The following is a 115343-nucleotide window of genomic DNA, read 5'->3' as shown; positions in this document are numbered from 1 at the left end:
GACTGCTGCTGCTCGTGCCGCTTCGCATAGGCTTCGTATTCAGGAGAGCCCGGACGCGGCGGCGCGTCTGCTGGCAGTCCGCCGGCCCATGCCGGGATGAGGTCGGCCATGCCGCCGGCCATGAATGAACTGATTGAGCCGCAACCGCCAAGGCTGCAGGACAGCAGCACGAGACAAACAAAAGCGGGGACGCGGCGGGCTACTGGCATCGTGGCAACGTGGTTTGAGGTGGTCTGCGGAATATAGCAGATCTGCGACGGGTTTTGCCGAGAATTCACGGCAAATCAATGGTCAAATATTACCGAGCGTGGCTGGACGGCCTCAGCGCTCCGGCAATCCGGCCGCGATGAGCGCCTGTTCGATCCGGCCGCGCGCTTCCATATATGCGGCGCTGACATTCTTGGTCGGGATCCCGATGTTGCTCACTGTCGAACCGGGCCGCAGCTTCAAGCCTTGCGTCAAAGCCGCCTGTGCTTCGTCCGTGCGGCCCAACCGCTGGTAGGCCGCGGCCAGCAGCACAAGCGGACGCCCGGAGGCCGGCGTGATGGCGATGGACCGTTGCAGCCAGGGCAATGCTTCTTCGTCGCGGCCCATCATCAGGTAGCTCACTCCCGCGCCAAGCAGCCAGGTCCAGCGCGACACCGGCGGCGTATCAAACCGGTTGGCTTGCTTGAACGTTGCCAGCGCGTCCTCGAACCGGCCAAGCGGAAGTTGCCCGAGGCCTATGTGGTACAACGCCATTCCGTTCCAGGGATCGAACGCCAATGTTCTGGCGCAAACCACCAGGCTTTCGACAAATTCATTGGTCGCGTTGAGAAAGCGGCAATAGGCTTCGAGCACCGGAATAGAACTGGGTCTGGTCCGCACCGCGCGCTCCAGCATGGCCTTGGCATTTTTCTCCGCTGCGGCGGCGTCGTCCGGGCCGTACCAGACCATCTGGATGCCGCGCATTTGCAGCGCCGCGAGCGCGACTTGCAGGTCGGCATTGTTGGGCTCTTCGGCGAGCGCTTTTTCCAGCATCGCCTGCGCCGTGGCGAAACGCTCGCGTGTGGTCTGGTTGATTGAGGCGATGGCCTGCTCGATCGCAACCCTGGCATTGCCGGGCGAACGGCCGACGGTTGCAGCGGTTCGTGCACCCGGCTCAAGAAGCGCGTTGATGCGAAGCGCGAGCGGATGTCCAAGTCCCGCCGCCAGCCGGGACCGTTGCATCCCGAGGTCTGGCTCTTCCAGGTCTGAATCCTTGAAGCTGACGGCCACCGGCACAGTCCACACCACTTCGCCGGTCGCCGTCCTAGTCATGCGCGCACGCAGCTCCCACGACCGCTCGCCTTTCGCCAGTTCGCCATTCACGACGAAGTCCGGTTGTGTCGCAAGTGGCGATGCCGGCTGCGGCGCGGTTTGCGTCATCACGCGAATATTGTCGATCTTCGCCAGGCCATCGACGAGACGCGTGGTCACGTTCGCTGCCGTCTCGGCGACCTGACTGTCGCTGCCCACACCGGCGATCGGCATCACGGCGATGGTCGGCGGCGCTCGCCCGAAGATGACATCCGGACCGAAGATCGGGGCGGCAACGGCCAGTCCAACGATCGCGCCGAGCCCCGCCATTGCGGCGAGCGCCGCGGGTCCGCGCAAGCCGAACAACCGCCGCCGTTCGACGGGTTCAGCGGCGGCCACGGCGCGGGCAGGCGCCCCGCTCAAGGCGGCCAGCGGCAACGCGGCTGGCGTCTCCACGGCGGCCGGTTCGGCCAACATCTCGACATCGAACATATAGCCGCGGCCGGACACGAGCTTGATCACCTGCCGCTGATCGTCGCCCAGCGCGGTACGAAGCTCCCGGATGCACTGAAACAGGCTGTCTTCGCCGACATGGACGTTCGGCCAGACCGCCTCCATCAGCTCCTGTTTGCTGATGATGCGGCCGGCGTTGGCTGCGAACAGCGCCAGCATATCGAAGGTTTTCGGCCGAAGCTTGATGGCTTTGCCGTCTGGCCCGCGCAGCTCGGCGCGCAGCCGATCAAATTCAAAGCCAGCAAAACGGTACACCGTGCCTCCGCGGTTTCCCGAAACCGTCCGGGGCCAGCAATTACCAGAAAACGCGCCGTGCGGGCGTCTGATCGCAAGATATCAGAAAAACTTCAGAAAATACGCGCGCTGCTTCAGGACGCCCGCGCGCCACCCGTGCGACGTTGATTCTGCCGTCTCGGGCCTTCGGTTGCCGAAATGCCCGAGCGACGGCGAACTGGAATGGGGTGGCGGGTGGCGCTAGGGCTTTTCAACCAGAGACTCGCCAACCAGAGACTTGGGCCGGCGCGCCGGCTGCGGGCCATTTTGCTGGCGTCGTCGGCACTGGGCCTGGCGCCCGTTTTGGCGGCGCTGCCGGCGGCGGCGCAGGATTCGACCTGGCTGCTCAATCCCGGCTCTAACAACTACAACCTGGCTGGTAACTGGAGCGCGGGGGTGCCGACCGGCACCGCGACATTCGGAGTCACGAACGCCGCCTCTGTGGTTATCACTGCCGATATTGTGTTCGACAGCTGGATTTTTTCCGCCGGGGCGCCGGCCTACACGTTCTCAAGCGACAATCTCAGAACGCTTGAGTTCAGCGGCGGCGGCATTTCCGTCCTTGGCGGCAGCGTCAATTTTATCAATGGCGGACTGCTGAATTTCAACAATGCCAGCACCGCTGGCAGCGCCACGCTGACGAACCCGGGTATTTTGTCTTTTAATCAAACCAGCACGGCCGGCAGCGCCAATATCGTCAACACCTACGTTTTGGGGTTTTATAATAACAGCACGGCCGCAAACGCTACCATCAACAGCAGCAATTCGATGTCGTTCAACGGAACGACGACAGCGGGCAATGCGAGGATCACGAATACCGGCAATCTCGCTTTCAACGCGAGCAGCACAGCCGGCAGCGCGACCATTACCAGTACCAATGACCTGTTTTTCAGTAATAGTGCGACGGCTGGCGGCGCCACGATCACCAATTCAAACTTGCTGCGTTTTCTTGACACAAGCAGCGCCGGAAACGCGTCCATTCTCAATGTCAACTTGATGTATTTCTACAACGCCTCCACGGCCGGCAGTGCGGCGATAACCAACGGCGGTTTGCTAAACTTTATAAGTACGAGTACGGGTGGCACCGCTGCGATTACCAATGGCGCGGCAGGCGTCACGGATTTCAGCGCTCATGTCGGCGCGCTTGGCGTCGGTTCGATTGCCGGCGGCGGCTCGTTCACCCTCGGCGCCAACCAACTGACCGTCGGCGGCAATGATCTGTCGACCAATGTCACCGGAATCATTGCTGATGGTGGCCATGGCGCCGGCGGCATCGGCGGGTCGCTTGTCAAAGCCGGCACCGGCACGCTGACATTGTCCGGCGCCAACACCTATACCGGTGCGACCACGGTCAATGGCGGCGCGCTGATCGTCAATGGCTCGATTGCCTCGTCATTGATGCTCACCGTCAACAATGGCGCCATGCTCGGTGGCACCGGCACGCTCGGCAACACGACGATTGCATCGGGCGGCACACTGGCGCCGGGCAACTCGATCGGCACCATCACCGTCAATGGCAACCTGACCTTCGGCGCCGGGTCGAACTACAATGTCGAGGTCTCGCCGTATTCATCCGACCGCACCAATGTCACCGGCAGCGCTACGCTGAACGGCGGCACTGTCAATGCCAGCTTCGCGGCGGGCTCTTACGTTGTCAGGCAATACGCCATCCTCAACGCTACCGGCGGTCTTGGTGGCACCACCTTCAACGCGCTCGTTAACAGCAATCTGCCGTCAGGCTTCAGGACCAGCCTGAGCTACGACGCCAACAATGCCTATCTGGATCTGGCGCTTGCCTTCATCGCGCCGCCGAACACGGGCCTCAGCGGCAATCAGTCCGGCGTCGGTAGCGCGCTGGTCAATTACTTCAACCGCAATGGCGGCATTCCGCTGGTCTATGGCGGACTGACCGCCACCGGGCTGACGCAGGCCTCCGGCGAGACTGCAACGGGATCGCAGCAGATCGCCATGGGGGCGACGACGCAGTTCATGGGATCGATGACCGACGTCTTTGCAGCAGGTCGCGGCGGCACGGCGCCGGGCGCGATGGGATTCGCCGACACCAACGCCGACACGTCGACAGCGAAGAGCCGTGCGGCGCGCGATGCCACTGCGATGTTCACCAAGGCGCCGCTGGCGCAAGCCTATGATCCGCGCTGGAGCGTGTGGGCGTCGGGCTTCGGCGGTTCGCAGACCACCGATGGCAATGCGGTCGCCGGTTCGAATACATCGAGCAGCCGCATCGGCGGCGTCGCCGTCGGCGCCGACTATCTGATCTCGCCCAACACCGTCGCCGGTTTTGCGATGGCCGGCGGCGGTACCAGCTTCAGCGTGACCGGCGGCGGCTCCGGCCACTCGGATCTGTTTCAGATCGGCGGCTTCGTGCGCCACAGCATCGGCTCGACCTATCTGTCCGGTGCACTGGCCTATGGCTGGCAGGACGTCACCACCAACCGCAGCGTAATGACGGATCAGTTGCAGGCGCGTTTCAGCCCCAATACGTTTTCGGGACGTTTTGAAGTCGGCAATCGCACCGTGACGTCATGGCAGGGCGGGCTCGGTCTCACGCCTTACGCCGCCGTCCAGTTCACCGCCGTCATGTTGCCGGCCTATGCGGAAACCGTTGCCGCCGGCAGCAACGCCTTCGCGCTCAGCTACACCTCCAAGACCGTGAACGACACCCGCAGCGAACTCGGCCTGCGCACCGACAAATCCTACGTGGTCGGCGATGCGCTGCTGACGCTGCGCGGCCGCGCGGCCTGGGCGCATGATTTCAACACAGACCGCGCCGCATCGGCGACGTTCATGTCGCTGCCCGGCGCCAGCTTCGTCGTCAATGGCGCAGCGGCGGCGCATGACGCCGCGCTCACCACGGCCTCGGCCGAGATGTCCTTCATCAGCGGCATCTCGCTCGCCGCGACCTTTGAAGGCGAGTTCTCCGATGTCACGCGCTCTTATGCCGGCAAGGGCCTGGTGCGTTACACATGGTGATTGAGTCTGCCTGATGGGTGGCGTCGGCTTGGCCGTCGTGCAAGGACGCGCCAACGGGTTGTGACTTTCCGGCGACATTGCCGGGGAATCTCCTGTCGAACCGACCATTTTTGGGGGCCGCGCGTCGCTTTGCGCAAAATGCGAGGACGGCGCGGTTCCATTGTGGCAGGGTCCGCTCCGATACACGGCTTCGCCGCGCCCTTGAGCGTCGAAATGCAACGGGGTGAGCGGGTGGCGATACGGGGTCTCAACGATCGATTCGGCGCGGCGCGGTGGTTGCGGGCCATTTTGCTGGCGTCGTCGGCGCTGTGCTTGGCGCCCTTTTGGGCGGCGCTGCCGGCGGCGGCGCAGGACGCAACCTGGCTGAGCGCGCCTGGCTCGGGCGACTTCAACACGGCAGCGAACTGGGGGCCGGCCGCGGTGCCGACCGGCACCGCGTTCTTCGGCACGTCCGGCGTCGCCGCGCTGTCATTTTCGGCCTCTACGACCCTCGGCGGCTGGACCTTCAATGCCGGTGCTTCGGCTTACAGCTTCACCGTCGGCAGCAGTCTCTTTTTCGTCGGCGCCGGCATCGTCGTCAACGGCGGCTCAGTCGACATCACCAACAACAGCGTCATGACTTTCGCCAACTCCAGCACGGCCGGCAGTGCCACCATCGCCAACAACTTCCAACTGCAATTCATTAACACCAGCACGGCCGGCAACGCGGCTATCACCAATGGCGCGGCGGGTACCACGGATTTCGGCGGATCGACCGGCCCCCTTGGCGACAACAAGCTCAGCGCCGGCTCGATCAACGGCGGCGGCACTTTCAGACTGGGCCAAAACGAGTTGACGGTCGGTGGCAACAACTTCTCCACCAACGTCACCGGCGTCATCGCCGACGGCGGCACCGGCGGCTCGCTGGTGAAGACCGGCGCCGGCACGATGATCCTGTCCGGGATCAACACCTACACCGGCGGCACGACCTTTGCCGGCGGCACGATTAGCGTCGCGCAGAATGCCAATCTCGGCGGCGCAGCGGGGGCGCTGACCTTCACCGGCGGCACGCTGCAGACGACTGCCGGCTTTTCATCGGCGCGCAGCATTGCTTTGGGCACTGGCGGCGGCACCCTGCAGGTCGATACCGGCACTCTCGAACTGTCCGGCAATATCGCGGACAGCGGCGGGACGCCTGGCGCATTGAACAAGACCGGCGCCGGCACACTGTCGCTCACCGGCAACAGCATTTATTCCGGCGCCACCAATATTCTTGCCGGCACGCTGCTCGCGAGCGGCTCGCTCAGCCCGGACAGCGCCTATACGATCGCGGCCGGCGCCACGCTGGCCCTCGACAGCCCGTTCCAGTTCATCGGCTCGCTGGCCGGCGCCGGCAGCGTGACCAATGCCAACGCCGCCGATGCGGTTCTGGTCGTCGGCCTCAACAATAGCAGCACGACCTTTGCCGGCGTGATCAGAGATGGCGCGGCGGCGAAGATGTCGCTGTGGATCGACGGCACCGGCGTCACGACACTGACCGGCGCCAACACCTATACCGGCGGCACCGCGATCTGCTTCTGCTCGACGCTGCAGATCGGCAATGGCGGCACCACCGGTTCGATCGTCGGCGATGTCGCCAACGGCGGCACGCTGATCTTCAATCGCTCGAACTTCTACAGCTTCGACGGAGTCATTTCCGACAGCGGCGCCGACCAGGGCAAACTGGTGAAGACCGGTGCGGGCAACACCGTGCTGAGCGGGATCAACACCTATACCGGGACGACGACGGTCGACGCTGGCACGCTCAGCGTCAACGGTTCAATCGCGTCGTCGTCGCTGACCACGGTGAATTCAGGCGGCACGCTCGGCGGCAACGGTTTTGTCGGCGACACGCTGATCAATGGCGGCACGCTGGCGCCCGGCAACTCGATCGGCACGCTCAATGTCACTGGCAGCCTGACGATGACGGCGGCATCGACCTATCTGGTGCAGATCTCCGGAGCATCATCCGACAAGACCATCGTCACCGGCACCGCGACGCTGGCTGGCAAGGTCACGGTCGATCCGCTGGCGCGCATCGCCGCGACGACGACCTATACGATCCTGACTGCCGGCGCGATCAGCGGCAGCTTCGACACGACAACCCTGGTCAACAACTTCGCGCGCAATGCGCGGCTGAGCTATGTGGGCAACGACGTGTTGCTGACCGTCGATCCCGGCCTGCTCAGCCCGAACCTGCCGGACAGTGCCAGCCGCAATCAGAAGGCCGTCGCAACTGCCATCGACAATGCGCTGGTGAGCGGCGGCACGATGCCGAGCCAGTTCAACGCGCTGTTTGCGCTCACCGGCGACGCGCTGCGCAACGCGCTGACGCAGACCTCGGGCGAAACCGCGACGGGATCGCAGCAGACGACCTTCAACGCCATGACGCAGTTCATGGGCATGATGACCGATCCGTTCAGCGCGGGCAGGGGATTCGATGCGCCGGGCGCGATGGGATATGCGGATGCGCGCAAGCCGCGTGATGCCTTCGCGATGTTCACCAAGGCGCCGCCGCTGACGCCATCATTCGAGACGCGCTGGAGCGTCTGGGCGTCGGGCTTCGGCGGCTCGCAGACCACCGACGGCAATGCGGCGACGGGATCGAACACCGCGCGCAGCAGCATCGGCGGCACCGCCGTCGGCGCCGATGTGCTGTTGTCGCCGAACACGGTGGCCGGTTTCTCGCTTGCGGGCGCCGGCACGAATTTCTCCGTGGCCAATGGCGGCAGCGGTCATTCGGACATGTTTCAGATGGGCGCCTTCGTGCGCCACAGCGTTTCGTCTGCCTATATCACCGCCGCGGCCGCCTATGGCTGGCAGGACATCACCACCGATCGCATCGTGACCGTCGCCGGCCTTGATCGCCTGCATGCGCAATTCAATGCGAATTCCTATTCGGCGCGGGTCGAAGGCGGTAACCGCACTGTGAGTTCATGGCTCGGCGGCGTCGGCGTGACGCCCTATGTCGCCGCGCAGGTGATCGCATTCGACCTGCCGTCCTATACGGAAACCGTCAATGGCGGCGCCAGCACCTTTGCGCTGAACTACGCGGGCAAGACAGTGACATCGACCCGCAGCGAACTCGGCCTGCGCACCGATAAGTCCTTCGCCGTCAACGATGCGATCCTGACGCTGCGTGGCCGCGCCGCATGGGCGCATGACTTCAACAGCGATCGCAGCGTGGCCGCCACGTTCCAGTCGCTGCCCGGCGCATCGTTCACGGTGTCCGGCGCAGCGCCGGCACGCGATGCGGCGCTGACCACCGCGTCGGCCGAGATGAGCTTCATCAGCGGCTTCTCGCTGGCAGCGACATTCGAGGGCGAGTTCTCGGACGTCACGCGCAGCTATGCCGGCAAGGGCGTTGCGCGTTATACGTGGTAGCAGGTGCCGAGGGCGCGGTGCGCTGCGCGCATTCGTTCGGCAGATATCTGAAAATAATCCTTGACGCCATTCCAATGCAGATTATATTCTCTTGCATCCCGTCCCACTTTGAGGGGCGTTGCCAGGGACGCTTGTTAGCGCGGGGCGGGATGTGGCGCCTGCGGGCGGGAGGGAGACGTTTCCTCACGCACTCGGGAGGCCCTGGGTCACCGTCCGGCCCCACTACGGGGGTCTGCCACTCATGCTGGCTGGACGTGGCATTGGTGAACGGCGGGAAACCGTCGGGATAAGCGGACTGCGGAGGTCTGCGCCTTTGCCCGGAAGAACGGTCCCGGGGACAGAAATCGCCACGATGGAGCGTCGAAAGGCGTTTCCGCGGCCTCTGCTGTCCGGCGATCCGGACACTACGCTGCGGCACTGTACCCAAGTCGCGCCTTTCGGCGCTTCATCTCCCTCATTCTTGAGGGAGGCCACCGGGACCGCCACGCACGCGCACAGGCGCGGGCAAGGACGGCGCGTGGCCGCACTCAGCCATGTCGTCTCACGCCGTGGTCTTGCGCTTCGATGCAGCGGGTTTGCGAACCTGTACCGCGTTGACCGCCGGTGCCTGTGCCAGCAGGCGGCCCAGCATGTCGATCAGCTTTTCGACTTCCTTCTCATCGAGGCAATCCAGCAGGACCCGTTCGCGGTCCAGCGCCAGCTCGATGATCCGGTCATGCAGCGCGCGGCCGGATTTGGTCAGGATGACGACGCGCCTGTTGTCGCCGGCCAGATCGGTCACTGTCACGCTGCCGTTATCGACCAGAGATTTAAGGGTGCGACTGACGAGACCCTTGTCGAGATCGAAATACTGGCAAATCTGTTGTGCGGTGCACGCGTCTTCGCTGGCGAGCTTCGAGAGGATTCGCCATTCCGTGACGCCGACGCCGAATTCGCGCCGATAGGCACTCGAGGCACCCGCGGCGAGCTTGTTGCCCAGGAAATTGATGAGCGCCGGTACATATCGTCCATGGTTGATCACCGGCTTTGTCATCTGGATACGATCTGCAATCTGAAATGAACGGAAATCGAGCGGCCCGTGAATGCTTGGCTAGACTTTAGCAGCATGCCACGATGCGTCGGAATTACGCAGTTCAACAGACCGCGTTGTGTTGTCAACCCAGCCGTTGACAGGTCAACATGGCTCCGTTATCGCGGGCGATCATCATCGCGGGCGACAGCGTATGGGGACTATGACTTCACGGCCTTGAAGAGCCGGCATCACCTACAGAGGAGGAATTAATGCTGAGGAATTTCATTTCCGCGACCGTGGCTGCTGTCGGCGTGCTGTCCATCGGCGGGCTCGCGCAGGCGCAGGAGACCGTCAAGATCGGTCTGATCGTGCCGATGACCGGCGGCCAGGCTTCGACCGGCCAGCAGATCAACAACGCCATCAAGCTCTATCAGCAGAAGAACGGCGACACCGTTGCCGGCAAGAAAGTCGAAATCATCCTCAAGGATGACGCGGCGCTGCCGGACAATACCAAGCGCCTCGCGCAGGAACTGATCGTCAACGAGAAGGTCAACATCATCGCCGGCTTCGGCGTCACGCCGGCTGCGTTGGCCGCTGCGCCGCTCGCGACCCAGGCCAAGGTGCCAGAGATCGTGATGGCTGCCGGCACCTCGATCATCACCGAGCGCTCGCCCTATATCGTGCGCACCTCGTTCACGCTGGCGCAGTCCTCCACCATCATCGGCGACTGGGCCGCCAAGAACGGCATCAAGAAAGTCGCGACGCTGACCTCCGACTACGCACCGGGCAACGACGCACTGCAGTTCTTCAAGGAACACTTCACCGCCGGTGGCGGCGAGATCGTCGAAGAGGTCAAGGTGCCACTCGCCAATCCGGATTTCGCGCCGTTCCTGCAGCGCATGAAGGACTCAAAGCCCGACGCGGTGTTCGTGTTCGTGCCTGCAGGGCAGGGCGGCAACTTCATGAAGCAGTATGCCGAGCGTGGCCTCGACAAGTCCGGCATCAAGGTGATCGGACCCGGCGACGTGATGGACGACGACCTGCTGAACAATATGGGCGATGCGGCCTTGGGCGCCGTGACTGCGCATCTGTATTCGGCAGCGCATCCCTCCGCGATGAACAAGGAGTTCGTTGCGGCCTACAAGAAGGCGTACAACACCCGTCCGGGCTTCATGGCGGTCGGCGGCTGGGACGGCATTCATCTCGTCTACGAAGCGCTGAAGAAGACCGGCGGCAAGGCCGATGGCGACAGCCTGATCGCGGCGATGAAGGGCATGAAGTGGGAGAGCCCCCGCGGCCCGATCTCGATCGATCCGGAGACCCGCGACATCGTGCAGAACATCTATATCCGCAAGGTCGAGAAGGTGGACGGCGAACTCTACAACATCGAATTCGCGACCTTCGAGGCGGTGAAGGATCCCGGCAAGACGAAGAAGTAACTTTCGCAATAGCGCACTGCCGCCAGTAGCATCCCTCCCCCTTGCGGGGAGGGTCGGCCGATAGGCCGGGGTGGGGGTGCCCCACGCTCCGTCCTATCGTGGGGCACCCCCACCCGACCGGCCTGACGGCCGGCCACCCATAGCGGGCGAGGTCGCCCGCTAGACCCCACGCAAGCGCGGGGGAGGGATAAGAAAGAAAGTGCTCACCATCCCATGACCCTTCTCACCATTCTGTTCGACGGCGTCGCCTACGGCATGTTGCTGTTCGTGCTGGCGTGCGGGCTGGCGGTGACGCTGGGCCTGATGAACTTCGTCAACCTCGCGCACGGCGCCTTCGCCATGGCGGGCGGTTATGCCTGCGCGATCCTGGTCAATCGCGCCGGCCTGCCATTCTTTGCGGCTTTGCCGATTGCTTTTGTGGTGAGCGCTGCGATCGGCGCCGTGCTGGAGCGATCGCTATATCGCCATCTCTACACGCGCAGCCATCTCGACCAAGTGCTGTTCACCATCGGCCTCGTCTTCATGTCGGTGACGGCGATGGACTATTTCATGGGCTCGGCACAGACCTTCATCCATCTCCCGGATTATCTGCAGGGTCAGATCAATCTGTTCGGCCTTGGCGTCGGCCGCTATCGCCTGATGATCATCGTGATCTGCGGATTGCTCACCATCGCATTGCAGATGATCCTATCGAAGACGCGCTTCGGCAGCCGCCTGCGCGCCGCGGTCGATGATCCGCGCGCTGCGTCGGGTTTGGGTATCAACGTCCCGCAGGTCTTCGCGCTGACCTTCGCGTTCGGCTGCGGATTGGCTGGCATGGGCGGCGCACTTGGCGCGGAAATCCTCGGCCTCGATCCGTATTTCCCGCTGAAGTTCATGATCTACTTCCTGATCGTGGTGACGGTCGGCGGCTCGTCCAGCATCACCGGGCCGTTCCTGGCCTCGCTGCTGCTGGGCATCGGCGATGTCGCCGGCAAATATTACGTGCCGAAACTCGGCGCCTTCGTGATCTACACCATGATGATCGTGATCCTGATCTGGCGCCCGAACGGCCTGTTTGGCCGTACGGCGGCGCGGTGAGGGCGTCATGACAGCCAACAGCACCACCCATCCGGAAGTCGGCACCTTCGCCATGGCGCGCGCGCAATGGCGCTGGCCCGAAGTCGTGTTCTGGCTCGCCGCCGCAGGCTGCATCCTGCTGTTCCCGAACCGCTACCTGATCCTGACCGAGATCGCCTGGCTCGCGCTGTTTGCGCTCTCGCTCGATCTCATCCTCGGCTATGCCGGCATCGTGTCGCTCGGCCACGCCGCATTCTTTGGCTTTGGCGGCTATGCGGCGGGACTCCTCGCATTACACGGCATCGTCACCGAGCCGGTGATTGCATTGGTCGTGGCTGGTCTTGCCGCGATGGCGCTTGGCTTCGTGACGAGCTTTCTCGTCATGCGCGGGTCAGATCTGACGCGGCTGATGGTGACGCTCGGTATTGCGCTGTTACTGCGCGAACTCGCCAACCGCTTTTCAAATATCACCGGTGGCTCCGATGGCCTTCAGGGCATCGAGATGGCGCCGATCCTCGGCCAGTTCTCGTTCGATATCTTCGGCAAGGTCGGCTTCATCTATTGTCTCTGCGTGCTGTTCGTCTTGTTCCTGCTGGCGCGACGCATCGTGCATTCGCCGTTCGGCCTGTCGCTGCGAGCGATCCGCAACAATCCGCTGCGCGCCTCGGCGATCGGCATCCCCGTCAATCGTCGGCTGATCGCAATCTACACCATCGCCGCCTTCTATGCGGGTGTTGCCGGCGCACTCTCGACGCAGACGACGGCGCTGGCCTCGCTCGATGGTTTCGCCTTCGATCGCTCCGCCGACCTGATGCTGGTGCTAATCATTGGCGGCACCGGCTATCTCTATGGCGGCTTGATCGGTGCGGTGATCTTCAAACTGCTGCAGGAGCTGTTCTCGACACTGACGCCGCAATACTGGCAGTTCTGGATCGGCGCCGTGCTGGTGGTCATCGTGCTGATCGGTCGCGACCGCATGCATCGCTGGGCGATGTTCCTGCCGCGCCTGATCGCAAGCAAGTTCAGCCGCGCCAAGACGCCGGTCGTTGCGCCGGAAGGTGAGGCGCCATGACCATCGCGCTGGAAACCGTCAATCTCGAAAAATCCTTCGGTGGGCTCCGGGTCACGCGCGATCTGTCGCTGAAGATCGAGGCCGGTGCGCGCCACGCGCTGATCGGCCCGAACGGTGCCGGCAAGACAACCGTGATCAATCTTCTGACCGGCGTGCTCAAGCCCAATTCCGGCCGCATCTTGCTCGAGGGCAACGACATCACCGGGCTGCCGGTGCACAAGCGCGTGTTGCGCGGGCTGTCGCGCACCTTCCAGATCAATCAGCTCTATCCCGACATGACGCCGCTGGAGACGGTCGGTCTCGCTGCGTCCGAACATCTCGGCCATGGCAGCGACTGGTGGCGTCGCATGGGCACCCGCAGTGACGTCAATGACGCGATCGCGGAAAACCTCGCGCGCTTTCATCTGCTCGACGTCATGAATGAGCCGACGGCGACATTGCCCTATGGCAAGCAGCGCCTGCTCGAGATCGCCGTCGCCATCGCCACCAAGCCGCGCGTGCTGCTGCTCGACGAGCCGGCTGCGGGTGTGCCGGAAAGCGAGCGCCACGATATTCTCTCGGCCGTCGCCAGCCTGCCGCGCGATGTCACCGTGCTGCTGATCGAGCACGACATGGATCTGGTATTCTCCTTTGCCGATCGCATCTCCGTGCTGGTCGCGGGCGCCATGCTGGTGGAAGGTCCCCCGGACGAAGTGGCGCGCGATCCGCGCGTCAAGGCCGTGTATCTGGGCGAGGGCGCCGATGTCTGACCTTCTCGACATCGATGACCTGCGCGCGGGCTATGGCGAAGCCGTGGTCATTCCCAAGATGACGCTGCAACTGGGCGAAAGCCAGGTGCTGGCGCTGCTCGGGCGCAATGGCACCGGCAAGACCACGCTGATCAATTCCATCGTCGGCGTCACCCGCCGCTTCAGCGGCACGCTGAAGCTTGGCGGGAAGGACATTACGTCGCTGCGGCCGGACCAGCGCGCCCGCGCCGGCATCGGCTGGGTGCCGCAGGAGCGCAATATCTTCCGCTCGCTCACCGTGGAAGAAAACATGACCGCCGTGGCGCAGCCTGGGCCATGGGACATCAAGAAGATCTATGAGATGTTTCCGCGGCTCGAAGAGCGCAAGAACAATTTCGGCAATCAACTGTCCGGCGGTGAACAGCAAATGCTGGCGATTGGGCGTGCGCTAACGCTCAATCCGCAGGTGCTGCTGCTGGATGAACCGACCGAAGGCCTTGCGCCGATCATCGTCGATGAGTTGCTGGCGGCGCTGGGCAAGATCACACGCGCCGGCGGCATCTGTTCCATCATCGTGGAACAGAATGCCCAAAAAATACTCGGGCTTGCCGATCGTGTCGTGATATTGGAACGCGGCACCATCGTGCATGATGCAACGAGTGCTGCTTTGAAATCCGATCCTGCCGTGCTGGAGCATTTCCTCGGCGTCGCCGGCGCGGCCGGCAGCAAGAACAAACACACGGCCGGCACACCCGGCTGATCTGCAAACCGAGCATTCTGGAGTAACGACTATGCAGAGAACCAAAGCCCCGTTCCGTGCCGACGAAGTCGGCAGCCTGTTGCGGCCAGCATCGATCAAGGAAGCACGCGCCAAGCTGGAGAAGGGCGAGATTTCGGCTGACGATCTGCGCAAGGTCGAAGACATCGAGATCGAGAAGGTTGTGCATCGCCAGGCCTCGACCGGCCTCAAGCTCGCCACCGACGGCGAGTTCCGTCGTTCGTGGTGGCACTTCGACTTCCTCGCCAAGCTGACTGGCTGCGAACTCTATCATCCTGACACCGGCATCCAGTTCACCGGCGTCGAGACCCGTCATGACTCGGTACGCGTGATCGGCAAGGTGGATTTCCCCGACGATCATCCGATGCTTGCGCACTTCAAGTTCCTGAAGAAGCACTGCGACACCGCCGGCGTCACTGCCAAGATGACCATCCCGTCGCCGGCAGTTCTGCATTTCCGCGGCGGTCGCAAGGCGATCTCGAAGGACGTCTATCCGGATATCGAAGTGTTCTTCGAGGATCTCGCCAAGACCTATCGCAAGGCCGTGAAGGCGTTCTACGACGCCGGTTGCCGCTACCTGCAGTTCGACGATACGGTCTGGGCCTATCTCTGCTCGGAAGATGAGCTGAACAAGGTCCGTGCGCGCGGCGAGGATGCCGACAATCTGCAGCAGATCTATTCGCGCATCATCAATTACGCGATCGCCGAGCGTCCTGCGGATATGGTGATCACCACGCATGTCTGCCGCGGCAACTTCCGCTCCACCTGGATTTCGTCCGGTGGCTACGAGCCAGTGGCTGAAACGCTGCTCGCTGGTACCAATTACGACGGCTACTTTCTCGAATACGATTCGGATCGTGCCGGCGGCTTCGAACCGCTACGCTTCCTGCCGAAGGGCAACAAGGTCGTCGTGGTCGGTGTCATCACCTCGAAGTTCGGTGAGCTCGAGAAGAAGGAAGACATCAAGGCGCGCTTGCAAGAGGCTTCGAAGTTCGCGCCGCTCGAGCAGCTGGCCGTGTCGCCGCAATGCGGTTTTGCATCGACCGAGGAAGGCAATATCCTCAGCGAGGAAGAGCAGTGGGCCAAGCTCAAGCTTGCGGTCGATGTCGCGAACGAGCTCTGGGGCAAGTAAGCCCGCTGTCGCCTGACTGGCGGCTCGCCAACAAAAATGCCCGGCTTTTGCCGGGCATTTGCATTTAGTCTCCTGACGATGAGCTCTCAGGACTTGCCGCGGCCCACGCTTTCATAGGTGAAGCCGGCCTTCTCCATCTCCTCGGGGCGGTAGATGTTGCGCAGGTCCACGATGACCGCCTGCTTCATCTTCTGCTTCACTTGCGCGAGGTCGAGCGCGCGGAATTGTTCCCACTCGGTCACGATCACCAGCGCGTCGGCGCCAGTCGCGCATGCATAGGCATCGTCGCAATAGGTGATATCCGGCAGTTCGTGCTTGGCCTGTTCCATACCGACGGGATCGTAGGCCTGCACGGTCGCGCCGAGATCCTGAAGTGCGGTGATCAAGGGGATTGACGGCGCCTCGCGCATGTCGTCGGTATTGGGCTTGAACGTCAGTCCGAGCACGCCGACGGTCTTGCCGCGCAGATTGCCACCTAGCGCGGCAGAAACCTTGCGGGCCATGGCGCGCTTGCGGTTATCGTTGACGGTGAGGACGGCCTCGACGATCCGCAGCGGCGCGTCGTAGTCCTGACCGGTCTTGACCAGTGCGCGGGTATCCTTCGGAAAACACGAGCCACCGAAGCCGGGACCCGCATGCAGGAACTTCGCGCCGATGCGGTTATCGAGGCCGATGCCACGCGCGACGTCCTGGACATCCGCGCCGGTTCGCTCGGCCAGGTCAGCGATTTCATTGATGAACGTGATCTTGGTCGCGAGAAATGCGTTGGCGGCGTATTTGATCAGCTCGGCGGTGCGCCGACCCGTATACATGATGGGCGCCTGATTGAGATAAAGCGGGCGATAGATCTCCGAGATCACCGTGCGTGCGCGCTCGTCGTCGGTGCCGACAACGATCCGGTCCGGATGCTTGAAGTCGCGGATCGCGGCGCCCTCGCGCAGGAATTCCGGGTTTGACGCCACGGCGACGTCGGCGTCGGGATTGGCTTCCTTGATGATGCGTTCCACATCGTCGCCGGTGCCGACAGGCACGGTCGACTTGGTGATGACCACGGTAAAATTGCGCAGGTTGGCAGCGATCTCGCGCGCGGCGGCGTGCACGTAGCTGAGATCAGCGTGGCCATCGCCGCGGCGGGACGGGGTGCCGACCGCGATGAACACGGCATCCGCCGTCTTCACGGCTTCACTGAGGTCGAGACTGAAGCCGAGCCGGCCGCTTTTCACATTGCTGGCCACCAGCGCGTCCAGGCCGGGCTCGAAGATCGGGATCTCGCCACGGAGCAGGGCGTCGATCTTGCTGCTGTCCTTGTCCACGCAGATCACGTTATGGCCGAAATCGGCGAAGCAGGCGCCGGACACAAGGCCGACGTAACCGGTGCCGATCATCGCAATGCGCATGGAGAAAGCCCGTTTTGAGTGATCGAGAGGCGAGAATTTGAACTTGGCACATCCTAGCAGAAGCGCGCGACTTTCACACGACGGCAGGCGGATCGAAGGGGGCATTTCATCTGTGGGCAGACTGTGCTAAAGAGTGGGCCAAGCATAATTCTGCCCACTTCCGGTCATATCCCCGCACATGAAGAACGATCAGATCCTCGGAATCATCTCGGATTTCTGCCGACAGGCGGAGATGGCGGAGTCGACCTTCGGTCGCCGGGCCGTCAACGACGGCAAGCTGGTCAATCGCCTGCGTGAGGGAAAGCGCATCACCATCGACACGCTGGAGCGGATCCAGGCCTTCATTGCCCAATCGATGCCGGAGGGCGTGCCGCCGCCACGCGGGCTGGAGCCGCCAATCGAACGTCGCGATCCGCGCAGCAATTTCCGCTTCTTCGAGAATCGGCAGAAATACCTGCTGTTTGTCCATACCTGCTCGGAAAAGCGGGTCATTGCCGATCGCGTCGGCCTCGAATTGGCAAGCATCCATCCGCGCCCGCCAGCGCTGCGGGTGTTCGATGCGGGCGTTGGCGACGGCACGGTGCTGGCGCGGGTGATGCGCTCGATGCACGGCCGTTTTCCGCATATGCCGTTCTATATCGCCGGCAAGGAGCTCAGCCTCGAGGACGTCCGGCTGACGCTGGACAAGGTGCCGGATCGGCTGTTCGAACATCCGGCCACGGTCTTCGTCCTGACCAACATGCATTATGCCGAGGCGCCCACACTGACCCCGGCATCGCCGGCCGCCGCGGCCGCCATGATCTGGCACGAAGTTCCGCTGCGGGGGGCTTCGTCCGGCGAATTCGCCGACCAGATCGCCGGACTTGGAGCTTTTCTTGAGGACAACTGGCGGGCCAGCATCAACCCCCGATCAGGCATGCCGACCTATGAACGGCCCGTGGCGCTGGTGGTTTATCGCGAGGATCACCGGTTCCTGCTGGATTCTATTATCCCCCGCGCAGGGCGCACGGAGGCCAATTTTGACCTGATTATCGCCTCCCAGCCCTATCGGGCGAAGTCTTCGGTGCAATTTCGGGCCAAACGGATTATGGCGCCGCTGGCCCGGGCCCTGCGGGCAGGTGGGCGACTGATCGGTATCCACTCGCATGGGCAGGACCCCGGTATGGAGATCGTCCAAGCCGTCTGGCCCAAAGAAAACCCTTTCGCCGTGAGCCGTCATGAGCTATTGCGCGCAGTGAAATACGAGCTGGGCTCAGCCGGCCGCGATCTGAACTTCAATGCCTATTCCGACCAGCGGTCGATCTTTCGCTACGCCATGGAGGCGCTGCCGAACGAGGTGACCGGATCGATCGGAACTTCGACGGCTTTTGCAGCGTGGAACGCGGCGGTTTACGTGGCTCAAATCGAGGATGACCGTTTGACGGAAGTGACGGAGAGCGGCCGTTACCTGGATGCTACCCGAGAAGTTCTGCGCAAGCACAACGGTCTCTGGTTCTACGACGAATCCTACGTCATCTCGCGGCGTCGCGACTGACATTTCTGGAACAATGTGACAAAGGCTGCCGGGCTCCGGCGCAACCTAGAGGACCAGTTGATGCGCGCGTCTTATCTCTTCACCAGTGAATCGGTTTCTGAAGGCCATCCCGACAAGGTCTGCGACCGTATCTCCGACGAGATCGTCGATCTGTTCTTCCGCGAAGGCCCGAAGGCGGGCATTGATCCTTGGGATATTCGCGCTGCCTGCGAAACCCTCGCCACCACCAACAAGGTTGTGATCGCCGGTGAGACCCGCGGTCCATCTACCGTCACCAACGACCACATCGAAGCCGTCGTTCGCGCCGCCATCAAGGACATCGGCTACGAGCAGGACGGTTTCCACTGGAAGACCGCCGACGTCGAGATTCTGCTGCATCCGCAGTCGGCCGATATCGCACAGGGCGTCGATGCCAAGCAGCCGACCAATGCCGAAGAAGGCGCTGGCGACCAGGGCATCATGTTCGGTTACGCTACCAACGAAACGCCCGAGCTGATGCCGGCGCCGATCTTCTACGCGCACAAGATCCTGCGCCTGATCTCGGAAGCCCGTCATGCCGGTACCGAAAAGGTGCTCGGTCCGGACTCCAAGAGCCAGGTCACTGTGCAGTACGAAAACGGTAAGCCGGTTGGCGTGCGCGAAATCGTCGTCTCGCACCAGCATCTCGTTGAGGACATGACCTCGAACCAGGTGCGCGAACGTGTCGAGCCCTACGTCCGCAAGGCGCTGCCGGATGGCTGGATCAGCGACAAGACGATCTGGCACATCAACCCAACCGGCAAGTTCTTCATCGGCGGTCCCGATGGCGACGCAGGTCTCACCGGCCGCAAGATCATCGTCGACACCTACGGCGGCGCAGCCCCGCATGGTGGCGGTGCATTCTCGGGCAAGGACTCCACCAAGGTGGACCGTTCGGCTGCTTACGCTGCGCGTTACGTCGCCAAGAACATCGTTGCCGCAGGCCTCGCCGACAAGGCGACGTTGCAGCTCGCTTACGCCATCGGCGTGGCGCGCCCGTTGTCGATCTATGTCGACACCCACGGCACCGGCAAGGTCGCTGACGATGCCATCGAGAAGGCCGTTGCTGCCGCGATGGACCTGACGCCGCGCGGCATCCGCAAGCATCTCGACCTCAACAAGCCGATCTACGCCCGTACGTCCGCCTACGGTCATTTCGGTCGCACGCCGGATGCCGACGGCGGCTTCTCCTGGGAGAAGACCGATCTCGTCGATGCGCTGAAGCGCAACGTCTGATCTTACTGCTCCTCTCCCCGGCGAAGCTTTGCGCAGCGGGAGAGGGTGCCTTCGCGAAGCGAAGGCGGGAGAGGGCCTACGACCAGCCCCCTCTCCGAACCGAGTATGTCGTGACCGTCTGTGCAGCCCTCTCCCGCGAGGGGAGAGGGCGCAGTTATGAGCGTCCGCGAGAACCTCTCGCACTATAGGAACAAGGATTCAAATATGACCGCCCCCAACGGTTTCACCGACTACATCGTCAAAGACATCAACCTCGCCGCCTTCGGCCGCAAGGAGCTCTCGATCGCCGAGACCGAGATGCCAGGCCTGATGGCCACCCGCGAGGAATACGGCCCGAAGCAGGTACTGAAAGGCGCCCGCATCGCCGGCTCGCTGCACATGACCATTCAGACCGGCGTGCTGATCGAGACGCTGAAGGCACTCGGCGCCGACATCCGCTGGGTCTCCTGCAACATCTATTCGACCCAGGATCACGCCGCGGCCGCGATCGCCGCTGCCGGCATTCCGGTATTCGCCATCAAGGGTGAAACTCTGACCGAATACTGGGACTACACCGCAAAACTGTTCGACTGGCACGGCGGTGGTCACCCCAACATGATCCTCGATGATGGTGGCGACGCCACCATGTATGTCCATCTCGGCCTCAAGGCAGAGAACGGCGACACGGCGTTCCTCGACAAGCCCGCTTCGGAAGAAGAGGAAGTGTTCTTCGCGCTGCTCAAGAAGCAGCTCAAGGAAAAGCCGAAGGGCTATTTCAAGGCGATTGCCGAGAGCATCAAGGGTGTCTCGGAAGAGACGACCACGGGCGTGCATCGCCTGTACGACATGCAGAAGGCTGGCACGCTGCTGTGGCCCGCGATCAACGTCAATGACTCCGTCACCAAGTCGAAGTTCGACAACCTCTATGGCTGCCGTGAATCGCTGGTCGACGGCATCCGTCGCGGCACCGACGTGATGATGTCGGGTAAGGTCGCGATGGTCGCCGGCTTCGGCGATGTCGGCAAGGGCTCGGCCGCTTCGCTGCGCCAGGCCGGCTGCCGCGTGATGGTCTCCGAAGTCGATCCGATCTGCGCGCTGCAGGCGGCGATGGAAGGCTACCAGGTCGTCACGATGGAAGATGCCGCGCCCCAGGCCGACATCTTCGTCACCGCGACCGGCAACAAGGACATCATCACCATCGAGCACATGCGCGCGATGAAGGATCGTGCCATCGTCTGCAACATCGGTCACTTCGATAACGAGATCCAGATCGCGTCGCTGAAGAACCTGAAGTGGGACAACATCAAGCCGCAGGTCGACGAAATCACGTTCCCTGACGGTCACCGCATCATCATGCTGTCGGAAGGCCGCCTCGTGAACCTTGGCAATGCCATGGGTCATCCGTCCTTCGTGATGTCGGCATCCTTCACCAACCAGACGCTGGCGCAGATCGAACTCTACGCCAACAACAAGGACGGCAAGTACAAGAAGGAAGTCTACGTGCTGCCGAAGTCGCTCGACGAGAAGGTGGCGATGCTGCATCTCGCCAAGATCGGCGTGAACCTGACCAAGCTGCGCAAGGACCAGGCCGACTATATCGGCGTGAAGCAGGAAGGTCCGTTCAAGGCAGACCACTACCGCTACTGAGTTCGGCGTGACGAAGTGAATAAGAAAAGCCCCGGAGCGATCCGGGGCTTTTTGTTGATGTTCGATACAAGCTTGGGCCCTCATCCTGAGGAGCGGTTGTCTTGGACCGCGTCTCGAAGGATGGAGACAAACGCATCATGGACGCGTGCGAAGAGCGCGCTCCTCACAATGAGGACGGAGTTATCTTGTACCGGATGTCGCTGCGCTCATCCGGCTACGCACTTCCTTCGTTTGCAGGTTCCGACAGTTAGTAGTTCGCTGCGATCGCTGGTGATTTATAGAAGCTGTAGCCAAAGCCGGCCTTCAGGGTCCAGTTGGACGTCCGGCTATCTGGTTCCAGCGAGCCGTCGAGTGCCACGGCCGACGCGCCATATCGAAAGCTCAGAAAGTCGACGCCGGCGTTGGCATGCCATTCTCGCGTGATTGCGTAGTCCGCCGAGAGCCCAGCCATGTAGACGGCCGAACTGCCGAGGTCATAGGTCAACGGATCGATCAGCGCGCCACCGTTGAACGAAGTCGCCATTTTCGGGGCGAGTGTCGTCCCGACCAAACCGGAGGCAGACAGAACTATCCGATCGGTCGCAGCCCACTGAACCAGCAAGCCTCCGCCGACCTAGCCGTGCTCGTAAAGTTCGCTATATCCGAATGGTCCAGATCTGTTGCTAAGGTCGCGGTCCCAGCTGCGATAGCCTGCCCCGAGATAGGGGGTGACCATCCAATTGGCTGCGACGTCGAATCCCTTTCCGAGTCGAATGTCCAAAGTCTTGATATCGGCGCCGCTTCGATCCGCGATCACGGGACCGCCCGATGCCCCGTACTCGGTCCGTCCTTGGATCCATGTAAACGCGCCCATGACGTAGATGTTCGTCACATCACCCATCGGCCCCATGGCAGACAGCCCAAGTTGAAGACCGGGTAGCCAGCCACGTTCACTGCTAAATCGCGGAATTGTCGGCGTGGTCTCGTGATAGTCAACGCGATGTCCCACGACCCCCAAGCCGCCCTGCGTATTGGCGATCAGGATCGGATTGATCCACGCGCTGGCATACAGAGGGGTCTTGACCAGTATATCGGCGGCGGAAGCATTGCCGCCGATCGCCATCAGTACTGCACAGCACAAGGCACATTTCAACTTGGAGCCCATCGGGCGCCTCCTTGACTACACAATGCCTAAAAACCTAAGATTGAATATAATTGTAGTACACGTTCTTCGTTTTGGCAACACGACAGCCGTAGCCCGCCTGAGTTGTAGCCAGCATGAGCCGAACGATATGCGGGTTGTCGAGATCGCCGAAACGCCGACCCCGGATGTCGCTTCGCTCATCCGACTAGGAGCTCGCTACTAGCGCAGACCCATTAACCGTCATTGCGCCGCAGCATTCGGTTCTTCGTTTCCACAAACGAAAGAAGACTGGATTGCATCGTCGCAAGGGCTCCTCACAAAGACGGCTGAGAAGACCCAATTTTACCTCAGCCCAACATCTCCCGCACCATCGGAATGACCTTTGTTCCGTATAGCTCGATACACGTCATCAGCTTCTCATGCGGCAATGGCCCCGCGCTGTATTTCAGATCGAAGCGCGAAATGCCGAGCGCCTTCGCAGTTTTCGCGATCTTCTTCGCCACGGTCTCTGGCGATCCCACATAGAGCGAGCCGTGTTCGGCTTCCTGATCGAATTCGCGGCGCTGCATCGGTGGCCAGCCGCGCTCCTTGCCGATGCGATCGCGCATTGCCTTGTAATCAGACCACAGTTCCTCACGCGCCTGGTCGTCGCTGGCGGCAACATAGCCTGGCGAATGCACGCCGATCGGCTTCACCGGTCGCTGAATCTCGGCATAGGCACGGTGATAGAGATCGACATAGGATTTGAACCGCTCGGGCTCGCCGCCGATGATCGCCAGCATCAAGGGCAGGTCGTAGCGCACGGCGCGGACGACCGACTCAGGGGTGCCGCCGACGCCGATCCATGTTGTCAGATTGCCGGTTTCGATCGGCGGATAGACGCGCTGATTGGTGAGTGGCGGGCGGGTCGTGCCGCTCCAGGTTACTTCCGGCTCGGACGCGAGCGCGGCGAACAGATCGAGCTTGTCCTCGAACAGCGTCTCGTACTGGTCGAGCTTGAAGCCGAACAGCGGGAAGGATTCGGTGAATGAGCCGCGGCCGAGGATGACCTCGGCACGGCCGTTCGATGCGGCATCCACGGTGGCAAAGCGCTGGAAAACGCGGATCGGATCGTCGGAGCTCAGCACGGTCACGGCGGATCCAAGACGGATGTGCTTCGTGCGCGTGGCGATGGCCGCGAGCACGACTTCCGGTGCCGACACTGCGAAGTCGGCGCGGTGATGCTCACCGACGCCGAAGAAATCGACACCAAGCTGGTCGGCCAGCACCGCTTCATCGATGACGTTGCGGATCACCTGTGCGTGCGACAGCATCTCGCCGTCCGTGCCGCGCGTGACGTCACCAAACGTATCGAGACCGAGTTCGAGAGACATGAGCGGTTTCCCTGACAAGTGCTGAAACGAAAAAGGCCGCGCGTGACGCGCGGCCTTTCGCAGTAAAGGCGTGCGTGACTTACTTGGGTTTGGTGATTTCGAACTTCAAGGTGCCGATGCCATCGACGCCGCATTCGACCTTGTCGCCGGGCTGAAGCGCAGCAACCCCGGCCGGGGTACCTGTCAGGATCACGTCGCCGGCACCGAGTTCGACCTGCAGTGACAGCTTGGAAATGATCTCGGCGATGTTCCAGATCATCTCGGACAAGTCGCCCTTCTGGCGTTCGGTGCCGTTCACCGAGAGCCAGATCTTGCCCTTGGAGGGATGGCCGACCTTCGAAGCGGGCACTAGCGCGCCGGTGGGCGCTGACATGTCGAACGACTTTCCAATTTCCCAGGGCTGCTCTTTCTTGCGCGAGATGGTCTGGAGGTCGCGGCGGGTGAGGTCGACGCTGACGCCATAGCCCCAGACGTGATCGAGCGCCTTGTCCGGCGAGATGTTGAGGCCGCCGCTCTTCAGCGCGACGACGAGCTCGACCTCGTGCTGCATGTCCTTGGTCAGGGTCGGGTATGGGATTTCGCTGCCATCCGGCACGATCATGTCGGCGTGCTTGGCGAAGAAGAAGGGAGGGTTGCGCTCGTCATTTCCGAGTTCGCGGATGTGCTCGAGATAGTTGCGGCCCACGCACCAGACACGGCGCACCGGGAATGTCGAAGTCTCGCCCTGAACGGCGATGGTGGCCTGTGGCGGAGGGGCGATAACGAACGATGCGGTCATGGACGGCTCTCGGGCTGGTTGTGAAGGCTGGGATCAAAAACGGATGCCGCGCTTGCGCGGCAGAAAACAAAAGCAAGTCTTACGCCGACGCATGAAGCGGTGCCAGCGGCGAAGCATCACGATGTTGCAAGCGGAAGAACGACGCGTAGCGTCCGCCACGGCGCAGCAGGTCGTCGTGGCGGCCGCGCTCGACGATCTCGCCGCCCTCGACCACAAGAATGGCGTCGGCGTGCATGATGGTGTGCAGGCGGTGCGCAATGACGATCGTGGTGCGATTCTGGCAGAGATGCTCGATGGCTTCCTGCACCGATTTTTCGGATTCGGAATCTAGCGCTGCGGTAGCTTCGTCCAGCAGGATGACCGGTGCGTTCTTCACCAGCGCGCGCGCAATGGCGATGCGTTGGCGCTGGCCGCCGGAGAGTTGTGCGCCATGCTCGCCGACCGGCGTCTCGTATCCGAGCGGGAAGCCCATGATGAAATCATGGGCGCAGGCGGCTTTGGCTGCCGCGACGATCTCGTCTTCCGTAGCTCCCGGTTTGCCGAAGGCGATGTTCTCGCGGATGGTGCCGCGGAATAGATAGACATCCTGTCCGACATAGGCGGTCTGGCCGCGCAGCGAGCGACGGGAGACCTGACCGATCGACTGGCCATCGATGGTGATGTCGCCTTCGCTGACTTCATAGAGCCGGAGCAACAGTGCCAGCACTGTGGACTTGCCGCCGCCTGACGGGCCAACCAGAGCGGTGACCTTGCCGGGCTCGGCGACGAAGCTCATGCGATTCAGAACGACCTCGTTGGGGCGATAGCGGAACGTCACGTCATGCAATTCGACGCGCGCATCGGTCAGCTTCAGCGCCGGTTTGTGATCGTCGTTGGGTTCGGAAGCCGGGCTGTCGACGATCTCCAAGAGCGTATGCGCGCCGATGATCTGACTGTTGAGATCGATGTTCAGCCGCGCCAGGCGCTTCGCCGGCTCATAGGCCAGCAGGAAGGCGGTGACGAAGGAAAAGAATTGCCCGGGTGTCGCGCCCATCGCCACCACGCGATAGCCGCCATACATCAGCGACGCCGCGATGGCGAAACCGCCGAGGGTTTCCATCAGTGGGCTAGAGCGGCTGGAGACGCGCGCCATCTTGTTGGCGTTCTGCTCGACGGCCGTGATGCTCGCTTCCATGCGCTGCTGCATGGTCTGTTCGAGCGTGAACGCCTTCACCGTGCGGATGCCCTGCAGCGATTCCTGCATCACTTCCAGAATCTCGGTGGTGCCGGTGAACTGGTTGCGGGCGAGGCCCTTGATGCGGCGGACCAGCTTGCGCAGCACCAGCATCGCGGGTGGTGCGACGAGGAAGCCGAACAGCGCCATATAGGGATCCTGCATCACCATCACGCCGACTAGCGCGATCAGCGACAGCAGATCGCGGCCGACGGCGTTGATCAGCAGGCTGAGCACCTGCGTCACCGAATTGGCGCCGGCGGTGAGCCGCTGCAGGAATTCCGACGAGTGCCGCTCCGAGAAGAAGCCGATGCTCTCGTTCATCAGCTTGGCAAACAGTCGGCGCTGATTGTTGGCCACGATGGCGTTGGAGATCTTCGACAGAATGACGGTGTGGCCGTAGGTCGATGCGCCCTTGATCAGGAAGATCACCACCACGAAGCCCGAGAACAGCGCGATCCGTTCGATGCTCTTGTCCACATAGGCCTGGTTGATGACCTCGCCGAGCATATAGGCGGCGCCCGCGGTGGTCGCGGCGGAGACCGCCATCAGCAGGAAGGCCAGGAGGTAGCGCCGCCAATAGGTGACCGCCTGTTCGGCGACCAAGCGGCGGATCAGCGCCCAGGCGCCGTAAGGATCGTCAGTGACTTTGCGAGTAATCTTGGCCATCCGCGGTCCAGCGACGGCGCCGGGCAGGGATTTGCCAAGGCGCCCGGTCAGCTTGCGAAACAGCCGCCTGATTGCCTGTTAAATCGAGGTTTTTCAAGCCAAATTCGGGCTTGCCAAGACTTTGTTAACCCGTTGGCCCGGCGGCATCTGCCGCCGGATTCGGGCCGATTTTGCCCTAGAATCTCTCGGAAGCACGGCACGCGACAGGTACGCGCCATGCTTCCGGTTGGCAGGATGTAACCCGATCAGAACCGGTAATTCACCCCTGCTTTCATGGTGTGGAACCTGGTATCGACCGCGATGCTGGAGTTGGAGGAGAAGCCATTGGCGATGTCGTTGACGGCAGTGGAGAACAGCGTGCTCCGGCCAAGATCCACATAGAGATATTCGGTCTTGAACGACCACTGCGGGGTGAATGCGTATTCGAGGCCCGCACCGGCGGTCCAGCCCCACTGTGTCTGGCCGGCCGACACTGCCGCAACCTGGCCGAGCACACCATTCGGGCCGGTCAGAGTAAAGTTCCCGTTGGTGTTGACCCGGCCATAGGCGCCGCCGCCGGTGCCGTACAGGAACACGCGGTCCCATGCATAGCCGAGCCGGCCGCGAATCGTGCCGAACCATTCGACTTCGGAGCCGGTGCCGAATGCTGCGGACGTGGTCACGCCGTTATTGTTCAGCGTCTGATTGCCCTCGAAGCGGCCCTTGATGCCGGACCACTGGAAGTCAGTCTCGATGCCGACGACGAAGCCGCCGTTGTATTGATAGTTGTAGCCAGCCTGTCCACCGCCGAAGAAACCGCTCGAGGTCAGGCTGAAATTGCCGTTGGTGCTGGCAACGAGCGCGGCTGCCTCGGCCTGCAACTGCCGCTGTGTAGCCTGGAACGGATAGTCGAACTTGTCGCCGCCGAAACCGACATTGGCGCCGACATAGAAGCCGGTCCAGGAGAACACCTGGACGGGCGCGACTGGCGCCTTCACCGGATAGGGCATGTCGGCCGCAATGGCAGGAACGGCTGCACCGATAAGCAGTGCTGCGCCAGCGAATACTCTCTTCATGATCAGGCCCCTCAGTTTCTTGCTCTCGGCAAGTGATTTCCGATGCATCGCCGTCATCAGCGATCGCATGTGAAGTGTCGTCGGGCCAAGGCATCTGCGAATGATGCCGGGACTCGCGGCTTCCACGTGCAGAATGACAGGGCTGGCGGGGAGGTCTTGTTCACGCGCGTAGCAGATTTTAGTTTTCGCGCACTGCCACTAAACTTCGCGTCGATGTGGCGTTGTCGCAACAGCACATATGCGCACTATTCAACCACGGTTACAGAACGTCGCACTGCCGAGAATTTTCGTGATGAGTTTGTTCTGTGTTGCTACACTATTCGTCGGAAATGAGTTGGACGTATGCATCAGGCCAGTTTCGTCTCAGATGGATTTGATCCGGAATTGCTGGATCACCAGAAATTCGCACTGTGGTGCGAAAACATGGAAGCGCTCACCTGCTGCGTGGACATCACACGTGCTGAAGATCAGCCATTCTCGGCTTTCGTGCATTGGGCAGATTATTCGAATGTGCGGGTCACCCGGTTCGGCGGCACGTTCAGTCGAATCCGACGATCCAGAACGGCAATCTCGCGCGGGCCGGACGATGATTTCTGTTTGATGTTTCATCGAGGCGAGGGGACGCTGGTCGTCGATCAGGTGGGGCGCGAAACGGCCTTGTCGTCAGACTGCGCTTTTCTCGGCACGAACGGACGTCCGGCAGATTTGCGCTCGGATGCGGATTTCTCGTCGACGACGCTGACCGTCAGTAGGGAGCGCCTGTTGCCTCTCATTGGAAATGTCGACGATCTCCTGATCCAGCCGCTCGACGAACGGCGCGCAGCCGTGGCTCATCTGCGACGCTACATCGACATCTCGGTCGATCTGCTGCGCGATCCGCATGATGCGGAGCTCGACAGCCATATCAGCACGACATTGCTGGATCTGACGGCGCTCGCGCTAGGTGCCCGCGGCGACGCTGCACAACTTGCGTCGATGCGCGGTCTGCGCGCGTCGCGAACGCAGGAAACCATCGCCGAGATCGATCGCCATTTCGCGGAGCCGGGTTTCTCGGTGGGGCAGGTCGCGCGCCGGCTGGATGTGTCGCCGCGCTATCTCCAGGACCTTCTACAAGATACCGGATCGAGTTTCACCGAACGCCTTCTGGAGCGCCGTCTGCAACATGCAATGCGTTTGCTGACGAGCGAGCAGGGTGATCGGCTGAAGATCAGTGAAATCGCGCTAGCCAGTGGCTTCAACGAAATCTCATACTTCAATCAGCGATTTCGTCGGCGTTTCGGCGAGACGCCGACGCAGTGCCGGCGCTGATCAAACTACTCAGGCCGATTTCGCCATCAATTCGATGCCATGGCGCTCGCGGGCGAGCTTCTCTTCCCAGGCCAGCGCGTGGCGGGCGATGGTTTCGAGATCGTCGTATTGGGGCGTCCAGTCGAGCGTCGCGCGGATTCGGGTGGTATCGGCGATCATGGTCATGATGTCGCCGTCGCGGCGCGGGGCGTATTGAACCGCGAAATTTCGGCCCGATGCACGGCGCACGGCTTCGATGGTTTCCAGCACCGAATAGCCGCGGCCATAGCCGCAATTGAGGGTCGTGGATGCGCCGCCTTCGCGCAGGTAGCTCAATGCGGCGCGGTGGGCCTGAACGAGGTCGCTCACATGGATGAAGTCGCGGATGCAGCTACCGTCGGGCGTCGGGTAATCGGTGCCGAATACGTCGATCTTGCTGCGCTGACCCGTGGCGGCCTCGACGGCGATCTTGAGCAGATGCGTCGCGCCCATGGTGGCGAGGCCTGTGCGGCCCTGCGGATCGGCGCCGGCGACGTTGAAGTAACGCAACGCGACAAACTCCATGTCATAGGCCGGTGCGATGTCGTGCAGCATGATCTCGGTCATCAGCTTCGATGATCCGTAAGGCGACAGCGGTCGTGTGGGGGCATCTTCTGCCACGGGCGTAAAATCGGGATTGCCGTAGACGGCAGCGGTCGATGAGAAGATAAATTTTTTGACGCCGCATTTCACTGCCGCGCTGAGCAGGTTGCGTGTCGTCATCGTGTTGTTGCGATAGTAGGCAAGCGGGTCGCGCATCGATTCCGGCACGACGACAGAGCCCGCAAAATGGATGATGGCGTCGATGCCATGGGCAGCAATGACGCCCTCGACAAGGTTCTCATCAGCGACATCGCCGATAAACAGCGGAACGCCCTCGGGGAGATATGTTGAGAAGCCCGTCGACAAATTGTCGATCACGACCACGCTCTCGCCGGCTTCCACCAGCGCATGGACCATGTGACTTCCGATATAACCGGCGCCGCCGGTGACAAGGACGGTCATTGGATTTACTCACTCTCCCGTTTTGGGAACGCTATCGCGCCCGGGATGAAGAGTGGGTTTCGACGGCCGGCAACTGGCCACTATGCTTAATGTTGCGTATAGGAAATCGGGCGAAATGGAGTCACCTGTGCCGATTGCGGGCAAAACGGCCGATAAACTGCAGCTGATCGTCACGAATCTGCACTGGCGCTACTCCGGTGTGACGGCGACCAATCGCATGGTGGCGCCGAAACTCGCAGACATGTTCGATGCGGCTTGGCTTGGATCCGACGCGCCCGCCGGCATTGCGCGCATGGATATCGGTGACCTCATGAAATTGTGGCTGCGCCGCAAGCCTGTGATCTGGCACGCGCGGCGCAACAACGAGATGATTGTCGGCGTTCTGCTCAAGGCGCTCGGGTGGCCGCTGAAACTGCTCTTCACCTCGGCAGCGCAACGCCATCATACCTGGATCACACGCTGGCTGATCAGCCGGATGGACGCCATCATCGCGACGAGCGATATTTCCGCGTCATATCTGAAACGGTCTGCGACGGTGGTGACGCATGGTGTGGATACCGACCGCTACGCGCCGCCCATCGATCGCCGAGCGGCGTTTGCCGAGGCGAAGCTACCGGGGCGCTATGCAATCGGCTGCTTCGGCCGCGTGCGCGCGCAGAAGGGCACCGATCTGTTTGTCGAGACGATGTGCGAGTTGTTGCCGCGCTATCCCGATTTCATCGCCGTCATCGTCGGCGCAATCACGCCGGACCAGATCGGCTTTGCCAATGACCTCAAGAAGAAGATCGCCGATGCCGGTCTGCAGTCGCGCATCGTTATCACCGGCGAGTTGCCGATCGAAGAGGTCGAGCGATGGTATCAACGCCTGACGATCTACGCTTTCACTTCGCGCAATGAAGGCTTCGGTCTGACGCTGATCGAGGCGATGTCGGCGGGGGCCGCGCTGGTCGCAACGCGTGCGGGCGCCGCGGAGATCGTGGTCGAGGAGGGCGTGACCGGCAAGCTCGTGCCGACCGGCGATGCAGTGGCACTCATGCTGGCATTGGAGCCGCTGATGCGCGATCCCGATGCCGCTGCAGCCATGGGTGAACGTGCACGCCAGCGTGTGCTCGACAAATTCAGTCTCGATGCAGAAGCGCGCGGAATCGCGGAAGTTTATCGCAGGCTGCTCTGACCCTGCAGGATATCCGCAACGAACGCGTCCAAGTCACCGCCGGCAAACAGGAAGCCGGGTAGATGCGCGGCCTTGGCCGCTTCGATATCCGTATCGCGGTCGCCGATGGCAAAACTGCCTTTGCGTTGCACAGGCCAGTGCTGCATCAGATCGAGGATCATGCCCGGGCTCGGCTTGCGCCAGTGATGATCTTCCAGATAGCCCGCAACTGACCCGGCCGGATGGTGAGGGCAATAGCGGACGTCATCGATGCGGGCGCCTTGTGCGGCGAGTTCGGAGCGCATCCACTTAAACAGCGTATTGAGTTCGTCTTCGGTGAAATAACCGCGTGCGACGCCGGACTGGTTCGAAAACAGGAAGACGAAATAGCCGGCATCGTTGAGCCGGCGAATGGCCTTGGCCGCGTTCGGCATCCAGCGGATGCGATCGGCCGTGCCCATATAGCCGTCGTCGTAATTAATGACGCCGTCGCGATCGAGAAACGCTGCGGGCTTTGTTTGCGTGGTCGTCATATCTGCGCGCTTTTGCTGGAGGCTTCTGCCATCACGCCTTGAATGATTCCGGCAACGTCTTCGGCCGGAATGTCGCGCATGCAGGCATGGTTGTTCATGGTGCAGACCGGTCTGTGACACGGCTGGCACGGAATGGTGGTCTTGGTCTGCACGGTCGCCGCCAGCGGATTGAGCGGTCCCCAAAGCTGCGGGCTGGTCGGTCCGAAAATGCCGATGGTTGGCGTGCCTACGGCGGCCGCAATATGCATCAGGCCGGAATCGTTGGCCACGGCGACATTGGCGGCGGCCATGCCGATCACGCCATTGCGCAGGTCGCCCGTGGTGAGGTCGCGAGCGCGGGGACCGGCGGCGGCAATGATTTCGTTGGCGAGGTCCTTCTCGCCGGGGCCGCCGATGACCCAGACGTCCAGCCCGCGCTCGACCAGCAGTTTTGCCGCCTCGGCATAATAGGTCCAGCGCTTGGAGGAACCGACCGAGCCGGGACCGAGCGCGACCGCCGGACCGGTTCCCAGCCCATTGGTCTGCCGCCAGCGCGCGATCTCGTCGGCGGGCACGCGGAACTGGGGCACCGGCCATTCCGGCGGCAGCGGCGTGCCGTCCGGCAGCGCCAGTGCGCATTTCTTGTCGATCATGCGCGGCAGCTTCTTTTCGCCCCAGCGCCACTGATTGATCAGGCCGAAGCGCGCCTCGCCAACAAAGCCGATGCGCTCCGGGATGCCCGCCAGAGCGGGTGCCAGAGCCGATTTCCAGGTCCGCGGCATCACCAGCGCGGTGCCATAGTTCCGTGCGCGGAGGGTGTCCGCCAGTTCCCATTGCTTGGCGAGCGCGAGCTGGCTGCGCGGCAGGTCCCAGACGATGCCTGAGCGTACGCCCGGCATGTAGTCGACCAGCGGGGCGACCAGTCTGGTCACCAGCAAATCAACCGGCCGGTTCGGCCAGCGCTCTTTCAGGACCCGGACGACCGTATGACCCCGGACGAAATCGCCGATCCACATATAGGGCACGATCAGGATCGGCCGGTTATCGTCCGGATCGACCATCACGCCCTGGTATGGGGAATTTAGGTTCATTCTTTCAAGGACTTCGCTGTTCTACCACGGGCAACATCCGGCTCAAGTCGGTACCCGCTCCGTTCCGGCAGGTAAAGCCATTTGGGTTGCTTCCAAATATGTCCCCACGGTCTTTATGACATCCCTGCGCCCAAGTTGCCTGTGGGGCAGGGTTGAGGCAAAGGTGGGTCAATCATGAGATCGGGGACTTCATGCTGCTTGTGACCGGAGGGGCCGGTTTTATCGGATCGAATGTCGTGGCCGCGTTGAACGACGCCGGCCGCGCGGATGTGGCCGTCTGCGATGTGCTCGGCCATGATGGAAAATGGCGTAATCTCGCCAAGCGGCAACTTGCGGATGTGGTGCCGCCAACCGAACTGATGGACTGGCTGAAGGGCCGCAAGCTCGATGCGGTCATTCATCTCGGCGCGATTTCGGAAACCACCGCGACCGACGGTGATCTGGTCATCGAGACGAATTTCCGCCTCTCGATGCGCCTGCTGGACTGGTGCACGGCCAATGCGACGCCGCTGATTTATGCATCGTCCGCTTCGACCTATGGCGATGGTGCGCAGGGCTTTCGCGATGAGCAGACCATTCCCGAACTCAAAAAACTGCGGCCGATGAACCTCTACGGCTGGAGCAAGCACCTGTTCGACCTCGCGGTGGCCGAGCGCGTCGCCAAGGGCGAAAAGATGCCGCCGCAATGGGCCGGTCTGAAGTTCTTCAACGTGTTCGGGCCGAACGAGTACCACAAGGGCTCGATGATGAGCGTGCTGACGCGGCGCTTCGACGATATCAAGGCCGGCCGCGGCATCCAGTTGTTCAAGTCGCATCGCGAAGGTATTGCCGATGGCGATCAGCGCCGCGACTTCATCTATGTCGAGGACGTCGTCCGCGTAATGATGTGGCTGCTGGCGTCACCCAATGTCAGCGGCATCTTCAATGTCGGCACCGGAACCGCACGCAGCTTCAAGGACCTGATACTGGCTGCCTACACTGCACTCGGCACCAGGCCGAACATCGACTATATCGACATGCCCGAGCAGATTCGCGGCAGCTATCAGTACTTCACGCAGAGCGAAGTCGATCGGTTGCGCGGCGCCGGCTATAACGGCGGTTTTACAACATTGGAAGATGCGGTCTCGCATTATGTGAAGGGCTTCCTCGACCAGCCCGATCGCTTCCGTTGACGGCACAACAGGTACCGGTGTGATGTTTGATTTCGACGCCCTGTCGCACGCGATTGCCGACCAGACAGTGCTCTGCGTCGGCGATCTGATGCTCGACGAATTCGTCTATGGCGAGGTGTCGCGGATTTCGCCGGAAGCGCCTGCGCCGGTCATCGCGGTCCAGCGCAGCGAGATCAATATTGGCGGCGCCGGCAATGTCGCACGCAATATTGCAGCTCTCGGCGCGAAATGCATCTTTGTCGGTCTGGTCGGTGAGGACGATGCCGGTGCAACGCTCAAGAATGCGCTCGCGCAAGAGCCTCTGATCGAAACATTGCTGGTCGCGGATTCATCGCGCCCGACGACACGCAAGGTGCGCTTCGTGTCCGAGCATTTCTCAACACATATGCTGCGCGCCGACTGGGAACTGGCTACACCGGCGTCCGCGGTCATTGAGAAGCAATTAATCGATACGATTCTGCCGCAGCTCGCGCGTGCCGATATTGTACTGCTGTCCGATTACGCCAAGGGCGTGCTGACCGCGCGGGTGATCCGCAACGTCATCGACGCGGCGAAGAAGCTCGGCAAGCGCGTCATCGTCGATCCCAAGAGCGCAAATTTTGCGATCTATCGCGGCGCGACCTTGCTGACGCCGAACCGCAAGGAATTCGCCGAGGCAACGCGTAGCCGTGCAGACAGCGACATCAACATCGCGACCGCCGCGCAGGAAGCGATGATTCTGGCGGACTGCGCCGCGATGCTGGTGACCCAGAGCGAGCATGGCATGACGCTGGTGCCGCGCGATGGCGAGCCTATCCATGTGCCGGCGCTGCCGGTCAAGGTGCGCGACGTCTCGGGTGCCGGCGACACGGTGGCGGCGATGCTGGCTGTAGCGCTCGCGGCCGGAGCTGACTGGGAAGCGGCATTGCGCGCGGCAACTGCCGCAGCAGCGGTCGCTGTCAGCAAGAAGGGGACGGCGGTGGTCACACCGTCCGAACTGCGTCGCCGGATTTTGCCGCATGCATTTCTGGCCGCTGAAGAGAAAATCGTGGCATCGACCGAGCTCAATGCGCAACTGGTCGACTGGCGCAAGCAGCAGTTGCGGATCGGTTTCACCAATGGCTGTTTCGATATCCTGCATCCCGGTCATGTAAAGGTTCTGACGGCAGCGCGCGCGACTTGCGATCGCCTGATCGTCGGTCTCAACAGCGACGCGTCGGTGAAGCGGCTGAAGGGCGAGGGGCGCCCGGTGCAGGACGAACGCGCCCGCGCAGAAGTGCTTGCGGCGCTGGAAGCGGTCGATCTGGTCGTGATTTTCGAAGAGGATACCCCACTGAAGCTGATTACGCAGATCGCGCCGGCGACGCTGGTCAAAGGCGGCGATTACACGCGAGAGCAGGTGGTCGGCCATGAGGTTGTCGCCGCCAACGGCGGAGAGGTGATCCTGATCGATATCCTCCAAGGCCACAGCACGACGTCGCTGGTCGAGCGCGCGCGCAGCGGACGGTCATGACACGCATCACACAGTTTTCTGCCCGCAACTGGCTGATTGCGACGCATGACGCCATCGTCACGGCGGCTGCGGTCGTTCTCAGCTTCGTGCTGCGTTTCGATGGCGAAAATCTGTGGGATCGGCTGCCGCTGCTCCTGAAGATCCTGCCGTATTTCGTCGTCTTCAGCTTTTTCGTCTGTTACCTGTTCAATCTGACGACGACGAAGTGGCGCTTCATTTCGCTGCCCGATTTGCTGAATATCATCAAGGCATCCACGGTGCTGACGGGCGCGCTTCTGGTGCTCGACTATATCTTCCTGGCGCCGAACGTGTACGGCACGTTCTTCCTCGGCAAGACAACGATCATCATCTACTGGTTCATCCAGATATTCTTTCTGAGCGGATCGCGACTGGCCTATCGCTATTTCCGTTATACGCGTACGCGCAATCAGGCGCGCGCGATGGATGCGTCGCCGGCACTGCTGATTGGTCGTGCGGCCGATGCCGAGGTGTTCTTGCGCGGTATTGAGAGTGGTGCCGTCAAGCGCATGTGGCCGGTTGGTATCTTGTCGCCTGCGAACTCCGATCGCGGACAGGCGATCCGAGGTGTGCCGGTCCTCGGCGGCATCGACGATCTCGGTAATGTCGTTGATGACTTCAGCACGCGGCAACGCCCGATCGAACGGATCGTGATGACGCCGTCGGCGTTTGAAGCAGAGGCGTTGCCCGAGTCGGTACTGATGCGTGCGCGCAAGCTCGGGCTGACGGTCAGCCGGATTCCGTCACTCGAGGAAAGCCGCGATACGCCGCAATTGGCGCCGGTGGCAGTCGAGGATCTGTTGCTGCGACCGAGCGTCAAGATCGACTATGCCCGGCTTGAGAATTTCGTGCGCGGCAAGGCGATCGTCGTGACCGGCGGTGGCGGCTCGATCGGCTACGAGATCTGCGACCGCGTCATCACTTTCGGCGCGGCGCGGCTGCTCATCATCGAGAATTCCGAGCCGGCGCTTCATGCGGCTATGGAAAAGCTGGCGGCCAAGGTCACCAGCGCAGCGATCGAGGGCCGCATCGCCGATGTCAGGGACCGCGAGCGCATTCATCAATTGATGATCGCCTTCAGGCCGGATGCGGTGTTTCACGCAGCCGCGCTGAAACATGTGCCGATCCTGGAGCGTGACTGGGGCGAGGGTGTCAAGACCAACATCTTCGGTTCTGTGAATGTCGCCGATGCGGCGCTCGCATCGGGCGCTGATGCGATGGTGATGATCTCGACCGACAAGGCAATCGAGCCGGTGTCGATGCTCGGCCTCACCAAGCGTTTTGCCGAGATGTATTGCCAGGCGCTCGATGGCGACGCCATCAGCGGCAGTGACGCCAAATCACCCATGCGGCTAATCTCGGTGCGGTTCGGTAATGTTCTGGCGTCGAATGGGTCCGTCGTGCCGAAGTTCAAGGCGCAGATCGAAGCTGGTGGGCCGGTGACGGTGACGCACCCCGATATGGTGCGCTACTTCATGACCATCCGCGAGGCCTGCGATCTGGTCGTCACCGCGGCAACCCATGCGATGAACGCGCAGCATGCCGATGCATCGGTCTATGTGCTCAGCATGGGGCAGCCGGTGAAGATCGTCGATCTCGCCGACCGCATGATCCGGCTGTCCGGTCTTCAGCCCGGCTACGATATCGATATCGTGTTCACCGGTGTCCGACCGGGCGAGCGGCTCAACGAGATATTGTTCGCCGAGCAGGAGCCAACCAGCGAGATCGGTATTGCCGGCATCGTCGCTGCCCGCCCGAACGAACTGCCGTTGGAGACGCTGAACAGCTGGCTTGCGATCTTGCGGAAAGCCATTGAGGCGGATCAGCACGAGGTCGCTGTGACGACGCTGAAGGATGCGGTGCCGGAATATCGGGCGGCGGCACAGTGAGTCTGCGTCAGCGGCGCGGCGTCGAGAATGCCCGCAATGCCGTGGCGACGGCGACGCTGCCAAGGACAAGCAAAGCTGCGTCAGCTCCGCTTGAGCGGAGATAGATCGACAGCCCGGACAGGGCCGCCAGGCCGATATTGAGCACGAACACCGTTCGCACAACCTCGATCACGGCGAAGCCATTGTCCGTCGCGCGCTGATAGAAGTGCGAGCGATGCGCCAGCCACACCGGCTCGCGTTTTGCCACCCGCCGCAGCAGGGTGATGGTCGCGTCGGCAAGGTAATACAGCGGCAGCAGGATGGCGGCAGCCAGATGGTGCGCATAGGCCAGTTGCAGGAAGCACCAGGCCAGCAACAGCCCGATGGGAAGGCTGCCGACGTCGCCCAGAAACATCTTCGCAACGGGCCGATTGAACGGCGCGAAGCCGAGTGTGGCGCCGCAAAGCGCAGCTGCAATGAGCGCCGTCGATAACGGCAGTTGCCCGGAGAAGCCGATCAGCACCAGCGCCGCAGTGATCGGAATCACTTCGGCCACTGTGATCCAGTCGAGCCCATCCATGAAATTCACGAGATTGACGAACCAGAGTGCAGCCAGCAGCAGCAAGCCGCGTTCGATCCAGAGAGGCAGGTCCGGTGTGATCTGCAGTGTCGGGGGCAGGGCAAACAGGATCGCGGCAATACTGACGGCTTGCAGCAGCAGTCGCGGCGTCACGGAAATCGGACGCAGATCATCAATCGCGCCGATGGTCGCGATCAGGATCGTTGCACCGAACAGGACCCACAGCGCCGGTGTCGCTGAAACGGAAAGACTTGCAATCGAGCACCCGGCAACCAGCAGCGCGACTGATATCACCGCGATGCCGGCGCCTTGCGGTGTCGGCACCTTGTGGGACGATCGGGCGTTCGGTCGCGCCATTGCATAGCGGATGAGCAGCGGATGAATAGCGTTGATGCAAACCGCGGACAGAACGGCGGCTACAACCAGAGCGACGAAGGTTGTAATCAATTCGAATGACGACATCGGGATGACATTGATCGCAGGAAAGACATGCGTTGCAGGGAAGATTTGGGTCGCAATGAGACAAATAGTTCGGAGTTATGCACGGCGGCTCTTCTTATCCTGTTTTCATGGCATAGCTAGCGGCGAAGGCCGCGCTTCTGACGCAATCGGATGCTGCGATGCCGAAGTGTTGCAACATCATCGCCTGGATGGCTAATGGAATGCGACACGGATCGTCATGCAACATGGCGATTTCTGGCGAATGTCTGGGGACACGATGTCTGAACAACCCATCCTTGTCACCGGTGCTGCCGGCTTCATCGGTTTCCACGTGACGCGGCAGCTGCTGGCCGAAGGCCGAACGGTCGTTGGTCTCGATAGCGTCAACAGCTATTACGATCCGGCGCTGAAGGAGGCGCGGCTGAAACTGCTGGAGGGCCAGCCTCGCTTTACCTTTGTGAGAGCGAATCTGGCAGATCGTCCCGCGATCTCGGCGCTGTTTGGCGAATACAAATTCCCTGTTGTCATTCATCTCGCTGCGCAGGCGGGTGTGCGCTATTCCATCGAGCAGCCGCACGCCTATGCCGATGCCAACCTCGAGGGCTTTCTCAACATCCTCGAGGGATGCCGGCACAATGGCTGCGCGCATCTGCTCTATGCGTCGTCATCCTCGGTCTATGGCGCCAACAAGAAGAAACCGTTCTCCGTCAGCGACAGAGTCGACAATCCGGTCAGTCTCTATGCTGCGACGAAGAAGGCCAACGAGTTGATGGCGCATTCCTACAGCCATCTCTATCGCCTGCCGACCACCGGGCTTCGTTTCTTCACCGTCTATGGTCCTTGGGGCCGGCCGGATATGGCGATCTTCCTGTTTACCAAGGCGATCCTCGACAAGCAGCCGATCAAGCTCTTCAATCACGGCAACATGCGACGCGACTTTACCTATGTCGATGATGTTGTCGGTGCTATCGGGCGGCTGATTGATCACGTGCCGACGGGTAGCGAGGACGAGGCGCCAGCGCGAATCTACAACGTCGGTAACCACAAGCCAGAGGACCTTTTGCATGTGGTCTCGGTTCTTGAGAAGGAACTGGGGCTTGAGGCGATCAAGACGATGCTGCCGATGCAGCCGGGCGATGTGCCTGAGACTTTCGCCGATGTGGACGATCTGATGCGTGACGTCGGCTTCAAACCGGATACCTCGATCGAGGAGGGGATTCGGCAATTCGTGACGTGGTATCGCAGCCACTACGGTAATCTGAACGCGAAGGGTTGAGAGCGACTGATGAGCAAGCGCATTATTCCCCTGATCATGTGTGGCGGTGCCGGTACGCGCCTGTGGCCGTCGTCGCGTGAGGGGCGCCCGAAGCAATTTCTGCCATTATTCGGGCCGCGCTCGACCTTTCAGGACACCGTGATTCGCGTATCCGACGCTGGCCTGTTCGATCGTCCCATTGTCATAACCAGTGCCGCCTATCGGTTCATGGTGCGCGAACAACTCGCCGAGATCGGGCTCGATGCAGACATTCTGCTTGAGCCGGCGCGGCGCGATTCAGGCCCGGCCATTGCCGCCGGTGCCGCGTTCGCCCAAACCCGCGATGAGGACGCGGTCGTGCTTGCACTTGCCGCTGATCACGTGGTGCGCGACGTCCCGGCTTTCGTCGCGGCGTGCCGTGCAGGTCTGGTGGTTGCCGATGCCGGGCATATCGTGACGTTCGGCGTGCAACCAGAGCGTCCGGCCACCGAGTACGGCTATATTTCACCAGGCGAGTCGCTTTCTGACAAGGTGAAGAGCGTCGCCAAATTTGTCGAGAAGCCGGACCTGAAGACGGCAACCGGTTATATTGAGGCCGGCTATCTCTGGAACAGCGGCAACTTCATGTTTCGGGCGGGGATGCTGCTCGATGAATATCGTGGTGTCGACGCCGATAGTGTCGAGACCATCACCCGCGCTGTGGCGAAAGCCGGCCGCGATCTCGGCTTCTTTACGCTCGATGCGGACGCTTTCGGGAAGGCAAAATCGATCTCTGTCGACTATGCCGTGATGGAGAAGACGAGGAAGGCGGCCGTGGTGCCGGTGTCCTGCGGCTGGTCGGATGTCGGCTCGTGGCTCGCAGTGTGGGAGCTGTCCGACAAGGATGCGCAGGGCAATGCCGCGCAGGGCGTGGCGGTGTTCGAGGACTCGCGCAACTGCAACGTGGCCAGCGATGGTCCGGTGGTGGCGCTGGAGGGCGTTGACGATCTCGTGGTGGTGGCGACGCACGACGCCGTGCTGGTCTCCCGCCAGAAGGATGCCAACGGCTTGAAACGGCTTGTGGCGAAGCTGAAGGTCACGGCGCCGCAGGTCACCGAGGATCATCTCAAGGTGCATCGCCCATGGGGATCTGTGCAGGCTCTTGAGGATGGCGAGCGCTATCAGGTCAAGCGCCTCGTGGTGAAAGCCGGCGAGCGGCTGTCACTCCAGATGCACCACCATCGCTCCGAGCACTGGATCGTGGTGCGTGGCAGCGCGAAGGTGACGATCAACGATCTGATCAAGACCGTTCACGAGAACGAGTCGATCTACATCCCACTCGGTGCCACGCATCGTCTGGAAAATCCTGGTAAAATTCCGCTCGAGCTGATCGAGGTGCAGACGGGCAGCTACCTTGGCGAGGACGACATCGTTCGCATCGAGGATGACTACAAGCGGAACTAGCCTCCGTCGGGCGTAGCTCACCCGAATCGATGCACCCACAGCGTGCATTCGCCTGAATTGGTGCCGGTGAGAGGCTACCACGATCCCTTCATGTCGTATCTTTTTCCATTTTACGAAATAGCGATGATTGCCACAATTGGGCGCGCTCTGGCCCGCCCAGCGCGCATTCATCGTCCTAGGGGCAGTTCTGCCACTCACGAAATCGTGTTAACCTGTTGTTAGGTATTGATAAATACCTGAAATCAGGACCGAAAATGACAGTGCCGTGACGGATAAGCGGACCGTGCCGCCTCCGGACGAGGTAATGCATTCTTGCAACAATGAGTCAGTTTTCGATCCAAAATGTGGCTTTCGGATTGCGGCAAGTTCCGTTTCTTGTTAGCGCTCAATCCATGAAGCAGATCGCAAAGATTTTCCTTGTAGTTGTATTGCTGGGATCGAGCGGCAAGTTCGCTCATGCAGCCGAGCCATTTTTCATTCTTGACGCCATCAATCAGGCGGTAAAGACGAACCCAGGTGTCGGCGAGGCGTCTGCCAATCGCCGCGCCACCGAAGCCGAGCTTCGTCAGAGCCAAGGTACTTTGCTGCCTCAGATCAGGCTGCAGGCGAATACCGGCCCCGAGATGTTGAACCGGGCAATCGTCCCTGCGCCGGCCGGCAATGGCTCCTATGTCAACGGCAGCGAGGCGTCGGTAACGGTGCGCCAGCTGGTGTTCGACGGCTTTGCGTCCATCAACGACATCTGGCGTCAGGCTGCGCGCGTCGATGCTGCGGCGTTCCGGGTGCTTGAACGGACCGAACTGATCGCGCTCGATGCGGCTGAAGCCTATGTCGACGTGACCCGCTATTTGCGTCTGGTCGCGCTTGCCGAACAAAATCTCAAGGTTCATCTCGAACTGCGTGCCAATGTCCGTGCACGTTTCGCTGGCGGTCGTGCCGGTGAGGGCGATACCCAGCAGGCGGAAGAGCGTGTAGCCGCAGCAGAAGCTGTGCTGTCGGATTTCCGCCTCAGCCTCGATTTCGCGCGCGCCAAGTATCGCAAGACCGTCGGTCTTGAGCCGTTCAATGTGCGCTTCCCCGGTCGCTTGCCGGATATGCCGGCAACCAAGAACGAGTCGCTCGACGTCGCCTTCAAGTACAATCCGACGATCCGCGCCGCTGGTGCAGATGTCGATGCGGCCAAGCGTGCTTTCGACTCGACCGCCGGCGCATTCGTTCCGAACGTCGCCCTGGAAGGCCGCGCGCTGCGCGGCAAGGACTCGATCACCTATCCGGGCAACCGCGACGAAGTCAGCGGCAAGGTTGTTGTGAGCTGGGATATCTTCCGCGGCGGTCAGGATGCGTGGAAGCGCGCCGAAGCTGGCGAACGCATGATCGAGCAGCAACAGCGCCATGCACGCCTGCAGCGCGATGCGCTGGAGTCGCTCGACAAGGCATGGGCTGCGCGCACGATCACGACGGAGCGTGCAGCGGCGCTGGTGCGTGAAGTTGAAGCGGCTCGCCGTACTTTCGTGGCCTACAACAAGGAATACGAGCTCGGCCAGCGCACGCTGATCGATCTGCTGAACTCGCAGAACCAGTACTTCAACGCCAACGTCTCGCTGGTGTCTGCACGCGGCGTCACCGTGTTCGCCGACTATCAGTTGCTGGCGGCCATGGGACAGCTGCTGTCCTATCTGAAGACCGGCAAGCCGCCGGAGTCTGAGCCGATCGAGAGCCGTGCATCCGGCCTGATCCCGTATCGCCTGCCGCCGATCCTGCTGACGGCGCCGGAGCCGGGATCCGAACCGCTTAATACGGTTTTGCCCTTCCAGACCTGGAATTCGCCTTTCGCCCCGGCGCTGGAACCGAAAGCCGTGCTGTTCGGTGATCGCTGGGCCTCGCAAGATCTGTCGAACGCCAACGCATTGTTCGTGACATCGGGCCAGGTCGGGCAGGGCAGCGTGTCGGCCGATGCTTCTGCGGGGCGCCGTTAACCAATTAAGCACGCGGATTTATAATCCGCGGTCGGGTTTACCGTAAGTTCAGCAATTCGTCTGAACCGCGAAATAGTACAGGCGCTCCGCAAGGATCGCCTGTAAAGCTGGCAAGTCATATTTTGTAAGGCCAGTAGATCCGCGCACGGGTCATACAAGGCGCCTGGAATTTCCGAGGCTGCATTGAACATTCGCTCACCCCAGTTCGATATTGCAATGGACCTGCCGGCTGCGCCCGTAGCGGAGGTCGAGCATCAGCATGCCGATCCGTTAACGGACAGCCTGCTTTATCTCGCCGCTCACCACGGCAGAGCTGTCAGCCGCAGTGCGCTGCTTGCCGGTCTCCCGGTCGAGCGCGGCGTGCTGACAACGGCTCTGTATGAGCGCGCGGCGCAGCGGGCGGGCCTCGAGGCCGAACTGAACGAGCGACCGCTCAAGGATATCCCTGCGCTGGTCCTGCCTGCTGTGCTTCTGTTTCACGATGGTTCGACGCGGATTCTGCGCGGCATCGATCTGGCGAGTGGCCGTCTGACACTGGCAACCCCCGTCGGTGACGGTGCGATCGCCATGGAGCGGATCGAAGCCGTCGAAGAGAAATATGCCGGCTTCGTCTATTTCGTCCGTCCGGCGTCCGTCAGCGATCCGCGCGCGATCGCCGCCGGCGATCTGCCGAAGGCTCACTGGTTCTGGTCCGTCGTCAGCCGGTTCGGCTCCAACTACGGCCATGTCGCCATTGCAGCTTTCATCGTCAACATGCTGGCGCTCGCCGCGCCGCTGTTCACCATGAGCGTGTATGACCGCGTCATTCCGAATGGCGCGATCCCGTCGCTGGTTGCACTTGGTATCGGCCTGTCGCTGGCGATCGCTTTCGACTTCCTGCTCAAGGTGGTCCGCAGCCGCATCATCGACATGACCGGCAAGAAGATCGACGTGGTGCTGGCGTCGAACATCTTCGAACATGTGATGGCGCTGAAGATGGACAAGCGTCCGCCCTCGGTCGGCATTCTCGCCAATCAGATGCGCGACTTCGACTCGGTACGCGAATTCTTCACATCGGGCACGGTCGTGTCGGCGACCGATATGATATTCGCGATCATCTTCATCGCAGTGCTGTTCGTGATTGCCGGCCCGCTGGCCTGGATCCCGCTGGCGATGCTGCCTGTGATGATCCTCGTCGGTCTCTTGATCCAGCGGCCGCTCGATCGTGCGATGAAGCGCCTGCAGGCGGAATCGGCCGCACGCCACGGCATCCTCATCGAATCGCTGAACGGTATCGAGACCGTTCGCGCAGTTGCTGGCGAGAGCCGGGTGCAGACAGTGTGGGAACGTTCCGTCGCCGCGACTGCGCGTTCAAGCGAAGGCGTGCAGTTCTGGTCGTCGCTGGCGATGACCAGTGCGAGCGTGGCGACGCAGTTGTGCAGCCTGTTGCTGGTCGTGGTCGGCGTGTTCCTCATTCTCGACGGCAAACTGTCGGTCGGTGCGCTGGTTGCGGCCAATATGTTGTCGGGCCGCATTCTCGGTCCCATCGCCGGCATCGCGGCCGTGATGACGCGCGCGACACAAACCATGTCGGCCCTGCGGTCGATCGATCGCCTGATGGCGACGGAGCGCGAGCGACCGCCGGAAAAGATCTTCGTGGCCCGCGAGATCACAAAGGGCAGCATCGAATTCCGCAATGTCAGCTTTTCCTATCCGAACAGCCCGGCCAAAGCGCTCGACGGCATCTCTTTCCATGTGAAACCTGGCGAGAAGATCGGCATCATCGGCCGGGTCGGCTCAGGCAAGACCACGGTCGGCCGTCTGGCGACGGCGTTCTATCCGCCGAGCGAAGGCAGCATCCTGATAGACGGCATCGATATCCGGCAATACGACCCCGCGGACCTGCGCGCCGGTATCGGTTTCGTGCTGCAGGACACCGATCTGTTCTACGGCAAGCTGCGTGACAACATCGCGCTGGGCCGTCCCGATGCGACCGATGAGGAAGTGCTCGCGGCTGCAAGGCTGTCCGGCGTCGAGACCTTCATCGCCGGTCATCCGCAAGGCTACGATATGATGGTTGCCGAAGGCGGCCGTAGCCTGTCGGGCGGCCAGAAGCAGGCGATCGGCCTCGCGCGTGTGCTGATCCGCAAGCCGCGCGTGTTGTTTCTCGACGAGCCCACGGCGCATTTCGATGTGCGCAGTGAAGGTGAATTCCTCGATCGCCTCAAGACGCTCGCCAAGGGTGAGATGTCCATTATCGTCTCAACGCATCGCCCGTCGCTACTGTCGCTGGTCGATCGCATTCTCGTGTTCGACAACGGCAAGATCGTCGCCGACGGTCCCGCCGATCAGATCCTGACGCGCTTGCGTCCGCAGCCGCAGACTCCTCAAGCAGCGGGGAGGCCGGTCAATGTCGCAGTCTGATTTCGCTTTTTCGAACGACGTTCGTGCGGCCATGGAAATGCGCACGCCGCGCACGGCGCGGATGTTGTTGATGACCGTCACCGGTCTGCTCGTCGTGTTCCTGCTCTGGGCGCATTTCGCAGTGCTGGATGAAGTGAAGCGCGGCAATGGCAAGGTGGTGCCGTCGCGCCAGACGCAGGTGGTGCAATCGCTCGAAGGCGGCATCATCAGTGAATTGCTGATCCAGGAAGGCGCGATCGTCAGGAAAGATCAGCCGCTGGCGCGCATCGAAGATACCAACTTCGCGGCGCAATTTGGCGAAATCCGCGAGCGGCGCGGTGCCATGGCTGCCCGCGTGATCCGATTGGAAGCAGAGACCTTCGGCAAGACCAGCGTCGAGTTTCCGGAAGATCTCACGAAGCTTGCACCGCGTGCGGTTCAGACCGAACGCAGCGTGTTCGACGCCCATATGCGCAAGCTTGCGCAGGACATCGACGTCATTGCCCAGCAGGAATGGCAGAAGAAAAAGGAAATCGACGAGCTCCGTGCGTCGGAAACCCGCTTCTCCGAGACGCTGACGCTGCTGACCCGCGAAACCTTGCTGACGCGCCGGCTCTATGAGCAGAAGGTTGTTCCCGAGATCGAGATGCTGCGGTCCGACCGGCAGGCCACCGACATGCGCGGCCAGCTCGCGGTGGTGCAGGCAACCATGGTCAAGACCGAGGCCGCCGTGAAGGAAGCGCAGTCGCGACTTCTCAATATCACCACGGCATTTCGTTCCACGGCGGAAGATGATCTCGCGAAATCGCGCGGCGATCTCGCGGTGCTCGACGAAAACATCAAGTCCGCGCAGGATCGCGTTCGGCGCACTGAACTGCGGTCGCCGGTCTACGGCATCGTTAACAGACTCAACGTGACCACCATTGGTGCGGTCGTTGCTCCTGGCGCCAGCGTGATGGAGATCGTGCCGCTTGAGGATACGCTGCTGGTCGAGGGGCGCATTCGTCCGCAGGACATCGCCTTCATCCGTCCAGACCATGAGGCGGTCGTGAAGCTCAGCGCCTACGACTCTTCGGTCTATGGATCGCTTCACGGCCGGGTCGAACGCATCAGCGCCGATACCATCACCGACGAGAAGGGTGACAAGAATGAGCGCGGCGAGACGTTCTACCGCGTCATGGTGCGCACCGAAAAGAACCACCTCGGCACTGCCGAGCAGCCGCTGCCGATCATTCCCGGTATGGTGGCGACAGTGGAAGTCCTGACCGGCAAGAAGTCGGTGCTGGATTATCTCGTGAAGCCTGCGCGCATGCTGCGTGACGAGGCGTTTCGCGAACGCTGATAGCGCTACGGAGCATCTCCGCTGCTCCGTATGTTACCTTGCTCCCAGCCCGTCAGAGTCAACGAACTCTTAAAACGCAGGCTTCGCTAAAATTCGAGCGAATGCGTTGGTAGGCGATTGAGCGCGTTCAACGACATACAAGCCCAGGTTGACGTGTTTTAACCGACCTGAAGCAGCCCCCGATTTATCCCTGATGCCACAAGATCCGGACGGGGATCGACGCAATGACGTCGGCCGATGCTCCGGACAACGGGGCGTCAGTCATGTTGCGTATCGATCAGACGCGGGCATTCCCGCGTGCGCTGGGGTTCGTGCTCGCCGGTGTTGTAAGCGTCAGCGCTTGCGATGGAGCATTTGCAAAGTCACGCGCGAAGAAGACGGTGCTTGAGCGCCCCGTGATGGAATCGGTGATCGCGGGCATGACCGCGCCGCCGGTTCGGTTCTTCACGATCAACCAGGTGCTGGCCAAGCGTGACAGCGAGAACCGTGCAAAGCCCGGCAATATCGAACTCGCATCCTTGGACGCGTCGCAGGGATCAGATGCCAAGGTGATCAGCGATGCGCCGTCTCCGGCCGCGATCCTGCCTGCCACCAGCGAGGAGCCGTTCGGCCTGTTCACGTTCCGCGCGCCTGAAGGGCTGCTATGGACGAAATGGCGCGGTGTGGAAGCGCGTATGCGCGCCGACTTGAAATCGATCGAGGACTGCAAGGCAGATAGCGAGAACTGCGCCGCCGGTGCGCGCAAGTTTGTCGCCGTCACGCGTTCCGCCGCCGAGTTGGGTCTGCGCACACGCGTCGAGGCGATCAATCGCGACGTCAACTATGCGATCCGCTATGTCGGAGACTATCAGCAGCACGGCGTCGCCGATCTGTGGAGTTCGCCGCTCGAGACGCTGTCTGCGGGCATCGGTGATTGCGAAGATTATGCGATCGCCAAATTCGCCATGCTCGTCGCAACGGGTGTGCCGGAGGCCGATATCAAGATGATGCTGGTGCGTGACATGGCGGTGCGCCAGGACCATGCGGTGCTGACCGTCCGTGTCGATGGCCGCTGGCTGGTTCTCGACAATCGCTACTCCCGACTGTCGGAAACGCGCGATCTGCCGCATTTCATGCCGCTTTTCGCTATCGACCACAAAGGCGTCAGCCTGTTCGCCGCGCCCTATGCTACGCGTCCGCATCATGAGAGCGAGACCGACATGTTGCCCGCGGCCGAGGTGGACGGCTTCGGCGGGGGCTCTTCCTTGCCGCTGGCGCTCTGAGATAGTTCGACAACACAACGTCGACAATCGGCCTGATATCGACGTTTTATGCGCTTCGCGATCTTGTACTTCCGTGCATCTTGGGCTCTTAATGCGCCAGGGTGAGGTCGACGAGGGGATTGAGATGCGCTTCAAGCACACGCTGTTGGGTTTGTTGGTGGCGGCCGGAATGGCTTCCGGTGCAACTGTCTCGCATGCCGAAGGCCTGCTTCCAGGCGCTGCCTTCTCCGTCGATTGTCAGAATGGGGCGGTCTACAAGCTGACCTCCGGCCGGGTGACCTTTCCCGGTGATATTGTCACCGGCCATCTGTACCTGACCCCGCACCGTGCAATGCCTGTTCGCCTGATCCCGATGGGTGAGGGATATCGCTATGCAGGCCGTGGCGTATGGCTGGATGGCATTCGCGAGCACGCGCTTCTGTATCGGGCCAAGTATAGCCCGGTCGCGTGCGTCGTTACCCGCATCTAGACTTTTATCCTATCACTTATCTCCTGCGATAGCAGTCCTGCGATAGCGAGTTGCGTATTTGCGCAGCTTGCCGATTCACGTCTGTGTCCGGAGAACAAGTCCGCGATCCCAGAGATTCGCGGAATGCGCACTGCAAATGGCGACCCTGCCATCTGGCCGTGACACGAATGCGCTTTAAGCAACTGTCCCATTTCGAAATTTACTCGCGAAGGGCGATCACTGCGCGGCGGTTCGCGCCGCTGTCGATATCGGCTCGCGAAAGCAAATTCAGGCGCCCGTCCAATATTGGCGGAGGTGCCTGTGGTTGTGAGCTGATTTCGTTGTTCAGTGCGATATGAGAAGTCATCTTATCAAGTATAAAATAAGTCGTTTTTTCGAATACTTTCTTATTTTTACAATAGATACGCCGCGATTTGTGGATTTTTCCGGGCATTCCCAAAAATAGACTGTCTAAATGAAGTATTACTGTCGAATGGTTCATCTTTATTAATACGCTGTTTCATTTTTGAACTTAACCAATGCAACGAAAACGCTTCAAATTTTACAGGTATTCATTGACGTCTCTGCGTTCTTAAGAATATTTTAACCCTCGCAGGACTTGGACGTTTTTCGGTCCGATCAGCTTGAGGTTGTAGTCATGAACGCTCCCGTATTGCTCGCGCAGCTCGCCGGTTCCACCACGCAGACCCCGCCGTCTCCGAAGAACCTGAAGCTCGAGAAGCCGCAAAATGGGCAGGCCATTTCGGTCCATCTCGACGGGAACACCAAGCTCGATTTTGCTGATATCGCGAGCGAGAAGCTGACCTTCGTCAAGGTCGGTGAAAAGCTGATCATCCTGTTCGACAATCAGTCGACGGTGACTGTCGATCCGGTGTTCGACTCGATGGGCAAGCCGCTCATCGATCTCGCATTCGACATGGGCTCCGATCGCACGCTGACAGGCGAGCAGTTCGCGCAAACATTTCCGATCACCACCGATCAGTCCGTTCTGCCCGCAGCCGGCGGTGCAACGGGCCCGACGGGCGGCGCGAATTTCGGTGATGCGACCGTCGGCGCGCTTGCTGCCTCCGGCGCGCGTCTCGCGCTGCTGACGGGCGAAGACACTGGTGGCGGCTTCGATAATCTCGACGATGGAACGCCTAACCCGTCGCCGATTCCCGGCGGCGTGACGGCTGTGACGCTGAACGAAGACGGTTTTGCGGAAGGCAATCTCGGCGGCACCGGTGACACGGGCGGCACCGCGACGTCCGTGACCGGTTCGCTCAATGTCGATTTCGGTACCGATGGTTCGAATCGCAGCTTCGCGTTCTCGCTGAATCAGCCGACGCTCGCCGGCCTGACCTCGGATGGTCAGACCGTTCAGCTCGCTTTCACCACCGTGAACGGCCAGCCCGTGCTGATCGGCTATGTCGGTGGCGATTTCAATGTTGCCGCCAATCAGGTCTTCACGGTGTCCCTGGATGCTTCATCGCTGCAGGGCAACTACACCTTCACCCTGTTGCGTCCGCTCGATCATCCGATCGGCGGTACCGAAGATACGATCAATCTCTCGATCAACGTGATCGCGACGGATGGTAGTGGCGACACTGTGGCCGTCACGATTCCGATCGGCATCAACGACGATACGCCAGTGATCGGCACGCCTGCCGATGCCGCGCTGACGGATCCGCTGTCCGGCAATCCGGCGACGCAGACGGGCTCGCTGGGAATCTCCTGGGGTGCCGATCGCTACAACGATCATGTCGATGGCGGCGTATCCGCGACCACCGGCGCAACGGGCGACCGCTCGGTCGTGTTTGCCAACACGCAGGTGACGGCCACCGGCGACGGTGCAACGGCCATCGGTACGCTGACGTCGCATGGCGAGACCGTCCACTACGTGCTGCTCGAAAACGGCACTGTGCTGGTTGCCTATACAGGCGCGACCGCGCCGACCAGCCTCGCCGACCTGCAGCAGAGCGGCACGCCGAGCGGTGAAGGCGAGGGTGGCGAAGGCGGAATTGCCAACAACGTCGTCTTCGTCGTGACCCTGTCCGACGCCAGCAATAGCGGCAGCTATGTCGTCACCCAGTATCGTTCGCTGGATCACGATAATGGTTCAGCCACGTTCCAGAACATCGATCTGGCCTTCAACTTCACTGCGACGGACAGCGATGGCGATACGGTCAACGGCACGCTGCATGCGGTGATTGCGGATACGGTGCCGGTTGTGACCGGTCCGGCCGACGCAAGCACCCTGAGCGAAGGCAAAACGCTGCCGAGCGAAGGCGGCGGGGACATGCCCTCCTTGCTGGTGGTCGGCGGTTCATTTACGCCGAAGGATACGGGCGCCGTATCGCTGCACATCGATTGGCGTTCGGACAATCAGAATCCGACTGCTACGGGTGGCGCACATGATCGCTCGGTCACATTCACCGCAGCGACCCAAACCGCGCTCGAAGCGCTGGGTCTGACCTCGGACGGCGCAACGATCATCTACACGATCTCCGCCGACGGTACGTTGTTGACGGCGACGACTGCGGCCAGCGAAGGCCATAGCGCGCGCACGATCTTCACCGTGCAGTTGTCCGACAGCGGAAATGGCAGCTACGACTTCACCTTGCTGGACAATCTGGACCATCGGGGCAGCTCCGAAGGCAGCCAGGCGCTGACATTTGGCTTCATTGCGACCGACAGCGATGGCGACTCGACGGTTCCAGCGAATTTCACGGTCAACATCACCGACGATGTGCCGACGGCAGGGGGAATCGAGAGCCAGACGCTGTCCGAGCAGACGCAGAGCGGTGCGACGAACGGCTTTGTGTCGACTTCGCTCGATAATGTTTCGCTCAATATCAATTGGGGCGCCGACGATGTGAACAACAACGGCGCGTCGATCGACCGCAAGGTCGCTTTCACAACCGCCGCAGCGCCTTCCGGGCTCACCTCGAATGGTGAGGCCATCACCTATGTGCTGTCGGAAAACGGAACGCTGTTGACTGCCTCGGCGGGTGAACGCGTCGTTTTCACCGTGAAGCTGTCTGACGTCGATAGCGGCACCTACACCTTCACCCTGCTGGATAACCTGGACCACGTCGGAGCCAACGGTGCGTCGATCGCGCTCGGCTTCAACTTCACGGCGACGGATGCTGATGGCGACCCGGTTGGTTCGTCATTTAGTGTTAACATCAACGACGACGTGCCGACGACCGGCGCCATTGCTGGCGAAACCCTGGTCGAGAGTACATCAGCCGAGAGCTCCAACGCATTTATCGCGAAGGCCTTGAACGGCATCTCGCTGAATGTTGACTGGAATTCCGATGATGCCAACGCCGGCGGCACGAATGATCGCAGCGTCGCCTTCACCAGCAGCGCGGCGCCGTCGGGTCTGACCTCCAACGGCCAGACGATCATCTACACGCTGTCCGACAACGGCATGTTGCTGACAGCGACAGCGGGCGCACGCACGGTGTTCACTGTGCAGCTCTCGGATACCGGCAACGGTACCTACACGTTCAATCTGCTCGACAACCTGGACCACGCCGGCGCGAATGGCGCCAGCCTGCCGCTGACATTCTCGTTCACGGCGACTGATAGCGACGGCGATACCACGTCGCCTGCATCCTTTACGGTCAATGTCACCGACGACGCGCCGAGCATCGGTACCCCGGATGTCCTGACTCTCGTCGAGAGCACCAGTCCGTCGTCGTCGAACGCATTTATCTCCGCGACCGCAACCGGCTCACTCGCGGTGGACTGGAATTCGGATGATAACAACCAGGTGTCAGGACCAGGGGCGAGCGACCGCTCTGTGGCCTTCACAGCCGCGACGCTGACGAGCCTGAACGCGCTGCATCTGACATCGAACGGGACGGCGCTGACCTATAGCTTCTCGGACAATGGGCAGTTGCTGACAGCCAAGGCAGGTGGAGCGACTGTCTTCACTGTTCAGCTGTCCGATACGGCTAATGGCACCTATACGTTCAAGCTTCTCGACAATCTCGATCATGCCTCAGGCAACGCCAAGAACGATCTGGCGCTCACCTTCGGCTTCACGGCGACCGACAGCGACGGCGACACGACGGCGCCAGCCAGCTTCACCGTCCATGTGACCGACGACGTGCCGGTGGCAGGCGTGGGAGACACGCGCGGCGTGGACGAGGACGATCTCCTGAGCGGGACGTCACCGAACCTCTTCGACCTGCAGGTCGGCGGCCGGCTGAACATCGACTGGAACTCCGACGATCACGATGGCGGGAATGTTGCCAACCGTTCCGTGTCGTTCGAGCACACGGCGGCTGCGGACAACGTCGCGGTGCGCGATGTCAATAATAATCTCGTGAATCTGACATCCGACGGAGCAACCGTCCACTATACTATTATTGGCGAGGATCTCGTCGCCTATACCGGCAATAACCCGTTCTTCAACCGTGTGTTCGTCGTCTCTCTCGACGATGACAACACCGGCTCGTACACGTTCACGCTGCTCGGATATGTCGACCATCCGACCGCCGATGGCCAGAACACGCTGACATTTACGTTCGACTATACGGCCACCGACTCGGACGGCGACAAGAGCAGCAGCGTGTTCAGCGTTACGGTCAAGGATGATGTGCCGACGATCGGTAACACGGAGTCCGAATCCGTTCGTGAAGACAGTCTGCCGACCACGTTCTATGACACGACATTCCCGGATGCGCCGAACTCGACCGTTCAGCTCGGTGATCTCAACATCAACTGGGGCGCAGATAACAATAATTCGGGCGCAACAAACAACCGTTCGGTCGTCTTCACGACCGCAGCCGGGGCCACGGGTCTGACGTCGGACGGCACCGCGATCGTCTATTCGATCTCGGCGGACGGAACGGTACTGACTGCCAAGGCTGGCGTTCGCACGGTGTTCACCGTTGAACTGTCCGATAGTGGTGATGGCAGCTACAAGTTCACGCTGTTTGACAATATCGATCACGCTGCGTCGGGGCAGAATGATGACAGCCGGACTCTATCTTTTGGCATCAAGGCCACCGATTCCGACGGCGACTCCGCGACGGCCGATTTCGTGGTCTCCATCGTGGATGACGCGCCTGAGGCACATACCGGCGATGGCCGGACCATCAATGAAAATGATCTCTCGAATGGCACATCGCCGAATGCGCCCGGTCTGACCGCTACCGGTGATCTCAACATCTCCTGGGGCGCGGATGACGCGAATCCGTCCGCCGGAGGCGGGCTCGGCGATCGCACTGTGGGCTTCCGCTTCAACTCGGCGGCGGACAACGTCGATGCAGAGAACAGCAATGGCCAGAACCTGACGCTCCGCTCGGATGGCCAGACGGTTCAATACGCATTCGACGGTCAGAAGCTGGTCGGCTATATCGGCGCCAACCTGGCAAGCGGCACGCGCATTTTCGAAGTGACGCTCAGCGATGCCAATGATGGCTCCTACACCTTCAAGCTGCTCGGTAACCTCGATCATCCTACCGGCAGCGGCACCAATCTGGTTAACCTGACCTTCAGCTACACCGCGACTGACGGTGACGGCGATACCAGCAGCAGCAACTTTACCGTGACGATCCGCGACGACGTGCCGGAAATCGGCGCACCGGTTGCTTCGACGTTGACCGAAGATACGACCATTGTGGGCGGGGGCGAGGAATTCGTGCCCCAGGCTGCGTTGAACAAGTCGCTGAACATCAATTGGGGCGCGGACGACAACAACAGCGGCACTGCAAACCGTTCGGTCGCGTTCTCGTCATCCATCGACTCCGGCGACAGCGTGCACACCACGGGCGCCGGAAGTCCCGTGCTCAAGTCAGACGGTGTGACCGTGCAGTTCCTGCGGATCTCCGATACGGAGATCTGGGGCATGGCAAACGACAACGGCGGCTCGCTGACGATCAACGATCGCAAGGTGTTCCACATCACGCTGTCCGATACGGGCAACGGTACCTACACCTTCGAGCTGCTGGATAATCTGGATCACGTCGGATCTGGCCAGGGCAGTGCACTGTCGCTGCAGCTTGGCTTCGTCGCCACGGATGCGGACGGTGACACTGACAACAGCAGCTTCACGGTTACGATCAGCGATGATAACGGCCGGCCGTCTATCGGAACGGCGCAGGCGGTTTCGGTCGATGAGGACGGTCTGACGGGCGGCAACACGCAGCCTGCCACCGGAGATCTCGCCGGTGCCGCAACGTCAGCGATGGGATCGCTTGCTATCTCCTGGGGAGCTGACAACAACAATTCCGGGGCGGCCGATCGCTCGGTGGCGTTCTCTGGCATCAGCGATGGCCAGAATGCGATGTCCAATGTCGGCCCTCTGACCGTCGATGGGGCGCAGGTCAAACTGTGGGTCGTCGGTAATACGGTTTATGGCTACACCGGCAGCAACCCGGTGAATGGCTCGACGCCGCCATCGGCTGGCAGCCAGGTGTTCACTGTCTCGCTCAGCGATCTATCCTCGGGCAACTATACCTTCAACCTGCTGAAGCATCTCGATCACCCGGCAGGTAACAACGAGAACGATATCACCCTCAGCTTCGGCTATCAGGCCACGGACGCCGATGGCGATGTCACAGCGGCATCGACATTCACCGTCACGGTCAATGACGATTCGCCAGTTACGACGGGAGCGGTAGCCGCGGCGACGGTGCTGGACGACGATGCATTTGCTGGCGGCAACGCGGGCGGCGCTGGCGATGTCACCAATGCCACCTCGGCAACGGGCGCAGCCGGTGCGCTGTTCTCGGCCGGCGCGGACGGGTTCAAGAGCGTGACGCTTGGGACGACGACGGCATTCAGTGCGATTTACAAGGATGCCAACGGCGTTGCTCACCAGGAATCCGTCACGTGGGGATCGGCAAGTGTATCGGGTGGCGTGACCACCTGGACCGCGATCGGTGCCGTCAGTGGCGCCACCGTGGCAACATTGGCGATCGGTGCAAACGGCTCTTACACCTTCACAACCTCCAAGCCATTGGTGCATCCAACGGCCGGAGCTAATGAAGAAAACCTGTCGCTGACCTTCAACTACACCGTGACCGACGGCGATAACGATCCAGCCACCGGATCGCTGACGGTTAACGTCAATGACGATACCCCGGTATCCCAGGGCACCGTGACGGCCGCGACGACACTTGATGACGAAGCGCAGACCGTCTTCACGCCGACCAATGCCGGAGGTGGGTCTGGCGATGTGAGCCCGGACACCAACACCACGTCGGGAGCCGCCGGCAGCCTGTTCACCGCCGGTGCTGATGGCTTCAAATCGGTCGCAATGACATCCGCGACCTTCAGCGTCGTCTACAAGGATGCCAACGGCTTCGCTCTGACCGAGACCGCGACCTGGGGCTCGCCCGTGGTGGGCGCCAATGGCGCCACCACCTGGACGGCGACTAGCTCGCATTACGGCTCAGCAGCGGTTCTGGTCATTGGTGCGAACGGTTCGTACACGCTGACCGTGAACGCGCCGATCGCGCATGCAACGCCTGGAACGACGGAAGAGAACAAGGCGCTGACCTTCAACTTCACGGTCACCGACGGCGATGGTGACACCGCCACCGGCTCGCTGACGGTCAACGTCAATGACGACACACCGGTGTCGAAGGGCATCGTGACGGCCGCGACGACGCTTGACGATGAAGCGCAGTCGCTGTTCCCGGCCAACACCGCAAATGTGTCGGGCGATGTGAGCCCCGACGTGAAGACGGTCTCCGGCGCTGCCGGCAGCCTGTTCACTGCTGGTGCAGACGGCGTGAAATCCGTTGCGATGACGTCGGCAACCTTCGGCGTCATATACAAGGACGCCAATGGCTTCGCGCAGACCGAGACCGCGACCTGGGGCTCGCCGGTGGTGGGCGCCAATGGTGTCACCACCTGGACGGCAACCAGCGCGCATTACGGCTCGGCCGCCGTGCTTGTCATCAATGCCGACGGTTCCTATAGCGTCACCGTCAACGCACCGGTCGTCCATCCCGCCAACAGCACGACGGAAGACAACAAGGCGCTGACCTTCAACATCGCCGTCACCGATGGCGATGGCGATACGGCGACCGGCTCGCTCACCGTGAATGTCAACGACGATACCGTCGTCCTCGGGACAGCCGTGGCGGGCTTCGTCGATGAAGGCAATCTGGCCGGCGGCAACAAGGACGACGGTTATCCGGGCGACCTGACGATTGCCCAGGGTGACAACGGTACGCGCACCACGTCCGGTTCGCTGGCGATTGCGTTCGGCGCCGACGGCAAGGCGGCGACCGTTACGGGCGGCACGTCGACGCAGACATTTACATTCAGCGGCAACAGCAACCTGACTGCCGATCTGATCGTCACCCAGGGCACGGTCAATCATCCATCTGCCTCGGGGATCGTGTTCGGCGGCATCAACAATCCGATTATCATCAATGCCAATGACAGCTTGCCGTTCAAGCTGGACGCGATCGACCTGGGACTGTCGGGTGCCGCAACGACACCGACCGTCATTCTGAAGGGCTACGATTCCAACAACAATCTCGTCGCAACCTATACGTTGAGCGTGGCCAATGTTGCAGCGCTCACGTCGGGCACGCCCACGCATTTCAATGCCGCGGGTACACCGTTCGCGAATGTTCTGATCGACAGGCTCGAGATCTATACTGGTAACGGCTTCAACGGTTACGTGATGGCCGACAACCTGGTCGTCACGCAGAATACCAGCAGCGGCCCGGTCGTGGTCGATGCCGCCGTCACCTTCACCGATCATTCGAACGGACTGGCCAACATCGTCGTCAAGGATGCCAATGGCAACGACGTGACTGCGTCGCTGACGTCGAACGGGCAGGCCGTTCATTATGCGATGATCGATGCCGTGACCCTGATCGGCTACACCGGCGCCACCGCGCCGACGTCGCTCAGCGATGCCCGTGTGGTGTTCTCGGCCGTTCTGTCGAGCGCCTCGGCGAACGGTGCCTACACCTTCACGCAGAACGCAAACCTCGATCATCCGATCGCGGGCCAAGAGGACGATCTCACCTTCACCTTTAACTTCACTGCCAAGGACGGCGACGGTGACAAGGCGAACGGACACTTCACGGTCACCGTCGATGACGACGCTCCGACCGCGGCTGCTGCCGTGCTTACGGGAGCGGTCTATGAAAGCGAACTGAGCACCGCTACCGGCGATCTGTCGACCGGCACGCAGGCCGGAAACGCCGATAACAAGAATGGTGATGCAGGTACCGACGATTCGATCCTTGTCGGGAATCTGTCGTCACTGGTTTCAATGGGAGCGGATTCGCCCGGTACCTTTGTGGTGGAGACCACGGGCCTGTCGGCGTCACTGACTTCACTGACTTCGGGCGGTGTTGTGCTGACCTATACGGTCGTCGGAAACACGCTCATCGCTTGGGCTGGTTCGAACCAGATCTTCACCTTCGCAGTCAATGCCTCGACCGGCGCTTACACGTTCACGCTCAAGGGGCAAATTGATCACGTTGCGAATTACGTGATCGACAATGCCTCGATTCCGGTCGCAGCGATCGACCAGCCGGGCGAAATCTATGCGGTTGCGGCGATCAACGGCAATCCTCGTGCTTTTGAAGGCCGCCTGCCAGACGGCGATGTCATCATCAGCATCACGAACAGCGGAAACACGGCGGTTAACTGGGTCCTGGATAACACGTCCGGCGGCACCGATTATCCGCTGTCGATCGCTGCGAACACGACGATCTTTATCAACGTTGGACAAATCTCGACGCCGCCCAACGTGCACTTCGAGTTGACCGGACCGGGTGCCCCGAACGGGCAGACGACGGTAAATTCGGGTCATCAGGATATCGCCGTTACCGGCGGAACAGATACGCTTGCGCTCGATCTTTCTTCGGCGGTTACCGTTCGCGATGGCGACGGCGATATCGTTGCATTGCACGATCAGCTCATCGTGACCGTGACCGACGATGCTCCCGTCCTGGCTGGTGCTGCGGCGACTGTGGCAGTCGACGAGACCAGCACGCCCCTGGCGCAGGTGGCCTATGGCAGCCTGAAGATCACGATCGGCGGTGACAAGGTCGGCGCGCATCTCGACTTTGCGACCGACAGCAATGGCCAGCCTGTGCATCCGGCCGGTCTGACATCGGACGGCGTGGCGCTCGACTACGTGCTGCGGACCACCCAGTATGGCGAGAAGCAGCTCGTCGCCTTCAAGCATGGCGACACGGTCGACAATCCGGTCTTCATCGTGGCGCTCAGCTCGCCCTCGAATCCGACCTATATCTTCACGTTGTTCCAGAACCTCGATCACGCGGCGAATTCGAACACGCTCGATCTCGGCTTCACGGTGCGCGCGACCGACGGGGACGGCGACTATGTGGATCAGGCGATCCACATCAACGTGACGGATTCGGTCCCGACCATTCCGGCGACGACAGTTCAGCGCGCAGGCGTACAGGACGATGCGCTGATCAACGGCAATCCTGAGCCCGGCGATACGGCAACGGCGTCGGGTACGTTGAGTCACAACTTCGGTGCGGACAGCAACGGTCATCTGTCGTGGGTCAGCGCGACGCTGCCGACCGGTGGATATACCAGCGTTATCAACGGCAACGTTTTTGAGGTCTATCAACTGCAGAACAACGTGAACGTGAAGGTCTTCACGGTCACTCTCAATCCGACCACCGGCGAATATCAGGTGGAGCAGTTCGCGGCTATCCATCATCCGAATGGCGCCGGCGAACTCGGTGAAGGATTCAATCTTAGCTATCGCGTCACCGATGGTGACGGCGACTATGTGGAGAGCTATCTGCGCGTCGTTGTCGGCGATGACGTGCCGGTGATCATCGGCAACGCGACGCAGGCCAACCTGCTCACCAACGGCGATTTCTCGGGCGGCAGTTCCTGGCATGACGCCTCGTACGGTGATTGGGCGACGGGCGCTACCGGTTGGAAGATCACCGGTACGGAAGCCGGCCAGACCGGTGTTCAGCTCGAGCGCGTCCCAAGCGGCTATTTCGGGGTTGTGACGTCGAATGGCGAACCGATGGTTGACCTCGGTGCATCGCCGGGCAACATCGCAGTCTCCCAGACCCTCAACGGTCTGACGGCCGGCCAGCACTATACGCTGAGCTTCGAGATCGGCACGTACGATCCGTCGTCCTCGGGACTCCAGGTCTATTGGAACGGGCAGCTCTTTGGCACCTATGCGCCGGGCTCGACCATGGCCATCCAGACGCTCGACCTCATTGCGGCCGGTGGTGCGAACACCGTCACCTTCAAGGAGGTTGGTTACGCGGGCGACAACACCGGCACCTATCTCGCGAATGTCAGCCTGGTTCAGGCGTCGTCGACGTCACTGCCGCTCTTCCACGCGGATATCGGCGAGGATGGCTCGTCCGTCGTGTCGCTGGTCAGCGGGACTAACTACCGCTTCGGTGCCGATGGCCCGGGCTCTGTGGCATTCGACACTGCACACGCCACCATTTCCACCCCGGCCGGTACCACGCTCGGCGTGCCGTCGATCTCCTACGATCCGGTCACGGGCAAGGTGACGGTCAATCCGGGCTGGGGCTTCAACGGCCTGAGCGAAGGTGAGATCGCAACCCTGTCGGTGCCATTCACCGTCACGGACGCGGATGGCGACAGCAAGTCCGGGGTCTATCAGTTCACGATTCACGGCACCAATGACGCTGTTGGGACCTCGATAGGTTTTCCCGACACCGGAACGATGACCGAATATGCGGAAATCGATCCGCAAGCAGGATCGACGGCAGATCGCACGCGCTTTAACGACAGCTCCTCGGGCGGCGGCTACAACGGCGGCGGCTTCTGGATCTATGACGATCAGGGCGACACCCATACGCTGACCGTGACGCCTCAGGGTGCGGGCTATATCGGATACGTGACTGCAGTGGTCGCGGAAGAGACGTTGAATGACGGCAATGGCTTCGTCGATTGGCAGTATCACGTCACCGATGCACAGCTGAATTTCCTTGGCGCTGGAGAGACCAAGCAAGAGGTCTTCCGCATCCTCGTCAGCGACGGGCACGGTTCGTCGGCCTATCGCGACATCACGGTCACGTTGGTCGGCAGCAACGACAAGCCGGTGATCTCGATTGATGGCGGCGACAGCGACCATGTGTTCCTGACCGAAACCAATGCCGGGCTGACTGCCAACGGCACACTGAGCGTGACGGACGTCGATCTCTCCGACACGGTCACCGCGAACGTGTTGTCGGTGACAGCATCGGGCTCTGGAATTGAATCGCACTTCACCAATGCGCAATTGCTGGCCTTCATGACGGTTGCAACCGGTGACGTGACCCCGGCTGGCAGCGCCGCCGGCGATCTTGCATGGACCTTCAATTCGCAGGGCCAGGCCTTCGATTTCCTGCCCAATGGCTGGGAATCCGTCCTCAGCTATACGATCCAGGTCTCGGACGGTCACGGCGGCATGGACACCCATGTGGTCGAGATCAAGATCCATGGCACCAATGACGCGCCGGTCGTCGATCTGAACGGTGCTGCGTCGGCAGGCAATGACATCGCTGTCACCGCCGTCGAGCAGTTGCCGCAGTGGATCTTGAGCAGCGCAACTATTACCGACGTCGATTCCACGACGATGCATTCGATGAAGGTCACGTTGACAACGCAGCCGGATGGGCTCGGTGTCGAGGGCCTTTCGTTCAATACGAGTGCGACGAACGCTCTGACGGCGGCCGGTCTTACCTATGGCTATGACGCGACCACCGGCGTTCTCACAGTGACCGGCGATGCGTCCAACGCCGTCTACCAGACCATCATGCGCGGTGTTGTCTATCAGTACACCGGCGATGCCCCGAGCACGGGCGACCGCACTGTGACCGTGGTCGTCAATGACGGTCTGGATAACAGCATCACGCACACGGCAACGGTGCATGTGCTGCCCATGAACGACGCGCCGTCGCTGGCGGGTCCGCTCGCGGCAACCGTGACCGAAGGTGGGATCCACACCCTCACGGCCGACGAACTCGGCTACACCGATCCGGACAACACATCCTCCGAAATCGTCTTCCATGTGTCGGGCGTTCAGCACGGCACCGTCATGAACGGTGGCGCTCCGGCGACGTCGTTCACGGCCGCCGAGCTTGCCGCCGGGTTGATTACCTTCACCCATGACGGTTCGGACAGTTCGCCGACGACTTTCCAGGTCTATGTGGAGGACGGCAACCAGGACAGCTCGACGCCGGTCCCCGGCGCCTTCACATTCACCGTGAACGGCGTGAATGATGCGCCGGTCAACACCTTGCCAGCCGGTCCGCTCACGGTTGCGGAGGATACCCCGCTTGCGATCACCGGCCTGTCGATCAGCGATAGCGATGCTGGTACGTCGTCGGTGACGACGACCCTGTCGGTCACCAGCGGTATGCTCACGGTGCTGGGTGGTTCAGGTGTCACCATCGCCGGCAATGGCTCGGCTACGGTCACACTCACGGGTAGCCAGGCCGATATCAACGCCGCACTGGCCCTGGCCAACGGCGTCGTCTATCAGGACGCGCTCAACCACAACGGCGGGGTCGACCTCACGGTCACCACCTCAGACCTCGGGCACAATGGTTCCGGCGGCGTCCTGACCGACACCGACACCATTCACATCAACGTCACGCCGGTGAACGACGCCGCGGTCATCTCCGGGAATACGTCAGGCACGGCCGTCGAAGCGATGATCTATACGACCGGGTCTTCGGCAACGGGCGATTTGAATTCGACGGATGTCGACAACGCTGCCGATGCCTGGACTGCTGTCACTACGGCCACCGCGACCGCCAGTGGCTATGGCAAGTATACGATCGACGCCTCGGGGCACTGGACCTACACCGTCAACGACGAGAATACGGTGGTGGACGCGTTGAAGGCAGGCGAACACCTGTCCGATACTTTCACGGTCACTACGGTGGATGGTACCCCGCAGATCGTGACGGTCACGATCACGGGGGTTAACGACTACCCGGTTGCGAATAATGATGGCCAGTACGTGGTCGGCGAAGACGTCGTGACAGTGTTTCAGGCGAGTACGTTGCTTGCTAACGATACAGATGCCGAACATGACACGTTGAACGTGGACATGGTCTTCGAGGCTGCGAGCGGTGCCACGGTCACTCTGAATGCAGACGGCACGATCAGCTACGATCCGAGGGGTGTCAGCATCCTGCAGAAGCTTACAGCCGATCAAACCATGACCGACGAATTCACTTACAGGATCAATGATGGTCATGGCGGCATATCGACCGCGACGGTGTATATCGTGGTTCAGGGTGCTAACGACGCGCCGGTGATTACGTCCGTCGCAAGCGACGCCAAGGGAACGGTGGTGGAAGACGCCCCGGTCAATGTCGTCAGCGGCCAGTTGACCGCTTTCGATATCGACAATGATGCGAATGATGCGCCCCAAATCTGGACGATTTCCGGCACGCCGGCCTATGGCACGATCGCGATCGATGCGACCGGCAAGTGGACCTACACGCTGAATAATAACCTGCCGGGAGTCCAGGCTCTGGGCGATGGGCAGCAGGTCACAGAAGTCTTCACCGCAACGGTGGCTGATAACCATGGCGCCACGGCAACCCAGACGGTGACGGTCACGGTGACCGGCACGAACGATGCTGCGGTGCTGTCGTCGGCGGTAGTGCCGCTGACTGAAGGCGATACCATTGCTGCGATCAGCACCGGTGGGACACTGACGATCAGCGACGTTGATAGTTCCGCCACCTTCGTTGCGCAGAACAACGTGTCGGGCAATTACGGCACGTTCACGATCGGCACCAACGGCGTCTGGAGCTTCACGGCGACCTCCGCTCACAACGAGTTCGTGGCGGGGCAGGTCTATAGCGAGACCTTCGCAGTGACGTCGGCAGACGGCACTGCGACCTCGGTGAAGATCAACATCACGGGCACCAACGATGCGCCGGTGCTGACTGGTGATCGTGCCGCGACCGTTGCCGAAGGTGACGCTTACACGATCGTTGCAACGGATCTCGGCTTCTCGGACCCGGACGACGTCGAATCCGGCGAGACGTTCACCGTCTCGTCGCTCGTCAACGGCACGCTGCTGGTCAACGGCGCGGTGGCGACGACATTCACGGGCACGCAACTGGCGGCCGGCCAGGTGTCGTTCAAGCACGATGGTAGCGAGACCAGTTCGGCAAGCTTCCAGGTCAAGGTCGAGGACGGCAACGAGGACAACTCCGCGGCGACCACCCAGCCGTTCACCCTCACTGTCACACCGGTGAATGACGGTGCGGCCTCGATCTCGATCACCGATACGACGCAGGCTGGGCCTGCGCCGAAGATCGGCGACGTCCTGCAGACCAATCTGGGCACCGACCCGGATGGTACGCAGAGCAATATCGTCTATCACTGGCAGAGCGATGGTCAGAACATCGCCGGCGCAACGGCGGCGACCTACACGCTGACGTCCGGCGATGTCGGTCACAAGATCTCGCTCAACGTGACCTATACTGACGGCCAGGGCTTCAACGAGAACGTAACGAGCTCGCAGACCGCTGAGGTGACCAGCGGCAACCACGCGCCAGTTGCTGTCGATGACACCTATACCGGCTCCGCGAACTCTATGCCCTCAAACCTGAGCGGATGGACCGCTTACAACGGTCACTACTACAAGGTGATCACGGATAATCTCACTTGGGATGATGCGAAGGCGGCTGCGGCTGCGACCGGCGGTTATCTGGCAACGATCACGTCGGCCGGCGAGAATAGCTTTGTTGCGAATCTCGGTTGGTACGCCGGCGTCATCGGTGTCTGGCTGGGTGGATCGGACGCCGCTGTGGAAGGAAGCTGGCAGTGGGGCACCGGTCCTGAGGCAGGGCAGGCCGTCACCTATACGAACTGGAATCCAGGTGAGCCGAGTGGCGGAGTCTGGGTCTTCCAGGGTGGCAACTGGTCCTACGCACAAGAAGACAGTCTGATCCTGTGGACCCAGGGCCCCGCGCTTGGTTCGTGGAACGATGGTACCGGTATGGCTCAGTCAGGCTTCGGCTATGTCATCGAATACGGTGGCGTCCCCACGGTGCCGACCGAAGACACCGTCATGACCATCTCCGCCGCCACCTTGCTGGCCAACGACTCGGATCCGGATGCTGGCGATACGTTCAGCATCACCTCGGTTCAGGGCGCGACGCATGGCACGGTGTCGCTGAGTGCCGATCATCAGACCATCACGTTCACGCCGGATGCGAATTACAACGGCGCGGCGAGCTTCACCTATACGATCACCGACAGCCACGGTGCGACGTCGACGTCGACGGCGACGGTGACGTTCAACCTGGGGGCCGTCAACGATGCGCCGGTCGCCGGCACCGATGCGATCTTCACCAACAGCTCCAGCGTCACCATCCCAACATGGGCGCTGCTGGCGAATGACACGGATGTGGACGGCGATACGCTCTCCATCACGGCGAGCAGTGCAGGCACGCTCGGCAGCGGATCGATCTCCGGTGTCAGCAGCGGCAGCAGCTTCACCTATACGGTTTCCGATGGCTCGAAGACGGGCACCGGCAACGTGACGGTGACGCAGGATGCCGCCGGTGCGCTCGACGGCAACGAATCCGCGAATATTCTCGTCGCGGTCGATACGCCCGTGGCGCAGATATCGAAGATCACCTTTGCCTCGAGCTACGACCAGGGCGACAAGGTCTCGATCTCCGTCGACGGTGTCACATACAACTACACGGTCGCGAGCGGCGGTCAGACCGGCGAACAGGTCTACGACGCGCTCAAGGCGGTGAGCGTGGGTGGTGTGACGCTGGCGAACAGCCTCTCGGCCAAGGGCGTCACCTGGGCGAGCGATCTGACCAGCAATGCCGTGACGCTGACCAGCACTGCAGGCGCCGCTAATGCCTTCACGGTGGCTGCAGCCGTCGACAACTCAGCGGATGTCGGGAAGCCGTGGGTCGCAAGCGTCAACTTCGCCGAGCCGGGAAATTGGGGGCCCAGCAGCAGCATCGCCATCACGATCAATGGGGTGGAGTATAAGGTTAACAGTTCCAGCGGTGTCACCTTCGCTAACGCGGAGAATAGTTTGGTGACCGTGCTAGTTAATGCTGGCTTCTCTGCATCCTACGTCGCGAGCACCGATGTTTTCACGGTTTCGAGTTCGACCGCGATTACGTCGGCAAGCGGAAGTCTGAAGCACGGTAGCACCACCGACTCTGTTACTGGCAGTATCACGGCAGGGGCTGCTCCTACCGACCAGACGATCACCATCTCGACCACGCAGACCGCATCCAATGGCGGCACCGTGATGAACGGTTATGGCGGTGACGATGTCCTCGTCGGCGGAACTGGCAACGACACGCTCAATGGCGGTGCCGGCAACGACACGCTCTATGGCGGCGCCGGTGCGGATACGTTCAAGCTCAGCACGACCTCCGGCACCGACACGATCAAGGACTTCACGGTCGGAACGGACAAGATTGCGTTGCTCGATAACGGCGATGGCAATAACGGAAGCCTCAATTTCACCAACACGACCGGCGGAAATGGGTTGAGCGCGTCCGACTTCCTGAGCGTGGCGAATTCGGCTGCGGTGGGTGATATCGATAACCGCGTCATCGTCTTCCAGACCGCGGTGACCGATGCCCAGATCAACAGCCTGACCATGAACCAGGCTCAGAGCGACTATGTCGTCATCTACAACAGCACGCAGGGCCGAGCTGAAATCTGGTTCGATGCCGATTGGGGCAACGCGACCGGACGTACCCTGGTGGCGGTGCTGCAGGGCGTGACGCTGGCGCAGGTGAGCGGCCTCACGGCTGCAAGCTTCTCGGCCTATAGCAGTGCCACCGATCCGATCGTGCTCGATCTCGATCACAACGGCTTCTCCTTCGTTGCGGTCCAGAACGGTGTCTCCTTCGACATCAATGCGGACGGCGCGAAGGATCAGGTGGCCTGGACCTCGACGGACGGCATTCTGGCCTATGACCTGAATGGCGACGGCAAGATCAACAGCGGCTCCGAGATCTTCACGACGAGCTTCAACGGCGGACACTTCGCAAGCGGTGTCGCGGCGCTGGCTTCGCTCGACAGCAACCATGACAGCAAGATCGACGCGGGCGATACTGCCTTCTCGAAACTGTCGGTCTGGGTCGATGCCAACCACAACGGCGTCACGGATGCTGGCGAATTGGTGTCGCTGGCCAGCCTCGGCATCGCCGGCATCAACCTCGATGCCACGGCGAACACGGGTACCATCGACGGCCAGTCCGTGGCGTCGAAAGGCACCTTCACCTATGCCGATGGGTCGCAGGGCGCGTTTGTCGAGGTCAATCTCGACACCACGCTCGGTGAGGTCACGCACAATAGCGGCGACATGGTGCTCGCTGACGGTTCGCTGACGACATTCGGCGGAGCGCTCGACAACACCGGCACCATCTCCGGCGCCGGCCAGCTAGGCGACGATCAGCTCACGCTGCTGAACGAAGGCACGATCGTTGCCGACGGCAGCAACGCGCTGGTCATCGACACCGGTGAAAATGCGGTGATCAACACCGGCACGCTGGAAGCGACCGGTACCGGCGGCCTCGATGTCCATAGCGACGTCGTCAATGACGGTGTGTTGTGGGCGAATGGCGGCAGTATCGATCTCGAAGGCAATGTCACAGGCACCGGTTCGGCGCTGTTGTCGGGTCATTCCAGCCTCGAGATCGGCGGCGCGTTCGACGAGCAGATCACCTTCGACAGCACGGCCGAAGGCACGCTGGTGATCGACGACTCCGCCGACTTCCACGGCATGCTGTCCGGCTTCGATGGCAATGACACCATCGATCTGACCGACATTCTGGGTAGCTCCGCTTCGGCGAGCTACACCGAGAATGCGCAGGGAACGGGCGGCGTGCTCACGGTGACCGATGGTTCGCATACCGCGAATATCGCGTTCTCCGGCCAGTATACGTCGGCGGACTTCGTGCTCAGCGCCGACATCAGCAACCACGTGCTGGTGAAGATCGAACAGCAGGCCCAGCAGCTCACAAACGCTGCCTGAGCTCCTTGCTGATCCCGCGCGCAAACGAAAACCGCCGGAGGGTCACCTCCGGCGGTTTTGTTTATGGGGAAGAGACAGCGGGGTTCGGCTGGCGGACGCCAGTCCGCGCCGGCCGCGCCCTCCGCGTCAGATCTTCTGTCCCTGCGGCGCTTTCGGTACTGTCGGCACTACGCCACCGCCAGTTCCACCCACCTCGATCTTGATCTTCTGAACCTCGGTGCGTCCCGCCGGATACTTCACTTCGATGGTCACCTCATCGCTGCCGACGAAATCCGCCTTCGATTGATAGAAGGCGATGAACCCTGGCACTTCCAAAGCGAGGCACTGCTTGTAGTTGGTGGCGCTGACCTTGCCGCGCTTGATACTGACGGTACCGTTCGCGGGTGGGGTCACCATGCGCAAGGCGGGGAGGGTGCCCGAGGTGCAGTCGGGCTGGACGTTGAGATAAACGCCGACCTGGAAGTTGCGCGCGGTCGGGCCCTTGGCGGTCTGCTCGACGACAGTCGGTGTCGTGGCAGGCGGCGCTGGCGAGGGCGTCTGTGCCCAAACGGCGGTTCCGGCACCGGTTCCCGCCAGAGCGCTTATGACGAGACTCAGCGCGACGACCGGCTTGCGAAACATGGAATTTCTCTGGATTGGCAGGTGATAACCGCGCGTCGCGACATCCCAAGGATGCAGCAAAAGTGCTGTCATATCAATGGATCGCAGGCCCGTCGGCCGTGTCGGTGAGGGGCGTTTGGCCGGTCTCACGATTTGGTGTAATTCTTTGAATCAAAACGTGTTTGGGTAGCTCCGCGGGGCAATCGCCACATCTGTGGCGGGCATGCTAGGAGAACCCACGGCGCCAGTATGGTGAATCGCCGCGCCGGCTTTTAAGAATTCTGAGGTTTGTTGAATGGTGTCGAAAGAAACTTCCGCAGCGAAGGATGCGGTGCGCACGCTGCGGGTCGGCGTCGTGGGCGCAGGTGTCATGGGCACCAATCATGGCCGCGTGCTGGCCGGGCTGCCGGGCATCGAAATGGTCGGCATCGTCGATCCCATGCTCGAACATCGCACCCGCGCCGAAAAACTGATCGGCTGCAAGACCTTTGCCGATCTGGACGCACTGCTGGCTGCCGGCGTCGATGCCGTGACCATCGCAGCGCCCACTCACTTGCATCACGAAGTCGCGCTCGCCTGCATCGCCAAGGGCATCCATGTCCTGGTCGAGAAGCCGATAGCATCGACCGTGGAAGAGGGACGCGAGATCGTCGATGCCGCGCAAAAGGCTGGCGTGACTCTGATGATCGGCCATGTCGAGCGTTTCAACCCCGCCGTCGCCACCATCAAGAGGGCGATCGAGGGCGAGGACATTCTGTCGATCGGCATCACGCGCGTCGGCCCGTTCCCGCCGCGCATGTCCAATGTCGGCGTCGTCATCGATCTCGCCGTGCATGACATCGACCTGATCCGCTGGTTCACCGAGAGCGACATCGTCGAGGTGCAGCCGCAGCTCGCTTCCGCCGTCGCCGAGCGCGAAGACATCGCGCTGCTGCAGTTCCGCACGGCATCCGGCGTACTCGCTCATATCAACACCAACTGGCTGACGCCGTTCAAGGCGCGCACCGTCACGGTCGCGACGCGCGGAAAATATGTGATGGGCGATCTGCTGACCCGTCAGGTCACCGAATGTTTCGGCTTTAAGACCGATGGCAGTTATTCGATGCGGCATCTGCCGGTCGGGCAGGACGAGCCGCTGCGCGCCGAATTGATGGCGTTTCTCGATGCGGTGCGGACCGGCGGCGTGCCGGCGGTGACCGGCGAGGAGGGCGTTGCTTCCCTCGAAATCGCGATCCAGTGCCTTGAAGCGCCGAAGAAGCGCGCGGCCACAGCATCACGTCCGGCGCCCCGCAAGGTGGTTGGCTGACGCAAGCGCGGCCCGGCGCATGCATACGCCGGCGTCCAATATCCAGACTTCAACACGACTCTGCAGGCCAGGCATCATGAACCAGCACACCCGCATCGACCCCGTTCCCTTCATCGACCTCAGTGCGCAGCGTCAGCGGCTGGGTGCGTCGATCGACGAGGCGGTCACCCGTGTGCTCAATCACTGCCAGTTCATCAATGGTCCGGAAGTCGCCAGGCTCGAAGCAGAACTCGCCAAATATTGCGGCGCCAAGCACGTGATCAGCTGTGCCAGCGGTACCGACGCGCTGATGATGGTGCTGATGGCCAAGAAGATCGGCCCGGGCGATGCCGTGCTGTGCCCGTCCTTCACCTTCTGCGCCACCGGCGAGGCCGTGGCGCTGGTCGGCGCGTCGCCCGTATTTGTCGAAGTCGATGAAGTCACTTTCAACATCAGCCCTGAATCCGTGAAGCGTGGCATTGCCACCGCCAGGAAGGCCGGTCTGAAGCCCCGGGCGATCATCCCGGTCGATCTGTTCGGCCAGCCCGCCGATCTCGATGCGGTCAACGCCATCGCCGAGGCCGAGGGCCTGTTCGTGCTGGAAGATGCTGCGCAGGCCTTCGGTGCCACCTATAAGGGCAAGCGTATCGGCACCTCGGCGCTCGCCACCACCACCAGCTTCTTTCCGGCCAAGCCGCTCGGCTGTTTCGGCGACGGCGGCGCGATCTTCACCGATGACGACCAGCTCGCCGAGGACCTGCGCAGCATCCGTATCCATGGCCAGGGCTCCGACAAATACGACAATGTCCGTCTGGGCATCACCGGCCGGCTCGACACCATCCAGGCCGCGGTGCTGCTGGAAAAGCTGAAGATCTTCGACGACGAAATCGCCGCCCGCAACAAAGTAGCCGACCGCTACGCCCGCAGCCTCGGCAATCTCGTCACCGTGCCGCGGGTCGCCGAGGGCAATACGTCGATCTGGGCCTGCTACGTGATCCGCCTGCCCAAGGGCACCGACCGCGACGCCTTTGCCAATGCGCTGAAGGCGCAGGGCGTGCCGACCGCGATCTATTATGCGAAGTCGATGCATATGCAGACCGCCTACAGGGATTATCCTGTCGTTGATGGCGGCCTGCCGGTCTGCGAGGCGCTGTCGGCCGATGTCATCAGCTTGCCGGTTCATGCCTATCTCGACGAGGCCACCCAAGATCGTGTCATCCAGGCTGTGCGCGACGCGCTGGCGGCCTGATTTGGCCGTTTTGCACCGCCGCTTCATGCTATAGAAGCGGCTGATGCTGGGACGCATTTTCACCGTCGGCGGATATACGCTGCTCTCGCGGATCACCGGTTTCGCGCGCGACATCATGCTCGCGGCGATCCTTGGCGCCGGGCCGGTGGCTGACGCCTTCTTCGTAGCGCTGCGACTGCCCAATCATTTCCGCGCCATTTTCGCCGAAGGCGCGTTCAATGCCGCTTTCGTCCCGGCCTATGCCCATGTGACGGGAAAGGGCGGCCCGGCATCGGCGCATTTGTTTGCCGATCGCATCTTCACGCTGCTGTTCGCATCACAGGTCGTCCTGCTCATTTTGGCCATTCTGTTCATGCCGCAGGCCATGAGCGTCCTGGCGCCGGGCTTCACCGATGATCCCGCGCAGCGTCATCTCGCCATCGAGCTGACACGCATCACCTTTCCCTATCTGCTGCTGATCACGCTGGTGACGCTCTATGGCGGCATGCTCAACGTGATGCAGCGTTTCGCCAGTGCTGCTGCGGCCTCGATCTTCCTCAATATCTCAATGATGGCGACACTGGCGCTGGCTGCGTTCTTTCCGAGTGCAGGTCACGCCGCCGCCTGGGGTGTGCTGATTTCGGGCTTTCTGCAATATTTCCTGCTCGCCGGCGACTTGCAGCGCCATGGCGGGCTACCGCGTTTTGCGCCGCTGCGCCTCGACGAGGACGTGCGCGGCTTCTTCCGCGCGCTCGGCCCGGCGACGCTGGGCTCCATGGGCACGCAAGTCGCATTGTTTGCCGATACCATCATCGCGACCTTCCTGCCGGTCGGTGCGCTGTCGGCGCTGTACTATGCCGACCGTCTCAACCAGTTGCCGATCGGGGTGATCGGCATCGCCATCGGCACGGTGCTTCTGCCTGAAATGTCGCGGCGGATGGCGGCAGACGATCACGTTGGCGCCATGGGCGCGCAGCGCCGTGCCTTCCTGTTCTCGCTGTTGTTCTCGCTGCCCTTCGTCGCCGCATTCCTCGTGGTGCCCGATGTCATCATGCGCGCGATGTTTGCCCGCGGGGCCTTCACCAAGGCAGATGCTGCTGTCGCTGCGGCGACGCTCGCCGCCTATGCCATTGCGCTCATCCCCTTCGTGATGATCCGCAGCGCGGTTGCAACTTTCAACGCCCGCAAGGACACCACGACGCCGATGATTGCCGCGCTCACCGGCATCGCAGTCAACGTCGCGCTGAAGATTCTGCTGATGGGGCCTCTGGCGCAGATTGGCCTCGCGCTTGGCACCGCGGCGGGAGCCTGGATCAATCTGTTGCTCGTGATCTTCTTCGCCATGCGGGCCGGCTATCTCGAATTCGACCGCGCATTCCTGCTGGCACTCGGCAAATTCGCGCTGACCGGCGTGGTCCTCGCTGCGGTGCTATGGGGGACCGCGCGTCTTGCGGCGGAGCAGTTCGCGGGCCTCACCAGCCTCCGCGACGAAGCGACGCTGGGAGTTCTCATCATCGTGACCGTCCTGGTCTATTCGGCATTGGTCCTGACGCTTTTCGGCAAAAGCTGGTTGCGCAGCCTGGTCCGCGCCAGATAGCTCGCTTCATCGTGTCCCAAAGTCGGGCAGGGCGACGCCCCGTGCCACTTGCCGCCGTTCTCCCGCAGTGTAGATTGAGTCTAAACTGCATGCGGAGGAACGATGGCCCCCATCAAATTCGGCGTTGGACAGAGTGTCCTGCGCAAAGAAGACGACGCCCTCATTCGTGGCCGTGGCCGCTATACCGACGATCATGCGCCCGTCACGCTGCATGCCCTCGTGCTGCGCTCGCCGCATGCCCATGCCAATTTCACTATCGATGTCAGCAAGGCGCGCACACTTCCGGGTGTCGCTGCGATTCTGACGGCGGAAGACACCAAGGACCTCGGCGGTCTGCCCTGCCTGTTCAATCTCGAAGATCATCCTTTCACCGGGCCGGATTATCCGATCCTCGCCGCCGGGGAAGTCCGCCATGTCGGCGACGCCGTGGCCTTCGTCGTTGCGGAGACTGTAGCGCAGGCGCGTGATGCGATTGAGGCGATCGAAGTCGACTGGAAGCCGCTGCCGTCCGTGAACGGTCTGGTCAATGCCGTCGCCAAGGGCGCGCCGCAGGTATGGGCCAAGCATGCCGGCAATGTGCTGTTCGATGTGCCGATCGGCGACAAGAAGGCAGTTGATGCGGTGTTCGCCAAGGCACCCGTGATCGCCGACGTGAAGATCGTCAATCCACGCGTCATCATCAATTATATGGAGACGCGGGCGGCGATCTGTGAATACGACGCCAAGCGCGATTACATGACGCTGACCATCGGCAGCCAGGGCAGCCATCGTCTGCGCGACATCCTCTGCGACAACGTGCTGAAAATGCCGAAGGACAAGATGCGCGTGATCTGCCCCGATGTCGGCGGTGGTTTCGGCACGCGGCTGTTTCCCTACCGTGAATATGCGCTGGTGGCCTTTGCCGCCAAGAAGCTCGGCAAGAATGTGAAATGGGCGGCGGATCGCACCGATCACTTCCTCGGCGACGCGCAGGGCCGCGACAATGTCACCCATGCACGCATGGCGCTGAGCGAGGACGGCAAGTTTCTCGCCATGGATGTCGACCTGATGGCTGACATGGGCGCGTATCTGTCGACCTTTGGACCTTACATCCCGCATGGCGGCGCCGGCATGTTGCCGGGTCTCTACGACATCCAGACATTCCATTGCCGCGTGCGCACGGTGTTCACCAACTCCGTGCCGGTGGACGCCTATCGCGGCGCCGGCCGTCCGGAGGCGGCTTACGTCGTCGAACGTCTCGTCGATCAATGCGCGCGCAAGCTCGGCATGTCGCCGGATGCGATCCGCCGCAAGAACTTCATCCCGCCGAAGGCGATGCCGTACAGGACCGCGACCGGCAAGGTGTACGACTCCGGCGATTTCACGGCGCATATGAAACGCGCGATGGATGTTGCGGGCTGGAAGGAATTTCCAAAGCGGGCCAAGGCCGCGAAGAAAGAGGGCCTGGTTCGCGGCATCGGTATGGCCACCTATGTGGAGGTCTGCGGCACCATGGGCGACGAGACCGCCAATGTTGCTGTGGGCGCTGATGGCGACATCACCATTTTGATCGGTACGCAGTCGACCGGGCAGGGCCACCACACAGCCTATGCCCAGATCGTCGCCGAACAGTTCGGGGTGACACCGGACCGCGTCCACATCGTCCAGGGCGACACGGCGAAGGTCGCGACGGGCCTCGGCACCGGCGGCTCCGCTTCGATCCCGACCGGTGGCGTCAGCGTGCAGCGCGCCACCAGGCAGCTCGGTATCAATTTGAAGGAGCTCGCGGCAAATGTGCTGGAAACCAGCGTCGCCGATCTCGAGATCGATGGCGGCGTGGTGAAGATCGCCGGCACCGATCGCTCGGTATCATTCGCCGACCTCGCGAAGAAGGCTGATCCGTCGAAGCTCAATGCGTCGGAAACCTTCAGCAGCGCCGACGGCACCTTCCCCAACGGTACCCATCTGGTCGAAGTCGAGATTGATCCTGCGACCGGCAAGATCGCCATTGTCAATTACGTCATCGTCGACGATTTCGGCGTCACGCTGAATCCGTTGCTGCTGGCCGGCCAGGTGCATGGCGGCACCATGCAGGGCATCGGCCAGGCGCTGATGGAGCAGGCGGTCTATGATCCCGAGGACGGCCAGCTCGTCACTGGCACTTTCATGGACTATGCGCTGCCGCGCGCGGCCGACGGCGCGCCGATTTCGTTCGAGACCCACAACATCCCCTGCGTGACCAATCCGCTGGGGGTGAAGGGGGCGGGCGAAGCCGGCGCCATCGGCTCTTGTCCGGCCGTGATGAACGCCATCATAGATGGCCTCTATCGCGAATACAAAATCGAGCACATCGACATGCCTGCAACCCCGGAGCGGGTCTGGATGGCGATCCGCGAGCACGAACGGCTCCACACGCTGTAGGGCGCCGCCGCCGGGAATAGCCGGATGGCGGCGGGGTTCATCTACATGTTGCGAACTAGTCCTAATTGAATTCCAAACAGGGGTATTGGTTGATGAAACGTGCGCTTCTCGTTGTCGGAGCTTTGCTGTTGAGTGTGGGGGCGGTCTCGGCCCAGCAAGAGATCGTCAAGGAACGCCAGACGCTGATGAAATCCAATGGTCGCGCTCTTGGCGGCACACTCAGCGCGATGGCCAAGGGCGACAAGCCCTATGATCAGGCCGCGGTCGAGGCCGCGCTGACCGTGCTGGACGAAACCGCCAAGAAGCTGCCGACACTGTTTCCGGACAGCACCAAGGGTCTGAAGGCCGAGGGTGACTATTCGACGTCGCCGAAGGTCTGGGAAGACAAGGCCGGTTTCGATGCCCACATCGTCACCTTCGCCAAGGCCGTCACCGACGCCAAGGCCAAGATCAAGGATCTCGACAGCCTCAAGGCGAATGTCGGCGGCATCGGCAAGGCATGCGGCGGCTGCCACGAGACGTTCAGACTGAAGATCTGAGCTCGATTGTGAACTCTGAATGAAAGGGCGAACGCCGCAGCGCTCGCCCTTTTGTTCAACCATCGTCGATTCGAATGTTACTTCGTGACCTGTCCGCGGATCTCGCCGCCTTTGTTGGCCTCAGTGTGGATGTTGACATAGTACTTGCCGGCCAACAGGTCGGCGGCCTGTGCGTCGGTCAGCGTGGCGCTGCCTTCGGAGCCGGATGTGGCTGGTGTGATCGGTACGGCCACTCCGGCATTCTTGCCGGCTTCGGCGGGGCCGTGGAAATGCGCCATGGTCGCAGGACCCGTGAGGCCGGAATAGGTCAGCTTCCAGGTCAGCTTCTTGGTAGCGGGATCGAAGTCGATATCGGCGGTGCCCTTGCCGACGCTGGTATTGGCGGGCACTTCGGAAGCGCTGTTGAGGGTCGCCTTCATCTTGTCGGCGCAAGCGGGGCCGGCGAGGGCGATGCTGGTGCCGAGCGCGAGGGACGCGAGCATGATCGAACGAGGTGACATGGTTTTCTCCCTGATGATGGTGAGGTCGTCATGGCTGGAAACATCCGAGACGCCAATTCATTCCCCCGGGAGCCTAAGGGATGGATCACGGTTTCGTTCCGGCAGCGGCTGTTCAAGGCGATGCGCCCGTTGATGTTTGACCCGGATACCGATTGGACATGCACGTGCTGAAACGGCTTTTCATTCTCGCATTTGTCGCGGCTGTCATCGGCCTCGGCGTGTTCTGGTGGCTGACGATTCCAGTAACGGTGGCTGCGAGCACGCTCCCGCCGCACACGCCCAATCCCGGCAATGGCGCAGTGGTCTTCAATGCCGGTGGCTGCTCGTCATGCCATGCGACGCCGGCGCAGCAGGATCGGCTCAAGCTTGGCGGCGGGCTGCCGCTCACGTCGCCGTTCGGTACGTTCTATGTGCCAAACATCTCGCCGGATCCGGTCGCCGGGATAGGCCGCTGGAGCGAGGCTGATTTCGTCACGGCGCTGTTGAAGGGGACGTCGCCGAACGGTTCGCATTACTTTCCGGCCTTTCCCTACACGTCCTATCAGCAGATGAAGATGGAGGACGCGCGCGATCTGTTCGGCTATCTAAAGACGCTGCCACAGGTCGCCAGCAAGGCGCCGGATCATGCGGTGCCATTCCCGTTCAACATCCGGCGCAATCTCGGCGTCTGGAAGCTGCTGTTCCTCGATGGCAAGCCGTTCGAGGCGGATGCATCGAAGTCGCCGCAGTGGAATCGCGGCAGCTATCTGGTGAATGCGCTGGGCCACTGTGCCGAGTGCCACAGCCCGCGCGATGCGCTGGGCGGCATCGTGACGGCACAGCGCTTTGCCGGAGGTCCTAATCCTGACGGAGAGGGTTGGGTACCCAACATCACCCAAAAGCGTCTCGGTGACTGGAGCGAAAAGGACATCGCGTATTTTCTCGAAACCGGGCAGACCCCGGACGGTGACACCGCCGGTGGCTCAATGGCCCGCGTGATCCGCAATACCTCCCAGTTGAGCGCAGACGACCGCTCGGCGATGGCGCTCTATCTGAAGTCGCTCCCTGCGGTGGAGGGGCCCATCAGGCCCGCCAAAAAGGGCTAAAACCGCCTGCGCAAGGTTGGGTTGTGGCGAGGGTGCAGCCCTGCATGGAAACCCGCCAAGCCATGTCGCATCGGCGGTTTTCGTGAGGAGGCTCACGTGATTGTGTGCTGCAACATGAAGACCCCCACGATTCCCCTGATCTCCATTTCCCCGAACTCATGAACATCTTCAAAGCCGTGTCGCTGAAGATTGCCAGCACCATGGCGTTTGCCATCATGGGCGCGCAGGGTCGCTATCTCGGTAGCGACGTGCCGCTCGGCGAGATCGTGTTTGCGCGCGGGTTGTTTGCGCTGATCCCGATCGTGCTGTTCTTCGGCTGGCGCGGTCAGTTGCGCGGCGCGCTGCGCACGAACCGTGTCTCCGCGCATCTGGTGCGCGGCTCGTTCAGCGTGATCGGCACCTTCTGCACCTTCGGCGCGCTGGCGCGGCTGCCGATCGCGGATGTGACCGCCATCGCCTTCATCGCGCCGCTGATCACGGTGGTGTTCGCCGCGATCTTCCTGAAAGAGCAGGTCCATGCCTATCGCTGGTCGGCGGTGGCGATTGGCTTTTCCGGCGTGATCCTGATGCTGTCGCCGTATTTCCACGACCACGCGGCGCTGACCACGTCGATGATCATCGGTCTGTCGCTGGCGCTGCTCAATGCCTTCTCGTCGGGCGGTGCGACCATCCAGATACGCCGGCTGACCGCAACGGAGTCCTCATCCGCGATTGTCATCTTCATGACGCTGATCGTGATGGCGGCGTCGCTGCTCACGGCGCCATTCGGCTGGCGCTGGCCGACGAGTTTCGAATTGGCGCTGCTGATCGGCATCGGCATTTCCGGTGGGCTCGGGCAGATGCTGTTCACCGAGAGCTATCGCTATGCGCCGGCGTCCTTCCTGGCGCCGTTCGACTACACGGCGATGCTGTGGGCCTTCCTGCTCGGCTTCTGGATGTTCGGCGAGGTGCCGACGCCTTACGTGGTCGGCGGCGCGGTAATCGTCGCGGGCGCAGGCATCTTCGTCATCCTGCGCGAACGCCATCTTGGCCTGAAGCGGCTGCGTGACACACCGATGTCGCCGATTTCTACCATGGCCGATGACGAAGCCGATCCGGACGCGCCCATCGCCGTCCGCGCAAAGTGGCGCTGATTTTTCGTTCAATTTTGTTGCAATGCACACTGCGCTTTGCTGGCAAGCTGTGCCATTTCGATTTTAGAACGCGCGCAAAACACGGGGCCTTGCTCCTGCCACGCGGCTGGATTTATATGCATTTGCTGCTTTCACGCGGCACCCCGTGCATGACGGGCTCATGAGGCGAAATGACCGCGCAAGGGTGCTTGCCGGACGTGTCGTTCCTTCCCAGATAGACCCGGCTGCACAGAATTTTCTGACGACAGACGTTCCCGCAATCAAAGAGGTTACCAATGGTCAACCGCCTGCAATTCTACATCGATGGCGCCTGGGTCGATCCCGTCGTCAAAAAAACCACCCCTGTCGTCAATCCGGCGACTGAAGATGCGATGTACGACATTGCGCTGGGCTCCAAGGCCGACGTCGACAAGGCTGTCGCCGCTGCCAAGCGCGCTTTCGAGACGTTCTCCCAGACCACCCGTGAAGAGCGCATCGCGCTGCTCGAAAAGATCATCGCGGTCTACAAGACCCGCATGTCGGATATCGGTGCGTCGGTCTCCGACGAAATGGGCGCTCCGCTGCCGATGGCCGAGAAGCTGCAGGCCGGTGCCGGCCTCGGTCACCTCGTCGCCACGCTCGACGTGCTGAAGACCTATAAGTTCGACGAGGCGCACAACGCCGCCATGATCACGAAGGAGCCGATTGGCGTCGTTGGCATGATCACCCCGTGGAATTGGCCGCTGAACCAGATCGCCTGCAAGGTCGCACCTGCGCTCGCCGCTGGCTGCACCATGCTCTTGAAGCCGTCGGAATACACCCCGACCTCAGCGTTGATCTTCGCGGAAATCCTCCATGAAGCCGGCGTGCCGAAGGGCGTGTTCAACCTCGTGAATGGCTTGGGCCCCGACGTCGGCGTCGCCATGAGCGAACATCCCGACATCGACATGATCTCCTTTACCGGTTCGACCCGCGCCGGCATCGACGTTGCCAAGCGCGCCGCGAACACCGTGAAGCGCGTCAGCCAGGAGCTCGGTGGCAAGTCGCCGAACGTGATCCTCGATGGCGCCGACTTCGTGAAGGCCGTCACCGGCGGCGTCGCGCACATGTTCAACAACTCCGGACAGTCGTGCAACGCGCCGAGCCGCATGATCGTGCCGCAGGCGAAGATGAAGGAAATCGCTGCCATCGCGAAGGCGCAGGCCGACAAGACCAAGGCCGGCGATCCGCGCGCTGATGGCACTGTGATCGGTCCGGTGGTCAATCGCGGCCAGTGGGACAAGATCCAGGGCCTGATCCAGAAGGGTATCGAGGAAGGCGCCACGCTGGTCGCCGGTGGCCCCGGCCTGCCGGAAGGCGTCAACAAGGGCTTCTATGTGCGTCCAACGATCTTCGCCGACGTCACCGAGAACATGACCATCGCGCGCGAGGAAATCTTCGGACCGGTGCTTGTGATCATGGGGTCCAAGGACGAGGCTGACGCGCTCCGCATCGCCAATGACACCCCGTACGGCCTCGCTGGCTACGTCTCGGCTGATACAGTCGAGAACGCCCGCAAGTTCGGCCGTCGTATCCGCGCCGGCAACGTCAACCTGCAGGGCGCGCCGAACGACCGCACTGCGCCGTTCGGCGGCTACAAGCAGTCCGGCAACGGCCGCGAATGGGGCAAGCATGGTCTCGAGGACTTCCTCGAGGTCAAGGCGATCGCAGGCTACACCGCGGCGTAAGACCGCGTCGTTGAAGCGCAAGCTTCGTGACTGAAAACGCCGGCATGGAGCCATCCATGCCGGCGTTTTTGTTTCTACGATGGTCTCTCCGCCGTCATTGCGAGGAGCGAAGCGACGCGGCAATCCAGAAGGCCACAAGCGTGGCAAGACTGGATTGCTTCGCTACGCTCGCAATGACGTTGAGAGGCCGGCGTGCCCTCAGCCCCCCAGCGCCCCCTGCGTGTTCACATACACCGCATAGATCGACTGGCTCGATGCCATGAACAGCCGGTTGCGTTTCACGCCGCCGAAACAGACATTGGCGCAGCGCTCAGGCAGCGCGATGCGGCCGATCTGTTCGCCATCGGGCGCGAAGATGAAGACGCCGTCGAGCTCCGGCTTGCCCATGCCCCAGCCGCACCACAGATTGCCATCGATATCGCAGCGCATGCCGTCGGGCGTGCCCGGGCCCGCATCGATCAGTACGCGCTTGTTCTTGAGTGTCTTGCCGTCGGCAGCAACGTCGTAAGCGAGAATCTTGCGGTTCGGCACACCGCGGGATTCCACGACATAGAGCAGCTTCTCGTCCGGTGAAAAGCATAGCCCGTTGGGGCCGAGCACATCGTCGGCGACAATGGTGGACGTCAACGTATCGCCATCGATGCGATAGATATTCTGTCCGATCTCAGATGGCGCTTTGTTGCCCTCATAGTCGCTCATCAGGCCGAACGGCGGATCGGTGAACCAGATCGAGCCGTCGGACTTCGCCACGACGTCATTCGGCGAGTTCAGTTTCTTGCCTTCGAAATTATCCATCAGCACCGTGATGGAACCGTCATATTCGGTGCGGGTGATGCGGCGCCCGTGTTCGCAGGTGATCAGGCGTCCCTGGCGATCCCGCGTGTTGCCATTGCCGTAATTCGACGGTCTGCGGAAATCGCTGATCGCGCCGGTTTCCTCTTCCCATTTGATAATGCGGTTGTTGGGAATATCTGAACACAACAGATAGCGGCCGTCACCGAAATAGACCGGTCCTTCGGCCCAGCGCATGCCGGTGGCGATGCGTTCAATGGCGCCGAGCTTGATCCAGTATTTTTCGAAGCGGGGATCGAGGGCGTGAATGGCGGGGTCGGGATAATAGGTCGCCGGCTGCCAGCCGCGCGATGATGTGTCGGACATTGGCGTCTCGTTCTCTGTCGTTTCCTCGGATGCGTTTGCTAACATCGGCGAGGGTAGGCGGCAAGCAATGCCGGTTCCACTGCCTTGCCGTTGCGCCCGCGCCGCGCCATACTTGTCTGACAACTGACAACATTACGAGGGACGGAATGAAGATCTTGATGACGGGCGCATCTGGCGGAATTGGCACGCGCTTGCGCGAATTGCTGCCGCCGATCTATCCTGACCTGGTGCTGAGCGATCTCACCACGCCGCCCAATCTCAAGCCGACCGAGAATTTCACACAGGCCGATCTGGCCGATCTCGCCGCCGTGGAGGCGATCTGCGAGGGCGTCGATGGCATCCTGCATTTCGGCGGTTTCTCGGTGGAGGGGCCATGGGACACCATCCTGCAGGCCAATATCATCGGCGGTTACAATCTGTTCGAGGCAGCGCGCAAGAAGGGCGTCAAGCGCATTATCTTCGCGTCGTCCAATCACGCGGTCGGCTTCTATCCACGCCACAGCAAAATCCCGCCGGACGTTACGGCACGGCCGGACAGCCGCTACGGCGTCAGCAAGGTGTTCGGCGAGGCGGTGGGCTCGCTCTATGCCGACAAATACGGGCTGTCGGTGACATGCCTGCGGATCGGCAATTTCGGCGACAGGCCGCTTGATCAACGTCGGCTGTCGATTTGGCTCAAGCCCGAGGATCTGGTGCAGCTCTGCCAGATCGGGCTCGAACATCCCGCCATCCATTTCGAGGTGCTGTATGGCGCCTCCTATAACGAGCGTGCCTGGTGGGATAACTCCCGCGCCTATGAACTCGGCTATCGCCCGGTCGGCAAAGCCGAGGATCATCGCGAACACGCAATGGCGGAACAGGCGAAGATGAAACCCGATCCGGTCGGTGATTTCTATCAGGGCGGCGCATTTTGCAGCGCCGAATTCGCCGGCGATTTCAGCAAGGTGTGGGAGCCGAAATAGGGGCCCAGCCAGTCCGTCCCGCGCATTGACAAGAATTTTGGCGGCTTCATAAGAAGCATTCAAAACAAGCTTGGAATGGGAACGCGACATGGCCGACGGATTGCGCAAGGGGCTGACCAGTTACGGCGACGCGGGCTTTTCGCTGTTCTTGCGCAAGGCCTTCATCAAGGCCATGGGCTATTCCGACGATGCGCTCGACCGGCCCATCGTCGGGATCACCAACACTCATAGCGACTACAATCCGTGCCACGGCAATTCGCCCCAGATCATCGAGGCGGTGAAGCGCGGCGTGATGCTGGCCGGCGCGCTGCCGATGGTGTTTCCGACCATCTCGATCGGCGAAAGCTTTGCCCATCCGACCTCTATGTATCTGCGCAATCTGATGGCGATGGATACCGAGGAGATGATCAAGGCGCAGCCGATGGATGCGGTCGTCGTCATCGGCGGCTGCGACAAGACTCTGCCGGCGCAGATCATGGCGGCGCTGTCGGTTGATTTGCCGACGGTGGTGATCCCGGTCGGCCCGATGGTGGTCGGCCATCACAAGGGCGAGGTGCTCGGCGCCTGCACGGACTGTCGACGTATGTGGGGCAAGTTCCGCGCCGGCGAGATCGACCAGCAGGAAATCGACGACGTCAATGCGCGCCTCGCGCCGTCGGTTGGCACATGCATGGTGATGGGCACGGCGTCGACCATGGCCTGCATCACCGAGGCGATGGGCCTGTCGCTGCCGATGAGTGCGACCATTCCCGCGCCGCATGCCGAGCGCTTCCGGTCCGCCGAAGCCAGCGGCAAGGTTGCCGCGACGCTCGCCAAGAACAAGGGGCCGAAGCCGAGCGAATTCCTGACGCCGGGTTCGTTCCGTAACGCGCAGGTCGTGCTGCAGGCGATCGGCGGCTCGACCAACGGCCTCATTCATCTCACCGCGATGGCCAACCGCACGCCGAACCGGATCGATCTCGCCGCTTTCGACGAGCTTGGCCGCGACGTGCCGGTGCTGGTCGATCTGAAGCCGTCAGGCGATCACTATATGGAGCACTTCCATCACGCGGGCGGCGTGCCCAAGCTGATGGCGCAGCTCGGCGATCTCATCGATCTCGACGCGAAATCCGTCACCGGCGAGACATTGCGCGAGATCGTGGCGAATGCCGAAGAGGTGCCGGGCCAGGACGTGATCCGCTCGAAGGACAACCCGATCAAGCGGGAAGGCGGACTGGCAATCCTGCACGGTAATCTGGCGCCGCGCAGCGCCGTCATCAAGCATTCCGCCGCGTCGCCCAAGCTGATGCAGCACACCGGCCGTGCCGTGGTGTTCGAATCCGTCGAGGACATGACGAACCGCGTCGACGATCCCGATCTCGACGTCAATGCCGATGACGTGCTGGTGCTGCGCAATGCCGGTCCCAAGGGCGCACCGGGCATGCCGGAGGCCGGCTATCTGCCAATCCCCATGAAGCTGGCGCGTGCCGGCGTGAAGGACATGGTGCGTATTTCAGACGCGCGCATGAGCGGTACAGCCTTCGGCACCATTGTGCTGCACATCACGCCGGAGAGCGCCGTGGGTGGCCCGCTGGCGCTGGTGAAGAACGGCGACATGATCCGTCTGGATGTGGCGAAACGGTCGATCGATCTGTTGGTCGACGATGCCGAGCTTGCGAAGCGCCAGGCTGCGCTCCCGCCAGCGAAGACGCCGGACTGGGCGAAGCGCGGCTATGCGCATCTGTTTCACACCACGATCCTGCAGGCCGATGACGGCTGCGATTTCGACTTCATGACGGCGAAGGGGAAGGGCTGACGCTAGCCGGCGGCCGCTGACACTTCTTCCGCGGTTGGCATCGACGGCCCGGCGCCCATCCGCTGTACGCAAAGCGCTGCGGCGACATTAGCATAGCCAATGGCGCTCTGCAGTGAATGTCCATCCGCAAGCTTTGCGGCAACAGCCCCCACGAAACAGTCGCCGGCACCAGTGGTGTCAATGGCCTTCACGATGCGGGCGGCTTCGAGGTGGACCCGGCCATCGATCAGCGCGATCGCGCCGCGCTTGCCCAGCGTGATGCAGATGTTCGGCCGATGATCGGTTTGCAATGTCGATGCGGCGGCGATGAAGCGCGCATCGGGATCAGTGTCGTGCAGTTCGAGACTTGCAAGCAGGCCGAGTTCGCTTTCATTGAGGATCAGAATATCCACCAGAGCCATCAGCTCACGGTCAATCGGCATCGCCGGTGCCGGATTGAGTATCGTCGTTGCACCGGATGCGCGCGCTCGCGTGAAGAAAGCCGTGATGGCCGGCAGCGGAATCTCGAATTGGCTGACGGCGATATCGCCTTTTCGGAATGCGGACGCAGCGACATCGGCCGCACTCACCAGCGCGTTGGCGCCGGGAATGACAATGATGGTGTTGTCGGCATTTGCGACGGTAATGATCGCCGCTCCGGTGCCAACGCCAGTGGCTTCGCGCACGTGAGCGAGATCGACGCCCTGCATGGCCAGAAATGCCCTGGTGTCACGCCCGAAGGCATCCGCGCCGGTGCAGCCGATCAGCATTGTCCTGGCGCCGAGCTTCGCCGCAGCAACGGCCTGATTGGCGCCCTTGCCACCGGGAAAATACAACACTTCGCGGCCTGCTACAGTCTCACCGATTGCCGGATGGCGGTCGGCTGTCGCGACCATGTCCATATTGATGCTGCCGGCGACGACAACCTGGCCCATGGTTGTCACACCTGCGCCCGATATTCCTCACGCACCGCCGCGATATCCGACAATGTCGGCAGTCCCGCTTCATTGCCAAGCCGCTGGATCTTGAAGGTCGATGCGGCCCGCGCGAATTTGAAATGCTCGGCCCAGCTATGGCCGGGATTGGCGAGGTACGAATAGACGTAAGCGCCGTGGAAAACATCGCCGGCGCCATTGGTATCGATCACCTTTTCGCGCGGGATCGGCAGCGCGGGCAGTGTGTGCACTGTGCCGGCTTCGTCATACCAGAGCAGGCCCTTCTCGCCGAGCGTGACGCCGCCGACGCGGCAGCCGCGGTTCTTGAGATAATCGAGCATCTTCTCCGGCGTCAGGTCCATCTGCTCGCAGAGACGTTCGGCGACGATGGCGACGTCGATGAACTCAAGCAGCTCATGGGTATTGGTGCGCAAGCCGCCGCCGTCGAGCGAGGTGAGGATGCCGGCCTCGCGGCAGAGCTTCGCGTAGTGGATCGCGGCATCGGGCTGATGGCCGTCGATATGGAGCGCGCGGCAGGCACCGAGATTGAGCAGCGGGAACGGATGGATGTGTTCGTCGTCGCGGCAGCGGACGATGGCACGCTTGCCGTCTTTAGGCATGATGAAGGACAGCGACGAACTCGCCACTTTGCGCGGATGGACCTCGATGGCGTATTTCGCCGACATGTCCATGAACATGCGGCCGAGCCAGTCATTGGCGACGGTGGCGATCAGATCGGGCACGATGCCCAGCTTGGCGCAGCAGAAGGCCGCCGTCACCGCATTGCCGCCGAATGACACGGCATAGTCGGAGGCGACGTGTTTCTCGTCGCCGGTCGGCATATGGTCGGTGATGAACGTGACGTCGATATAGGTCTGTCCGATAAAGAGTGCCTTCATGAATCCGTCCGTCTCGCCTGAGGGATGGCTGCACCCGTCCGGAGACGGCGCATCAGTCAGCTTAACAGCGCTTGCGACGAGGTCACCACCGAAATTGTGCGATGCCGCAGGATGCCGCAGCCGGGCGGACTCGGTTTTCAGCATTGCGGCTCGAAAACTGGCATAGTTCGATAACAACAACGCCACAAAGAGGGGAGGGATGCGATGATCACCGGGCTGGATCACGTCGTCATTTTGCTGGAGGACCTGGAGGTGGGGATCGCCACCTATCAGACCCTGTTCGCCCGCGCGCCCGCCTGGCGCAGCACCAGCGACGGCGCGGCCATGGCGATCTTCACGGTGGCCAACATGTCGGTCGAGCTGATGGCACCTGTCGGTCACGGCCCGGCCGCCGATCGCATCAGGGCCGTGCTGCCGGAGCAGGGTGCGACGCTGGCCAGCATCTGTTTCCGGACTGGCGATATCGCTGGGATGCATCGCCGGCTCGATCGCCTGGCGCTGAAGCCTGATCCCATCGCCGAGGTCGAGAGCAGGGATACCGAGACCGGCGCCACACTCTCCTGGAAGCGTACCCGTGCGGCGACGGACGCGACGCGCGGCGTCCGGCAATTCTTTCTCGAACTGTCCGACGAGCGTCCGGTGTCGCCCCCGGTGGGCGATGCGCCGTTCCTTGGCCTCGACCATATCGTTGTCGCCACGCAGGATCCGGAGCGCGCCGCTGCGCTCTATGGCGCGCGACTGGGCCTCGACATGGCACTGGATCGCTCCAATCCGGAGTGGGGCCATCTGATGTTCTTCCGCTGCGGCGATCTGATCGTCGAGGTCGTGCATCGCCCCGACGACAAGGCCGACAAGAATCGCGACAAGCTCTGGGGCATGACCTGGCGCGTCGCTGACGCGGATGCCGTCCGCGAGCGCTTGCTCGCCGCGCATGTCAACGTGTCGGAGGTGCGTAGTGGCCGCAAGCCGGGCACCCGTGTTGTCAGCCTCCGCGATGGCACCTGCGGAATTCCGACGCTGCTGATCGAGCGGACGGGGAAGGATGTGTGAGCGCCGTCAAGCGACCTTCAGCGTCTCGATCCCGCTGACGTCGACAGTCTGTTCGGCGTGCCATGTGTCATAGGCTGCCTGCATCCGCACCCAGATGCCGGCACCGTTGCCAAACAATTTTCCGATCCGGACCGCGACCTCGGGCGAGATCGGCTTCTTCTCTTCGAGGATGTCGTGCAGATGCTGGCGGGAAATGCCGAGCAGGCGGGCGATCTCGGTCTTGGATCGCTTGACGGCGGGGATCACGTCTTCGCGCAGCACGGCGCCTGGATGGGTCGGGCAGCGGGACGCGCTGCGCTTGGCATTTTGCTCAACCATCGTGGCTCTCCTTGATCCCCGGCGCGAAGCGCCCTTAGTGATACTGCTCGAAGTCGACACGAAGCGCATCGCCGGCCTCGAATTCGAATGTGATGCACCATGGTCCGTTGACGTGAACGGAATAACGCTGTGGTTTGCCGCGCAGTGGATGGAAGTTGAAGCCGGGCAGGCCCATCTCGGCCGGCAAGGTTGCGACATCCAGCATGTCGAGCCGGCGGAGAATGCGACCATGCATTTTTTTGTCAATCTTGGCTGACGTCTTCCTGCTCCAGAGCTCGTTCAGACCGGGATGTATGAAAGATCTGATCACAGGTGTCTCGACGGCTACGGATCGACCGCCCGAATTGTAAGCTATTAGCTTACAATTCGTCAAGTGGTTTTTCCGCAGGCCGGGCGAACTACCGCCACAATACTGAACAGCCTTGCCAGAGCAGCACCAGCGAGATCACCAGCAGCAGGGCATAGGCGATGTTGTAGAACAGATTGGTAGGCGTATGTTTCACCAGCCAGATGCCCATGAAGTTCGCGATGATGGCCATAGGCAGCAGTGCCAGCGATGTCGCGAAATTGCCGGCGTGGAATTGGCCGAGCGCGAAGTAGGGCACGATCTTCAGCGCATTGACCACGGCGAAGAAGATCGTGGTGGTCCCGACCAGCACCAGCTTCGGCAGCCGCTGCGGCAGCACATAGACCTGAAATGGGGGGCCGCCGGCTTGAGTCATGAAGGATGTGAAGCCCGATACCGCGCCCCAGAATACGCCGCCGGCCGGGCCCATGCGGGTCGGTTCGATCCTGGCGCGCTTCCGCCAGACGTCGATCACGAAGATGAGGCCGATCAAACCGACAGTGATGCGAACGGCATTGTCAGAAATATAGGAGGCGAGCAGCCACGCCAGCGTCATGCCGGCGACCGCGCCCGGCAACATGATCTTCAGATTCGAGGCGTCCCATTCGCGGCGATAGACATAGATCGAGATCAGGTCCTGCGTGATCAGCACCGGCAGCAGCAAGGCGGCGGCCTCGAGCGGCGGCAGATACAGCGCCAGCAGCGGCGTGGCGGCAATGCCGACGCCGGAAAAGCCGCCTTTGGAGAGGCCAAGGAAAATCACCGCCGGAATGGCGACGGCATAGAAGAACGGGTCTGTGATGATGGCAGGCACAAGCAGGTCCGGTTGGGGCAGGGCAGTGATAGCGACGACACCCGCAAAAGGCGATGCCCGTTTGCGCATATGGCCCGGAACATGCTTTGTTCTCAAGCGGGCAAACGCATGCTACACGCGATAGACGTGCGGCTGTTGCGTCATTCCGCTGAGCGACGGGATCCGGGTTTGGCAAAAACAACTAAAAAAGCGCCGAAGAAAGCATTGAAGTGGCAGCGTGACCCGGAAGGGATGCGTCTGCGCATTCTCGAGGCTGCCAAGAAGGAATTCGCGAGCAAGGGCCTCGCCGGTGCGCGCGTCGATCGCATCGCTGCGCAGGCCGGCGCCAACAAGCGCATGCTCTACTATCACGTCGGCAACAAGGATGCGCTCTATCTTGCGGTACTCGAAGGTGCCTATGAGCAGATCCGTGCCGAAGAACGCACGCTCGATCTCGAACATCTCGATCCGCCCGAGGCCATCGAGAGCCTGATCGCCTTCACCTGGAACTACTTTATCCGCAACCCGGAATTCCTTGCGCTGCTCAACACCGAGAATCTGGAGCGCGCGAAGCACATCAAGCGCTCCACGAAGGTGAAGTCGATGCATTCGCCCTTCGTGGAGATGATCCGCACGGTGGTTTTGCGCGGCGTCGCGTCAGGCGATTTCAAGGTCGCGATGGATCCGGTGCAGCTCTACATTTCCATCGCCGCGCTGAGCTTTTTCTATATCGGCAACAACGCTACGCTCAGCGTGATTTTCGGCAGGGATCTCCTGGCGAAGGAGGCGAGGGACGAGCGGCTGGCCCATATGGTGGCACTCGTCCTGGCGGCGCTCACCGGCCGATCCGTGGCCGAATTCCAGCTCCCGCCGGCGACGGTTGTCCACACCTCGGCCCGCCAAAGCGCCTGAAATCATTGTGTAATTTTCGCTAGTTAAGCGCCCAATTGACAACGGTGAAGCCATGCGCTGTATTTATCCAACGAGTTAAATGCGACCGCGAAGCCGGCATCTGGGAGACGAGACGCGTGAGTGAGAAGAAAGCACCCGGCAGTGTATCGAAGCTGCTGAACGCCTCATGGCTGCGCCCATTCCTGTTGCTGGTGATGATCGTGGTCGGCTGGGATCTCGCGATCCGCATCTTCAACATTCCCGCCTATCAGATCCCTGCGCCCGGCGACGTCGTGAAGGTGCTCTATACCGACTGGCCCGAACTGCTTGCGCAGTCAGGGCCGACGACTTACGCGACACTGCTCGGCTTCCTTGCATCCGCCGTGTTCGGCATCCCGATTGCCATGCTGATCGCCGGTTCGCGGGCCGTCGAAAGCTATGTCTATCCGCTGCTGGTGTTTTCGCAGTCGATTCCCAAAGTCGCCATCGCGCCCTTGTTCGTGGTGTGGTTCGGCTTCGGCATCGTGCCGAAGATCATCGCCGCCTTCCTGCTCGGTTTCTTTCCCGTCGTCGTGTCGGCGGTGCAGGGCTTCAAGTCGGTCGATCCCGACATGGTCGATCTTGCCCGCGCCATGAAGGGCAGCCGCTTGCGCGTGTTCTGCGCCGTGAACCTGCCACACGCGCTGCCGGCGATCTTCTCCGGTCTCAAGGTGTCCGTCACGCTCGCCGTCGTCGGCGCGGTGGTCGGTGAATTCGTCGGCTCCAATTCCGGCATCGGTTATGTGCTGCAGCGCTCGATCGGCACCTTCGATCTGCCGACGATGTTTGCGGCTCTCGTCATCCTCGCGCTGCTCGGCGTCATTCTGTTCTGGCTGGTCGATCGTATCGAACGCTTTGCGATTCCCTGGCACGTCAGCCAGCGCGCGGATGTCTTCATCGGGTCCTGATCGGGACCTGCAATTCCAAACAAGCGGTCCGGCGAAACGGGCCGCGATCACCTGCTTCAATGGGAGGCTAAAAATGCTGAAATGGGTTACTGCTGTTTCGACTGCCGCGATCACCGTCACGCTCGCGCTCGCCACGCCGGCGGCTGCGGCCGACAAGGTGACGCTGATGCTCAACTGGTATGTCTATGGTGAGCATTCGCCGTTCTATTACGGCAAGGCCAAGGGCATCTATGAAGCAGAAGGCATCGATCTCGACATTCAGGAAGGCCGCGGTTCGGCGGCTACCGTGCAGGCTGTCGCTGCCAAGAGCGTGAATTTCGGCTATGTCGACGTTCCCACCATGATGCGTGCAGCCGTGAAGGGCGCCCCGGTGATCGCCACCGGCGTGTTGCTGCAGACCTCGGCCATGTCGGTGATGGGCTTCGTCGACAAGAACATCAAGAAGCCGGAGGATATCAAGGGCAAGACCGTGGCGATCACGCCGGCGGATTCCATGACCCAGATCTGGCCGCTGTTCCTCAAGAAGGCGGGCCTCAAGGAATCCGATTTCAAGACCGTCGCCGGCGACGGACAGACCAAGCTCAACGCCGTCATCAACGGCCAGGCTGACCTGTTGCTCGGCTACGTCATGGACCAGTCCATGAAGATCAAGGATGCCACCGGCAAGGATGTGTATCCGATCAAGTTTGCCGATTACGGCATTCATCTCGTGTCGTCGGGCATTATCACCAATACCGACTATGCCAAGGCCAATCCGGATCTCGTGAAGCGCTTCATGTCGGCCACCACCAAGGCCGTCGAAGCTGCGTCGAAGGAGCCGAAGGCTGCCGCGCAGGCGATCCTCGATGCCAACCCGAAGGGCGGCAAGATCGAGACCCTGACCCAGGGCTTCGAACTCACCATCCCGCTCTACACCACGCCGGAAACCAAGGGTAAGCGCCCGTTCCAGGTCACCGATCAGAACATGAAGGAATCGGTAGAGCTGATGGTCGAATATGGCGGTCTGGAAGCCAAGGCCAAGGAAAATCCGAAGGCCTTCTACACCAACGAATATCTGCCGAAGTAACCGGCCCGGTTATCTCGACCGAACTGACGAAATCAACAGGACTAGCCGTAATGACTGCAGCGATGAGGACCATGAGCGTCGATCAACCGAGTGCGCATCTTCGCGTCGTATCCGAGCAGTCCGCACCATCAAAGGCGTCGGGGATCAATCTCTCCGGCGTCTCCAAAACCTATGGGACCGGCGACGGCCAGGTGCAGTCGCTGCGCCCCCTGGACTTCCATATCAATGACGGTGAGTTCTTCGTCGTGGTCGGCCCATCCGGCTGCGGCAAGTCCACGCTGCTCAAACTGATCTCCGGCCTTCTTGCGCCGACATCCGGAGAAATCCACGTCGATGGCAACAAGGTCACCGAGCCCCATGGCGATGTCGGCATCGTGTTCCAGAACGCGCTGCTGCTGCCCTGGCGGAACATTTTGAATAACGTGTTGATGCCGATCGACATGAAAGGCCTATCGCGCGAGAAATATATCCCGCGCGCGAAAGAGCTTCTGAAGATGGTTGGCCTCGAGGGCTTCGAGAAGAAGCTGCCGTGGCAGCTGTCCGGCGGTATGCAGCAGCGCGCCTCGATCTGCCGTGCGCTGGTGCACGATCCCAAGATCATGATGATGGACGAGCCGTTCGGCGCGCTCGACGCCATGACGCGCGAGAAGATGAATGTCGAGCTGTCGCGTATTCAGCGTACCACCGGCAAGACGATTCTCCTCATCACCCATTCGATCCCGGAAGCGGTGTTTCTGGCCGACAAGGTGCTGGTCATGACCGAGCGCCCCGGCGGCATTGCCGCGATCTATGACGTGCCGCTCGGGCGCGAGCGCACGCTCGATGCGATGTCGAACCCGATCTTCACCGATCTGGTCGCACGCATCCGCAAGCACTTCATGACCAACAGCACGCTGGACTAGCGCCCATGTCCATGTCGGCACGGATCGCCTTGCGAGACATTACGCTGTTCGAGCGCCACGTGGCGTTCGTGCGACCGTTTCGCTTTGGCGCCGTGACGGTCAATGCAGCGCCGCAGGCGTTCGTTCGGGTCGAGGTCGAGGTCGAAGGCAAAGGCGTGTTCGTCGGCGCCTCAGCCGAGCTGATGGTGCCGAAGTGGTTCGACAAGCGGCCGCATCTGGCCATCGGCGACACCGTGAACGAGCTGCGGCAGTCGCTGGTCATCGCGAAAGAGCTCTATCGCGCGCAGTCGGGTTTCATTTCGGCCTTTGGTCTGCATGCGGCCTGCATCGGCGACCAGATGAAGGCCGGCGCCGAACTGGACATTCCACCGCTGGCTGCAAGCTTCGGTCCGGCGGAAATCGACAAGGCTGTGCTCGACGCACTGCTGCGTGGCTTGGGCACGGATTTCTTCACGGGCATGAAGGCCAACGTCGCCGGTCTTACCGCGCGTCTTGCTCCCGATCTCGGCGCCGACGACATCGCGACGTTCCTGGCCAGCCGTCACCGGCTTGAGCGCGTCGCGCTGCGCCACACCGTCGGCCTCGATGATGTGATCGAAGGCGAGGGCGGTGTCGCCGACCCCCGTGAGAATAGCGGCGCACGATACTTCAAGCTCAAGATGAACGGCGATCCCGCGGCAGACGCCGCACGTTTGACCCGGATCGGAAATGCGCTGACGACGCTGCCTTACGATTATCAGGTGACGCTCGACGCCAACGAGCAATATGCCGATCTCAACGCGCTCGGCGCGCTGGTCGATCGCCTCGACAATGACAGCGCACTGGCGCCGATTGCATCCAGGCTACTTTACATCGAGCAGCCGATGCCGCGCGATATCACGCGCGAGTCGCCGCTCGGCCAATTGTCGTCGCGCAATTTCATCATTGATGAGGCTGACGACAATTGGGATGCATTCCCCGCCGCCAAGGCGTTGGGCTATCGCGGCATCTCCTCGAAATCCTGCAAGGGCTTCTACAAGTCGATCGCGAATGCGACTCGCGCTGCGGCGTGGAGCGCGCAGGGCGTCGATCATTTTATCACCGGCGAGGATCTCACCTGCCAGGCCGGCCTTGGCGTGCAGCAGGATCTGGCGCTTGGCGCGCTGATCGGCGTCACCCATGCCGAACGCAACGGCCATCACTACGTCGATGGTTTCGGCACTGCACCAGCGGAGGAGGCCGAGGCCTTCCTGACGGCGCATCCCGATCTCTACCGCCGCGATGGCGATATCGTCCGTTTGTCGATTCACGACGGTGATCTCCTCACGGGATCGCTGACCTCTGCCGGATTTGCATCCGGCGCACATCCGGACTGGTCGGTGCTGTCGCCGCTCCAGCTCGCTTCATCCGATCATTCTCAAACTAAAGTTCTCCAGGAGTCCTGACTATGGCTGTCCACCGCCTCGGCATCATCATGAACGGCATCACCGGCCGTATGGGTCTCAACCAGCATCTTGTGCGCTCCATCGTCGCGATCCGTGCGCAGGGCGGCGTGACCCTGAAGAACGGCGACCGCATGATGCCGGATCCGATCCTGGTCGGCCGCAATGCCGAGAAGATTGAAGGCCTCGCCAAGAAGTATGGCATCGAGCGCTGGACCACCGATCTCGACAAGGCTTTCGCCGACAAGAACGACAGCATCTTCTTCGATGCGGCGACCACGCAGGCACGCCCGGGTCTGCTCAACCGCGCCATCGAGGCCGGCAAGCACATCTATTGCGAGAAGCCGATCGCGACCAATCTCGAAGCCGCGCTCGACGTCATCAAGAAAGCCAATGCCAAGGGCCTCAAGCACGGTACGGTGCAGGACAAGCTGTTCCTGCCCGGCCTGAAGAAGCTTGCGATGCTCCGCGACTCTGGCTTCTTCGGCAAGATGCTCTCGGTACGCGGCGAGTTCGGCTACTGGGTGTTCGAAGGCGATTGGCAGGAAGCCCAGCGCCCGTCGTGGAACTACCGCGCTGAAGACGGCGGCGGCATGATCCTCGATATGGTCTGCCATTGGCGTTACGTGCTCGACAACCTGTTCGGCGAAGTCGAGAGCCTCACTTGCCTCGGCACCACTGACATCCCGGCGCGCTGGGACGAGCAGGGCAAGAAGTACACGGCCACTGCCGACGACTCGGCCTATGCGACCTTCAAGTTGAAGGGCGGCGTCATCGCCCATATGAACATGTCCTGGGCGACGCGCGTCTATCGCGATGATCTCGTGACCTTCCAGGTCGACGGCACCCACGGTTCGGCCGTGGCCGGTCTCACCGAGTGCATGATCCAGGCCCGTCAGGCGACGCCGCGCCCGATCTGGAATCCCGACGAGAAGCGGACCCACGATTTCTATGCCGACTGGCAGAAGGTTCCGGACAACGCCGTCTACGACAACGGCTTCAAGGAGCAGTGGGAAATGTTCATCCGTCACGTCTGTGAGGATGCGCCCTACAAGTACACGCTGCTCGAAGGTGCCAAGGGCGTGCAGCTCGTCGAATGCGCGCTGGAAAGCTGGAAGGAGCGCCGCTGGATCGACGTTCCCACACTCAAGGTCTGAGGTCCGCCATGAACAAGCCAGTCATGCCCACGTCGACTGCGTCGTCGCTGTCGCTGAAGCTGCCGAAGGCCGATCGTTCGATCGAGACCTATCGTCTCGCAGCGTCGCGCACGTTTCCGGCCAAGCTGGAAGGCACGCTGAACCGCATCGCCTTCTCGGCGGCGCATATCGTCGCCGACCCGCTGGCGGAGTGCGATCCGTGGCTCAATCAGACCATCGATTGGGACCGCACCATCGCATTTCGTGAACACGTCTGGGATCTCGGTCTCGGCGTCGCAGAAGCGATGGACACCGCTCAGCGCGGCATGGGTATGGACTGGCCGACCTCGCTCGAACTCATCACGCGCTCCGTCGCGGCGGCCAAGCCGCGCGGCGCGCTTGTGTTCTCCGGCGCCGGCACCGATCACCTCGCGGTGGAAGATGCCAAGTCGATCGACGACGTGATCAAGGCCTATGAACAGCAGTTCGAAGCGATCGAGAAGGTCGGCGGCCGCATCATCCTGATGGCGTCGCGTGCGCTGGCCAAGCTCGGCAAGAGCGCCGAGGATTACGGCCGCGTCTATGACCGCATCCTGTCGCAGTCGGCGCAGCCCGTCATCATCCACTGGCTCGGCGACATGTTCGATCCGGCACTGGCGAATTACTGGGGCACGTCCAGCCTCGACACCGCCATGGACATCGCCGTCGACGTCATCAACCGTAACGCCGCCAAGGTCGATGGCGTCAAGGTGTCGCTGCTCGATGCACAGCGCGAGATCGACATGCGTCGTCGCCTTGATCCCAAGGTCAAGATGTATACCGGCGACGATTTCAACTATGCCGAACTGATCGCCGGCGACGACAAGGGCTTCTCGCACGCGCTGCTCGGCATCTTCGATGCCATCGCGCCGGCGGCATCCTATGCGCTGTCGCGTCTGGCGGCAGGCGACGAGGCCGGCTTCCACGACGTGCTTGGTCCCACCGTGCCGCTGTCGCGTCACATCTTCAAGGCGCCGACGCGGTTCTACAAGACGGGCATCGTGTTCATGGCCTATCTCAACGGCCATCAGGATCACTTCACCATGATCGGCGGGCAGGAGAGCACGCGCTCGACGCAGCATCTCGCCGAACTGTTCCGTCTCGCCGACAAGGCCGGTCTTTTGGCCAATCCCGAACTGGCGACGCAGCGCATGAAGGCGATCATGGCCACCCGTGGGATCGAAGCCTGAGATGCGTGACTTTTCCAACGACCATCGCTGGCTGTCGCTGAACACGGCGACGGTCCGCAAGCAGGGTGACTTTGTCGCGATCGCCGAAGCCTGTGCGCGTCACAAGATCCGCGGCGTCTCGCCGTGGCGCGATCAGGTGGCCGCCGTCGGTCTGGACAAGGCCGTGAAGGCGGTGCGGGATCACGACCTCGAACTGTCCGGCTATTGCCGCGGCGGCATGTTCGTCTCGGACGAAGCCCATCGCCAGCAGCAGCGCGACGACAACAAGCGCTGCGTCGATGAAGCGGTGGCATTGGGCTCACCGTGCATCGTGCTGGTCGTCGGCGGCCTGCCGCAATATTCGCGGCCGGGCTCTGCGCCGTCGAAGAACATCATCAATGCGCGTGCGCAGGTCGATGATGGCATCGCCGAGATGATGGAATATGCGAGGCAGGCGAAGATGCCGCTGGCCATCGAGCCGCTGCATCCGGCTTATGCGGCCGACCGAGCCTGCGTGAACACCACCGAACAGGCGCTCGACATCTGCGACCGGCTCGATCCCAACCGCACCGGCATGCTCGGCGTCGCCCTCGACGTCTATCACATCTGGTGGGACCCCGAACTGCATGCCCAGATCGCGCGGGCAGGGCAGGATCGTCTGCTCGCATTTCACGTCTGCGACTGGCTGGTCCCGACCAAGGACATCCTCAACGACCGCGGCATGATGGGCGACGGCGTCATCGATATCAAATCCGCCCGCGCGGCTGTCGAGACGCAGGGCTTCGCCGGTTACTCCGAGATCGAGATCTTCTCGGAGAACTGGTGGAGCAAGCCGATGGACGAGGTGCTGACGACCTGCATTGAGCGTCACAAGACGGTGGTGTAACTCACGGTGTAGTGCCGAAACGCACGAACCTCTCAATTGTCATTCCGGGCTCGCGCAAGAGCGCGCCCCGGGAATGACCATTGAGAGGTAGAGTTTAAACATTTTTTCCTATATATCTTGACAATATACCTAGAAGGACTGTCCTCCGCTCATCAGTTCGCGAGGGCGCTTCTAGAGGCGTCTTGAGGTGGAGCTGGGATTGCGGCGCCTACGGGCGGGAGGGAGACGTTCCCTCGCGCACTCGGGAGGCCCTGGGTAGCCGTCCGGGCCCACTACAGGCTCTGACGGAAACGGCTGGACTGGGACAGGCAAAAGCGGGGAAACCGGTCGGCGCCACGTCCCAGGAAGCACGGCCCTGGGGAAAGAAATCGCCCCTAGCAGTCGCAGACTGCGTAAACTTGTCTGCGGTGTGGCGCGCCGTGTGGCGTTGCGCGGTTGCGGATTACCGGCGTTCCGGCGGAGCGGATCGCGATAAAAACCACCCTTTGCGCCTCACGGCGTGCTGCCACCCCTCATCTTGAGGGGACCGCATAACTCCGGCGCATTGGCGTCGCGAGAATGCAACACTGTGGCGGCCAGATACCACCTGCAGTCATTCTCCGGATGCGATGCACCATTTTCTTGACACGAATAGAGGTGAGTGCTTACTCACGACGCTATGAGCACACTTCGAATGACCCATGACCTCAGGCGCGAGCTGATCCTCAGCGCGGCGAAGCGATGCTTTGCGCGCAATGGATTTGCCGGCACCACGACCAAGAGCGTGGCGGCTGCAGCGTCGATTTCGGAAGGCTTGCTGTTCAAGCACTTCCCGACCAAGTCGGCGCTCTATGCCGAGATCCTGGCGGAGGAATGCGAAGCCGACCCCGGACTGAACAAGCTGCTCGGTCTGCCGCCGTCGACCGAGACGCTGGTGATTTTGATTCGCGGCATGGTCGGGCACTTCCTCGACATTCCGCGCGATCCCGATCCCGATCATGAAGAGGCGCAGCGCCTGCGGCTAATGGTCATCAGCCAGTTGCAGGACGGTGAATTCGCCCGGCTGCTGTTTGACAAGATCGGAGAACTGATCGGCCCGACCTTTACGGCGTCACTTGAACACGCTGTCCGGACAAACGACGCGGTCCGGATCGGAAAAGAGCCGATGGGTCTTTTCTGGTTTGCGCACAACACCGCGATGATGGCGGCATTATCGCGCCTTCCCTCGGTTCCCTGTTTGCCTTATGCCAGCACCGCCGACAACGAGCGGCAACTTTGTGAGTTTATTCTCCGCGGTATCGGACTGAAAGACACGGCGATCGCGACGTATATCGATCGCGAGCTTCCGGCGTACCTGATGCCAGCGACTACGACAGAAAGCGCATGACATGACACTCACGACCGAACCCAACAGCACTACGGCGCCGCGTGCGACTGTCGAGAAGCCCCGTCCGCGTCCGCGGATGGTGCGTTGGTTCATCATCGTCGGCATCCTGCTGGCGATCCTGGTGGGCGGCCTGGTGGGCTTCAACGCGTTCCGCGCCCACATGATCAAGCAGTTCTTCGCCACCATGAAGCCGCCGCCGACTGTGGTGAGTGTTGCGGATGCCAAGTCCGAAGTGGTGCCCAACCTGATCAGCGCCGTCGGCGATCTCGCCGCCGTGCATCAGGTTAACGTCACCTCCGACGTCAACGGCCGCATTACCGACATCCAGTTCACTGCGGGCGCGACCGTCAAGGCTGGCCAGCCGCTGGTGCAACTGTTCGACGGTCCGGACCAGGGCGACCTCGCCAACTTCAAGGCGGCTGCCACTGTTGCGCGCATCAATCTCGACCGCGCCAAACAGCTCGCCGAGCGTCAGGTTGGTCCGCAGGCCACCGTCGACACCACGCAGGCGGCGTATGATCAGGCGCAGGCCAATATCGCCAAGACCGAAGCGGTGATTTCGCAGAAGCAGGTGCGCGCGCCGTTCGACGGCGTGCTCGGCACGCGTCGGGTCGAAGTCGGCCAGTACCTGACGGCCGGCACGCAGATCGTGTCGCTCACCGATCTGTCCGCCGTCTACAACAACTTCACGGTCACGGAAAAAGACTCCGGCAAGCTGCAGGTCGGTCAGGCTGTGCGCATTTCGGTGGACGCTTATCCGGGCCGCAAGTTCGAGGGCAAGATCACCACGATCGAGCCACAGATCAGCGCCGATACGCGCAACATTCGTGTTCAGGCGACGCTGCAGAATCCGGAAGGCATCCTGAAGCCGGGCATGTTCGCGACCACGACCGTCGTGCTGCCGGACAAGCCGGCTGTGATCACCGTGCCGGAAACCGCAGTCGACTACACGCTTTATGGTGACTCGGTTTACCTGATCACCGAGAAGAAGACCGACGATGGCAAGACCGAGCTCTCGGCGGTGCGCACCTTCGTGCGCACGGGCGATCGCATCGATGGCCGTGCGGTGATCACGCAGGGCCTGAAAGCCGGTGATCGTGTCGTGGCGGTCGGACAGCTCAAGTTGCAGTCCGGCGCGCTGGTGTCGATCTCGACCGATCCATTACCGCAGATTCCGGCGAAGCCGCCGCTGAACTGAAACCCGATGGACGGGCCGCGACATGCGGTCCGTCCCGGTTCATCTGAATGAATTTTCTCGCATCGTCGCGCGGCCTGTGATGGCCGGCAGATGGTGCCGATGACGGAGCGACCGCAATGGTCTTCACGGATATCTTCATCAAGCGCCCGGTGCTGGCGCTGGTCGTCAGCCTGCTGATCCTGCTGATCGGTTTCAAGGCTGCAACCAGCCTGCCGATCCGTCAGTATCCGAAACTGTCGAATACCGTGATCACCGTCACCACGGTATATCCCGGCGCGTCGCCGGACCTGATGCAGGGCTTTATCACCACGCCGATCGAGCAGGCCGTCGCGGCTGCTGAAGGCATCGACTACATGACGTCAGCATCGACGCAGGGCCAGAGCCTGATCTCGGTCTATATCAAGCTCAACGTCGATCCCAATGCCGCTCTCACCGAAGTGCTGTCGAAGGTCAATTCGGTCAAATATCTGATCCCGCGCGAAGCGAATGACCCTGTCATTCTGAAGTCCACGGGGTCGACGACGGCGGTGATGTATCTCGGCTTCTCCAGTGAGGAACTGTCCGGCTCGGCGATCTCCGACTACCTGACGCGCGCGGTGCAGCCGATCCTGTCGACTGTGGACGGCGTGGCGTCGGCCGAAATCCTCGGCGGTCAGACCTTCGCCATGCGCCTGTGGCTCGATCCGCTACGCATGCAGGGCCGCGGGGTATCTCCGGACGATGTCGCTGCGGCGATCCGCGCCAACAACTTCCAGGCGGCAGCCGGTCAGACCAAGGGCTATTACATCGTCTCCAATGTGACGGCGAATACCGACCTGCAGAACGTCGAGCAATTCAAGCGCATGACGGTGAAAGCCAAGGACGGCGGCTTTGTCCGTATGGAGGATATCGCCACCATCGAGCTTGCCGCGCAGAGTACGGACGCGAGCGTGGCGTTTAGTGGCGAGCGCGCGATCTTTATCGGCGTGCAGGCGACGCCGCTCGGCAATCCGCTCAACATCGTCAAGGGCGTGCGCGCGCTGTTCCCCGAACTCGAGCGTAACCTGCCGCCATCGCTGAAGATGAAGGTCGCCTACGACTCCACCAAGTTCATCACGTCGTCGATCGAGGAAGTTCAGAACACGCTGATCGAAGCCGTCGGCATCGTGATCGTGGTGATCTTCCTGTTCCTGGCTTCGTTCCGCTCGGTCATCATTCCGGTGGTGACGATTCCGCTGTCGCTGGTCGGCGTCTGCAGCCTCATGCTCGTCATGGGCTTCAGCATCAATCTGCTGACCTTGCTGGCGATGGTGCTCGCCATCGGCCTCGTGGTCGACGACGCCATCGTGGTGGTGGAGAACATCCACCGCCATCTGGAGGAGGGCAAATCGCCGGTGCAGGCGTCGCTGGAAGGCGCGCGCGAGATCGTTGGTCCGGTCATCTCCATGACCATCACGCTGGCGGCGGTGTATGCGCCGATCGGCTTCATCGGCGGTTTGACCGGTGCGCTGTTCCGCGAATTCGCCTTCACGCTGGCGGGCTCGGTGATCGTATCCGGCGTTATCGCGCTGACGCTGTCACCGATGATGTGCTCGGTGCTGTTGAAGCAGGAAGAGCCGGGCTGGTTCGCCAAGAAGGTGGACAAGGTGTTTGGCGCCACCACGCGCTGGTATGGCCGGCAGCTCGATCGCTCGCTGGACTATCGCCCCATCACGGCCATGTTCGCCGTTGTGATCCTCGGTCTCGTCGGCTTCATGTACATGAACACGTCGAAGGAGCTGGCGCCCGAGGAAGATCAGGGCATTCTGTTTGCAGTGACCAAGGCACCGAAATACGCCAATATCGACTACGCGGATTTCTACGGCGATCGCATGGACGAGGCGTTCAAGAAGTTCCCGGAAACCGATCTGCGCTTCATCATCAACGGCACCAACGGTCCGAGCAACGGTATCGCCGGCATGCTGCTGAAGCCGTGGGACGAGCGCAAGCGTTCGTCCACGCAGCTGAAGCCGCTGGTGCAGGCTGAACTCAGCAAGATCGAGGGTGTCAACGCCTTTGCATTCAACCTTCCGGCGCTGCCGGGCGGTCCCGGCGGTCTGCCGATCCAGATGGTGATCAGTTCGACCAACGGCTTCCAGTCGGTCTATGAGGAGATGGTCAAGTTGAAGGACACCGCGCGCAAGAGCGGCCTGTTCATCGTCAGCGACAGCGATCTCGATTTCAATCAGCCGGTGGTGCGCGTCTCCATCGATCGCTCCAAGGCCAACGACCTCGGCATTACGATGTCGAGCATTGGCAATACGCTGGCGACGCTGCTCGGCGGCAACTATACCAACCGCTTCAACCTCGAGGGGCGCTCCTATCAGGTGATCCCGCAGGTGCCGCGCGGCATGCGGCTCTCGCAGGATTCGCTGGCGAACTACTATGTGCCGACGATCACGGGTCAGCAGGTGCCGTTATCGACGCTGGTGAAGGTGGAGACCGGAACCAACCCGAACGCACTGTCGCACTACAACCAGCTGAATTCGGCGACCTTCCAGGCGGTGCCGATGCCCGGCGTGACGGTGGGGCAGGCGGTCGACTTTCTTGAGGGCGCCGCCAAGCAACTGCCGTCGGGCTTCAATCACGACTACCTCGCCGACAGCCGACAATATGTGCAGGAAGGCAACCAGCTCGCGGTGGCGTTCGGCTTCGCGCTGATCATCATCTTCCTGGTGCTGGCAGCGCAGTTCGAAAGTCTGCGCGATCCGCTGGTGATCATGATCACGGTGCCGATGGCGATCCTGGGCGCGCTGATCCCGCTGTTCTTCGGCATGGCGACGATCAACATCTACACGCAGGTCGGCTTGCTGACGCTGGTCGGTCTGATCTCGAAGCACGGCATCCTGATGGTGGAGTTCGCCAACGAACTGCAGCTCAAGGAAGGTCTCGATCGTCGTTCGGCCATCGAGATGGCTGCCCGCGTGCGTCTGCGTCCGATCCTGATGACCACGGCTGCGATGGTCACCGGCCTGTTGCCGTTGCTGACCGCGGCGGGCGCAGGTGCTGCGAGTCGCTTCTCGATCGGCCTCGTGGTCGTCTCCGGCATGATGATCGGTACGCTGTTCACGTTGTTCGTGCTGCCCGCGGTTTACGTGGCCATCGCCACCGATCACCGCGCCGGCAAAGAGACGGAGCGCGCCAAGCAGATCGAGGAATTCGATCTGGAGCATACGCGGACTGCCTGATCGCACGGACGCAGCCTTGCGAAGCTGAGCTTGCGGGGACACATGGTTTGAGGTTGGATGGCGGATCGCTTCATGCGATCCGCCATTATCTTTTGGCGGCCCGCATGGCCTCCACAGGACCCATCCCATGACGCGCGATTTTCCGGCCGGCAATTATCGCTATCTTCCCGCAGTTTTTCAGTATTCCAGCGGCGTTGCCGCCAATGCGGATTTCGAGATCGAGCGCGTTCGTTTCGACACGTGGCTGCCATTGGCCGATGGGTTTGCGCGTATTGCCGATTACATTCTCGCGGCGGATCGCCCGCTGACATCGTTCTGCGCCTGCGAGTTGCGCTCGCCTGCAGTGGTCGACGAAGCTGGCTTCCGGACATTCAACGAGCACTATGTCAAGACGCTTGCTGAATGGGGCATCTTTGACGGCACGAATAATCCCGTCGCGCGCAGCAATGTGTGCCTCGAGATCGATCCGCCAAGTGAACCGTCGTTTTACGCGTTCTCGTTCACGCGGCCGTCGCTCGGTGCCAAGCCGACTTTCGTGATTGCGGGTGGTGCTGAAGCGCGCGGCGGTCCTGGAACATATCCCGAGCGCATCACGCGCTATCGCGAGACCTCGCTGGACGCATTCCGGGAGAAAACGCGGATGACCATGAGCAATATGGAAGAACGCCTCGGCGCCTTCGGCTTCTCGTGGAAGGACACCACCGCGACGCAGATTTACACGGTACAGGATTTCCATCCCGTGGTGGCCGATGAATTGGCTAAGCGCGGTGCGTCGCGGCAGGGCATGACCTGGCATTTTGCGCGGCCGCCGGTGGTCGATCTCGAATTCGAGATGGATACGCGGCGTGTGATGCGTGAATTCGTGATCTGACCGTCAGGCAGCGCGCGCTGATTTGCAGAGATGCGCGGCGACGATGCGCAGGTCTTCGACGAAATGCGCATATTCGCGTGCCTTGGCATCCTCGTCGGGCAGTCGTAGCAGATAGGATGGATGCACGGTCACGAGAACCTGTGTGCCGTCGTCAGCCTCGATAATACGGCCACGAGTCTTGCCGATCGGCGTGATCTTGCCGAGCACGCTTTGCGCGGCTGTCGCGCCCATCGCGACGACGAGCTCGGGTTTCACGGACGCTTTTTCGCGCTCATACCAGGGACGGCACGCCTTGATTTCCGGCGTCGCCGGTTTCTGGTGCAGACGGAATTTTCCGCGCGGCACAAATTTGAAATGCTTTACGGCATTGGTGACATAAACCTTGTCCCTGACAATGCCGGCTTCCTTCAGCGCCTTGTCGAGCATCTGTCCGGCTGGTCCGACGAATGGCTTACCGGCAAGGTCTTCTTTGTCGCCGGGCTGTTCGCCAACCATCATCACAGAAGCATGCTGCGGGCCTTCGCCGAACACGGTTTGCGTCGCATCTTTCCACAAATGGCAGGCACGGCAATCGGCGGCTTCGTCGCGCAATGCGGCAAGACTTTCCTTCCCGGTATGTTCGGCTGTTTTGGTCGCATGCGACTTGACCATCGTCTCCTCCCGACGTTGCGGTTTCTTGGGCGCGCTGGCTTCTGCCGCGATCATGTCACCTGTGATGCGTTCAGCTTGCGCGATCAGCGGTTTGATCAGCGCGGCTTCGGGCAAGTTGCGCCAGTATTTCTTCGGCATCTCGTTCTGCATCGCCTTGGTCTTCAACCGCGCCGGATTGAAGATGTTGGCGTAATAGGTCAGCCACACCTCTTCGAGCCGATCTTTCGTCGGCGCATCCGACTTGCTGACACCGGGCGTGGTGGAAATCGCATGGCCATCCCAATGCGCGCAGAGATCCGGCGTCAGGATCGACCACGCCATGTCGGCAAAGCGCCGCGCGAAGAACGGCGCCGCGAGTTCGACGATGTGATGTTCGGGCTCGAACCAGGCGACGAAATGCGACTTCGGCTCACGGCCGATTTCGCGAAACCGCACGAAAGCATGCATCTTGTGTTCGTCGCGCCGGACAGCCTTGGCCATCGCCTGCAATTTAGCGATGTCGGAATCGATCGCGACGTGGATCAGATTGGGATTGTCGCGCAGCCGCCACAGCAAGCGATAGAGCAGGGCGAAGCGTTCGGGATCGCGATGCAGGATCGCGGTGTGCGCCAGTTCGACGAATTTGGCCGAGACGTTGAAAGTGCCTTGCGTGGCGTCAGAGAGCAACGTCTCGGGCGAGGCCGGAAACAATTCAGGCTCGGCGCCTGCAACCGTCCATGTCACGTCAGTGGGAGCAATGTCGTTGATCGCCAGTTTGCGTGCCGCCTTGCGCCAGCCTTCGAAATCGGTGTCGCTGTCCAGCACTATGGTGTGCATCGGTTCTCCTGAAATGAAATTCTAGAACCCAAATCCCAATTGCGTCGCCTTCGGCTTGAAACGCTGCGCCAGTCTCGCGCCGTCCAGCAAATTCACGGCGGGGCGGTGATCCGGAAGAACGATGAAAGGCAGTGCCTTGTTCCGCGAGATATGCAGCCGGGCGAGATCGCCAACGCGGATCGACGAGATGCGGCGCGTTTCGATGATCCGCTGCACGGCCTTGGCGCCGAAACCGGGCACGCGCAAAAGGTCTTCACGGCTGGCGCGGTTGACGTCGAGCGGGAAGCGGTCGCGGTTTCGCAGCGCCCAGGCGAGCTTCGGATCCATGTCCAGCGACAGCATGCCGTCATTGTCATCGACGATCTCGTCGGCGTCGAAGCCGTAGAAGCGCATCAACCAGTCAGCCTGATACAGCCGATGCTCGCGGAGCAGCGGCGGGGCGCGCAGCGGCAGTGCGCGGCTGGCATCGGGGATCGGGCTGAAAGCGGAGTAATAGACACGCTTCAGATTGTAGGACCCGTACAGATTAGCCGAAGTCCGGATGATGGTTGAATCATTGGAGCTGTCGGCGCCGACGATCATCTGCGTGCTCTGGCCGGCTGGCGCAAAACGCGGCCCGACCTTGCCGCGCGGCGTCGGCTTGCGACCCTCGCGGGCTTCATCGAGCTTCAACCGCAATCGACCCATGGTGCGACGAATGGCGCGGACGTCTTTCTCCGGCGCCAGCTTTGCCAGGCTGTCTTCTTCGGGCACCTCGATATTGATCGAGAGCCGGTCGGCATATGTGCCGGCCTCGGTGATCAGCGCGTCGTCGGCTTCCGGAATGGTCTTGAGGTGAATATAGCCGCGGAAGTGATGCTCCTCGCGCAGTTTTCGCGCGACGGCGACAACCTGTTCCATCGTGTAATCGGCGCTGCGGATGATGCCCGACGAGAGAAACAGTCCCTCGATGTAATTGCGTCGATAGAAATCCAGCGTCAGTTGCACCACTTCCTCCACGGTGAAGCGGGCGCGCGTCACATTGCTGGACGCCCGGTTGACGCAATAAAGACAATCGTAATTGCAGGCATTGGTGAGCAGGATCTTCAGCAGCGAGATGCAACGGCCGTCCGGCGCATAGGAATGACAGATCCCCATGCCTGCGTCGGTCGAGCCGATGCCTTTGCCGTCGCGGGAGTCCCGTTTCTCGGTACCGCTGGACGCACAGGACGCGTCGTATTTCGCGGCATCCGCCAGGATCTCCAGCTTGCGCTTCACGTCCATGTTCAAAAATCCCTTTGATTCCAAACGCTAAAAAAGTGGCTGATGATCCCGATTGACTCGGCTTGCCATCTTAGCTTTATATTAGAACATATCATGAACAAATGGGCCGGCAATGGGTTCACTAAAAACCCGCCACGGCAAAACAATTTCGAGGAGCGGCGCATGACCGGCGCACGCATGACCACGCTCGCGCAATTGCGCGGCAGCATTGAACGCATCGAGACCCACAGCGATACCTATGCGCCGGATCGCGTGTCGCTCGGTCATGCCGAGGCGGACGCGGCACTGCAAGGCGGCCTCACGCGTGGCACCATGCATGAGGTGTTCGCCGAAGGCCGGCACAGCGCGGCGGCCACGGGCTTTGTCGCCGGCCTCGCGCATCGTGTCTCGGCAAAGCGGCCGCTGCTGTGGATCCGGCAGGATTTCTCCGAACGCGAATGCGGCGCGCTGGCCATGAGCGGCTGGCGCGAACTCGGTCTCGATCCGCGCCTGCTGGTCACCGTGCGCGCGCCCGATGTCGAGACGGCATTGCGGACCACGGCTGATGCGCTGGCCTGCGACGCGCTGGGCAGCGTCGTGCTGGAAACCTGGGGCGACAGCAAGCAGTTCGACCTCGTCGCCAGCCGCAAGCTCACGCTGGCGGCGCGCGGCTCGGGCGTCACGTGCCTGTTGCTGCGGACTGCAGGCGTTCCGGCCTCGAGTACGGCGGAAACTCGCTGGATCATCCGCTCCGCGCATTCGCCGCCATTCAAGACCTGGCAATCATGGGGCGCGCCCATGCTCGATGTGCAACTGGTTCGAAATCGTCACGGCCCGAACGGGCAATGGATCATGGAATGGAAGTGTGATGAGTGCGTTTTCCGTGACACATCGGCGCATCCTCAGCCTGTGGCTGCCGCGCCTGCCAACCGACCGCATCAAACGTCAGCTCGCGCGCAACGGCGTGCCAGCTAATCTGCAAGCAAGTATCGTCGTCGCCAAGCAAAGCAATGCGCTGCAGATTTCCGCGCTGGACGATGCCGCGGCGAAGCTCGGCCTTGAACCAGGTCTGCCGCTTGCCAATGCCCGTGCGGTCTGTCCGGACATTCAGGTGTTCGATGCCGATCCTGTCGCCGATACGCAGGTACTGACCGACATCGCCGATTGGTGCGACCGCTTCACGCCACTGGTGGCGCTGGATCTGCCGCATGGTCTGTTTCTCGACATCACCGGCTGTGCCCATCTGTTCGGTGGCGAGGCCGCACTGATGGAGCAGCTCTGCGCGGCGCTGTCGCGGCAGGGTTTTATTGTCAGTGCAGCGATTGCGGGGACATCGACATGCGCGCGCACGCTCAGTCGATATGCACATGGCCGGATCATCGCCGCGGGCGAGGAGGCCAAGGCAGTGACGTCGCTGCCGTTGTTCACGCTCGGCGCCGATGAGGCGATCACCCGTGGATTGCGCCGCGCCGGCTTGAAGACCATCGGCGATGTCGCCTCGCGCTCGCGCCCCGAAATCACCGCACGTTTCGGCGCGGAATTCACGACGCTGCTGGAACAGGCGCTGGGGCAAAGCGATGCACCGATTTCCCCGCGCAAGCCGCTGCCGGATTATATCGTCGAGCAACGCTTCGCCGAACCGATCGCCACCGATGGCGTGATTACGCTGACACTGGCTAAGCTGGCGCGCACGCTGATCGATGCGATGGACAGGCAGGGCAAGGGCGCGCGGCGGCTCGAAGCTGCGTTCTTTCGCACCGACGGCGCGGTGCGGGTGATCACCGCGGAAACCGGCCTGCCGGTGACCAAGGGCGAGGTGATCGACCGGTTGTTCCGCGAGCGACTGGACGCGATTGCCGATCCGCTCGATCCCGGCTTCGGTTTCGATATGATCCGCCTGTCGGCCAGCCGCACCGAGATTGTCGTGCAGCAGCAGCGCGATCTCGATGCCAATGTGCATGCGAACGATGAACTGGCCGACTTGATCGACCGTATTGCTGCGCGGATCGGGTCGCGGCGTGTGTTGGTTTATCTGCCCGTCGAGAGCCACGTTCCCGAACGCGCGATGCTGGGGGTGCCGGCACAGCATCATCTGGCTGCCGCCATGCAGGCAGCATGGCCGGTGCGTGAAGACGAGCCGCCATTGCGGCCGTTACGGTTGTTCGAGCAGCCTGAGGTGATCGAAGTCCCGCTCGCGGAGTTTCCAGACAAGCCGCCTAAGAAATTCACCTGGCGACGCGTCTCTCACAACGTCGTTCATGTGGAAGGTCCGGAGCGTGTGTCGATGGAGTGGTGGCGTTCGCAGGAGGCGAAGCCGACGCGCGATTACTTTCGTGTCGAGGATGAGGCAGGTCAACGCTTCTGGCTCTTCCGCGACGGGCTGTATGGCGAGATCAGGGATGCGGACAATCAAGTCGTTTCGCCGCAATGGTTCGTGCATGGGCTGTTCGCATGAGCACGGGCGGCGCCGGCGCGCCTGATTATGCCGAGATTGGCGTCACCAGCAATTTCTCGTTCCTGCGCGGCGCGTCGCATCCGCAGAACTATGTGCATCAGGCCAGTATCGAGCGGCTTTATGCCATCGGCATTGCCGATCACAACACCATGGCCGGTGTGGTGCGTGCCTTTGCCGAGCTGGACCACAAGGATCTTGTCTACAAACCGAAGCTTCTGATCGGCACACGGCTGGTCTTCAATGACGGCACGCCTGACATCCTTGCCTATCCGTGCGACCGCGCTGCCTATGGCCGACTGTGCCGGTTGCTCAGCATGGGCAAGTTGCGCGGCAACAAGGGTGAATGCCTGCTGCAGCTCGGCGATCTCGCGGAGTTTAGCGAAGGGGTGTTGCTTGTTCTAATGCCGACCTATCGGATCGACAGTGATCTTGTCCTGCGCACGCTCGATGCACTATCGGGCCTGCTGGCGGAAGGCATCTGGCTTGGCGCCAGTCCGTTTCATCGCGGGGATGACAGGCGTCGTTTGGCGAAGCTGCAGCGCATCGCATCCACCGCGCGCGTGCCTCTGATCGCCACCAATGACGTGCTCTATCACACGCCAAATCGCCGCATACTGCAGGACGTGGTCAGTTGTATTCGCGAGAAGACCACTATCGAGCAGGCCGGCCGCGTGCTGGAAATGAATGCCGAGCGGCATCTCAAGCCAGCGGCCGAGATGGTCAGATTGTTTCGCGATTATCCCGATGCGATCTGTGAAACCATCCGTTTTGCCGATCGCATCACGTTTTCATTGAACCAACTCCAATACCAATATCCCGACGAACCGGTGCCGCCGGGAAAGACCGCGCAGCAGCATCTTGAAGATCTGACCTGGGAAGGAATGAAACGGCATTTTCCTAAGACAGAAGATCCGAAGCTTGTTGCCACCTTGGAAAAGGAACTCGCGCTCATTAAGGAGCTCGGCTATGCGCATTATTTTCTGACTGTCCACGATATCGTCCGCTATGCGCGCAGCCAGAATATCCTGTGTCAGGGGCGGGGATCAGCTGCCAATTCAGCGGTTTGCTATATGCTCGACATCACCTCGGTGAATCCCGCCGAGGTCGATCTCCTGTTCGAGCGCTTCATCTCCAAGGAACGTCTGGAGCCTCCGGATATCGACGTCGATTTCGAACACGTCCGGCGCGAGGAGGTGATGCAGTATGTCTACAAAAGATACGGACGTCATCGCGCGGCGATCATCGCCACCGTTATTCATTACCGCCCGCGCTCGGCGATCCGCGATGTCGGCAAGGCGCTGGGACTGACCGAAGACGTCACCTCGGCGCTGGCCGATACTGTCTGGGGCAGTTGGGGCAAAGGCCTCAACGAGATGCAGGTCAAGCAGGCAGGGCTTGATCCGTCCAATCCGATGATCGTGCGGGCCGTCGAACTTGCCACCGAGCTGATCGAGTTCCCGCGCCATCTGTCGCAGCATGTCGGTGGCTATGTGCTGACGCAGGACCGGCTCGACACCTATGTGCCGATCGGCAATGCGGCAATGGATGATCGTACCTTCATCGAATGGGACAAGGACGACGTCGACACCATGAAGATGATGAAGGTGGATGTGCTGGCGTTAGGCATGCTGACCTGCATCCGCAAATGTTTTGATCTGATCTTTCGTCACAAGGAGAGGCGCTACGAACTCAAGGACATCAAAGCGGAGGCCAAGGATGCCCCACCGGTTTTCGCGATGCTCCAACGCGGTGAATCTCTGGGCGTGTTCCAGGTCGAAAGCCGCGCGCAGATGAATATGCTGCCGCGGCTGAAGCCGAAGACATTCTACGACCTTGTCATCGAGGTGGCGATCGTTCGTCCGGGGCCGATCCAGGGAAACATGGTGCATCCCTATCTAAAACGACGGGCGATGAAGCCGGAAGATATCGAATATCCACACCCCAAAGGGGGGGATGAAAATGAGTTGCGCAAGGTTCTGCACAAAACCCTCGGCGTGCCGTTGTTCCAGGAACAAGCCATGCGCATCGCGATTGAAGCGGCGCATTTCACTCCGGAGGAGGCTAACGGTCTGCGCCGCGCCATGGCGACGTTTCGCAATGTCGGCACCATGCATACGTTCGAGGAGAAGATGGTCGGCAAGATGATCGACCGTGGTTACGACAAGGCTTTCGCCACCAGTTGCTTCGATCAGATCAAGGGCTTTGGCAGCTACGGTTTTCCCGAGAGCCATGCGGCGAGTTTTGCGCAATTGGTCTATGTCTCGTCATGGCTGAAACATTATCATCCGGATGTATTCTGCTGCGGGCTCTTGAATTCGCAACCGATGGGATTTTACGCACCTTCGCAGATCGTGCGCGACGCGCGCGACAACGACGTCGATGTGCGCCAGATCGATGTATCCTTCAGTCATTCGCAGAATACGCTGGAAGAACCCAGTGGAGACTATTGCGCCGTTCGCCTCGGCTTTCGCCAGATCGATGGATTCAAATGGGCGGATCCGGATGAGAAGCGCGAACGTGAAAAAGCTGGCAAACCGCCGGGAGAAGACTGGGGCGAGCGCATCGTTGCCGCGCGAGAGCGACAGCCTTTCACCTCGCTGGAAGATTTCGCCCGCGATACCGCTTTGCCAAAACGCGCGCTGATCATGCTGGCCGATGCCGATGCATTTCGCTCGATCGGGCTCGATCGCCGTGCCGCACTATGGGCGGTAAGGCGATTACCCGATGATGTGCCGTTGCCGTTGTTCGAAGTTGCGACCGCACGCGAGCAGCCGGACGAGAATGCGAAGCCTCTGCCTGAGATGCCTTTGCCCGAACAGGTGGTCGCCGATTATCAGACTATCCGGCTGTCACTGAAGGGACATCTGATGGAGTTCTTGCGCGCGAATTTCACGCGGGAAAAAGTGGTGACCTGCGCGAGCATTGTGGATGCCAATGACAGACGGCGCGTGCGTTGTGCCGGCGTCGTGCTGGTGCGGCAGCGGCCGGGTAGTGCCAATGGCGTGGTCTTCATGACACTGGAGGACGAGACCGGCATCGCCAATATCGTGGTCTGGCCGAAGGTGATGGAGCAGTTTCGCAGGGAGGTCATGGGTTCCAGACTCATCCTGGTCGAGGGGCGCATCCAGAGCAGTCCAGAAAAGGTCGTCCATCTGGTTGCCGAACGGCTGATCGATCGCTCGGACGATCTGAAGTATCTTGGCAACGATGCGCTTGGTGGACCCCGACAAATGCTGTCAGGTCCAGAGCCGATCAATGACGATCGCCGCGAGCATCCCGACAATCCCGCCCAGCGCATTCGCCATCCGCGCAATGTACGGATCCTGCCGCGCTCGCGAGATTTCCATTAAGCGCCGTTCAGAAACCATTCAGCCGTTCTTACCTATTCAGGTGATGCACCGACTGGCGGTCCGCCGGGCGGCCGGTGCAGGAAAGTAATAGTGGCATAGGCGCCGATCCATGAACCGACGGCGGCGAACCCCACATACATCCAGTTTTCGGTATAGCTGATGACGGCATAGGACGAGAGTACATACCAGACGCTGCTCCAGGTGGCCGCAGGGATGCGCCGACGGGCCACCACCGCAGAGGTGAACATCACATAGACCGCGTCGGTGGCAGCCGTGGCCAGCACCACGGCGCCGGCTGTCAATGGATCGATGGTGGCCATGGTCTCTCCTCCATGCTTGTACAAGATGATGCGATAACGGATGCGGTCACCTGGAAGCGTGAGCTGAATCGGTGGCGTGGGAAAGGGGGAGGATGTTGATGCACGGCATTCGTGAACTGCTCGCCGACCTCTGGAGGCAGGCTGGCGGTGATATTGCGGCGCTCCAGCGTGTCGCGCTGACCGGCAATGAGCCGCAATTGCCGTCGTCATTCCATGTCGGTGCAGCCGCTCAGGTCAGTATCGCTGCGGCCGGAATGGCGGCTGCCGAAATCTGGCGGCTACGCAGCGGGCAGACGCAGACTGTCTCCGTCGATATGCGCCATGCCATCGTCGAATGCCGCAGCGAACGCTATCTGCGCTGCGACGGCAATCCGCCGCCGCCCGCCTGGGATGCGATCGCCGGCGTCTACCAGACCGGTGACGGCAAGTTCGTCCGGCTGCATACAAATTTTCCGCATCATCGCGATGCTGTCTGCCAGGTGCTGTCATGTGCGCCGGAGCGCGAAGCCGTGCAGGCCGCGTTGATGCAATGGAACGGCGAAGCCTTCGAGACCGCGGCCTATGCAGCCGGCGGTGTCGTAGCGCTGATGCGATCCCATGACGAATGGATGGGGTTGCCGCAGGCCAAAGCCGTTGCTGAACTGCCGCTCGTCGAGATCACCCGGATTGGCGACGCCGAACCGAAGCTGTGGCCGATCGGCGCCCGGCCGCTCGCGGGGCTGCGCGTACTCGATCTCTCACGCGTTATCGCCGGTCCCGTCGCTGGTCGCACGCTTGCGGCCCATGGCGCGGATGTGATGCTGGTCTCCAGCCCCGATCTGCCGGCGATCCCGTGGCTCACCATCGATACCGGCCGCGGCAAGCTCTCGAGCTTCGTGGATCTCCAGAGCGGGCAGGGGTGCGACACGTTGCGAGGATTGCTCGCGCAGGCGGATATCTTCTCGCAGGGCTACCGCCCGCAATCGCTCGCGGCGCTCGGCTTCTCGCCGGAGGAGGCGGCCCGTGTCAGTCCCGGTATCGTCTATGTCTCGCTCTCCGCCTATGGCCGTTCCGGGCCGTGGGCCGGGCGCCGCGGCTTCGACTCCCTCGTGCAATGCGCGACCGGCTTCAACCATGCCGAAGGGCAGGCGGCGGGCGTCGATGGGCCGAAGGAATTGCCGGCCCAGATGCTGGATCACGCCACAGGCTACTTAATGGCGTTCGGCGCCATGATCGCCCGTGCACGTCAGGCGCGCGAAGGCGGTAGCTGGCACGTCCAGGTCTCTCTTGCCCGCACCGGTCAATGGCTGTGGGATATGGGAAGGATCGCGGAGGGTCTCGTGGTCGAAGACCTCAAGGGAGAGATGGTCAAAGCCTTTACTGAGGATATGCCGTCCGGATTTGGCCAGTTGTCGGCGGTCCGTCATGCAGCCGTGTTATCGCGAACCCCGGCATCGTGGGCGCGTCCGGCCATGCCCCTCGGCAGCCATCCGGCGGTATGGCCGTCCGGTAATTGAAACCCATTTGCAGGATTTCAAAATTTTAACGAAGATTCGTAAGTGCACACGCGTTTTTAGATTGTCTGAACGCCCAGATGCGCACTATTAGCGCGTGAATGGGACAAATCGCCGCGGAATAAGTGCGTTTCCTACCAAGGACTGGACAGTGACGAATTTAGATCAACGATCTCAGCTGTTTAGCGGAAAGCGCCTGATTGCGGGCGGTTGCATTGCTGCCATGCTGGTCGCCGCAGGCATCGGCTACGTGCGGCTGTCCACCCCGTCGAAGGGGCATTCCGACGTTTCGAGCCAGTCGCGGAAGAATCCTCAGCGCTATACGACGTCGCCGTCTGAATGGGCCAGCCTGACCATCGAGCCGGTCACCGTGCGTGCCTTCCGCGCCGAACACGTCACCGAGGGCAAGATTGCCGTCGATGAGGACCGCTCGACCCCGATCTTCTCACCTTATGCCGGCCGCGTCACCAAGCTGCTCGCCAAACCAGGCGACCACGTCGAAAAGGGCCAGCCGCTCTTCGTCATCGAAGCGGCCGACACTGTCGGTGCGCAGAATGATTTCGTTGCCGCGACCACGGCTCTCAACAAGGCGAAGTCGCAAGTCGACCTCGCACAGATCCAGGACAAGCGTGCCCGCGACCTGTTCGAAGGGAAGGCTGTGCCGCTGAAAGACTATCAGCAGAGCCAGGCCACGCTGCTGCAGGCACAGAACGATCTGCGCACCGCCGACACGGCACTCGAAGCCGCACGCAATCGCCTGCGCATTCTTGGCCTCTCGGAAGATGCCATCACGGCGTTTCAAGAGAAGGGCCGCATCAATCCGGAAACGACGATCTACGCGCCGCTTGCCGGCACGGTTGTTCAGCGCAAGATCGGTCCCGGCCAGTACATCAGCGCCGGCGCTGCCGATCCGGTCTTCGTGATCGGCGATCTCTCATCGGTGTGGCTCACGGCCTTCGTGCGCGAGACCGAAGCTGCTGCCGTACAGATCGGTCAGGAAATGAGTTTCACCGCACTCGCGCTGCCGGGCCGTGTGCTCACTGGCCGCATCAGCTATGTCGCGACTGCGCTCGATCCCGCGACGCGCCGTCTGCTGGTCCGCGCTACGCTGGACAACAGCAACGGTTTGCTGAAGCCCGAAATGTTCACCACCGTGACGATCTACGCGCCTGGCGACCAGCCGACGATCGGCGTCCCGAAAACGGCGCTGATCTATGAAGGCGATCAGGTCCGCGTTTGGGTGGCGCATGACGACAAGACCATCGAGCTGCGCACGATCAAGACCGGTATGACCAATGGCAATCTCGTCGAGGTCCATGGCAACCTGAAAGCCGGTGAACGCATCGTCACCAAAGGCAGCCTGTTTATCGATCGCGCGGCCTCCGCCAGCTAACCCCCAGCTTCGGCTCTTCTGAAAGGTCCGATCTGGATGGATCGTCTTGTTGCTCTGGCCGTCGACCGTCGCTTCCTGATGGTGGCGATGTTCGCCGTCGTTTTCATCGGTGGCCTGTTTGCTTTCAATCAGCTGAATATCGAGGCCTATCCCGATCCGACCCCGCCGATGGTCGATATTGTGACCCAGAGCAACGGTCTCTCTGCCGAGGAAATCGAACGCTACATCACGATTCCGATCGAAGCGCAGGTCGCGGGCATCAAGAACCTCAAAACGATCCGCACTATCTCGCTCTACGGTCTCTCCGACGTCAAATTGCAGTTTTCGTTCGACTACACCTATGACGAAGCATTGCAGCAAGTCCTGAACCGGTTGTCGCAGCTCGGGACCTTGCCGGGCAATGCACAGCCGACGATATCGCCGATCTCTGCGGTAGGGGAAATCTTCCGTTATCGTCTGGTGGGGCCGCCGAACTACAGCGTGCTCGATCTCAAGACCCTGCAAGATTGGATCATGCAGCGCCGCTTCCGTGCGGTACCAGGGGTCATCGACGTCATTGGTTGGGGTGGCAAGACAAAAACCTATGAGATCCAGGTCGACTTCAGCAAGCTCGTTGCCTATGGCTTGACGCTGCCGCAACTGCTGACCGCCGTCGGCAACGCCAATATCAATGTCGGCGGCAACACCGTGAATATCGGCGCGCAATCGGCCGTGGTGCGCGGCGTCGGCCTCATTCGCTCGAT

78 protein-coding genes (2 of these 78 only partly in view) are annotated in these 115343 nt (G+C 61.6%); 53 read left to right on the top strand and 25 right to left on the bottom strand.

Features of this window, described 5'->3' with window-relative positions:
- Positions 1-110: the 5' portion of a hypothetical protein gene (locus AB8A23_RS24715; RefSeq protein ID WP_439057829.1), read on the bottom strand. 58 nt of this gene lie to the left of the window's left edge; the window shows 110 of its 168 coding nt (coding positions 1-110); the start codon lies at positions 108-110; its stop codon lies beyond the left edge, outside the window.
- A 211-nt stretch (positions 111-321) separates the two neighbouring features.
- Positions 322-2046, bottom strand: a complete 1725-nt coding sequence (locus tag AB8A23_RS24710) for a winged helix-turn-helix domain-containing protein (protein WP_439057830.1) — start codon at positions 2044-2046, stop codon at positions 322-324.
- A gap of 213 nt (positions 2047-2259) precedes the next feature.
- Here AB8A23_RS24710 and AB8A23_RS24705 point away from each other — a divergent pair, with 213 nt between their 5' ends.
- Both AB8A23_RS24705 and AB8A23_RS24700 read left to right on the top strand, forming a co-directional pair.
- Positions 2260-5055, top strand: a complete 2796-nt coding sequence (locus AB8A23_RS24705) for an autotransporter outer membrane beta-barrel domain-containing protein (protein WP_439057831.1) — start codon at positions 2260-2262, stop codon at positions 5053-5055.
- 312 nt (positions 5056-5367) lie between these two features.
- Positions 5368-8457, top strand: a complete 3090-nt coding sequence (locus tag AB8A23_RS24700) for an autotransporter outer membrane beta-barrel domain-containing protein (protein ID WP_439057832.1) — start codon at positions 5368-5370, stop codon at positions 8455-8457.
- A gap of 541 nt (positions 8458-8998) precedes the next feature.
- On the opposite strand, the gene AB8A23_RS24695 is transcribed toward AB8A23_RS24700, so the two are convergent.
- Complete coding sequence (locus AB8A23_RS24695) at positions 8999-9490, bottom strand: MarR family winged helix-turn-helix transcriptional regulator (RefSeq protein ID WP_068738189.1); 492 nt, start codon at positions 9488-9490, stop codon at positions 8999-9001.
- A gap of 248 nt (positions 9491-9738) precedes the next feature.
- On the opposite strand from AB8A23_RS24695, the gene AB8A23_RS24690 reads away from it, so the two are divergent.
- The 6 genes from AB8A23_RS24690 to AB8A23_RS24665 all read left to right on the top strand — a co-directional run bounded on the left by AB8A23_RS24690 (position 9739) and on the right by AB8A23_RS24665 (position 15677).
- The gene (locus AB8A23_RS24690) at positions 9739-10908 is read left to right on the top strand and encodes an ABC transporter substrate-binding protein (RefSeq protein ID WP_068738187.1); all 1170 of its coding nucleotides are present in this window, start codon (positions 9739-9741) and stop codon (positions 10906-10908) included.
- Between the two features lie 213 nt (positions 10909-11121).
- Positions 11122-11988: a branched-chain amino acid ABC transporter permease gene (locus tag AB8A23_RS24685; protein ID WP_068738185.1), complete on the top strand. Its 867-nt coding sequence runs from the start codon at positions 11122-11124 to the stop codon at positions 11986-11988.
- A 52-nt stretch (positions 11989-12040) separates the two neighbouring features.
- Complete coding sequence (locus tag AB8A23_RS24680) at positions 12041-13039, top strand: branched-chain amino acid ABC transporter permease (protein WP_439060461.1); 999 nt, start codon at positions 12041-12043, stop codon at positions 13037-13039.
- Positions 13036-13788: an ABC transporter ATP-binding protein gene (locus AB8A23_RS24675; RefSeq protein WP_089268231.1), complete on the top strand. Its 753-nt coding sequence runs from the start codon at positions 13036-13038 to the stop codon at positions 13786-13788. The genes AB8A23_RS24680 and AB8A23_RS24675 overlap by 4 nt, the downstream gene beginning before the upstream one ends.
- Entirely contained in the window at positions 13781-14527 is a 747-nt protein-coding gene (locus AB8A23_RS24670) for an ABC transporter ATP-binding protein (protein WP_439057833.1), read from the top strand. The genes AB8A23_RS24675 and AB8A23_RS24670 overlap by 8 nt, the downstream gene beginning before the upstream one ends.
- A gap of 31 nt (positions 14528-14558) precedes the next feature.
- Positions 14559-15677 carry a cobalamin-independent methionine synthase II family protein gene (locus AB8A23_RS24665; protein WP_439057834.1) on the top strand — a complete coding sequence of 373 codons (1119 nt, stop codon included), beginning with the start codon at positions 14559-14561 and terminating at the stop codon, positions 15675-15677.
- Between the two features lie 86 nt (positions 15678-15763).
- Here AB8A23_RS24665 and AB8A23_RS24660 read toward each other — a convergent pair whose 3' ends face one another.
- Positions 15764-17074, bottom strand: a complete 1311-nt coding sequence (locus AB8A23_RS24660; protein ID WP_439057835.1) for a UDP-glucose dehydrogenase family protein — start codon at positions 17072-17074, stop codon at positions 15764-15766.
- 178 nt (positions 17075-17252) lie between these two features.
- Between AB8A23_RS24660 and AB8A23_RS24655 the strand changes: the two genes are divergently transcribed.
- From AB8A23_RS24655 to ahcY, 3 genes are all read left to right on the top strand, one after another.
- Complete coding sequence (locus AB8A23_RS24655; RefSeq protein WP_089268228.1) at positions 17253-18608, top strand: hypothetical protein; 1356 nt, start codon at positions 17253-17255, stop codon at positions 18606-18608.
- Positions 18609-18668: 60 nt separating this feature from the next.
- Positions 18669-19862, top strand: coding sequence for a methionine adenosyltransferase (metK, locus tag AB8A23_RS24650; RefSeq protein ID WP_089268239.1), 1194 nt, complete (start codon positions 18669-18671; stop codon positions 19860-19862).
- 204 nt (positions 19863-20066) lie between these two features.
- Positions 20067-21488: an adenosylhomocysteinase gene (gene ahcY, locus AB8A23_RS24645; protein WP_231077436.1), complete on the top strand. Its 1422-nt coding sequence runs from the start codon at positions 20067-20069 to the stop codon at positions 21486-21488.
- A 247-nt stretch (positions 21489-21735) separates the two neighbouring features.
- Here the strand turns inward: ahcY and AB8A23_RS24640 are convergent, their stop codons facing one another.
- From AB8A23_RS24640 to AB8A23_RS24615, 6 genes are all read right to left on the bottom strand, one after another.
- Positions 21736-22011, bottom strand: coding sequence for a hypothetical protein (locus tag AB8A23_RS24640; RefSeq protein WP_439057836.1), 276 nt, complete (start codon positions 22009-22011; stop codon positions 21736-21738).
- A 90-nt stretch (positions 22012-22101) separates the two neighbouring features.
- The gene (locus AB8A23_RS24635) at positions 22102-22632 is read right to left on the bottom strand and encodes a hypothetical protein (RefSeq protein ID WP_439057837.1); all 531 of its coding nucleotides are present in this window, start codon (positions 22630-22632) and stop codon (positions 22102-22104) included.
- Positions 22633-22958: 326 nt separating this feature from the next.
- The gene (locus tag AB8A23_RS24630; RefSeq protein WP_439057839.1) at positions 22959-23984 is read right to left on the bottom strand and encodes an LLM class flavin-dependent oxidoreductase; all 1026 of its coding nucleotides are present in this window, start codon (positions 23982-23984) and stop codon (positions 22959-22961) included.
- A 79-nt stretch (positions 23985-24063) separates the two neighbouring features.
- Positions 24064-24762, bottom strand: coding sequence for a fumarylacetoacetate hydrolase family protein (locus tag AB8A23_RS24625; RefSeq protein WP_439057840.1), 699 nt, complete (start codon positions 24760-24762; stop codon positions 24064-24066).
- A 79-nt stretch (positions 24763-24841) separates the two neighbouring features.
- The gene (locus AB8A23_RS24620; protein ID WP_093761976.1) at positions 24842-26644 is read right to left on the bottom strand and encodes an ABC transporter ATP-binding protein; all 1803 of its coding nucleotides are present in this window, start codon (positions 26642-26644) and stop codon (positions 24842-24844) included.
- 245 nt (positions 26645-26889) lie between these two features.
- Positions 26890-27699, bottom strand: a complete 810-nt coding sequence (locus tag AB8A23_RS24615; RefSeq protein WP_093762010.1) for an outer membrane protein — start codon at positions 27697-27699, stop codon at positions 26890-26892.
- 342 nt (positions 27700-28041) lie between these two features.
- Here AB8A23_RS24615 and AB8A23_RS24610 point away from each other — a divergent pair, with 342 nt between their 5' ends.
- Positions 28042-29007 (top strand): AraC family transcriptional regulator, encoded by a 966-nt coding sequence (locus tag AB8A23_RS24610; protein WP_439057842.1) that lies wholly within the window; start codon positions 28042-28044, stop codon positions 29005-29007.
- 9 nt (positions 29008-29016) lie between these two features.
- Here the strand turns inward: AB8A23_RS24610 and galE are convergent, their stop codons facing one another.
- Complete coding sequence (gene galE, locus AB8A23_RS24605; protein ID WP_439057844.1) at positions 29017-30030, bottom strand: UDP-glucose 4-epimerase GalE; 1014 nt, start codon at positions 30028-30030, stop codon at positions 29017-29019.
- A gap of 115 nt (positions 30031-30145) precedes the next feature.
- Here galE and AB8A23_RS24600 point away from each other — a divergent pair, with 115 nt between their 5' ends.
- Positions 30146-31204, top strand: a complete 1059-nt coding sequence (locus AB8A23_RS24600; protein WP_439057846.1) for a glycosyltransferase family 4 protein — start codon at positions 30146-30148, stop codon at positions 31202-31204.
- Here AB8A23_RS24600 and AB8A23_RS24595 read toward each other — a convergent pair.
- On the bottom strand, positions 31186-31716 hold the full coding sequence (locus AB8A23_RS24595; RefSeq protein ID WP_439057847.1) for a D-glycero-alpha-D-manno-heptose-1,7-bisphosphate 7-phosphatase: 531 nt from the start codon (positions 31714-31716) through the stop codon (positions 31186-31188). The two genes, AB8A23_RS24600 and AB8A23_RS24595, sit on opposite strands and share 19 nt — an antisense overlap.
- Positions 31713-32786 (bottom strand): lipopolysaccharide heptosyltransferase II, encoded by a 1074-nt coding sequence (gene waaF / locus AB8A23_RS24590; RefSeq protein WP_439057849.1) that lies wholly within the window; start codon positions 32784-32786, stop codon positions 31713-31715. The genes AB8A23_RS24595 and waaF overlap by 4 nt, the downstream gene beginning before the upstream one ends.
- Before the next feature lie 191 nt (positions 32787-32977).
- On the opposite strand from waaF, the gene rfaD reads away from it, so the two are divergent.
- The 3 genes from rfaD to AB8A23_RS24575 are packed head-to-tail and all read left to right on the top strand — an operon-like array spanning position 32978 to position 37357.
- Positions 32978-33958 (top strand): ADP-glyceromanno-heptose 6-epimerase, encoded by a 981-nt coding sequence (rfaD, locus tag AB8A23_RS24585; protein ID WP_439057850.1) that lies wholly within the window; start codon positions 32978-32980, stop codon positions 33956-33958.
- A 22-nt stretch (positions 33959-33980) separates the two neighbouring features.
- Entirely contained in the window at positions 33981-35450 is a 1470-nt protein-coding gene (rfaE1, locus tag AB8A23_RS24580; RefSeq protein WP_439057852.1) for a D-glycero-beta-D-manno-heptose-7-phosphate kinase, read from the top strand.
- On the top strand, positions 35447-37357 hold the full coding sequence (locus AB8A23_RS24575; protein ID WP_439057854.1) for an SDR family NAD(P)-dependent oxidoreductase: 1911 nt from the start codon (positions 35447-35449) through the stop codon (positions 37355-37357). Before rfaE1 ends, AB8A23_RS24575 begins: the two co-directional genes overlap by 4 nt.
- A 7-nt stretch (positions 37358-37364) precedes the next feature.
- Here the strand turns inward: AB8A23_RS24575 and AB8A23_RS24570 are convergent, their stop codons facing one another.
- The gene (locus AB8A23_RS24570) at positions 37365-38378 is read right to left on the bottom strand and encodes an MraY family glycosyltransferase (RefSeq protein WP_439057856.1); all 1014 of its coding nucleotides are present in this window, start codon (positions 38376-38378) and stop codon (positions 37365-37367) included.
- A 256-nt stretch (positions 38379-38634) separates the two neighbouring features.
- On the opposite strand from AB8A23_RS24570, the gene AB8A23_RS24565 reads away from it, so the two are divergent.
- The 8 genes from AB8A23_RS24565 (at position 38635) to AB8A23_RS24530 (ending at position 67474) form a co-directional block, all read left to right on the top strand.
- Complete coding sequence (locus AB8A23_RS24565) at positions 38635-39633, top strand: NAD-dependent epimerase (protein ID WP_439057857.1); 999 nt, start codon at positions 38635-38637, stop codon at positions 39631-39633.
- 9 nt (positions 39634-39642) lie between these two features.
- Positions 39643-41055, top strand: coding sequence for a mannose-1-phosphate guanylyltransferase/mannose-6-phosphate isomerase (locus AB8A23_RS24560; RefSeq protein ID WP_439057858.1), 1413 nt, complete (start codon positions 39643-39645; stop codon positions 41053-41055).
- Positions 41056-41447: 392 nt separating this feature from the next.
- Positions 41448-43031 carry a TolC family outer membrane protein gene (locus AB8A23_RS24555; protein ID WP_093761952.1) on the top strand — a complete coding sequence of 528 codons (1584 nt, stop codon included), beginning with the start codon at positions 41448-41450 and terminating at the stop codon, positions 43029-43031.
- A 216-nt stretch (positions 43032-43247) separates the two neighbouring features.
- Positions 43248-45434, top strand: coding sequence for a type I secretion system permease/ATPase (locus tag AB8A23_RS24550; RefSeq protein WP_439057860.1), 2187 nt, complete (start codon positions 43248-43250; stop codon positions 45432-45434).
- Positions 45421-46755, top strand: coding sequence for an HlyD family type I secretion periplasmic adaptor subunit (locus tag AB8A23_RS24545; protein ID WP_116660556.1), 1335 nt, complete (start codon positions 45421-45423; stop codon positions 46753-46755). Before AB8A23_RS24550 ends, AB8A23_RS24545 begins: the two co-directional genes overlap by 14 nt.
- 224 nt (positions 46756-46979) lie before the next feature.
- Positions 46980-48017 carry a transglutaminase-like cysteine peptidase gene (locus tag AB8A23_RS24540; RefSeq protein WP_439057862.1) on the top strand — a complete coding sequence of 346 codons (1038 nt, stop codon included), beginning with the start codon at positions 46980-46982 and terminating at the stop codon, positions 48015-48017.
- Positions 48018-48141: 124 nt separating this feature from the next.
- Entirely contained in the window at positions 48142-48486 is a 345-nt protein-coding gene (locus tag AB8A23_RS24535) for a hypothetical protein (protein ID WP_089268234.1), read from the top strand.
- Between the two features lie 637 nt (positions 48487-49123).
- Entirely contained in the window at positions 49124-67474 is an 18351-nt protein-coding gene (locus AB8A23_RS24530) for a T1SS-143 repeat domain-containing protein (protein ID WP_439057863.1), read from the top strand.
- A gap of 126 nt (positions 67475-67600) precedes the next feature.
- On the opposite strand, the gene AB8A23_RS24525 is transcribed toward AB8A23_RS24530, so the two are convergent.
- Positions 67601-68095, bottom strand: a complete 495-nt coding sequence (locus AB8A23_RS24525) for a hypothetical protein (protein ID WP_439057865.1) — start codon at positions 68093-68095, stop codon at positions 67601-67603.
- A gap of 274 nt (positions 68096-68369) precedes the next feature.
- Between AB8A23_RS24525 and AB8A23_RS24520 the strand changes: the two genes are divergently transcribed.
- From AB8A23_RS24520 to AB8A23_RS24500, 5 genes are all read left to right on the top strand, one after another.
- Entirely contained in the window at positions 68370-69380 is a 1011-nt protein-coding gene (locus AB8A23_RS24520; protein ID WP_439057867.1) for a Gfo/Idh/MocA family protein, read from the top strand.
- Between the two features lie 76 nt (positions 69381-69456).
- Entirely contained in the window at positions 69457-70608 is a 1152-nt protein-coding gene (locus tag AB8A23_RS24515; protein WP_439057869.1) for a DegT/DnrJ/EryC1/StrS family aminotransferase, read from the top strand.
- 43 nt (positions 70609-70651) lie between these two features.
- The gene (murJ, locus tag AB8A23_RS24510; RefSeq protein WP_439057870.1) at positions 70652-72184 is read left to right on the top strand and encodes a murein biosynthesis integral membrane protein MurJ; all 1533 of its coding nucleotides are present in this window, start codon (positions 70652-70654) and stop codon (positions 72182-72184) included.
- A gap of 102 nt (positions 72185-72286) precedes the next feature.
- Positions 72287-74584 carry a xanthine dehydrogenase family protein molybdopterin-binding subunit gene (locus AB8A23_RS24505; protein ID WP_439057872.1) on the top strand — a complete coding sequence of 766 codons (2298 nt, stop codon included), beginning with the start codon at positions 72287-72289 and terminating at the stop codon, positions 74582-74584.
- 92 nt (positions 74585-74676) lie between these two features.
- Positions 74677-75123, top strand: a complete 447-nt coding sequence (locus tag AB8A23_RS24500) for a c-type cytochrome (RefSeq protein ID WP_439057874.1) — start codon at positions 74677-74679, stop codon at positions 75121-75123.
- Positions 75124-75200: 77 nt separating this feature from the next.
- On the opposite strand, the gene AB8A23_RS24495 is transcribed toward AB8A23_RS24500, so the two are convergent.
- A complete protein-coding gene (locus AB8A23_RS24495; protein WP_439057876.1) occupies positions 75201-75623 on the bottom strand; it encodes a CHRD domain-containing protein in 423 nt (140 codons plus the stop codon).
- A 164-nt stretch (positions 75624-75787) separates the two neighbouring features.
- Between AB8A23_RS24495 and AB8A23_RS24490 the strand changes: the two genes are divergently transcribed.
- From AB8A23_RS24490 to AB8A23_RS24480, 3 genes are all read left to right on the top strand, one after another.
- Positions 75788-76708 carry a c-type cytochrome gene (locus AB8A23_RS24490; RefSeq protein WP_439057877.1) on the top strand — a complete coding sequence of 307 codons (921 nt, stop codon included), beginning with the start codon at positions 75788-75790 and terminating at the stop codon, positions 76706-76708.
- Between the two features lie 158 nt (positions 76709-76866).
- Positions 76867-77841 (top strand): DMT family transporter, encoded by a 975-nt coding sequence (locus AB8A23_RS24485; protein WP_439057878.1) that lies wholly within the window; start codon positions 76867-76869, stop codon positions 77839-77841.
- Between the two features lie 275 nt (positions 77842-78116).
- A complete protein-coding gene (locus tag AB8A23_RS24480; protein WP_068738114.1) occupies positions 78117-79547 on the top strand; it encodes an aldehyde dehydrogenase family protein in 1431 nt (476 codons plus the stop codon).
- Positions 79548-79745: 198 nt separating this feature from the next.
- On the opposite strand, the gene AB8A23_RS24475 is transcribed toward AB8A23_RS24480, so the two are convergent.
- Positions 79746-80705 (bottom strand): SMP-30/gluconolactonase/LRE family protein, encoded by a 960-nt coding sequence (locus tag AB8A23_RS24475; protein ID WP_439057880.1) that lies wholly within the window; start codon positions 80703-80705, stop codon positions 79746-79748.
- 146 nt (positions 80706-80851) lie between these two features.
- On the opposite strand from AB8A23_RS24475, the gene AB8A23_RS24470 reads away from it, so the two are divergent.
- Positions 80852-81667, top strand: coding sequence for an NAD-dependent epimerase/dehydratase family protein (locus tag AB8A23_RS24470; protein ID WP_439057881.1), 816 nt, complete (start codon positions 80852-80854; stop codon positions 81665-81667).
- Positions 81668-81755: 88 nt separating this feature from the next.
- The gene (locus AB8A23_RS24465) at positions 81756-83462 is read left to right on the top strand and encodes an IlvD/Edd family dehydratase (RefSeq protein WP_089266951.1); all 1707 of its coding nucleotides are present in this window, start codon (positions 81756-81758) and stop codon (positions 83460-83462) included.
- Between the two features lie 2 nt (positions 83463-83464).
- On the opposite strand, the gene AB8A23_RS24460 is transcribed toward AB8A23_RS24465, so the two are convergent.
- Positions 83465-84376, bottom strand: a complete 912-nt coding sequence (locus AB8A23_RS24460) for a ribokinase (RefSeq protein WP_439057884.1) — start codon at positions 84374-84376, stop codon at positions 83465-83467.
- A gap of 5 nt (positions 84377-84381) precedes the next feature.
- Positions 84382-85275 (bottom strand): sugar kinase, encoded by an 894-nt coding sequence (locus AB8A23_RS24455; protein ID WP_439057886.1) that lies wholly within the window; start codon positions 85273-85275, stop codon positions 84382-84384.
- A 204-nt stretch (positions 85276-85479) separates the two neighbouring features.
- Between AB8A23_RS24455 and AB8A23_RS24450 the strand changes: the two genes are divergently transcribed.
- Complete coding sequence (locus AB8A23_RS24450) at positions 85480-86325, top strand: VOC family protein (RefSeq protein WP_439057888.1); 846 nt, start codon at positions 85480-85482, stop codon at positions 86323-86325.
- Between the two features lie 6 nt (positions 86326-86331).
- Here the strand turns inward: AB8A23_RS24450 and AB8A23_RS24445 are convergent, their stop codons facing one another.
- The 3 genes from AB8A23_RS24445 to AB8A23_RS24435 all read right to left on the bottom strand — a co-directional run bounded on the left by AB8A23_RS24445 (position 86332) and on the right by AB8A23_RS24435 (position 87803).
- Complete coding sequence (locus AB8A23_RS24445) at positions 86332-86643, bottom strand: HigA family addiction module antitoxin (RefSeq protein ID WP_089266955.1); 312 nt, start codon at positions 86641-86643, stop codon at positions 86332-86334.
- A 34-nt stretch (positions 86644-86677) separates the two neighbouring features.
- Positions 86678-86953 carry a type II toxin-antitoxin system RelE/ParE family toxin gene (locus AB8A23_RS24440; RefSeq protein ID WP_439057890.1) on the bottom strand — a complete coding sequence of 92 codons (276 nt, stop codon included), beginning with the start codon at positions 86951-86953 and terminating at the stop codon, positions 86678-86680.
- Positions 86954-87041: 88 nt separating this feature from the next.
- Positions 87042-87803 carry a sulfite exporter TauE/SafE family protein gene (locus AB8A23_RS24435; RefSeq protein WP_089267285.1) on the bottom strand — a complete coding sequence of 254 codons (762 nt, stop codon included), beginning with the start codon at positions 87801-87803 and terminating at the stop codon, positions 87042-87044.
- A 231-nt stretch (positions 87804-88034) separates the two neighbouring features.
- Between AB8A23_RS24435 and AB8A23_RS24430 the strand changes: the two genes are divergently transcribed.
- The 12 genes from AB8A23_RS24430 (at position 88035) to cnbZ (ending at position 102880) form a co-directional block, all read left to right on the top strand.
- Positions 88035-88694 carry a TetR/AcrR family transcriptional regulator gene (locus AB8A23_RS24430; RefSeq protein WP_309949136.1) on the top strand — a complete coding sequence of 220 codons (660 nt, stop codon included), beginning with the start codon at positions 88035-88037 and terminating at the stop codon, positions 88692-88694.
- Positions 88695-88888: 194 nt separating this feature from the next.
- The gene (locus AB8A23_RS24425) at positions 88889-89620 is read left to right on the top strand and encodes an ABC transporter permease (protein WP_439060462.1); all 732 of its coding nucleotides are present in this window, start codon (positions 88889-88891) and stop codon (positions 89618-89620) included.
- 73 nt (positions 89621-89693) lie between these two features.
- A complete protein-coding gene (locus tag AB8A23_RS24420; protein ID WP_231077404.1) occupies positions 89694-90686 on the top strand; it encodes an ABC transporter substrate-binding protein in 993 nt (330 codons plus the stop codon).
- Positions 90687-90736: 50 nt separating this feature from the next.
- Entirely contained in the window at positions 90737-91588 is an 852-nt protein-coding gene (locus AB8A23_RS24415; RefSeq protein ID WP_231077403.1) for an ABC transporter ATP-binding protein, read from the top strand.
- Positions 91589-91599: 11 nt separating this feature from the next.
- The gene (locus tag AB8A23_RS24410; protein WP_439060463.1) at positions 91600-93012 is read left to right on the top strand and encodes a hypothetical protein; all 1413 of its coding nucleotides are present in this window, start codon (positions 91600-91602) and stop codon (positions 93010-93012) included.
- 2 nt (positions 93013-93014) lie between these two features.
- Positions 93015-94166: a Gfo/Idh/MocA family protein gene (locus AB8A23_RS24405; RefSeq protein ID WP_089266960.1), complete on the top strand. Its 1152-nt coding sequence runs from the start codon at positions 93015-93017 to the stop codon at positions 94164-94166.
- A gap of 8 nt (positions 94167-94174) precedes the next feature.
- Positions 94175-95374 (top strand): dihydrodipicolinate synthase family protein, encoded by a 1200-nt coding sequence (locus tag AB8A23_RS24400; protein ID WP_439057893.1) that lies wholly within the window; start codon positions 94175-94177, stop codon positions 95372-95374.
- Between the two features lies 1 nt (position 95375).
- The gene (locus AB8A23_RS24395) at positions 95376-96239 is read left to right on the top strand and encodes a sugar phosphate isomerase/epimerase family protein (protein WP_439057894.1); all 864 of its coding nucleotides are present in this window, start codon (positions 95376-95378) and stop codon (positions 96237-96239) included.
- Between the two features lie 658 nt (positions 96240-96897).
- Positions 96898-97605: a TetR/AcrR family transcriptional regulator gene (locus AB8A23_RS24390; RefSeq protein ID WP_089266963.1), complete on the top strand. Its 708-nt coding sequence runs from the start codon at positions 96898-96900 to the stop codon at positions 97603-97605.
- Position 97606: 1 nt separating this feature from the next.
- Entirely contained in the window at positions 97607-98803 is a 1197-nt protein-coding gene (locus tag AB8A23_RS24385) for an efflux RND transporter periplasmic adaptor subunit (RefSeq protein WP_089266964.1), read from the top strand.
- Between the two features lie 116 nt (positions 98804-98919).
- Positions 98920-102009 (top strand): MexW/MexI family multidrug efflux RND transporter permease subunit, encoded by a 3090-nt coding sequence (locus AB8A23_RS24380; RefSeq protein WP_089266965.1) that lies wholly within the window; start codon positions 98920-98922, stop codon positions 102007-102009.
- Between the two features lie 127 nt (positions 102010-102136).
- A complete protein-coding gene (gene cnbZ / locus AB8A23_RS24375; protein ID WP_439057897.1) occupies positions 102137-102880 on the top strand; it encodes a 2-amino-5-chloromuconate deaminase CnbZ in 744 nt (247 codons plus the stop codon).
- Between the two features lie 3 nt (positions 102881-102883).
- On the opposite strand, the gene AB8A23_RS24370 is transcribed toward cnbZ, so the two are convergent.
- Positions 102884-104347, bottom strand: a complete 1464-nt coding sequence (locus tag AB8A23_RS24370) for a UdgX family uracil-DNA binding protein (RefSeq protein ID WP_439057899.1) — start codon at positions 104345-104347, stop codon at positions 102884-102886.
- A 21-nt stretch (positions 104348-104368) separates the two neighbouring features.
- Positions 104369-105610 carry a putative DNA modification/repair radical SAM protein gene (locus AB8A23_RS24365; RefSeq protein ID WP_439057901.1) on the bottom strand — a complete coding sequence of 414 codons (1242 nt, stop codon included), beginning with the start codon at positions 105608-105610 and terminating at the stop codon, positions 104369-104371.
- A 162-nt stretch (positions 105611-105772) separates the two neighbouring features.
- Here AB8A23_RS24365 and AB8A23_RS24360 point away from each other — a divergent pair, with 162 nt between their 5' ends.
- From AB8A23_RS24360 to AB8A23_RS24350, 3 genes are read left to right on the top strand one after another with little or no spacing between them, the layout of a single operon-like run.
- Positions 105773-106564 (top strand): ImuA family protein, encoded by a 792-nt coding sequence (locus tag AB8A23_RS24360; RefSeq protein ID WP_439057902.1) that lies wholly within the window; start codon positions 105773-105775, stop codon positions 106562-106564.
- Complete coding sequence (locus tag AB8A23_RS24355; RefSeq protein ID WP_439057904.1) at positions 106458-108044, top strand: Y-family DNA polymerase; 1587 nt, start codon at positions 106458-106460, stop codon at positions 108042-108044. Before AB8A23_RS24360 ends, AB8A23_RS24355 begins: the two co-directional genes overlap by 107 nt.
- On the top strand, positions 108041-111394 hold the full coding sequence (locus AB8A23_RS24350) for an error-prone DNA polymerase (protein WP_439057905.1): 3354 nt from the start codon (positions 108041-108043) through the stop codon (positions 111392-111394). Before AB8A23_RS24355 ends, AB8A23_RS24350 begins: the two co-directional genes overlap by 4 nt.
- A gap of 32 nt (positions 111395-111426) precedes the next feature.
- Here the strand turns inward: AB8A23_RS24350 and AB8A23_RS24345 are convergent, their stop codons facing one another.
- Entirely contained in the window at positions 111427-111714 is a 288-nt protein-coding gene (locus AB8A23_RS24345) for a hypothetical protein (RefSeq protein WP_089266972.1), read from the bottom strand.
- Between the two features lie 98 nt (positions 111715-111812).
- On the opposite strand from AB8A23_RS24345, the gene AB8A23_RS24340 reads away from it, so the two are divergent.
- The 3 genes from AB8A23_RS24340 to AB8A23_RS24330 all read left to right on the top strand — a co-directional run.
- Positions 111813-113210: a CoA transferase gene (locus AB8A23_RS24340; RefSeq protein ID WP_439057907.1), complete on the top strand. Its 1398-nt coding sequence runs from the start codon at positions 111813-111815 to the stop codon at positions 113208-113210.
- A gap of 220 nt (positions 113211-113430) precedes the next feature.
- Positions 113431-114600 (top strand): efflux RND transporter periplasmic adaptor subunit, encoded by a 1170-nt coding sequence (locus tag AB8A23_RS24335; RefSeq protein ID WP_089266974.1) that lies wholly within the window; start codon positions 113431-113433, stop codon positions 114598-114600.
- A gap of 36 nt (positions 114601-114636) precedes the next feature.
- Positions 114637-115343, top strand: partial view of an efflux RND transporter permease subunit gene (locus tag AB8A23_RS24330; protein ID WP_439057909.1) — the 5' end (the start) only. The gene runs 2416 nt beyond the window's last position; the window shows 707 of its 3123 coding nt (coding positions 1-707); the start codon lies at positions 114637-114639; its stop codon lies off the right edge, out of view.

This window comes from Tardiphaga sp. 619_E2_N8_4 (assembly GCF_051810905.1).
Taxonomy (GTDB): domain Bacteria; phylum Pseudomonadota; class Alphaproteobacteria; order Rhizobiales; family Xanthobacteraceae; genus Tardiphaga; species Tardiphaga robiniae.
The sequence above is the reverse complement of the archived record's forward strand: the minus strand, read 5'-3'. Positions and strand labels throughout refer to the sequence as shown.

What these genes read in the sequence shown, in the direction of transcription:
- AB8A23_RS24695 (WP_068738189.1), bottom strand. Translation starts at nt 9,490, where the DNA reads ATGACAAAGCCGGTGATCAACCATGGACGATATGTACCGGCGCTCATC.
- AB8A23_RS24690 (WP_068738187.1), top strand. Translation starts at nt 9,739, where the DNA reads ATGCTGAGGAATTTCATTTCCGCGACCGTGGCTGCTGTCGGCGTGCTG.
- AB8A23_RS24685 (WP_068738185.1), top strand. Translation starts at nt 11,122, where the DNA reads ATGACCCTTCTCACCATTCTGTTCGACGGCGTCGCCTACGGCATGTTG.
- AB8A23_RS24680 (WP_439060461.1), top strand. Translation starts at nt 12,041, where the DNA reads ATGGCGCGCGCGCAATGGCGCTGGCCCGAAGTCGTGTTCTGGCTCGCC.
- AB8A23_RS24675 (WP_089268231.1), top strand. Translation starts at nt 13,036, where the DNA reads ATGACCATCGCGCTGGAAACCGTCAATCTCGAAAAATCCTTCGGTGGG.
- AB8A23_RS24670 (WP_439057833.1), top strand. Translation starts at nt 13,781, where the DNA reads ATGTCTGACCTTCTCGACATCGATGACCTGCGCGCGGGCTATGGCGAA.
- AB8A23_RS24665 (WP_439057834.1), top strand. Translation starts at nt 14,559, where the DNA reads ATGCAGAGAACCAAAGCCCCGTTCCGTGCCGACGAAGTCGGCAGCCTG.
- AB8A23_RS24660 (WP_439057835.1), bottom strand. Translation starts at nt 17,074, where the DNA reads ATGCGCATTGCGATGATCGGCACCGGTTACGTCGGCCTTGTGTCCGGC.
- AB8A23_RS24655 (WP_089268228.1), top strand. Translation starts at nt 17,253, where the DNA reads ATGAAGAACGATCAGATCCTCGGAATCATCTCGGATTTCTGCCGACAG.
- metK (WP_089268239.1), top strand. Translation starts at nt 18,669, where the DNA reads ATGCGCGCGTCTTATCTCTTCACCAGTGAATCGGTTTCTGAAGGCCAT.
- ahcY (WP_231077436.1), top strand. Translation starts at nt 20,067, where the DNA reads ATGACCGCCCCCAACGGTTTCACCGACTACATCGTCAAAGACATCAAC.
- AB8A23_RS24640 (WP_439057836.1), bottom strand. Translation starts at nt 22,011, where the DNA reads ATGGCGACTTCGTTCAACGGTGGCGCGCTGATCGATCCGTTGACCTAT.
- AB8A23_RS24635 (WP_439057837.1), bottom strand. Translation starts at nt 22,632, where the DNA reads ATGGGCTCCAAGTTGAAATGTGCCTTGTGCTGTGCAGTACTGATGGCG.
- AB8A23_RS24630 (WP_439057839.1), bottom strand. Translation starts at nt 23,984, where the DNA reads ATGTCTCTCGAACTCGGTCTCGATACGTTTGGTGACGTCACGCGCGGC.
- AB8A23_RS24625 (WP_439057840.1), bottom strand. Translation starts at nt 24,762, where the DNA reads ATGACCGCATCGTTCGTTATCGCCCCTCCGCCACAGGCCACCATCGCC.
- AB8A23_RS24620 (WP_093761976.1), bottom strand. Translation starts at nt 26,644, where the DNA reads ATGGCCAAGATTACTCGCAAAGTCACTGACGATCCTTACGGCGCCTGG.
- AB8A23_RS24615 (WP_093762010.1), bottom strand. Translation starts at nt 27,699, where the DNA reads ATGAAGAGAGTATTCGCTGGCGCAGCACTGCTTATCGGTGCAGCCGTT.
- AB8A23_RS24610 (WP_439057842.1), top strand. Translation starts at nt 28,042, where the DNA reads ATGCATCAGGCCAGTTTCGTCTCAGATGGATTTGATCCGGAATTGCTG.
- galE (WP_439057844.1), bottom strand. Translation starts at nt 30,030, where the DNA reads ATGACCGTCCTTGTCACCGGCGGCGCCGGTTATATCGGAAGTCACATG.
- AB8A23_RS24600 (WP_439057846.1), top strand. Translation starts at nt 30,146, where the DNA reads ATGGAGTCACCTGTGCCGATTGCGGGCAAAACGGCCGATAAACTGCAG.
- AB8A23_RS24595 (WP_439057847.1), bottom strand. Translation starts at nt 31,716, where the DNA reads ATGACGACCACGCAAACAAAGCCCGCAGCGTTTCTCGATCGCGACGGC.
- waaF (WP_439057849.1), bottom strand. Translation starts at nt 32,786, where the DNA reads ATGAACCTAAATTCCCCATACCAGGGCGTGATGGTCGATCCGGACGAT.
- rfaD (WP_439057850.1), top strand. Translation starts at nt 32,978, where the DNA reads ATGCTGCTTGTGACCGGAGGGGCCGGTTTTATCGGATCGAATGTCGTG.
- rfaE1 (WP_439057852.1), top strand. Translation starts at nt 33,981, where the DNA reads ATGTTTGATTTCGACGCCCTGTCGCACGCGATTGCCGACCAGACAGTG.
- AB8A23_RS24575 (WP_439057854.1), top strand. Translation starts at nt 35,447, where the DNA reads ATGACACGCATCACACAGTTTTCTGCCCGCAACTGGCTGATTGCGACG.
- AB8A23_RS24570 (WP_439057856.1), bottom strand. Translation starts at nt 38,378, where the DNA reads ATGTCGTCATTCGAATTGATTACAACCTTCGTCGCTCTGGTTGTAGCC.
- AB8A23_RS24565 (WP_439057857.1), top strand. Translation starts at nt 38,635, where the DNA reads ATGTCTGAACAACCCATCCTTGTCACCGGTGCTGCCGGCTTCATCGGT.
- AB8A23_RS24560 (WP_439057858.1), top strand. Translation starts at nt 39,643, where the DNA reads ATGAGCAAGCGCATTATTCCCCTGATCATGTGTGGCGGTGCCGGTACG.
- AB8A23_RS24555 (WP_093761952.1), top strand. Translation starts at nt 41,448, where the DNA reads ATGAAGCAGATCGCAAAGATTTTCCTTGTAGTTGTATTGCTGGGATCG.
- AB8A23_RS24550 (WP_439057860.1), top strand. Translation starts at nt 43,248, where the DNA reads ATGGACCTGCCGGCTGCGCCCGTAGCGGAGGTCGAGCATCAGCATGCC.
- AB8A23_RS24545 (WP_116660556.1), top strand. Translation starts at nt 45,421, where the DNA reads ATGTCGCAGTCTGATTTCGCTTTTTCGAACGACGTTCGTGCGGCCATG.
- AB8A23_RS24540 (WP_439057862.1), top strand. Translation starts at nt 46,980, where the DNA reads ATGACGTCGGCCGATGCTCCGGACAACGGGGCGTCAGTCATGTTGCGT.
- AB8A23_RS24535 (WP_089268234.1), top strand. Translation starts at nt 48,142, where the DNA reads ATGCGCTTCAAGCACACGCTGTTGGGTTTGTTGGTGGCGGCCGGAATG.
- AB8A23_RS24530 (WP_439057863.1), top strand. Translation starts at nt 49,124, where the DNA reads ATGAACGCTCCCGTATTGCTCGCGCAGCTCGCCGGTTCCACCACGCAG.
- AB8A23_RS24525 (WP_439057865.1), bottom strand. Translation starts at nt 68,095, where the DNA reads ATGTTTCGCAAGCCGGTCGTCGCGCTGAGTCTCGTCATAAGCGCTCTG.
- AB8A23_RS24520 (WP_439057867.1), top strand. Translation starts at nt 68,370, where the DNA reads ATGGTGTCGAAAGAAACTTCCGCAGCGAAGGATGCGGTGCGCACGCTG.
- AB8A23_RS24515 (WP_439057869.1), top strand. Translation starts at nt 69,457, where the DNA reads ATGAACCAGCACACCCGCATCGACCCCGTTCCCTTCATCGACCTCAGT.
- murJ (WP_439057870.1), top strand. Translation starts at nt 70,652, where the DNA reads ATGCTGGGACGCATTTTCACCGTCGGCGGATATACGCTGCTCTCGCGG.
- AB8A23_RS24505 (WP_439057872.1), top strand. Translation starts at nt 72,287, where the DNA reads ATGGCCCCCATCAAATTCGGCGTTGGACAGAGTGTCCTGCGCAAAGAA.
- AB8A23_RS24500 (WP_439057874.1), top strand. Translation starts at nt 74,677, where the DNA reads ATGAAACGTGCGCTTCTCGTTGTCGGAGCTTTGCTGTTGAGTGTGGGG.
- AB8A23_RS24495 (WP_439057876.1), bottom strand. Translation starts at nt 75,623, where the DNA reads ATGTCACCTCGTTCGATCATGCTCGCGTCCCTCGCGCTCGGCACCAGC.
- AB8A23_RS24485 (WP_439057878.1), top strand. Translation starts at nt 76,867, where the DNA reads ATGAACATCTTCAAAGCCGTGTCGCTGAAGATTGCCAGCACCATGGCG.
- AB8A23_RS24480 (WP_068738114.1), top strand. Translation starts at nt 78,117, where the DNA reads ATGGTCAACCGCCTGCAATTCTACATCGATGGCGCCTGGGTCGATCCC.
- AB8A23_RS24475 (WP_439057880.1), bottom strand. Translation starts at nt 80,705, where the DNA reads ATGTCCGACACATCATCGCGCGGCTGGCAGCCGGCGACCTATTATCCC.
- AB8A23_RS24470 (WP_439057881.1), top strand. Translation starts at nt 80,852, where the DNA reads ATGAAGATCTTGATGACGGGCGCATCTGGCGGAATTGGCACGCGCTTG.
- AB8A23_RS24465 (WP_089266951.1), top strand. Translation starts at nt 81,756, where the DNA reads ATGGCCGACGGATTGCGCAAGGGGCTGACCAGTTACGGCGACGCGGGC.
- AB8A23_RS24460 (WP_439057884.1), bottom strand. Translation starts at nt 84,376, where the DNA reads ATGGGCCAGGTTGTCGTCGCCGGCAGCATCAATATGGACATGGTCGCG.
- AB8A23_RS24455 (WP_439057886.1), bottom strand. Translation starts at nt 85,275, where the DNA reads ATGAAGGCACTCTTTATCGGACAGACCTATATCGACGTCACGTTCATC.
- AB8A23_RS24450 (WP_439057888.1), top strand. Translation starts at nt 85,480, where the DNA reads ATGATCACCGGGCTGGATCACGTCGTCATTTTGCTGGAGGACCTGGAG.
- AB8A23_RS24445 (WP_089266955.1), bottom strand. Translation starts at nt 86,643, where the DNA reads ATGGTTGAGCAAAATGCCAAGCGCAGCGCGTCCCGCTGCCCGACCCAT.
- AB8A23_RS24430 (WP_309949136.1), top strand. Translation starts at nt 88,035, where the DNA reads ATGCGTCTGCGCATTCTCGAGGCTGCCAAGAAGGAATTCGCGAGCAAG.
- AB8A23_RS24425 (WP_439060462.1), top strand. Translation starts at nt 88,889, where the DNA reads ATGATCGTGGTCGGCTGGGATCTCGCGATCCGCATCTTCAACATTCCC.
- AB8A23_RS24420 (WP_231077404.1), top strand. Translation starts at nt 89,694, where the DNA reads ATGCTGAAATGGGTTACTGCTGTTTCGACTGCCGCGATCACCGTCACG.
- AB8A23_RS24415 (WP_231077403.1), top strand. Translation starts at nt 90,737, where the DNA reads ATGACTGCAGCGATGAGGACCATGAGCGTCGATCAACCGAGTGCGCAT.
- AB8A23_RS24410 (WP_439060463.1), top strand. Translation starts at nt 91,600, where the DNA reads ATGTCGGCACGGATCGCCTTGCGAGACATTACGCTGTTCGAGCGCCAC.
- AB8A23_RS24405 (WP_089266960.1), top strand. Translation starts at nt 93,015, where the DNA reads ATGGCTGTCCACCGCCTCGGCATCATCATGAACGGCATCACCGGCCGT.
- AB8A23_RS24400 (WP_439057893.1), top strand. Translation starts at nt 94,175, where the DNA reads ATGAACAAGCCAGTCATGCCCACGTCGACTGCGTCGTCGCTGTCGCTG.
- AB8A23_RS24395 (WP_439057894.1), top strand. Translation starts at nt 95,376, where the DNA reads ATGCGTGACTTTTCCAACGACCATCGCTGGCTGTCGCTGAACACGGCG.
- AB8A23_RS24390 (WP_089266963.1), top strand. Translation starts at nt 96,898, where the DNA reads ATGAGCACACTTCGAATGACCCATGACCTCAGGCGCGAGCTGATCCTC.
- AB8A23_RS24385 (WP_089266964.1), top strand. Translation starts at nt 97,607, where the DNA reads ATGACACTCACGACCGAACCCAACAGCACTACGGCGCCGCGTGCGACT.
- AB8A23_RS24380 (WP_089266965.1), top strand. Translation starts at nt 98,920, where the DNA reads ATGGTCTTCACGGATATCTTCATCAAGCGCCCGGTGCTGGCGCTGGTC.
- cnbZ (WP_439057897.1), top strand. Translation starts at nt 102,137, where the DNA reads ATGACGCGCGATTTTCCGGCCGGCAATTATCGCTATCTTCCCGCAGTT.
- AB8A23_RS24370 (WP_439057899.1), bottom strand. Translation starts at nt 104,347, where the DNA reads ATGCACACCATAGTGCTGGACAGCGACACCGATTTCGAAGGCTGGCGC.
- AB8A23_RS24365 (WP_439057901.1), bottom strand. Translation starts at nt 105,610, where the DNA reads ATGGACGTGAAGCGCAAGCTGGAGATCCTGGCGGATGCCGCGAAATAC.
- AB8A23_RS24360 (WP_439057902.1), top strand. Translation starts at nt 105,773, where the DNA reads ATGACCGGCGCACGCATGACCACGCTCGCGCAATTGCGCGGCAGCATT.
- AB8A23_RS24355 (WP_439057904.1), top strand. Translation starts at nt 106,458, where the DNA reads ATGAGTGCGTTTTCCGTGACACATCGGCGCATCCTCAGCCTGTGGCTG.
- AB8A23_RS24350 (WP_439057905.1), top strand. Translation starts at nt 108,041, where the DNA reads ATGAGCACGGGCGGCGCCGGCGCGCCTGATTATGCCGAGATTGGCGTC.
- AB8A23_RS24345 (WP_089266972.1), bottom strand. Translation starts at nt 111,714, where the DNA reads ATGGCCACCATCGATCCATTGACAGCCGGCGCCGTGGTGCTGGCCACG.
- AB8A23_RS24340 (WP_439057907.1), top strand. Translation starts at nt 111,813, where the DNA reads ATGCACGGCATTCGTGAACTGCTCGCCGACCTCTGGAGGCAGGCTGGC.
- AB8A23_RS24335 (WP_089266974.1), top strand. Translation starts at nt 113,431, where the DNA reads ATGCTGGTCGCCGCAGGCATCGGCTACGTGCGGCTGTCCACCCCGTCG.